100 protein-coding genes and 1 pseudogene (2 of these 101 running past the window's edge) are annotated in these 113,611 nt (G+C 60.5%); 56 read left to right on the forward strand and 45 right to left on the reverse strand.

From position 1 onward, the window contains the following. From FHT29_RS06465 to FHT29_RS06510, 10 genes are all read left to right on the forward strand, one after another. On the forward strand, positions 1-288 hold the final stretch of the coding sequence (locus FHT29_RS06465; RefSeq protein WP_168599395.1) for an ABC transporter ATP-binding protein. It extends 1,626 nt beyond the left edge of the window; the window shows 288 of its 1,914 coding nt (coding positions 1,627-1,914); the start codon falls outside the window, past its left edge; the stop codon is at positions 286-288. Further along, positions 282-2,198: an ABC transporter substrate-binding protein gene (locus FHT29_RS06470; protein ID WP_037192813.1), complete on the forward strand. Its 1,917-nt coding sequence runs from the start codon at positions 282-284 to the stop codon at positions 2,196-2,198. Before FHT29_RS06465 ends, FHT29_RS06470 begins: the two co-directional genes overlap by 7 nt. Continuing rightward, positions 2,191-3,189: an ABC transporter permease gene (locus FHT29_RS06475; protein WP_037192811.1), complete on the forward strand. Its 999-nt coding sequence runs from the start codon at positions 2,191-2,193 to the stop codon at positions 3,187-3,189. The genes FHT29_RS06470 and FHT29_RS06475 overlap by 8 nt, the downstream gene beginning before the upstream one ends. Further along, the gene (locus tag FHT29_RS06480; RefSeq protein ID WP_047554442.1) at positions 3,186-4,361 is read left to right on the forward strand and encodes an ABC transporter permease; all 1,176 of its coding nucleotides are present in this window, start codon (positions 3,186-3,188) and stop codon (positions 4,359-4,361) included. The genes FHT29_RS06475 and FHT29_RS06480 overlap by 4 nt, the downstream gene beginning before the upstream one ends. Before the next feature lie 102 nt (positions 4,362-4,463). Continuing rightward, a complete protein-coding gene (locus tag FHT29_RS06485; RefSeq protein WP_037192805.1) occupies positions 4,464-5,678 on the forward strand; it encodes a glycosyltransferase family protein in 1,215 nt (404 codons plus the stop codon). 11 nt (positions 5,679-5,689) lie between these two features. Beyond that, a complete protein-coding gene (locus tag FHT29_RS06490; RefSeq protein ID WP_174157172.1) occupies positions 5,690-6,955 on the forward strand; it encodes a glycosyltransferase family 4 protein in 1,266 nt (421 codons plus the stop codon). Continuing rightward, positions 6,937-8,097, forward strand: a complete 1,161-nt coding sequence (locus FHT29_RS06495; RefSeq protein WP_245297464.1) for a glycosyltransferase — start codon at positions 6,937-6,939, stop codon at positions 8,095-8,097. Before FHT29_RS06490 ends, FHT29_RS06495 begins: the two co-directional genes overlap by 19 nt. A gap of 236 nt (positions 8,098-8,333) precedes the next feature. Further along, positions 8,334-11,048, forward strand: coding sequence for an ABC transporter ATP-binding protein (locus FHT29_RS06500; protein ID WP_037192801.1), 2,715 nt, complete (start codon positions 8,334-8,336; stop codon positions 11,046-11,048). A 53-nt stretch (positions 11,049-11,101) separates the two neighbouring features. Continuing rightward, positions 11,102-11,578 (forward strand): Crp/Fnr family transcriptional regulator, encoded by a 477-nt coding sequence (locus tag FHT29_RS06505; protein WP_034507134.1) that lies wholly within the window; start codon positions 11,102-11,104, stop codon positions 11,576-11,578. 46 nt (positions 11,579-11,624) lie between these two features. Further along, positions 11,625-12,161: a hypothetical protein gene (locus tag FHT29_RS06510; protein ID WP_168599396.1), complete on the forward strand. Its 537-nt coding sequence runs from the start codon at positions 11,625-11,627 to the stop codon at positions 12,159-12,161. Between the two features lie 40 nt (positions 12,162-12,201). On the opposite strand, the gene FHT29_RS06515 is transcribed toward FHT29_RS06510, so the two are convergent. The 7 genes from FHT29_RS06515 to FHT29_RS06545 all read right to left on the reverse strand — a co-directional run bounded on the left by FHT29_RS06515 (position 12,202) and on the right by FHT29_RS06545 (position 22,588). Continuing rightward, a complete protein-coding gene (locus FHT29_RS06515; RefSeq protein ID WP_168599397.1) occupies positions 12,202-13,344 on the reverse strand; it encodes a fumarylacetoacetate hydrolase family protein in 1,143 nt (380 codons plus the stop codon). A 178-nt stretch (positions 13,345-13,522) separates the two neighbouring features. Continuing rightward, positions 13,523-14,893, reverse strand: a complete 1,371-nt coding sequence (locus tag FHT29_RS06520; protein ID WP_168599398.1) for an alpha-glucosidase/alpha-galactosidase — start codon at positions 14,891-14,893, stop codon at positions 13,523-13,525. 18 nt (positions 14,894-14,911) lie between these two features. After that, positions 14,912-16,582 carry an ABC transporter ATP-binding protein gene (locus FHT29_RS06525; protein ID WP_037192791.1) on the reverse strand — a complete coding sequence of 557 codons (1,671 nt, stop codon included), beginning with the start codon at positions 16,580-16,582 and terminating at the stop codon, positions 14,912-14,914. A 13-nt stretch (positions 16,583-16,595) separates the two neighbouring features. Next, positions 16,596-17,723 (reverse strand): ABC transporter permease, encoded by a 1,128-nt coding sequence (locus FHT29_RS06530; RefSeq protein ID WP_037192787.1) that lies wholly within the window; start codon positions 17,721-17,723, stop codon positions 16,596-16,598. After that, complete coding sequence (locus tag FHT29_RS06535) at positions 17,723-18,733, reverse strand: ABC transporter permease (protein ID WP_037192785.1); 1,011 nt, start codon at positions 18,731-18,733, stop codon at positions 17,723-17,725. The genes FHT29_RS06530 and FHT29_RS06535 overlap by 1 nt, the downstream gene beginning before the upstream one ends. 161 nt (positions 18,734-18,894) lie before the next feature. Next, positions 18,895-20,982, reverse strand: a complete 2,088-nt coding sequence (locus FHT29_RS06540; RefSeq protein WP_047554453.1) for an ABC transporter substrate-binding protein — start codon at positions 20,980-20,982, stop codon at positions 18,895-18,897. A 139-nt stretch (positions 20,983-21,121) separates the two neighbouring features. Then, entirely contained in the window at positions 21,122-22,588 is a 1,467-nt protein-coding gene (locus FHT29_RS06545) for an alpha-glucosidase/alpha-galactosidase (RefSeq protein ID WP_168599399.1), read from the reverse strand. A gap of 245 nt (positions 22,589-22,833) precedes the next feature. Here FHT29_RS06545 and FHT29_RS06550 point away from each other — a divergent pair, with 245 nt between their 5' ends. Together FHT29_RS06550 and FHT29_RS06555 are read left to right on the forward strand one after the other, a co-directional pair. Continuing rightward, positions 22,834-23,703 carry an AraC family transcriptional regulator gene (locus FHT29_RS06550; RefSeq protein WP_202032806.1) on the forward strand — a complete coding sequence of 290 codons (870 nt, stop codon included), beginning with the start codon at positions 22,834-22,836 and terminating at the stop codon, positions 23,701-23,703. 199 nt (positions 23,704-23,902) lie between these two features. After that, complete coding sequence (locus tag FHT29_RS06555; RefSeq protein ID WP_168599400.1) at positions 23,903-26,146, forward strand: glycoside hydrolase family 2 protein; 2,244 nt, start codon at positions 23,903-23,905, stop codon at positions 26,144-26,146. A gap of 86 nt (positions 26,147-26,232) precedes the next feature. On the opposite strand, the gene FHT29_RS06560 is transcribed toward FHT29_RS06555, so the two are convergent. Beyond that, positions 26,233-27,144 carry a GntR family transcriptional regulator gene (locus FHT29_RS06560; protein ID WP_168599401.1) on the reverse strand — a complete coding sequence of 304 codons (912 nt, stop codon included), beginning with the start codon at positions 27,142-27,144 and terminating at the stop codon, positions 26,233-26,235. A 381-nt stretch (positions 27,145-27,525) separates the two neighbouring features. Between FHT29_RS06560 and FHT29_RS06565 the strand changes: the two genes are divergently transcribed. From FHT29_RS06565 to FHT29_RS06580, 4 genes are all read left to right on the forward strand, one after another. Then, entirely contained in the window at positions 27,526-28,545 is a 1,020-nt protein-coding gene (locus FHT29_RS06565) for an aldo/keto reductase (protein WP_168599402.1), read from the forward strand. Positions 28,546-28,726: 181 nt separating this feature from the next. After that, positions 28,727-29,716 (forward strand): ABC transporter substrate-binding protein, encoded by a 990-nt coding sequence (locus FHT29_RS06570; protein WP_037192770.1) that lies wholly within the window; start codon positions 28,727-28,729, stop codon positions 29,714-29,716. A gap of 201 nt (positions 29,717-29,917) precedes the next feature. Continuing rightward, on the forward strand, positions 29,918-31,474 hold the full coding sequence (locus FHT29_RS06575; RefSeq protein ID WP_037192767.1) for a sugar ABC transporter ATP-binding protein: 1,557 nt from the start codon (positions 29,918-29,920) through the stop codon (positions 31,472-31,474). 25 nt (positions 31,475-31,499) lie between these two features. Next, the gene (locus FHT29_RS06580; protein WP_037192765.1) at positions 31,500-32,471 is read left to right on the forward strand and encodes an ABC transporter permease; all 972 of its coding nucleotides are present in this window, start codon (positions 31,500-31,502) and stop codon (positions 32,469-32,471) included. Between the two features lie 15 nt (positions 32,472-32,486). Here FHT29_RS06580 and FHT29_RS06585 read toward each other — a convergent pair whose 3' ends face one another. The 4 genes from FHT29_RS06585 to FHT29_RS06600 all read right to left on the reverse strand — a co-directional run bounded on the left by FHT29_RS06585 (position 32,487) and on the right by FHT29_RS06600 (position 36,828). Further along, positions 32,487-33,488 carry an acyltransferase gene (locus tag FHT29_RS06585; RefSeq protein WP_037192763.1) on the reverse strand — a complete coding sequence of 334 codons (1,002 nt, stop codon included), beginning with the start codon at positions 33,486-33,488 and terminating at the stop codon, positions 32,487-32,489. After that, positions 33,485-34,777, reverse strand: a complete 1,293-nt coding sequence (locus FHT29_RS06590) for an O-antigen ligase (RefSeq protein ID WP_047638368.1) — start codon at positions 34,775-34,777, stop codon at positions 33,485-33,487. Before FHT29_RS06590 ends, FHT29_RS06585 begins: the two co-directional genes overlap by 4 nt. A gap of 9 nt (positions 34,778-34,786) precedes the next feature. Next, a complete protein-coding gene (locus FHT29_RS06595; protein WP_037192759.1) occupies positions 34,787-36,061 on the reverse strand; it encodes a polysaccharide biosynthesis/export family protein in 1,275 nt (424 codons plus the stop codon). 86 nt (positions 36,062-36,147) lie between these two features. After that, the gene (locus FHT29_RS06600) at positions 36,148-36,828 is read right to left on the reverse strand and encodes a sugar transferase (RefSeq protein WP_037192757.1); all 681 of its coding nucleotides are present in this window, start codon (positions 36,826-36,828) and stop codon (positions 36,148-36,150) included. Positions 36,829-37,555: 727 nt separating this feature from the next. Here FHT29_RS06600 and FHT29_RS06605 point away from each other — a divergent pair. Further along, positions 37,556-37,846 (forward strand): exopolysaccharide production repressor protein, encoded by a 291-nt coding sequence (locus FHT29_RS06605; RefSeq protein WP_113108847.1) that lies wholly within the window; start codon positions 37,556-37,558, stop codon positions 37,844-37,846. An 88-nt stretch (positions 37,847-37,934) separates the two neighbouring features. Further along, positions 37,935-38,945 (forward strand): glycosyltransferase family 2 protein, encoded by a 1,011-nt coding sequence (locus FHT29_RS06610; protein WP_037193280.1) that lies wholly within the window; start codon positions 37,935-37,937, stop codon positions 38,943-38,945. Between the two features lie 13 nt (positions 38,946-38,958). On the opposite strand, the gene FHT29_RS06615 is transcribed toward FHT29_RS06610, so the two are convergent. Beyond that, entirely contained in the window at positions 38,959-39,903 is a 945-nt protein-coding gene (locus FHT29_RS06615) for a polysaccharide pyruvyl transferase family protein (protein WP_037192753.1), read from the reverse strand. 87 nt (positions 39,904-39,990) lie between these two features. After that, positions 39,991-40,950, reverse strand: coding sequence for a glycosyltransferase family 2 protein (locus tag FHT29_RS06620; RefSeq protein WP_047554461.1), 960 nt, complete (start codon positions 40,948-40,950; stop codon positions 39,991-39,993). A 767-nt stretch (positions 40,951-41,717) separates the two neighbouring features. On the opposite strand from FHT29_RS06620, the gene FHT29_RS06625 reads away from it, so the two are divergent. The 8 genes from FHT29_RS06625 (at position 41,718) to FHT29_RS06660 (ending at position 51,220) form a co-directional block, all read left to right on the forward strand. After that, on the forward strand, positions 41,718-42,803 hold the full coding sequence (locus tag FHT29_RS06625; RefSeq protein WP_202032808.1) for an acyltransferase: 1,086 nt from the start codon (positions 41,718-41,720) through the stop codon (positions 42,801-42,803). 4 nt (positions 42,804-42,807) lie between these two features. Beyond that, the gene (locus FHT29_RS06630) at positions 42,808-43,611 is read left to right on the forward strand and encodes a glycoside hydrolase family 16 protein (protein ID WP_168599403.1); all 804 of its coding nucleotides are present in this window, start codon (positions 42,808-42,810) and stop codon (positions 43,609-43,611) included. Positions 43,612-43,717: 106 nt separating this feature from the next. Then, positions 43,718-44,929, forward strand: a complete 1,212-nt coding sequence (locus FHT29_RS06635) for a glycosyl transferase family 1 (RefSeq protein ID WP_168599404.1) — start codon at positions 43,718-43,720, stop codon at positions 44,927-44,929. Beyond that, positions 44,926-45,924: a glycosyltransferase family 2 protein gene (locus FHT29_RS06640; RefSeq protein ID WP_168599405.1), complete on the forward strand. Its 999-nt coding sequence runs from the start codon at positions 44,926-44,928 to the stop codon at positions 45,922-45,924. Before FHT29_RS06635 ends, FHT29_RS06640 begins: the two co-directional genes overlap by 4 nt. Next, entirely contained in the window at positions 45,921-46,859 is a 939-nt protein-coding gene (locus FHT29_RS06645) for a glycosyltransferase family 2 protein (protein WP_047638373.1), read from the forward strand. Before FHT29_RS06640 ends, FHT29_RS06645 begins: the two co-directional genes overlap by 4 nt. Continuing rightward, on the forward strand, positions 46,856-47,881 hold the full coding sequence (locus FHT29_RS06650) for a glycosyltransferase family 2 protein (protein WP_037192741.1): 1,026 nt from the start codon (positions 46,856-46,858) through the stop codon (positions 47,879-47,881). The genes FHT29_RS06645 and FHT29_RS06650 overlap by 4 nt, the downstream gene beginning before the upstream one ends. Positions 47,882-47,888: 7 nt before the next feature. Then, positions 47,889-48,794, forward strand: a complete 906-nt coding sequence (locus tag FHT29_RS06655; RefSeq protein WP_037192739.1) for a UTP--glucose-1-phosphate uridylyltransferase — start codon at positions 47,889-47,891, stop codon at positions 48,792-48,794. A gap of 83 nt (positions 48,795-48,877) precedes the next feature. Further along, positions 48,878-51,220 carry a polysaccharide biosynthesis tyrosine autokinase gene (locus tag FHT29_RS06660; RefSeq protein ID WP_168599406.1) on the forward strand — a complete coding sequence of 781 codons (2,343 nt, stop codon included), beginning with the start codon at positions 48,878-48,880 and terminating at the stop codon, positions 51,218-51,220. A gap of 3 nt (positions 51,221-51,223) precedes the next feature. Here the strand turns inward: FHT29_RS06660 and FHT29_RS06665 are convergent, their stop codons facing one another. The 5 genes from FHT29_RS06665 to FHT29_RS06685 all read right to left on the reverse strand — a co-directional run bounded on the left by FHT29_RS06665 (position 51,224) and on the right by FHT29_RS06685 (position 55,544). Next, positions 51,224-52,108, reverse strand: a complete 885-nt coding sequence (locus FHT29_RS06665; protein ID WP_168599407.1) for a DMT family transporter — start codon at positions 52,106-52,108, stop codon at positions 51,224-51,226. 126 nt (positions 52,109-52,234) lie between these two features. Then, a complete protein-coding gene (locus FHT29_RS06670; RefSeq protein ID WP_037192735.1) occupies positions 52,235-52,795 on the reverse strand; it encodes an NADPH-dependent FMN reductase in 561 nt (186 codons plus the stop codon). An 81-nt stretch (positions 52,796-52,876) separates the two neighbouring features. Beyond that, on the reverse strand, positions 52,877-54,103 hold the full coding sequence (locus tag FHT29_RS06675) for an FAD-dependent oxidoreductase (RefSeq protein WP_168599408.1): 1,227 nt from the start codon (positions 54,101-54,103) through the stop codon (positions 52,877-52,879). Between the two features lie 10 nt (positions 54,104-54,113). Then, positions 54,114-54,428 (reverse strand): MocE family 2Fe-2S type ferredoxin, encoded by a 315-nt coding sequence (locus FHT29_RS06680; RefSeq protein ID WP_037192731.1) that lies wholly within the window; start codon positions 54,426-54,428, stop codon positions 54,114-54,116. Positions 54,429-54,455: 27 nt separating this feature from the next. Next, positions 54,456-55,544, reverse strand: coding sequence for a fatty acid desaturase family protein (locus FHT29_RS06685; protein ID WP_168599409.1), 1,089 nt, complete (start codon positions 55,542-55,544; stop codon positions 54,456-54,458). 149 nt (positions 55,545-55,693) lie between these two features. Between FHT29_RS06685 and FHT29_RS06690 the strand changes: the two genes are divergently transcribed. Next, complete coding sequence (locus tag FHT29_RS06690) at positions 55,694-56,722, forward strand: LacI family DNA-binding transcriptional regulator (protein ID WP_037192727.1); 1,029 nt, start codon at positions 55,694-55,696, stop codon at positions 56,720-56,722. Positions 56,723-56,880: 158 nt separating this feature from the next. Continuing rightward, positions 56,881-57,693 (forward strand): TIM barrel protein, encoded by an 813-nt coding sequence (locus FHT29_RS06695; protein WP_168599410.1) that lies wholly within the window; start codon positions 56,881-56,883, stop codon positions 57,691-57,693. Between the two features lie 36 nt (positions 57,694-57,729). Here the strand turns inward: FHT29_RS06695 and nikR are convergent, their stop codons facing one another. The 3 genes from nikR to cbiE all read right to left on the reverse strand — a co-directional run bounded on the left by nikR (position 57,730) and on the right by cbiE (position 60,296). Continuing rightward, the gene (gene nikR / locus FHT29_RS06700; RefSeq protein WP_168596191.1) at positions 57,730-58,167 is read right to left on the reverse strand and encodes a nickel-responsive transcriptional regulator NikR; all 438 of its coding nucleotides are present in this window, start codon (positions 58,165-58,167) and stop codon (positions 57,730-57,732) included. A 109-nt stretch (positions 58,168-58,276) separates the two neighbouring features. Continuing rightward, a complete protein-coding gene (gene cobM / locus FHT29_RS06705; RefSeq protein ID WP_034506303.1) occupies positions 58,277-59,035 on the reverse strand; it encodes a precorrin-4 C(11)-methyltransferase in 759 nt (252 codons plus the stop codon). A gap of 19 nt (positions 59,036-59,054) precedes the next feature. Further along, the gene (gene cbiE / locus FHT29_RS06710) at positions 59,055-60,296 is read right to left on the reverse strand and encodes a precorrin-6y C5,15-methyltransferase (decarboxylating) subunit CbiE (RefSeq protein WP_168599411.1); all 1,242 of its coding nucleotides are present in this window, start codon (positions 60,294-60,296) and stop codon (positions 59,055-59,057) included. Here cbiE and FHT29_RS06715 point away from each other — a divergent pair. Then, positions 60,280-61,050: a cobalt-precorrin-6A reductase gene (locus FHT29_RS06715; RefSeq protein WP_168599412.1), complete on the forward strand. Its 771-nt coding sequence runs from the start codon at positions 60,280-60,282 to the stop codon at positions 61,048-61,050. The two genes, cbiE and FHT29_RS06715, sit on opposite strands and share 17 nt — an antisense overlap. On the opposite strand, the gene FHT29_RS06720 is transcribed toward FHT29_RS06715, so the two are convergent. The 6 genes from FHT29_RS06720 to FHT29_RS06745 form a co-directional block, all read right to left on the reverse strand. Continuing rightward, positions 61,014-61,778, reverse strand: coding sequence for a precorrin-3B C(17)-methyltransferase (locus FHT29_RS06720; protein WP_168599413.1), 765 nt, complete (start codon positions 61,776-61,778; stop codon positions 61,014-61,016). The two genes, FHT29_RS06715 and FHT29_RS06720, sit on opposite strands and share 37 nt — an antisense overlap. Further along, entirely contained in the window at positions 61,775-62,512 is a 738-nt protein-coding gene (locus tag FHT29_RS06725; RefSeq protein ID WP_168596186.1) for a precorrin-2 C(20)-methyltransferase, read from the reverse strand. Before FHT29_RS06725 ends, FHT29_RS06720 begins: the two co-directional genes overlap by 4 nt. Next, positions 62,509-63,141: a precorrin-8X methylmutase gene (locus tag FHT29_RS06730; protein ID WP_168599414.1), complete on the reverse strand. Its 633-nt coding sequence runs from the start codon at positions 63,139-63,141 to the stop codon at positions 62,509-62,511. The genes FHT29_RS06725 and FHT29_RS06730 overlap by 4 nt, the downstream gene beginning before the upstream one ends. A 2-nt stretch (positions 63,142-63,143) precedes the next feature. Next, complete coding sequence (gene cobG / locus FHT29_RS06735; RefSeq protein ID WP_246703002.1) at positions 63,144-64,535, reverse strand: precorrin-3B synthase; 1,392 nt, start codon at positions 64,533-64,535, stop codon at positions 63,144-63,146. A 100-nt stretch (positions 64,536-64,635) separates the two neighbouring features. After that, positions 64,636-65,412, reverse strand: a complete 777-nt coding sequence (gene cobF, locus FHT29_RS06740; protein ID WP_168599416.1) for a precorrin-6A synthase (deacetylating) — start codon at positions 65,410-65,412, stop codon at positions 64,636-64,638. Positions 65,413-65,513: 101 nt separating this feature from the next. Continuing rightward, complete coding sequence (locus FHT29_RS06745) at positions 65,514-66,326, reverse strand: helix-turn-helix transcriptional regulator (RefSeq protein ID WP_037192706.1); 813 nt, start codon at positions 66,324-66,326, stop codon at positions 65,514-65,516. A gap of 119 nt (positions 66,327-66,445) precedes the next feature. Here FHT29_RS06745 and FHT29_RS06750 point away from each other — a divergent pair, with 119 nt between their 5' ends. Together FHT29_RS06750 and FHT29_RS06755 are read left to right on the forward strand one after the other, a co-directional pair. Further along, the gene (locus tag FHT29_RS06750) at positions 66,446-67,642 is read left to right on the forward strand and encodes an MFS transporter (protein WP_168599417.1); all 1,197 of its coding nucleotides are present in this window, start codon (positions 66,446-66,448) and stop codon (positions 67,640-67,642) included. A gap of 507 nt (positions 67,643-68,149) precedes the next feature. Next, complete coding sequence (locus FHT29_RS06755; protein ID WP_168599418.1) at positions 68,150-71,176, forward strand: glycoside hydrolase family 38 C-terminal domain-containing protein; 3,027 nt, start codon at positions 68,150-68,152, stop codon at positions 71,174-71,176. A 37-nt stretch (positions 71,177-71,213) separates the two neighbouring features. Here FHT29_RS06755 and FHT29_RS06760 read toward each other — a convergent pair whose 3' ends face one another. Together FHT29_RS06760 and alr are read right to left on the reverse strand one after the other, a co-directional pair. Further along, a complete protein-coding gene (locus tag FHT29_RS06760) occupies positions 71,214-72,464 on the reverse strand; it encodes a D-amino acid dehydrogenase (protein WP_168599419.1) in 1,251 nt (416 codons plus the stop codon). Positions 72,465-72,495: 31 nt separating this feature from the next. After that, positions 72,496-73,629, reverse strand: a complete 1,134-nt coding sequence (alr, locus tag FHT29_RS06765) for an alanine racemase (protein ID WP_168599420.1) — start codon at positions 73,627-73,629, stop codon at positions 72,496-72,498. Between the two features lie 125 nt (positions 73,630-73,754). Here alr and FHT29_RS06770 point away from each other — a divergent pair, with 125 nt between their 5' ends. Next, positions 73,755-74,219 (forward strand): Lrp/AsnC family transcriptional regulator, encoded by a 465-nt coding sequence (locus tag FHT29_RS06770; protein ID WP_037192698.1) that lies wholly within the window; start codon positions 73,755-73,757, stop codon positions 74,217-74,219. Between the two features lie 34 nt (positions 74,220-74,253). On the opposite strand, the gene FHT29_RS06775 is transcribed toward FHT29_RS06770, so the two are convergent. Then, a complete protein-coding gene (locus FHT29_RS06775) occupies positions 74,254-76,044 on the reverse strand; it encodes a PAS domain-containing sensor histidine kinase (RefSeq protein WP_168596364.1) in 1,791 nt (596 codons plus the stop codon). A 324-nt stretch (positions 76,045-76,368) separates the two neighbouring features. Further along, complete coding sequence (locus FHT29_RS06780; protein ID WP_168599421.1) at positions 76,369-77,253, reverse strand: LysR substrate-binding domain-containing protein; 885 nt, start codon at positions 77,251-77,253, stop codon at positions 76,369-76,371. A 238-nt stretch (positions 77,254-77,491) separates the two neighbouring features. Between FHT29_RS06780 and FHT29_RS06785 the strand changes: the two genes are divergently transcribed. Further along, the gene (locus FHT29_RS06785) at positions 77,492-78,811 is read left to right on the forward strand and encodes an MFS transporter (protein ID WP_168599561.1); all 1,320 of its coding nucleotides are present in this window, start codon (positions 77,492-77,494) and stop codon (positions 78,809-78,811) included. A gap of 84 nt (positions 78,812-78,895) precedes the next feature. Here the strand turns inward: FHT29_RS06785 and FHT29_RS06790 are convergent, their stop codons facing one another. Beyond that, positions 78,896-79,825: an arginine deiminase-related protein gene (locus FHT29_RS06790; protein WP_246703003.1), complete on the reverse strand. Its 930-nt coding sequence runs from the start codon at positions 79,823-79,825 to the stop codon at positions 78,896-78,898. Positions 79,826-79,835: 10 nt separating this feature from the next. Further along, positions 79,836-80,885, reverse strand: a complete 1,050-nt coding sequence (locus tag FHT29_RS06795) for an ornithine cyclodeaminase (protein WP_037192693.1) — start codon at positions 80,883-80,885, stop codon at positions 79,836-79,838. A gap of 142 nt (positions 80,886-81,027) precedes the next feature. On the opposite strand from FHT29_RS06795, the gene FHT29_RS06800 reads away from it, so the two are divergent. Next, positions 81,028-81,465 (forward strand): Lrp/AsnC family transcriptional regulator, encoded by a 438-nt coding sequence (locus tag FHT29_RS06800; RefSeq protein ID WP_047554502.1) that lies wholly within the window; start codon positions 81,028-81,030, stop codon positions 81,463-81,465. Positions 81,466-81,520: 55 nt separating this feature from the next. Here FHT29_RS06800 and FHT29_RS06805 read toward each other — a convergent pair whose 3' ends face one another. After that, positions 81,521-81,778, reverse strand: a complete 258-nt coding sequence (locus FHT29_RS06805; protein ID WP_037192688.1) for a hypothetical protein — start codon at positions 81,776-81,778, stop codon at positions 81,521-81,523. A gap of 269 nt (positions 81,779-82,047) precedes the next feature. Here FHT29_RS06805 and FHT29_RS06810 point away from each other — a divergent pair, with 269 nt between their 5' ends. Further along, positions 82,048-82,395: a hypothetical protein gene (locus FHT29_RS06810; protein ID WP_037192685.1), complete on the forward strand. Its 348-nt coding sequence runs from the start codon at positions 82,048-82,050 to the stop codon at positions 82,393-82,395. A gap of 36 nt (positions 82,396-82,431) precedes the next feature. Here FHT29_RS06810 and hutC read toward each other — a convergent pair whose 3' ends face one another. Then, a complete protein-coding gene (gene hutC, locus FHT29_RS06815; RefSeq protein ID WP_037192682.1) occupies positions 82,432-83,187 on the reverse strand; it encodes a histidine utilization repressor in 756 nt (251 codons plus the stop codon). Between the two features lie 194 nt (positions 83,188-83,381). On the opposite strand from hutC, the gene FHT29_RS06820 reads away from it, so the two are divergent. The 6 genes from FHT29_RS06820 to solA all read left to right on the forward strand — a co-directional run bounded on the left by FHT29_RS06820 (position 83,382) and on the right by solA (position 89,217). Then, positions 83,382-84,221: a transporter substrate-binding domain-containing protein gene (locus FHT29_RS06820; RefSeq protein ID WP_037192679.1), complete on the forward strand. Its 840-nt coding sequence runs from the start codon at positions 83,382-83,384 to the stop codon at positions 84,219-84,221. A gap of 102 nt (positions 84,222-84,323) precedes the next feature. Continuing rightward, complete coding sequence (locus FHT29_RS06825; RefSeq protein ID WP_037192677.1) at positions 84,324-85,049, forward strand: ABC transporter permease subunit; 726 nt, start codon at positions 84,324-84,326, stop codon at positions 85,047-85,049. Positions 85,050-85,059: 10 nt separating this feature from the next. Further along, positions 85,060-85,764, forward strand: a complete 705-nt coding sequence (locus tag FHT29_RS06830; RefSeq protein ID WP_168599422.1) for an ABC transporter permease subunit — start codon at positions 85,060-85,062, stop codon at positions 85,762-85,764. 24 nt (positions 85,765-85,788) lie between these two features. Beyond that, a complete protein-coding gene (locus tag FHT29_RS06835; protein WP_047554509.1) occupies positions 85,789-86,565 on the forward strand; it encodes an ATP-binding cassette domain-containing protein in 777 nt (258 codons plus the stop codon). After that, complete coding sequence (hutH, locus tag FHT29_RS06840) at positions 86,562-88,067, forward strand: histidine ammonia-lyase (RefSeq protein WP_168599423.1); 1,506 nt, start codon at positions 86,562-86,564, stop codon at positions 88,065-88,067. The genes FHT29_RS06835 and hutH overlap by 4 nt, the downstream gene beginning before the upstream one ends. A 1-nt stretch (position 88,068) precedes the next feature. Next, positions 88,069-89,217 (forward strand): N-methyl-L-tryptophan oxidase, encoded by a 1,149-nt coding sequence (solA, locus tag FHT29_RS06845; RefSeq protein WP_168599424.1) that lies wholly within the window; start codon positions 88,069-88,071, stop codon positions 89,215-89,217. A gap of 96 nt (positions 89,218-89,313) precedes the next feature. On the opposite strand, the gene FHT29_RS06850 is transcribed toward solA, so the two are convergent. Next, on the reverse strand, positions 89,314-89,832 hold the full coding sequence (locus FHT29_RS06850) for a cytochrome b/b6 domain-containing protein (protein WP_037192662.1): 519 nt from the start codon (positions 89,830-89,832) through the stop codon (positions 89,314-89,316). 108 nt (positions 89,833-89,940) lie between these two features. Beyond that, positions 89,941-90,084: pseudogene (locus FHT29_RS06855) on the reverse strand (aldehyde dehydrogenase family protein); the annotation flags it as partial. Positions 90,085-90,132: 48 nt separating this feature from the next. Between FHT29_RS06855 and FHT29_RS06860 the strand changes: the two are divergent. Both FHT29_RS06860 and FHT29_RS06865 read left to right on the forward strand, forming a co-directional pair. Further along, complete coding sequence (locus FHT29_RS06860; RefSeq protein ID WP_168599425.1) at positions 90,133-90,342, forward strand: hypothetical protein; 210 nt, start codon at positions 90,133-90,135, stop codon at positions 90,340-90,342. Positions 90,343-90,631: 289 nt separating this feature from the next. Next, on the forward strand, positions 90,632-91,249 hold the full coding sequence (locus FHT29_RS06865; protein ID WP_168599426.1) for a DUF1442 domain-containing protein: 618 nt from the start codon (positions 90,632-90,634) through the stop codon (positions 91,247-91,249). 45 nt (positions 91,250-91,294) lie between these two features. On the opposite strand, the gene FHT29_RS06870 is transcribed toward FHT29_RS06865, so the two are convergent. Beyond that, positions 91,295-92,053: an alpha/beta hydrolase gene (locus FHT29_RS06870; protein WP_037192654.1), complete on the reverse strand. Its 759-nt coding sequence runs from the start codon at positions 92,051-92,053 to the stop codon at positions 91,295-91,297. A gap of 46 nt (positions 92,054-92,099) precedes the next feature. Then, positions 92,100-93,866: a cytochrome c biogenesis protein DipZ gene (locus FHT29_RS06875; RefSeq protein ID WP_168599427.1), complete on the reverse strand. Its 1,767-nt coding sequence runs from the start codon at positions 93,864-93,866 to the stop codon at positions 92,100-92,102. A gap of 395 nt (positions 93,867-94,261) precedes the next feature. Between FHT29_RS06875 and FHT29_RS06880 the strand changes: the two genes are divergently transcribed. The 8 genes from FHT29_RS06880 (at position 94,262) to FHT29_RS06915 (ending at position 101,338) form a co-directional block, all read left to right on the forward strand. Continuing rightward, the gene (locus tag FHT29_RS06880) at positions 94,262-95,311 is read left to right on the forward strand and encodes an alpha/beta hydrolase (protein WP_168599428.1); all 1,050 of its coding nucleotides are present in this window, start codon (positions 94,262-94,264) and stop codon (positions 95,309-95,311) included. Positions 95,312-95,407: 96 nt separating this feature from the next. After that, on the forward strand, positions 95,408-96,148 hold the full coding sequence (locus FHT29_RS06885; RefSeq protein ID WP_047554526.1) for a response regulator: 741 nt from the start codon (positions 95,408-95,410) through the stop codon (positions 96,146-96,148). After that, positions 96,145-97,467 carry a HAMP domain-containing sensor histidine kinase gene (locus FHT29_RS06890; RefSeq protein WP_168599429.1) on the forward strand — a complete coding sequence of 441 codons (1,323 nt, stop codon included), beginning with the start codon at positions 96,145-96,147 and terminating at the stop codon, positions 97,465-97,467. Before FHT29_RS06885 ends, FHT29_RS06890 begins: the two co-directional genes overlap by 4 nt. A gap of 188 nt (positions 97,468-97,655) precedes the next feature. Continuing rightward, positions 97,656-98,072: an organic hydroperoxide resistance protein gene (locus FHT29_RS06895; protein ID WP_168599430.1), complete on the forward strand. Its 417-nt coding sequence runs from the start codon at positions 97,656-97,658 to the stop codon at positions 98,070-98,072. 345 nt (positions 98,073-98,417) lie between these two features. Beyond that, the gene (minC, locus tag FHT29_RS06900; protein WP_047638396.1) at positions 98,418-99,149 is read left to right on the forward strand and encodes a septum site-determining protein MinC; all 732 of its coding nucleotides are present in this window, start codon (positions 98,418-98,420) and stop codon (positions 99,147-99,149) included. A gap of 29 nt (positions 99,150-99,178) precedes the next feature. Beyond that, positions 99,179-99,994: a septum site-determining protein MinD gene (gene minD, locus FHT29_RS06905; RefSeq protein WP_037192637.1), complete on the forward strand. Its 816-nt coding sequence runs from the start codon at positions 99,179-99,181 to the stop codon at positions 99,992-99,994. Beyond that, entirely contained in the window at positions 99,991-100,251 is a 261-nt protein-coding gene (gene minE / locus FHT29_RS06910; protein WP_037192635.1) for a cell division topological specificity factor MinE, read from the forward strand. The genes minD and minE overlap by 4 nt, the downstream gene beginning before the upstream one ends. A gap of 307 nt (positions 100,252-100,558) precedes the next feature. Further along, a complete protein-coding gene (locus FHT29_RS06915; RefSeq protein WP_246703004.1) occupies positions 100,559-101,338 on the forward strand; it encodes a polysaccharide deacetylase family protein in 780 nt (259 codons plus the stop codon). A 21-nt stretch (positions 101,339-101,359) separates the two neighbouring features. Here the strand turns inward: FHT29_RS06915 and FHT29_RS06920 are convergent, their stop codons facing one another. Beyond that, entirely contained in the window at positions 101,360-101,962 is a 603-nt protein-coding gene (locus FHT29_RS06920; protein WP_168599431.1) for a TetR-like C-terminal domain-containing protein, read from the reverse strand. 111 nt (positions 101,963-102,073) lie between these two features. Here FHT29_RS06920 and FHT29_RS06925 point away from each other — a divergent pair, with 111 nt between their 5' ends. From FHT29_RS06925 to FHT29_RS06935, 3 genes are all read left to right on the forward strand, one after another. Continuing rightward, entirely contained in the window at positions 102,074-102,763 is a 690-nt protein-coding gene (locus FHT29_RS06925) for a PspA/IM30 family protein (RefSeq protein WP_168599432.1), read from the forward strand. Between the two features lie 37 nt (positions 102,764-102,800). Beyond that, positions 102,801-103,082, forward strand: a complete 282-nt coding sequence (locus FHT29_RS06930) for a YiaA/YiaB family inner membrane protein (RefSeq protein WP_034506376.1) — start codon at positions 102,801-102,803, stop codon at positions 103,080-103,082. A gap of 90 nt (positions 103,083-103,172) precedes the next feature. Next, positions 103,173-106,568, forward strand: coding sequence for an acyl-[ACP]--phospholipid O-acyltransferase (locus tag FHT29_RS06935; RefSeq protein WP_168599433.1), 3,396 nt, complete (start codon positions 103,173-103,175; stop codon positions 106,566-106,568). 72 nt (positions 106,569-106,640) lie between these two features. Here the strand turns inward: FHT29_RS06935 and FHT29_RS06940 are convergent, their stop codons facing one another. The 3 genes from FHT29_RS06940 to FHT29_RS06950 are packed head-to-tail and all read right to left on the reverse strand — an operon-like array spanning position 106,641 to position 109,898. Continuing rightward, a complete protein-coding gene (locus FHT29_RS06940) occupies positions 106,641-107,654 on the reverse strand; it encodes a HAMP domain-containing sensor histidine kinase (protein ID WP_168599564.1) in 1,014 nt (337 codons plus the stop codon). Beyond that, positions 107,654-108,358 carry a response regulator gene (locus tag FHT29_RS06945; protein ID WP_168599434.1) on the reverse strand — a complete coding sequence of 235 codons (705 nt, stop codon included), beginning with the start codon at positions 108,356-108,358 and terminating at the stop codon, positions 107,654-107,656. Before FHT29_RS06945 ends, FHT29_RS06940 begins: the two co-directional genes overlap by 1 nt. A 46-nt stretch (positions 108,359-108,404) precedes the next feature. Continuing rightward, complete coding sequence (locus tag FHT29_RS06950; RefSeq protein WP_168599435.1) at positions 108,405-109,898, reverse strand: DUF4173 domain-containing protein; 1,494 nt, start codon at positions 109,896-109,898, stop codon at positions 108,405-108,407. Between the two features lie 702 nt (positions 109,899-110,600). Between FHT29_RS06950 and FHT29_RS06955 the strand changes: the two genes are divergently transcribed. After that, entirely contained in the window at positions 110,601-112,403 is a 1,803-nt protein-coding gene (locus FHT29_RS06955) for a diguanylate cyclase (protein WP_168599436.1), read from the forward strand. A gap of 94 nt (positions 112,404-112,497) precedes the next feature. On the opposite strand, the gene FHT29_RS06960 is transcribed toward FHT29_RS06955, so the two are convergent. Further along, complete coding sequence (locus FHT29_RS06960; protein ID WP_168599437.1) at positions 112,498-112,917, reverse strand: thiol-disulfide oxidoreductase DCC family protein; 420 nt, start codon at positions 112,915-112,917, stop codon at positions 112,498-112,500. Between the two features lie 236 nt (positions 112,918-113,153). On the opposite strand from FHT29_RS06960, the gene FHT29_RS06965 reads away from it, so the two are divergent. Further along, positions 113,154-113,611, forward strand: partial view of a TetR/AcrR family transcriptional regulator gene (locus tag FHT29_RS06965; protein ID WP_168599438.1) — the 5' portion only. 109 nt of this gene lie beyond the right edge of the window; only the first 458 of its 567 coding nucleotides appear in the window; it begins with the start codon at positions 113,154-113,156; its stop codon lies beyond the right edge, outside the window.

Raw genomic sequence — 113,611 nt, forward strand, 5'->3', positions numbered from 1 at the left:
GCGGTCATGGCGCGAGGTCGCATCGTCGAAATCGCGCCGCGCGAAATCATCCTCCGCGAACCCGTCCATCCCTACACCCGCTCGCTGCTTGCGGCCGTCCCATTCCCCGATCTCGACCGGCCGCTCAATTTCTCCGCCCTGAACAGCGAGGGTCCGGCCGCCAGACAAAAATGGGGGCCGCAATTCTCGGAGGGGACGGATGGGGAGCTTGCCTATGCGGATCTCGGCGGCGGCCATTTCGTTCGCGCTCGCCGCGGCGTCGACGTTCAGGAGTTGCGCACGTGGTAACTCGTCGAACCTTCCTTGGCCTATTGGCCTCTACCGTACTGCCGCAGCCTCTTATGGCGGCGGATGTCGACAACGAGCCGGATTATCTCGCCGATTGGCTGAGGGCCGGCCAGATGCCGCATCTTGCCAAGCGCCTGCCGAAATTTCCGCGCATTGTCAGCGTCGCCGCCATGGGTGGTACGCCGGGCCGCTATGGCGGTTCCGTGCGCACCATTATCGGCAGCCAGAACGATATCCGCTTCATGACGATCTATGGCTATGCCCGTCTTGTCGGGTATGACCGCACCCTGTCGCTCCAGCCGGATATTCTCGAGTCCTTTTCCGCGGTCAACGATACGGTCTTCACCTTCAAGCTGCGTGACGGGCACAAATGGTCTGACGGCCATCCCCTGACGTCGAACGATTTCCGCTATTGGTGGGAAGATGTCATCCTCAACAAGCAGCTGACGCCCGGCGGCGGCGCTCTGGAATTGCGCCCGCACGGCAACCTGCCGCGTTTCGAGGTGCTCGACGAGCTGACGGTACGCTATTCCTGGGACGATCCCAATCCGGATTTCCTGCCGAGTCTGGCCGCGCCGCAGCCTCTCGTCATTCTCGGCCCCGGCCATTATCTGAAGCAGTTCCACAAGAAATATCAGGACAGCATTCGTCTTTCCTCGCTGATACAGGAAAACCGGGTGAAGAAATGGCAGGATCTCCATATCAAGATGGGCCGGGCCTATCGGCCCGAGAATCCCAATCTGCCGGTGCTGGACCCTTGGCGAAACACGACGCCGCCGCCGGCCGAGCAGTTCGTCTTCGAGCGCAATCCCTATTTCCACCGCGTCGATGAAAACGGCCGGCAGTTGCCCTATATCGACCGTTTCATCCTGAACATCAGCTCGTCGGCAATCATTGCCGCCAAGACCGGTGCTGGTGAAAGCGATCTGCAGGCGACCGGGATCGACTTCAACGACTATACCTTCCTGAAGGATGCGGAGAAGCGTTATCCGATCAAGGTCAATCTATGGAAAATGGCGCGCGGTTCGCGTGTTGCGCTGTTTCCGAACCTGAACAGCGCCGATCCGGTCTGGCGGGATGTTCTGCGCGACGTGAGAGTGCGCCGGGCGCTGTCGCTGGCGATCGATCGCCATGAGATCAACATGGCTGTCTTCTATGGCCTCGGGACAGAAAGCGCCGACACTATTCTGCCGGACAGCCCCCTCTACAAACCGGAATATGCCTCGGCCTGGATCTCCCATGATCCGGATCAGGCCAATGCGTTGCTCGATGCGGCTGGTCTCGACAAGCGTGACGAGGATGGCACGCGCTTTTTGCCGGACGGCCGGCGAATGGAGATCACCGTGGAGACGCCCGGTGAAAGCACGCTGGATTCCGACGTTCTGGAGCTGGTCACCGATCATTGGCGCAAGGTCGGCATCGCGCTTTATACCCGCGTGTCGCAGCGCGATATCTTTCGCAGCCGCGCCATGGGCGGCCGGATTCTGATGTCGCTTTGGTACGGCCTCGACAATGGCGTGCCCACGGCCGACATGAATCCCGGCGAACTCGCACCGACCATGGACGACCAGATGCAATGGCCGCTCTGGGGCATGTACTATCTGTCGCGTCAGACCCAGGGGGCGGCGCCCGACGTGGCGGAAGCAGCAAAATTGGTCAAACTGCTTGGCGAATGGGAAACGGCAGCCTCCTCCTTCGAGCGCGCCGAGATCTGGCACCAGATGCTGGCGATCTATAGCGATCAGGTTTTCTCCATCGGCCTGATCAATGCCACGCTCCAGCCGATCGTGCATTCGGCGCGCATGCAAAATGTGCCCGAAAAAGCGCTCTATGGTTTCGATCCAACCTGTTATCTCGGCGTCTACATGCCGGATACCTTCTGGATGAAGGAGGATCGACCCAATGCTTAAGTATATTATCTGGCGTATCGCGGTGATGATCCCGACATTGCTCGTGATCTCGATGCTGGTTTTTACCATCATCCAGTTGCCGCCGGGCGATTTCTTCGAAAGCCAGATTGCCGAGCTGCGCGCTCAGGGCGAAACTGCAAACCTGCAGGAAATAGAGGATCTCCGCCACGAATACGGGCTCGACCGGCCGATCGCGGTGCAATATGTCCGTTGGGTCGCCGGCATGCTGCATGGCAATTTCGGCTATTCCTTCGAATATCAGCTGCCGGTATCGGATGTGGTCGGCGACCGGTTGTGGCTGACCATCCTCGTGTCGATGACGACGATCCTTCTGACGTGGCTGATCGCCTTCCCGATCGGCATCTATTCCGCCACCCATCAGTACAGCTGGGGCGACTACGGCCTCACCTTCCTCGGGCTGCTCGGCATCGCCATTCCGAATTTCATGCTGGCGCTGATCCTGATGTATTTCGCCAATGTCTGGTTCGGTGTGTCCATCGGCCATCTGATGGATCAGAAATATCTGTCGCAGCCGATGAGCTGGGAAAAGGCGCGCTCGATCCTCTCGCATCTCTGGATTCCGGTCATCATCGTCGGCACGGCCGGGACGGCCGGCATGATCCGCCGTCTTCGCGCCAACCTGCTTGACGAGATGCAGAAGCAATATGTCATCACCGCGCGCGCCAAGGGTCTGCATCCTTTGAGGGCGCTGGTGAAATATCCGCTGCGCATGGCGTTGAACTTCTTCGTCGCCGATATCGGTTCGATCCTGCCGTCGATCATCTCGGGCGCGGAAATCACCGCCATTGTTCTGTCGCTTGAAACGACGGGTCCGATGCTGATCAGGGCATTGCAGAGCCAGGACATGTATCTTGCCGGCTCCTTCCTGATGTTTCTGGCCTTCCTCAACGTTATCGGGGTGCTGATCTCCGATATCGCCCTCGGCTTTCTCGATCCGCGCATCCGCTTGCAAGGCAGGAGCACAAAGTGACCGCACCCCTGCCGCGCCCCGGGGCGCCCCTCGAACATTATGTCTCGAAGGCGGATTTCGATCCGGACCAGTTCGAAGCCATGTCCGCCGGCCAGACGCGCTATTATCTGGCCTCGCAGAAGCGTCTCATGTGGTGGAAGTTCAAGAAGCACAAGCTTGCACTTGCATCAGGTATTTTCCTGCTGCTGTTCTACGGCATGATCGTGATTGCGGAATTCCTCGCGCCCTATGGGCTTCACACGCGAAACGTCGATTATATCCATTCGCCACCGCAGGCGATCCACCTCTTCAATAAAGGCGAGTTCGTCGGTCCATTCGTCTATGGTCGCAAGATGGCGCTCGATATCGATACGCTGCGCCGGAACTACACCGAGAATCCCGCCGACGTGCAGCCGATCCGCTTCTTCTGTCGCGGCGATGCCTACCGCTTCTGGGGGCTGGTGGATTCGAACTTTCATCTGGTTTGCCCGGCCGTCGGTGGACAGATGTATCTGCTTGGGACCGACCGGCTGGGTCGCGACGTGTTGTCGCGCATCATCTATGGCGCGCGCATCTCCTTAACGATCGGGCTGATCGGCATCTCCGTCAGTTTCGTGCTCGGTATCATCATCGGCGGCTTGGCCGGTTATCATGGCGGTCTGTTCGATCTGCTGGTGCAGCGGGTGATCGAAATCCTTCAATCACTGCCGAGCCTGCCGCTCTGGATGGCGCTTGCCGCGATCATGCCGGTGAGCTGGAGCCCGATCCTCATCTACTTCGGCATCACCATCATCCTTGGCATTCTCGACTGGACAGGGCTTGCGCGCGCCGTGCGCTCCAAGCTTCTATCGTTGCGCGAGGAAGACTATGTGCTGGCCGCGCAGTTGATGGGTGCACCCACCCGGCGCATCATCGGTCGCCACCTCGTGCCCGGGTTCATGTCGCATCTGATTGCCACCGCGACCATTTCCGTTCCAAGCATGATTCTCGGCGAAACGGCACTGAGCTTCCTGGGGCTGGGCCTTCGCCCTCCGATCACCAGCTGGGGGATTCTTTTGACTGAGGCTCGGAGCGTCAGCGTGATTGCCTTCTATCCATGGCTTCTTTTCCCCATGGTTCCGGTAATTTTGGTCATTCTGGCGTTCAACTTTTTAGGAGACGGCTTGCGCGATGCCGCCGATCCCTACAAATAGCAGGGTGCAAGGCCAAGACAGGATTGCAATTCAAGGAGCGGCCGCGGTTGTTGTTTGCTGACAAGCCGCGTACATGACTTTAATCCCCTAGAGGTTTTGCCCATGAAGCGGCGCTTAGAAGATGCTCGAATCCTCATGTATAGCCACGACACGTTCGGTCTTGGTCATCTCAGACGATGCCGGACCATCGCGCATGCCCTTGTGGAGGACTATCGCGGGCTGAACGTGCTGATTATCTCCGGCGCGACGATCGCCGGTGCTTTCGACTATCGGTCGCGCGTCGATTTCGTCAAGGTACCGAGCGTCATCAAGCTGCGGGACGGCGAGTATACGTCGATGGCAAGTCACGTCGCTCTGCAGGAGACGCTGAAGATGCGGCAATCGATCATCCGCCATACGGCGGAGACCTTTCAGCCCGATGTCTTCATCGTCGACAAGGAGCCGATGGGGCTCAAGGGCGAGGTCGAGGAGACATTGACCTATCTTAAGGCACGCGGCACGACGCTCGTTTTGGGCATGCGCGACGTCATGGACGCCCCGCACCTGCTGGAGGCGGAGTGGAAGAAGAACAACGTCCTGCAGAAGATAGATCAGTACTACGACCGAGTGTGGGTTTACGGCCCGCCGGACTTTCACGACCCGCTCGTCGGTCTCGACGTGCCGGCGGGCGTGCGCCGGAAGATGGAGTTCGTTGGCTTTCTGCAGCGTAGCGTTTCATCGCTGGGGACGAAGTCGGAACACGTGCCTGATGAGGACTATATCCTGGTGACGACCGGTGGCGGCGGCGATGGCGCCGATCTGGTCGATGATGTCATCAGCGCCTTTGAGCAGGACAGCTCGCTCACGCACAGGACGCTGATCGTCCTTGGGCCCTATATGCCTGCCAAGGAGCGCAATCAGCTGCTGGAACGTGCAGGTAAGATCGCCTGTCTGCAGGTAATCGAGTTCGACAACAAGATGGAAGAGCTGATCGCCGGCGCCAAGGCCGTCGTCGCCATGGGTGGCTACAACACCTATTGCGAGATCCTGTCCTTCGACAAGCCGGCGCTGATCATTCCGCGCACGCGTCCGCGCGAGGAGCAGCTGATCCGCGCTCAGCGGGCAAGCGAGCTCGGTCTCGTCGACATGCTGCTGCCGGAGGAGTCTGCGGATCCCAAGCAGCTTGCCGCCGCCTTGAAGCGCTTGCCGACCCGCGCGCCGCCGTCGGCGAGCAGCAGCATCATGCGCCTGGAAGGGCTGGTGCATATTTCGCGCACCGTCGGCGAATGGTTCGATGATCGCGAGCGCTATACGCCGCTATCGATCGTTGCCGAATAGACCATCGGAACCTGTCGATGCGGAAAAAAATACTGGTGGTCCTCAAGGGCTACCCTCGCCTGTCGGAGACCTTCATCGCGCAGGAGCTGCTCGGCCTGGAAAGGGCGGGCTTCGACCTGACGCTGATTTCGATGCGAAAGCCGACGGACAAGAAGCGTCATCCCGTCCATGACGAGATCAAGGCGCGCGTGGTCTATCTGCCGGAATATCTGCACAACGAACCGCTCAGGGTGCTGCGTGCTTTCTTCGCCGGCATGGGCAAGCCCGGCTTCAAGCCGCTCTTGAAGCAGTTCTGGGCGGATCTCAAACGGGATATCACCCCCAACCGCTTTCGTCGCTTCGGCCAGGCATTGGTGCTGGCGCATGAGTGGCCCGACAACGGCGAGTGGCTGCATGCGCATTTCATCCACACGCCGGCCTCTGTTACCGCCTATGCCAGCATCATGACCGGCATTCCCTGGACCTGTTCGGCCCACGCCAAGGACATCTGGACATCGCCGGACTGGGAGCTTTCGGAAAAGCTCGGCCGGGCTCGCTGGACGGTCACCTGCACGCGCACCGGCTTCGACCATATGCGGGATCTGACCGATATGCGCGATAATGTCCATCTGAGCTATCACGGCCTGGACCTTGATCGCTTCGGTCCCTTTGCCGGCGAACATTCGGCGCGCGATGGTTCTGAGGTCTCAGACCCTGCCTTGGTTCTCAGCGTTGGTCGGGCTGTGGAGAAGAAGGGCTATGACGTGCTGCTGAAGGCGCTGGCGCTGTTGCCCGGTGATCTCAACTGGCGTTTCACCCATATTGGCGGTGGCGACGGGCTGGCGAAACTGAAGGCGCTCGCCGAAACGCTTGGCATAACCGACCGCATCACCTGGAAGGGCGCCTTGGCGCAGGAGGATGTGCTCGCGCATTATCGGCAGGCGGATGTCTTCGCGCTGGCATGCCGCGTGGCGGCCGACGGCGATCGGGACGGCTTGCCGAATGTGCTGGTCGAGGCATCCAGCCAGCGCCTCGTCTGCCTCTCCACCAATATTTCCGGCGTTCCCGAGTTGCTGGAAGACGGCGAGAATGGCCTCGTCGTTCCACCGGAGAATCCACAGGCCCTTGCCGCGACATTGGAGCTTGCGATCCGCGATCCGGCGCTGCGCCACAGGCTCGGGGAAGCGGCGGAAAGGCGGGTGCGCGAGCATTTCGACTATCATGCCAGCATTCGGCAATTGACCGGGCTGTTCGAAGAGCAGTGGCAAAAGGAAGACCAATGGCGGAAATCCGCATGACGGCCGCGCATTCCCCTTCTCCGCGCGTGTTCTTCTACGTCCAGCATCTGCTTGGCATCGGCCATCTGGCGAGGGCCAGCCGTATCGCCAGCGCCATGGCTAGGGATGGCTGCCAGGTGACCGTCGTCACCGGTGGCGTTCCGGTCAACGGCTTTCCCGGTCAAGATGTGACATCCGTGACGCTGCCGCCGGTCGTTGCCAGCAGTGCCGGCTTTTCGGGCCTTGCAGACCAATCCGGCAACGCCGTCGACGAGACGTTTCTATCGAGGCGGCGTGATCTGTTGCTCGATGCCTTCAAGCAGGCTGCCCCGGACGTCGTCATCATCGAGGCCTTCCCCTTCGGTCGCAGGCAGATGCGCTTCGAACTGCTGCCGCTGCTCGATGCCATCGCCAAGGCCGATCCGAAGCCGAGGCTCTATACATCGGTGCGGGATATTCTGCAGCAGCAGAAAAAGCCCGGGCGCGACGAGGAGACGGTGGCGCTGCTTCGCGACCACTTCGACGGCGTTCTCGTCCACGGCGATCCTCATTTCGTTCGGCTGGAGGAGACCTTTCCGCTAACCGAAGCCATAGCCGACAAGATCGCCTATACGGGCCTCGTAGCCCCGATGCTGCCGGCTGAACCGGCAGAGATATTCGACATCGTCGTTTCCGCGGGTGGGGGTGCCGTCGGCCGCGACCTTATTCGCGCCTCGCTCGAGGCGGCAAGCCGGGTGGCAGTCGACCGGCGTTGGCTGCTGGTGACAGGGCCCAACCTGCCGGAGCGGGATTTCGCCGATCTCGCTGGGTACGCGCCCGGCAATGTCGAACTCATCCGTTTCCGCAAGGACTTCACTTCTCTTCTAAGAGGCGCGGAGCTGTCGATCTCGCAGGCCGGCTATAATACGGTCGGCGATCTTCTGGTAGCGGGCTGCCGCTCCATCCTGGTTCCCTTCACCACCGGCGGAGAGACCGAGCAGTCGGTCCGAGCCGAGCGCCTGGAGAAGCTGGGCCTGGCGCTTGCCCTGCCCGAAGCGGGATTGACGACGAAATTGCTCGTCGAGGCAATCGAGACGGCGCTGTCGCGGCCCAAGCCGCGCAGCCCCGATATCGACCTTAACGGCGCTGCAAAAACCTCCGCCATAATTCAAGGTATCGCGTGAGAAATGAAGTGCTGCGCTCGTGACCGCGCCCTGTCGTTTGTCCCCCTCGATTTCAGCAATGTTGTGATATAAATTGAAAAATCAATGAATCGGGAGGGGGCGTGGACGAAAGACCGGGCGGCGTCCCTTTTCACCATGGGGCCACGCATCCGCAACAAACTTATCCCGCATCTCTGCAACATCGGTGCCGGCACTTGCCGGTGCTGAGCGTTGAATTTGGAAGTCTGCAATAAGCGATGGAAAAAAGCCTAGCGCGTTATATTTGGTCGAACACCCGGCTGGAGCAGATCTGGATACTGCTGGTTGTCGCGGCCTCGATGATCCCTTACTTCCTGTCTTTCGATCTGCCAAAGCAGATCGTCAACGGGCCGATTCAGGGCAAGGGCTTCGAACATCCCGGCGATACGCAAACCTTCATGCATATCGCTTTCGACCCGCCTTTGATCGGGCATATCGAAGTGTTCCAGGGCCTGCAGCTTACCCGTATGTGGATGCTGGTAGCGTTGAGCCTGATATTCCTGGCGCTTGTCGTGCTCAACGGTCTCTTCAAGCTTTATATCAATACCTACAAGGGTCGGCTCGGAGAGCGCATGCTGCGCCGCATCCGCTTCGAACTCATCGATCGCGTGCTGCGATTCCCGCCGTTGCACTTCAAGCGGGTAAAGCCTGCCGAAATCGCGACCATGATCAAGGACGAGGTGGAGCCGATGGGCGGCTTCACGGGCGATGCCTTCGTGCAGCCAGCGCTTCTGGGCGGCCAGGCGGTCACCGCTCTCATCTTCATCATCATGCAGAATTTCTGGCTGGGCATGATCGCTGCCGCCATCGTCGCCGTGCAGGCGATCGTCATTCCACGCATGCGCAAGCGGTTATTGGAACTCGGCCGCCAGCGGCAGTTGACGGCGCGTGAACTTTCAGGCCGCGTCGGCGAAATCGTCGAAGGCATCGGCACCATCCACGCCAACGACACCACCAATCTGGAGCGCGCCGACATCGCGCAGCGGCTCGGCCTTATCTTCTCGATCCGCTACGATCTCTATCAATGGAAGTTTATGGTGAAATTCATCAACAACTTCCTGGCCCAGGTCACCCCGTTCCTGTTTTACCTGATCGGCGGCTTCCTGGCGTTGCAGGGTCGGTTGGATATCGGCCAGCTGGTTGCGGTAATCAACGCCTACAAGGATCTGCCCGGGCCCCTGAAGGAGCTGATCGACTGGGACCAGTCGCGCCAGGACGTTCAGGTCAAGTACAATCAGGTGGTCGAGCAGTTCAGCGTCGAAAACCTGATCGATCCGAAGATTCAGGTCGTCTCCCACGCACCCGCGGGCCGCATAACGCATTCCCTGGTCGCGACCAATCTGACCGTTGTCGATGACAGCGGCGCGCGCGTGCTCGATCATGTTTCGGTGGAGATCCAGCCGGGTGAGAGGGTGGCGATCGTCGGCGAGAGTGGTGCCGGCGGCGAATATCTTGCCGAGGCGTTCGGCCGCCTGGTCTGGCCAGATACCGGCCGCGTCAGCATCGATGGCCGGGACCTACTGGAATTGCCGGAATCGTTGATCGGGCGGCGCATCGCCTATGCGTCCTCGGAGACTTTTTTCTTCCATGGCACCCTGCGCAGCAATCTGCTCTACGGTCTGAAGCATGCGCCCCTGATCCCGCCAACTTATGACGAAGAGACGGCCAGCAGGGTCAAGTGGCAGATGATCGAGGCTCGGCGTTCTGCCAACCCGGAGCTGGATCTCAACAGCGATTGGGTCGACTATGCCGCGGCCGGTGCTACCGGGCCGCACGACATCTATTCGGTCATCCGCCCCGTTCTCGATACGGTAGCCATGTCTCAGGACATCTTCGACATGGCGCTGCGTTCGAATGTCGATACGGCGGCGCACGGGGAGCTGACATCGCGGATCGTCGAACTGCGACAAGCATTGCGGCTGGCGCTCCATGAGGAGAAGCTCGAAGAGCTCGTCGTTCCCTTCCAGTTCGACGCCTATAACTTGCAGGCGACAGTCGGCGAAAATATGGTGTTCGGCACGTTGAAGCGGCCGCAGATGACCAATCGCAAGCTTGCCGCTCATCCCTATTTCCAGAAAGTATTCTCCGAGACCGGGCTTGTTTCCGATCTCTACGATATGGGCCTTGAGATTGCTGAGAACGCCGTTGAACTCTTCACCGACCTGCCACCGGATCACCCCTTCTTCCAGCAGCTGACCTTCATGACGGCGGAAGACATTCCGACTTACGAGGCGCTGCTGCAGAAGCTCAACGGCAAGGGCTACGAGGCCGCTACGGCCGACGAGCGCGCGGCGATCATCCGCCTCAGTTTCTCCTATATCGAACCGCGTCACCGCTTCGGTCTTCTGACGCAGATGCTCATGGAAAAGATCGTCGGCGCGCGTTCCAAGTTCTATGAGAACATTCCGGCGGATCTTGCCAGCGTGATCGAGCGCTACGATGCCGAGCGCTTCACCGCTTCCGCGACCTTGATGGATAATGTTCTGTTCGGCCGTATCGCGCATCAGCAGGCCAATGCGCCTGAGCGGATTCATCGCATCATGTACGATGTTTTCGGGCGTCTGGGCATGCATGACAGCGTCTTGTCGATCGGCCTCGATTTCGATGTCGGCTCGGGCGGCAAGCGACTGACGAACGTGCAGCGACAGAAACTCAATCTCGGTCGCGCGCTTTTGAAGCGGGCGGATTACATTATTTGCAATCGGCCGCTGCCGGCGCTCGACCACCGCGTCCAGGACCAGATTGCAAGGAGCATGTTGAGCGAGCTTGATCGGAACGAATATGCGCCGGCGATCGTTTGGGTTCTGTCTAACCCGAGTTTTGCCGAGTTGTTCGATCGTGTGCTGGTCTTCAACCACGGCAGTCTTGTCGAAAGCGGCTCCAGTACCGATCTTTTAGAGAAAAACGGTATGTTCAAAGAACTGTTATCGTAATATTCTATCTCGGCAGTGGCGTCTGGGGCCGAACACTGGGGGTTTTGAAGCTCATGCTTCTGAAGGATGAAGTTGAAATGCTGAAGCGCGTGCCGATTTTTTCGCGCATTGCGCCCGCGAAGTTGAAGCTTTTGGCGTTTACGTCGGATCGCGTCAGTTATAATGCTGGCCAAACCCTGTTTCTTCAGGGTGATCAGGGCGATGCCGCCTACGTTGTTCTTTCCGGAACTGCTGATATTCTCGTCGATAGTCCGGCTGGCGAGATCAAGGTTGCCGAAGTTGACGTCAACTCCATCGTTGGTGAAATCGCCATTCTCTGCGACGTCTCCCGCACGGCAACGGTCAAGGCTACCTCAAGGCTGGAGGCGCTGAAGATCAGCAAAGAGCATTTTCTGAAGCTGCTCAGCGATTTCCCCGAAATGGCCGTCGAAATCATGCGCGTTCTCGCCGATCGCCTCAATCACACCACCTCGGAACTGACTGCCGTTCGCAGTCGCCTGAACCAGCCGCATTCGATGTCCACACATTGAGGTTTGGATTATCTCGGCCTGGCGGTTGAGTGTATTTTGCAAAGAGATGCCGCGCAAAATTCCAAAATATGCTCAGCTTGAACATGAGCGCCGTTTTTTGATCACCCAAGCCCCGGAACTATCCGGAGTGGCATTTCGGCTGATCGAGGATCTTTACATAATAGGAAGTCGATTACGCCTGCGGAAAATAACCTTGGGCGACGGGCGGGATATTCAATTTAAGCTGTGTAAAAAATATCCTTCGGATGACAGACTCTCCGTCCCAATCGTCAACACCTACCTGACCGCGGACGAACACGCCGTATTGTCCGAACTGCCCGGCAGAAACATCCGGAAAAGGCGGTACAGTATCGTTTCTTCGGCCAAGTCGCTCAGTCTCGATGTCTTCGAAGGGCAGCTTTCAGGCCTGATCTTGTGCGAGGTCGAAGCGGCATCTGTTGCCGAGCTTGAATCGCAGGTGTTTCCGGACTGGATAGGACGGGAAGTCACGGACGATCCTTTCTTCACCGGAGGCAATCTCGCCGGCATCGATGCTAGGGTGCTGGTGGCGAAGCTATCGTCCCTTTATGACCGGTCAGTTTGATCAACGGCACGTTCACGCAACCGTCGACTCCTGCATGGGCTTAAATCAATCCCCGCCGCGCCAGGTTCCGCATCAGGTGCGATGCGCCGAAGGTCCAGGGCGGGCATTCCGTCGACAGGAGCACCCGGTTTCGCAGCGCGCCCAGCTTGTCGTTGGAGATGGTGACGACGTCGCCGGCCTTGTGGGTGAAGCCTTGTCCGGGGGTGTCACGGTCCTCCACAGGTGCAAAAAGCGTTCCCATGAACAGCACGAAGCCGTCCGGATACTGATGATGGCGGCCGATGGTTTGGGAGACGAGATCGAGGGGATCGCGGCTGATTTCCTTCATCGACGAACGGCCATGCAGCACATAGCCATCCTCGCCCTCAACCTTGAGGTCGAGATCGGCGTCGCGCACGTCGTCCAGCCCATAGCTCTCGTCGAACAGGCGGATGAAGGGGCCGATCGAGCAGGAGGCATTATTGTCCTTGGCCTTGCCGAGCAGCAGGGCGGACCGACCCTCGACATCGCGAAGGTTGACGTCGTTGCCGAGCGTCGCGCCCTTGACCCGGCCCTGGCTGTCGACGGCGAGCACGATTTCCGGCTCGGGATTGTTCCACTTGGAGATCGGATGCAGGCCGACATCGGCACCTGGTCCGACTGAGGACATCACCTGCGACTTGGAAAAGACCTCGGCATCCGGGCCGATGCCGACTTCCAGATATTGCGACCAGACACCTTCCTCGATCAGCGCCGCCTTGACCTTGGCCGCCTCGGCGGAACCGGCCTTCAGATTGCGCAGGCTGTCGCCGATCAGAGCGGTAACCTTGCCGCGGATGGATTCAGCAAGATCCGGATTGCCGGCCGCGCGTTCTTCGATGACGCGCTCGAGCATCGAGCGAGCGAAGGTGACGCCACAGGCCTTGATCGCCTGCAGGTCGATGGGAGCGAGAAGATGGATGGCCGAGAGGTCGGCCTTGGCAGCCAGCAGGGCGTCGAGACCGGCAACGGCTTCACCCTTCTGCGCGCGGACGAAAGCGACCGGATCGTCGCGCTCGAGAAGATCACGCGTCGTCGGCGCTTCCTTCGAGGTGATGTCGTAAACGGTGCCATCCCGGACAGTAACGAGGGCAGGGCCACCGACATCGGGACGCCAGATACGTCCGACGAATGTTCCGGTGGCGAATGTTTCCGAGCTGGCCATGTCGTTCGTCTCCTCCAAACTGCGACCGTTTTTAACGCAATCGATTGTGCTTTGCCATCGGTTATCGATGCGCCATCCGCTGCGTTTTAGATTTTCACTTTCTCCAGCCCGGTCAAAGACGTAGGGCCCCGCGGCAGCGCCGCGGGGCCTTTTGGCCGCTAGCCGGGAGAGAGTGGCTTTAGGCGGCCTGAACCTTGCGATTGCCGCGTGCCCATTCCGGCAGCCAATCGCCATGGGTTGCCAGCAGTTCATCGACCAGCGACCAAATCTGGTCGAGGTCGAGTTCGGCGGCCGTGTGCGGATCCATCATCGCGGCGTGGTAGATGTGCTCGCGATTTTCAGTCATCAGGGCCTTCACCGTCAGTTCCTGCACGTTGATATTGGTGCGGATGAGCGCGGTCAGCTGCGGCGGCAGGTCGCCGATGAAGGTGGGCTGGATGCCGGAGGCATCGACGAGGCAGGGAACCTCGGCGGCGCAATTGTAGGGCAGCGACGTGATGCAGCCATTGTTGCGGACATTGCCGTAGATGACGGAGGGTTCGCCGGTCCAGACCGAGTTGATGATCGAGGATGCGTATTCCTTCGATTGCTTGACCTCGATCTTGTCGGCCGTGCGATATTCCTCTGCCTGGTTCTTCCAGCGAGCCACCTGCTCGATGCAGCGCTTCGGATATTCGTCGAGCGGGATGCCGAACTTCTCGATCAGATCCTCACGGCCTTCCTTGATGAAGTAGGGCGTGTATTCGGCGAAGTGCTCCGAGCTTTCGGTAACGAAGTAGCCGAGGCGCGTCAGCATCTCGTAGCGCACCTTATTCGGGCAGCGCGGGTTCCAGCCGGGCTTCGGCGCGCGTCCCTCGCGATAGGCACGGACGAGATCCGGATATAGGTTGCGATAGGAACCATCCGGCTGGCGATGCTCGAATGCGAGGTAGAAGGCCATGTGGTTGATGCCGGCCGAGCGATAGCGGATCTCGTCATAGGGAATGTCGAGATCGTGAGCCAGTTCCATCGCCGTGCCCTGCACGGAGTGGCAGAGCCCGACCTGCTTGATGGCTGGATATTTTTCGGCGATGGCCCAGGTATTGATGGCCATCGGGTTCACATATTGCAGCATGATCGCGTTCGGGCAGACGGCGAGTATGTCCTCGCAGATCTTCCAGAGATGCGGCACGGTGCGCAGGCCGCGCATGATGCCGCCGACGCCGAGCGTATCGGCGATCGTCTGGCGCAGGCCGTATTTCTTCGGAACTTCGAAATCGGTGACGGTGCAGGGCTCGTAGCCGCCGATCTGGAAGGCGACGACGACGAAGTGAGCGCCCTCCAGCGCCTTGCGCTGGTCCGTGAAGATCTCGACCGTGGCAGGGGCCCCGAGCGTCGAGGCCAGTTTGCGGGCCACGATGGCGCTTTCTTCCAGTCGCTGCTGATTGATGTCCATCAGTGCTATTCTTGCGCCTGCAAGGGCAGGGCGCTGTAAGACGTCGCCGATGATGTTTTTCATGAAGACGGTCGAGCCGGCGCCGATGAATGTGATCTTGGGAGTGCCTGTCATGTAAAAATCTCCTGGATGCTAGGAAGCTACCTCGAACGCCGCTCTGACAAGGCGTTCGGTGTAGGCGGTCTTGGGATGGGACAGAACCTCTTCGACCGGCCCTTCTTCCATGATCTTGCCATGCTGCATGACGATGACACGATGGCAAAGGGCGCGGACGACCTTGAGGTCGTGCGAGATGAAGAGGTAGCTCAAGCCCCGCTCGTCCTGCAGCTTGCGCAGAAGGTCGATGATCTGGGCCTGAACGGAAAGATCGAGCGCTGAGGTCGGCTCGTCGAGTAGAATGAATTCCGGCTCGAGCGCGATGGCGCGGGCGATGGCGATGCGCTGGCGCTGGCCGCCGGAAAACTCGTGCGGGAAGCGCGAGAGGATATTGGCGGGCATGCCGGAGCTGACGAGTGCGTCCTTCACGCGTTCCAGCCGCTCAGCCTTGCTCTGGCCGATGTTGTTGACCACCAGCCCTTCGCCGATGATCTGGCCGATGGTCATGCGCGGATTGAGTGAAGAGAAAGGATCCTGAAAGACGACCTGCATGCGGGAACGCAGCGGCCGCATCTCGGCCCGCGAGCGGTCGTGGATCGCCTGTCCGTCGAAGTAGATCTCGCCGCTATCGGCATCGATGAGGCGCAGCAGCGCCTGGCCGAAGGTGGTCTTGCCGGAACCGGATTCGCCGACCAGGCCAAGCGTTTCATGGCGGCGCAGTTCGAGGTTGAGGCCGTCGACGGCGACCAACTCGCGCATGTCAGGCTTGAAGAAGGTGCCGTGGCGCAACATGAAGGCGACCTTGACGGATTTGCCCTCGAGTACCGTGCCGCAATCCGGAGGCAGCGGCTTCGCCTGTCCGTGCGGCTCCGACGAGAGAAGATGCTGCGTGTAGGGATGTTGCGGATGTAAAAACAGCTCTTCGGTCCTGTTGTGCTCACGCATCTCGCCATGCTGCATGACATAGACATAATCGGAGAATTGGCGCACGACCGTCAGGTCGTGCGTGATCAGGATCACCGCCATGCCGAGTTGCTTCTGCAGGTCGCGGATCAGGTTCAGAATCTGCGCCTGCACGGTCACGTCGAGCGCGGTCGTCGGCTCGTCGGCGATCAGCACGTCCGGATCGTTGGCAAGCGCCATGGCGATCATGACGCGCTGACGCTGGCCACCCGACAGCTGATGCGGATATTGCATCAGCCGGGCCTCGGGATCGGGGATCCGGACCTGCTTGAGCAGGTCCAGCGCCTTTTTTTGGGCTTCGCGGCGGCCGATCTTGCGATGGACACGGATCGCTTCGACGATCTGGCCGCCGATCGTATAGATCGGGTTGAGCGAGCTCATCGGCTCCTGAAAAATCATCGAGATGCGATCGCCCCGCAGCTGCCGCCGGGCACGCTCCGAAAATTTCAACACATTCTTGCCGTCGTAATGGATGGTGGACTTGTCCGAGACGACGGCGCGCTTGGTCAGCAGCCCCATCACGGTGCGTGCCGTCACGGATTTCCCCGAGCCGGATTCGCCGACGATGGCGATGGTTTCCCCGCGATAGAGCTGGAAGGAGATATCCTTGACGGCATCGACGATGCCATCCTCGACCTTGAATTTGACGGCGACATTGCGGGCGTCGATGACGGGAGCCACAGCCTTGTCGGCGGCGTCGAGGCGGGTGTCGGGAGCGAAGGTATTGACGAGTGCGAGAGCCATAACTGTTCTCCTCTCAATAGGGATCGATCGCGTCGCGCAAGCCATCGCCGAGTGCGTTGAAGGCGAAGACGGTGACGAGAACGAAGGCGACGGGTGAGAGGATCCAGGGGTAGGAGCCGATGACCGAATAGGTCGAGGTGTCCTGCAGCATCAAGCCCCACGAGATCAGCGGCGGCTTGACGGCAAAGCCGAGGAAACCCAGGAAGGATTCGAGCAGCACCACGCTTGGGATCGCGAGCGTCACGGCGACGATGACGTGGCTCATGACGTTGGGGAATATGTGCTGGAGGATGATGCGCCGGTCGGTTGCCCCGACCGCCATGGCTGCACGCACATATTCGATCCTCGCCAGCGCAAGCGTCTTGCCGCGGACCTCGCGCGACATCTGCGCCCAGCCGAGCGCCGACATGACGACGATGACGAAGGCGAGGAAGACATTGGTCGGCGCCGTCACCGGGATGAGGGAGGTCAGCGCCAGGTAGAGCGGCAGTTGCGGGAAGGCCAGAACGACTTCGACGAAGCGCTGGATCCAGGCGTCCAGCGTGCCGCCGAAATAACCGGAGATCATCCCGACCGTCGTGCCGACGATGGTAACGATGGTAACCACCGTCAAGGCGATCATCAGCGAGATGCGCGAGCCGTAGATGGCGCGCGACAGGATGTCCCGGCCGAATTTGTCCGTGCCGAGGAAATGCACGGGCCCGCCGTCGGTCGTGCCGAAGAGGTGCCGGTCGCCGGGGATCAGACCGAAGAGATAATAGGGCGCGCCCTTGACGAAAAGGCCGAGCGGGCGCGGATTGTCATAGTCGGGGCCGACGATCGGCTGGAACGTAACCGGGTCGAGATCGCTCGTCTCGACCAGAGCGTAGACGCGGGGCTGAAAGACGAAATTGCCGTCCTTGTCATGAAAGCTGATGACCTGCGGCGGCGCGAAGCCGCTATCGGTCGCCTTCGGATCGAGCGGTGCGATGAATTCGGCGAAGATCGACATCAACAGCAGCAGGATGACGAGGATGAGGCCGCCCATGCCGGTCCAGGAGCGCTTCAGGCGGCGCCAGACCAGCGCCATGTAGCTCTCATTGCCGCGCTTGTGCTTGATCGTTTCGCCAGGCGGGGGCGGGGAGTTGCTGAAGGCGAGCATTAGTGGATCCCTCCCTGTTGGCGCACGCGCGGATCAAGCAGGGCGAGCAGCATGTCGGCGATGATGTTGCCGATGATGAGGGTTGCCGAAAGCACCAGCATGAAGGTGGCGGTGACATAGACGTCGCCGACCGCCATCGAGCCGACGATCGCCGGACCTACGGTCGGCAAGGTGAAGATGATTGCGGTCTCGATTTCGCCCGTCAGCATGTAGGGCAGCACCACGCCCTGATACATGACCAAAGGGTGCAGCGCATTCGGCACGGCATGGCGCATGACGACGGCGCTGCCGGAAAGGCCTTTGGCGCGCGCGGTCTCGACATATTGCGCGTTCAGCGTGTCGAGCAGGTTGCCGCGCATGATGCGCATATTGTAGGCGAGCCCACCGAAGGTGGCGATCGCCACGACAGGCCAGACATGCTTGACGAGATCGGCGAACTTTCCCCAGGACCAGGGTGCGCCGCCATATTGCGGCGAGAAGAAGCTGCCGATTTCCGAGACGTTGAGCTGGAAGACGAGGATATAGACGATGATCAGCGCCATCAGGAAGCGCGGCACCGTCATGCCGAGGAAGGATATACCTGAGAGCAGGCTGTCGACCCAACTATATTGCCGCGTCGCTGCCCATATGCCGAAACCGATGCCGAGAACGGATGCCAGGATGTGGCACACCAGGGCCAGCGCCAGCGTTCTGGGCAGGCGCTCGCCGACAACGTCCGCGACAGGCTTGTTGTAGAACATGCTGTAGCCGAAATCGCCCCTGGTGACGATGCCGCCGATCCAGTTGACGTATTGGACGACCAGTGGCTTGTCGAGCCCGTGTTCGCGGCGGTAGACCTGCGCCTGCGCGTCGGCCTGTGCGAAAGATGCGCCGCCCTGGTTCATCAATTGCGAGCGGATGTAATCGGCATAGTCACCCGGCGGCGCCTGTATGATGGCGAAAGTCACCACGCTCAGGATGAAGAGCACGGGGATGGCAGAGGCTATGCGGACGAGCAGGAATCGTAACATGGGACGGTTCGCTTCTCTTGATGCTGGCGGCTGCCCCGATCCGTCAGGGACGGCAGACGCCGGCGGTGTTCAGTTCGGCCGGCGGGCGAGCCGCCGGAATGCTTGATGTCCGATTGGCAGCCGGTGGATGGCCGGCTGCCAATCGTGGTTGCCGGTCGCCCCTATTTGATCGGACCGGCGCTGCCCGGCGCACCCGGAAGCTCCTGCGGGAACAGTTCGTATTTGCCCTGCTTGTCCGCAGCTACCCAGAGGCGCTCGCGAATGATGGAGTCCTCGGCCCAGTTGAAGAGGAAGATCGGCGTGCCGGGGGGAACATTCGAGAAGCGCTTGTTGATGATGAGCGCACCCGGATATTCGGTCAGACCGATATTGTAGAGATGCCCGGTGGAGATCTTCTGAAATTGCTTCATCAGAGCCACGCGCTCGTCGTTATCCTTCGAAGTGGTGAACTTGTTGACGATATCGACCATGTCCTTTTCGAAGGGCATCAGGTCCAACTCGCCGCTTTCGGGCGCGCGATGGTTCCAGCTTGTGCGCGGGCCGACCGGGGCAAGCTGCTCGGTATTCTGCACGACCGACGCCAGCTCGGTGCTGTTGCGGCGGACCATCCAGTCGAAGCGACCACCATAATTGGCGTCGTCACGCTTCGGGCCGTCGAGCGCGTTGATGATGACGCGGAGCCCGAGCTTTTCCATCTGAGCGACGACACCCTCGGCAAGACTCTTGTCGGTGGTGTAGTCGTTGTTGACCAGGAGGGTGATTTCGACATCCTTGCCGCCGTTGACGCTGGCCGGGAAGTTGACGATGCCGTCGCCATCGGTGTCCTTGAGCCCGGCCTTTGCCAGTTCGGCCTTCGCCCCGGCAAGATCGAACGGGTAATAGACGGTGGAATTGCGGTCATAGAAGCTGCTGCCCGAGGACAGGCCACCCGGATAGATCGCCGTGAACGGTCCCTTGACCAGCGACTCGCCGATTGCCTTGCGGTCGAGCGCCATGGTGACGGCCTTACGGAAATCCTCGTTGCGGTTCAGCTCGCGGACTGACTGACTGCGCGCATCCGGGTTGCCCCAGCCATTGGCGGAGAAATTCATCTGCAAGTTATAGCCTATAAGGCGAGGGCCGAAGGCCAGACGTGAAGGCGAATCGGGCTGCGCGGCCCGCTTCAGCGAGGCGACGAAATTTTCCGGCTGTTCGAGGTTCGACAGATCGCCGGAGCCGGCAACGGCCTGCACGTCGCGGTCCGCCCAGGTGGAAAGCTTGTAGTGCAGCTCGTTGAGGTAAGGCAGCTGATTGCCCTTCTCGTCGACCTTCCAGTAGTAGGGGTTGCGGCGCATGACGATGATATCGTCGGAGCGATATTCGACCGGCACCCAGGCGCCCATGACCGGTATGTTCATATATTCAGGCGGGAAAGCGTTCTTGAACTGGTCGTAGGTATTTTTCGAATATTTCGGATGCTGCGGCTTCAGGATATGCGACGGACCCGGGCAGAAATTAGGATAGGCCATCGTGTAGAGGTACTGCTTCGGGAAGGCATCCTTGAAGGTCCACTCGATCGTATAGTCGTCAATCTTCTTCAAGGTCGTGCCGACGCCGAAAGCTTCCGGCGAAGCGCCGCCGCCGAGCGGCGAGACGTTCGGATCGATGACTTCATCTTCCCAATAAAACATGATGTCGTCGGCGTTGAAGGGCGCGCCGTCGGACCATTTCGCGCCCTCGATCAGGTGCATGGTCAGCTTATGGCCGTCCGGCGACCATTCCCAGCCCTTGGCGAGGTTCGGCAGCGGCTCGGTATCCTTCGCCTCGACCTGGAACAGCGGCGCGGTGCGTGTCAGGCACTCTGACAGGCCGATATCGATGCCGCCCCAGCCCTGGGTCTGGCCGGCGCCATAGTTCCAGCCTTCCGGCCGGCCGCCGATTACATGGCGAAGCGTGTCGCCGTAGACACCGATGCCGTCGGGCATGTTGCCGGTCTTGAAGACAAGCGGCTCCTTCGGCAGGCGATCCTTGACCGGCGGCAGCTTGCCGGTCTTGACGAAGTTGTCGGTGACCCAGGCGGGTTCGTGATATTCCGGCAGCGCCTTGAACTCCAGGATGGAGCTGCGCTCGACATATTTGATCTTTCCTTCCGCCGGAAAGACCGGTGGAACGGGTGGCACTGTCGGTTCGGCTGCATAGGCGCTGATGGCGATTGCGGATGTGGCAATCGTCAACGCGGCAAGAAGGCCGATCGGTCGAAAATGTCTCATCTTGTTCTCTCTCCCATTATCGCGAGCGCTTCCTTTGAGGCGCCGCATTCCTCCAGCACAGCGAGAAATGGCCGTCTTGCGGCGGTGGGCCTCCCCTGAAATCCCCGCCGCATGGCTTATTTCCCGAATTCCCCCTGCATCAGCCAGCCTGTTTCAGGGCGGCCTTTTCTGCCCGCAGTTCCTCGATCGAACGGACGTTGCGGCTTGCCGCACCCTTCCAGTTGCGCGTCTTGACCTTGCCGCGCGACAACCGATCCCTGGCTCCATCAACCGCGTGCGCATATTGCGGCAGCCAGCGGGCTTCGGCCACAACCATCTCATCGACCATCTGCCAAACCTCCTCCGGAGTGGCGACGGCACCGACCAACGGGTCGTGCAGAACGGCAAGCTTCAGCAGGTCGATATCGCCGCTGATCGCGGCATGCACCGACATGCGCTGGACGTTGATGGAAGAAATGCAGGTCGCCGCGCAGGCTTCCGGCAATGTGATGCCCGCCACCATATTGATGCCGAAGCGATCGACGAAACCGGGGGATTCGATGATGGCATCGTCAGGCAGATTGGTGATGACGCCATTGTTCTTGACGTTGAAATGACCACGATAGACGCGGTTGGTCTCCAGCGCCTCCAGGATATGGCTCGCATGCTCGTTGGAACGCCTGCCCGGATCGATCAACTGCGAGGCGCTTTCGAGGATCTGCGGGAATTCCGTCTCGAACCAGTTGCGGGTCTCGGTCGAATGGCGCAGGTAACCACCGGTCTCGCCGTGGATCCAGTCGGACATGTCGATCCATTTGTTGATCTCGTCCGGCCGCTTGCGATACCATGGCAGGTATTCGGACAGATGCCCGTTGCTTTCGGTGGAATAGACGCCGAACCGCTTCAGCACGTCGATGCGCAATTTCTCCTGCTGCGAAAAGACCGGATGCGCCTCGAAGGCGGCAATCAATTCGTCCTTGCCGATCTTGCGGCCGTTGAGCCGCAGGTCGACGAACCATGTCTGATGGTTGATGCCCGAGCAGATATAGTCGAGTTCGCTCTTGTCCTTTGCGCCGAGCACCTCGGCGATCTGCTCGGCGCCATGCTGGACGCCGTGGCAAAGACCGATCGTGTCGACCTTGCCGTATTCGATCGCCGCCCAGGTATTCATCGCCATGGGGTTGGCGTAGTTCAGGAATTTGGCGCCGGGCTCGGCGACCTCGCGGATGTCCTTGCAGAAATCGAGAATGACCGGAATGTTGCGCTGGCCGTAGAGAATGCCGCCGGCACAGATCGTATCGCCGACGCACTGGTCGATGCCGTATTTCAGCGGAATACGGATGTCTTCGGCATAGGCTTCCAGGCCGCCGACCCGCACGCAGCTGATGATATAGCGCGCGCCATCCAGCGCCTCGCGGCGGTCCGTGGTGGCGGTGACGCGTGTAGGCAGCTTGTTGGCCTCGACGATCCGGTCAAGGATCGCCTTGATCATCATCAGATTGTGCTCACTGAGATCGGTCAGCGCGAACTCGACGTCGCGAAACTCCGGCACGCAGAGAATGTCGGTAAACAGCTTTTTCGTGAAGCCGACGCTGCCGGCACCGATAATGGCGATTTTGAAACTCATGATCCTCACCTTCAGGTCGATCGAACAAGCAGCAGCAGGGAAGACGACAGCATTTTCGTCCCATGGTCACAACGGTTGCGAGACACGGTCGAAATCGTGGGGTTTCCTCCGTCCGCCGATCCTCTTCGGCGGGTAAGTGCTGTTTTCTGGCGGGATTATGCCTATAATCATCGGGCCGACCAGAGAACAATTATGCTTTCAAGGGTAATTTTGTGCTGCAGGAATTGATCGATAATGGACAGGTCATGCGGACGGTTTCTCTGCCGCGCGGACGCCACCGGCTGCATGCCATGCCGACCAGCGCCGGCTATGAAATCAGGGACAACGAGCTTTACGATTGGGACGGGCGCCGACGCGGCCAGACGCCATTTACGGTGCTCCAGCATACTATCAGCGGCAGCGGCCGGCTGCGCTATGAAAACCGCAACTATCGCCTTGGCGCCGGCGATACGCTGCTGGTGCTCGTGCCGCACAATCATCGGTACTGGCTGGAAAAGGGCGAGCGCTGGGAATATTTCTGGATATCGATGAACGGCGAGGAGGCTCTGCGCATCCATCGTCTGATCCTTGCAGCAGCAGGTCCCATTCTGCGATTGCAGCAGGCTACGATTGATCATCTCGCCGATTGCAGCCTGCGGCTTATCGGGAGTGCCAAGACACCGGCCTCGGCCTCGGCCATCGCCTATGAAGCGGCGATGGTGCTTTATGACGACGTCTTCGGCTCGCACGCCTTTGCCGCCGATCGCTCCGCCATGCAGATTGTCATCGACTATATCAGCGCCAATCTCGACAAGCCGCTGCCGGTCAGCGAGCTCGCGAAGGCGAGCGGCCTCAGCCGAGCCCATTTCTCTCGCGTCTTTGCCGAAAGCGAAGGCGTGCCGCCGGCAGAATTCGTGCTGCAGCAGCGCATGCAGCGGGCGGCGAAGCTCCTGACGAAGGCAGCTTTCATTCCCGTCAAGGAAGTGGCGATCATGTCGGGCTTCGACGACGCAAACTATTTCTCCAAGGTGTTTCGCCGCATTTACGGCATCAACCCGACAGAGTTCCGCACGACAGGCATGTATGCCGCGGTGCGCAGCCCCACCGAGGAGACGAAGAGCGGACGAGGCCGCTAGACCGGTGGCAGGCAACGCCACCAGCGCTGCGGCCGGCAATGTCTGGAAATCGAAATCCGCCAACCGGTCGCATTGCGCTGATATTGCGAGCCTGTATACATATCGCCCCGAGGTGACCAGCCAGCGTCGCCGTGCGTCTGCTTTTCCAGCCAACATATGTTCGTCCCGGATGCGACGGGCTCTATCGATAGGATTGAATATGCGTTCTGTTGTCGCCTTCAACGAATCCTGGACGTTCCGTGAAGGGTTCTCGCCCGCAGATGCCGGCCGCCCGCAAGAGGGGCAGATCGTTACGCTGCCGCATAATGCAGTCGAACTGCCGTTCAACTATTTCGACGAGAAATCCTATCAGCGCGCTTTCACCTATCAGAAGATATTGAATTGGAGCGACGATTTTGCCGGGCGGGAGGTGTCGCTGATCTTCGACGCCGCCATGGCCGATGCCGTCGTCTATTTGAACGGCGAGGAGATCGTCGCCCACAAGGACGGCTATACGCCTTTCGAGGCGCGCTTGACCGGCCGCCTGCAGCACGGCGAGAATCTTCTCACCGTCAAGATCGATGGCAGCGAGAACCCGGAAATCCCGCCCTTCGGCGGCCGGATCGATTATTTGACCTATGCCGGCATCTATCGCGACGTCTGGCTCAAGCTCGCGGCTCCGGTATCGATCGCCAACATCAAGGTCGAGACCGGCAGTGTGCTTGCCGATCTCAAGTCCGCGACCGTGCGTTGTGATTTCGCCAATCCGCAAAATCTCGCTTTCAAGGGCACGGCAACCGTCACGTTGCGCGGCCCCGACGGCACAGTGCTGGCCTCTGCGCGCGGCGAAACCTCCGGCGGGAGCGTGACGGTTGCGTTCGATCGCTTGGCCGGGATTGCGCTCTGGGACCTCGACAATCCCGCGCTCTATGCGGCTGAGGTCGAGCTTGCGACCGATCACGGATCGGATCGTCACGCCACCACTTTTGGATTCCGCACCGCCGCCTTCACCGCCGAGGGCTTTCTTCTGAACGGCAGGAAACTGAAATTGCGCGGGCTGAACCGGCATCAGGCTTTCCCCTATGTCGGCTACGCCATGGGCCGGTCGGCGCAGGAGCGTGACGCCGAGATCATGAAGCAAACGCTGAAGTGCAATATCGTGCGCACCTCGCATTACCCGCAGTCGAAGTGGTTCCTCGAGCATTGCGACCGCATCGGCCTTCTGGTTTTCGAGGAGATCCCAGGTTGGCAGCATATCGGCGGTAAGGAATGGCAGCAGGAATCGATCCGCAACGTGCGGCGCATGATCGAGCGTGACTGGAACCATCCCTCGATCATCATCTGGGGCGTGCGCATCAACGAATCCCAGGATTCACATGATTTTTACGCCGAGACGAACCGGCTTGCGCGCGAACTCGATCCGACGCGCCAGACCGGCGGCGTTCGCTACATCACCGAGAGCGAAATGCTCGAGGACGTCTATACGATGAACGATTTCATTCTCGGCAACGAGGAACTGCCGGGCGCCAACCGGCCGCGCACGCCGCTGAGGCCCCAGCAGGAAAACACCGGTCTTTCCAAGGACGTGCCCTATCTGATTACTGAATTCGGCGGCCATATGTATCCGACGAAGATCTACGATCAGGAGCAGCGCCAGGCCGAGCATGTGCGCCGTCATCTGGAGGTCTTGAATGCCGCCTATGGCGACCCCTCGATCTCCGGCGCCATCGGATGGTGCATGTTCGATTACAATACTCATAGCGATTTCGGTTCGGGCGACCGCATTTGCTACCACGGCGTCATGGACATGTTCCGCGAACCGAAATTCGCCGCTTACGCCTATGCCAGCCAGTGCGAACCCTCCGAAGAGGTCGTCATGAAGCCGGTGACGATCTGGGCGCGCGGCGAGCGCAATATCGGCGGCGCCTTGCCGCTTACCGTTCTGACCAATTGCGATGAAGTTGAGCTGCGTTATGGTTCGCTTACCAAGCGGCTTGGCCCCGATCGCGAGACCTTCCCGCATCTGCCGCATCCGCCCGTCGTTTTCGATCACCGCAATTTCACTCCCGACGAGCTGGGTGTGTGGGGCATGGAATGGGAGGACGTGCAGTTCACCGGCTATATCGGCGGCAAGCCGGTGGCGGCGCTGAAGATGGTCGCCAATCCACTTCCGACGACGCTTCAGGTCGAGGCCGATGCCGATATCTTGCGCGCTGGGGAACGCGATGCGGTGCGTGTCATCGTCCGCGCGCTCGACCAGGCGGGTTCGCGTCTGCCCTTCCTCAACGATATCGTCACCATCAAGGTCGATGGCCCGGCACGGGTGATCGGTCCGCAGGTGGTCGCCTTCCAAGGAGGAACCACCGGATTCTGGCTTCAGGCAACGGGTGAAGTCGGCGCGATCACGATCGAGGCCTCTTCTTCACGTTTCGCGAACCGTAAGCTGACGCTGACGGCGCAGTGACCAACGGAAGGGGCGATCGCGATCGCCTCGGTCGGTGAGATCCCGGGGGACGCCCGGCGAAAGAAGGCCGGGCTGACTTCATGCTTTCAGGCGGCCGACCCGGCGAGCTCGGTTGCGGCCTGCGGGATAGACTGCAGCAGCGTCTGTCGCGCCGAGGCGAGATGGCTGCGGCAGGCGGCGTCGATCCGCTGCGGGTCGCGCGATTGCAGCGCCTCGATATAGGCGAGATGCTCGGCGATGGCACGGGCGTTGCGTTCGCGGGCGAACGTCTTGTTCCATTGATAGTGATAGTGGAACACGATGGCGATGACATCGTAGAAATCGGCGATGAAGCGATTGTTCGAAGCGCGATGGATGAGCAGGTGAAGCTTCTCGTCGAGGCGCGAAAAGTCACGGTAACGTGCATCGAAATCCTCGATCAGGTCGTGATGTTCCCGCTCGATCGCCTTGAGCGCTTTCCACGCATGATGATCCGGTGGCAGGCGACCGAATTCGGCGGCCGAATGCATTTCGAACATTTCCCGCACATCGGCCAGTTCCAGCGCGAATTCCCTGGTAAAGCCCTTGAGAATCCAATGGCTGTTCGGCCGCTTTTCGATCAGGCCGAAGCGGCTGAAGCGGATGAGGAACTCGCGCACGACGGAAGTGCCGGTCCCGATCTCGCGCGCCAGTTCGAGCTCGTTGATCTGCATGCCGGGCTGCGCTTCGTCGGACATGATGCGCAGCATGAAGCTGCGCTCGATGATATCGTGCAGCGAATTGGTTTCTTCCTCCGGAAAGAAATCGTCCTGCGTCGGCTGACGGAGCACGGTCTTTTGCCGCTTGTTCCAAAGAATGATGCCAGCGTCACTTAGACGCATCAGGATGGCTCGCGCAGTACTGCGGCTGACGCCGAGTTCGGCGGCGATCTCGGGCTCGCTCGGCAGCGCGGTATCGGCCTTTAGACCGGCCGCATAACGGTTATATGCTTCCTTGAAGAGCGTGTTTTGTCTCGCCATTTCCTCCCTCGCTTACTGTCACCGCTCTTTGTTGGCGGCGCTGTCTAAACCATTATCGAATGGCAGTCGATTGCAGGAGTATTGCCCGAACCGTCTTGCCCGCCTTCGTCCAGGGCGGCAGCGATTTCCTCGTTGACTCCAAAATGTTTATTGTAGATAAAAAACAAAAGCAATTGGCGAATGGAATGTTGAAAACTTCCCGTTACGCCAATGATCAGGGAGAGAAGTGAATGACCGGTCTCGGATCCTTCTGCCAAAGGGCAGCGGTCAGCTATGGTTCCGGCCTTGTCACCATCGATGGATATTGCAGGACATAAGTGTTCGGGCTTCAGTGGCCGGATGCGATGGAAATTGAAATAGCGTCATCACAAGGGAGAGGTGATGAAGAAGAGAACGATCGGCAGGACGGGCCTGGAGGTCACCGAAGTCAGCTTCGGCGCTGCGGCATTGGGCGGCCTTTATCGCGCTTGCCCCCGCGACCAGGCGATGGAAACCTTGCAGGCTGCCTGGGACAGCGGCATCCGCTATTTCGATGTCGCGCCCTGGTATGGCTTCGGCCTCGGTGAGCGTTACGTCGGCGATTTCCTGCGCGACCAGCCGGAAGACAGCTATGTCCTCTCGACCAAGGTCGGACGCCTGATGCGTCCGGTGCCAAGCGACAAGGTGCCGAATTACGGCTATGTCGATCCGCTGCCGTTCGATGCCGACTACGATTATTCCTATGACGGCATCATGCGGTCGGTGGAGTTCAGCTATGCCCGCCTCGGCCTCAACCGCATCGACATGCTCTACGTCCACGACATTGGCGGCTATACGCACGGCAAGGCGCTGAACGAGCGCTATCTCGGCCAGCTCCTGGGATCCGGGTTGAGGGCGCTGGAGGAGCTGAAATCGTCCGGCACGATCAAGGCCTATGGTCTCGGCGTCAATGAGGTGCCGGTTTGCCTCGATGTCATGCATGCAGCCGATATCGACTGTATTCTTCTTGCCGGCCGTTATACCCTGCTGGACCGTTCCGCAGTCGCGGAGCTGCTGCCGCTTTGCGAGAAGAAGGGCACGTCGCTGGTCGTCGGTGGCGTCTTCAATTCCGGCATTCTTGCAACCGGCCCTGTGCCCGGCGCGCATTTCGACTATCTTCCGGCAACGCCGGACGTAGTGGCCAAGGTTGGTGCGATGGAGGAAATCGCACGCACGCATGGCCTGCCGCTTGCCCAGCCGGCGCTGCAGTTCCCATTGCGCCATCCTTGCGTGGCCTCGGTCCTGATCGGCACGGCGAAAGCGACAAGTCTTATCCGCAATATGCAGCTCGTGGAGCCTCGGCTTCCCGACAGCCTCTATGCGGAATTTGAAGGATTGACCCTGGTTGCGCCCCCGTTGGGAGACGAGGCCGTCCGGGTATAGGCAGAGATAGAAGCTATCGGGCCGCCGGGATAGGCGGCTTCGAGGAGGAGGAAAGCCTGTTTTGGCGTCGGTGGCCAGTGCCGCTGCGCGATGTGTGATGCCTCAGGGCGTCACGATACCGAGCCGTAAGCGTTCAACGGCGGGTGTGCAGGAGAACAGAGCGCGTTGAGAGGAGAAGCAGATGAATATTGCCAAGTCACTTCTGACCCGTCGCAGCCTTGCCGGTCTTGCCGGCGCTGCCTTCATCGCAATGGCCATGCCGGCGCAGTCCTTCGCGGCCGATGTGACCATTCCCATCATCGTCAAGGACACGACGTCCTTCTACTGGCAGATCGTTCTTGCCGGCGCACGCCAGGCGGGCAAGGATCTCGGCGTCAAGGTGCCGGAGCTGGGTGCGCAGTCGGAATCCGATATCAACGGTCAGATCAGCATTCTCGAAAACGCGGTTGCCGGCAAGCCGGCCGCCGTGGTCATTTCGCCGACCGAATTCAAGGCGCTCGGCAAGCCAGTGGATCAAGCTGCCAAGTCCGTGCCGGTGGTCGGCATTGACTCTGCCGCCGATTCCAAATCCTTCATCTCGTTCCTGACAACCGACAACACGCAGGGCGGCCGCATCGCCGCCGATGGTCTTGCCGCAGCAATCAAGGGCATGACCGGCAAGGAAGAGGGCGAGATCGCCATCATCACCAGCCTGCCGGGCGTCGGCTCTCTCGACCAGCGTCGTCAGGGCTTCCTGGAACAGGTCAAGAGCAAGTATCCGGGCCTAAAAGTCGTCGCCGATAAGTATGCGGACGGTCAGGCCACCACGGGTCTCAACATGATGACCGACCTGATTACCGCCAATCCGAAGCTGGTCGGCGTCTTCGCCTCCAACCTGATCATGGCGCAGGGCGTCGGCCAGGCAATCGCCGAAAACAAGCTCGGCGACAAGATCAAGGTGATCGGCTTCGACAATGACGACAAAACAGTTGGCTTCCTGAAGTCGGGCGTTCTCGCCGGTCTCGTGGTGCAGGATCCGTATCGCATGGGCTACGACGGCATCAAGACGGCGCTCGCCGCCTCCAAGAAGGAAAAGGTTGCGGCAAATGTCGACACCGGCGCCAACTTGGTCACCAAGGCGAACATGAGCGATCCGAAGATCGACGCCCTGTTGAACCCGAAGGTCAAGTAAGGCTTGGAGGCTGCGCCCGATCCGTCGGGCGCAGCCTTTTCGTCCAGAGCCGGATGATTTTAGGTCTATTCGACCTAAAATCTGAATCCGCTCTAGAAGCAAAAAACTAGAGCGTGATGTCGAAAACCGCTCACACTTTTGGCATCACGCTCTGTCCGCCTTATGGGCGGTCGCGCGGCGATGCGAGAGGGAGGAGACCCCATGACGAGCCTCGAAGAAATCAGCCATCGGCACGATGACACGACCAAGACGGAAGCAAGCCGCATTCCGGCCGGCTCGCCCATTCTCGAGCTCAAGGGGTTGCAGAAGCGCTATGGCTATGTCGAGGCGCTGAAACCGGCGACCGTCACGTTCCTGGCGGGCGAGATCCATGCCATTGTCGGCGAGAACGGAGCCGGCAAGTCGACGCTTATCAAGCTTTTGACCGGCGTCATCACCAGGACGGCCGGCGAGATACTCTGGTGCGGCCATCCTGTCGCCCTTGCCAATCCCAATGAAGCGATTGCCCGCGGCATCAATGCGGTGCATCAGGAGGTCGTCCTTTGTCCGCACCTGACCGTTGCGGCCAATCTCTTTCTCGGCGACGAGGTCAATCGTTTTGGCCTGATGCGCAAGAAGCAGATGGTCGCTATGGCCCAGACGGTACTTGACGACCTCGGCTTCGGACTGCCCGCCGCCGAACTCCTGAGCTCTCTCACCATTGGTCAGCAGCAGTTGGTCGCGACCGCAAGGGCCGCGATGCGTGGCACCCAGTTCCTGATCTTCGACGAGCCGACCGCCTATCTCACGCGAAAGGAATCGGCGCAACTGTTCAAGCTGATCCGGCGTCTGCAGAGCGAAGGCGTGACGATCGTCTATATCAGCCACCGCATGGAAGAGGTCTTCGAGCTTGCCGATCGCGTTTCCGTGCTGCGCGACGGCACGCATGTCGGCACGCGCACGATCAGCGAGACCAATGAGGACGAATTGATCAAGCTGATGATCAATCGCTCGATCGAGCAGATCTACCACAAGGAAAAGATCCCGATCGGCGACACGATCCTGGAGACGCGCGGCCTCTCCGGCCCCGGTTTCGAGGATATTTCCTTGTCTGTCCGGGCTGGCGAGATCGTCGGGCTCTATGGGCTGATCGGCGCCGGCCGCAGCGAATTTGCCCTTGGCCTTTATGGCCGCCAGCCGGTCACGGCAGGAGAAATCCATTGGAAGGGACGCAAGGTCGAAATCCGCAACGAACGCGACGCGATGGAGCTCGGCATTGCACTCGCGCCGGAGAGCCGTCGCGATCAGGGGCTCTGCCTCAACCTGCCGATCGGCCTCAACATCAATCTGCCCGTGTTCAAACGGCTGAGCCACGGTCCGATCATCAACAATAGGAATGAGGCTGTAAACGCCGACAAGCAGATCCGCGATCTCAGCATCAAGACGCCGAGCAGGCGGGTCCTGGTCTCCGCCATGTCGGGCGGCAATCAGCAGAAGGTCGTGATCGGCAAATGGCTGAGCCATGGCGCCAAGCTGTTCATCTTCGATGAGCCGACCGTCGGCGTCGATGTCGGCACCAAGGCGGAAATCTACCGGCTGTTCGCCAAGCTGCTTCGCGACGGGGCGGGCATCATCGTCATCTCGTCCTATCTGCCCGAGGTTTATGAGCTCGCCGATCGTCTGCATGTCTTCCGACACGGCCAGCTGGTTGCCAGCCATGATTTTCACGCCGCAACGCATGAGGAAGTCCTCGGCGAGGCGATTGCGTCTGAACGATAAACAAGTCGAAAGAGGGAGAACAAGAATGGCCGCGAACACCACAGAAGGCCCCGCCGTCGCGCCGCGACGCAAGATGAATATCCTCTTCAGCTTGACGCTGATCCTGCTCCTCTTGGCTCTCTGGGTTGTGCTCGGATTCTGGACCGATAAGTTCTGGACGCCGCTCAACATCACCAACCTGGCGCGCCAGGGATCGATGACGGCCATTCTTGCGCTGGGCCAGACCTTCGTCATCATCACCGCGGGTATCGATCTCTCCGTGGGAGCAATCGTCGGCTTCTGTACCGTCATCGTCGCCTGGCTGCTTCAAGCCGGATTTCCGGTCTGGGCTGCCATCTTGATCACCCTGTTGTTCGGTGTGCTGATCGGCGCGTTCCATGGTTTCGGCATCGTGCGCATGGGTTTGCCGCCCTTCATCATCACGCTGGCGACGCTGACGTCCCTGCGCGGTATCGGCCTGCTCATTACCAACGGCTCGACCATCAACATCGTCAATGACGATTTCACCAATTTCGCTGTCGCCGATTTCCTGGGCATCCCGAGCCTGTTCTGGATGGTCATCTTCGTGGCGATCCCGGCCGTCGTCTTCCTGCATTTGAGTCGGTGGGGCCGCTATCTTTTCGCCGTCGGCTCCAACCGCGAGGCGGCGCGGCTCTCCGGCGTCAACGTCAACGGGATGATCTACCTCGCTTATATTTTGTCGGGAACCTGCGCCGCCTTCGTCGGCGTGCTGCTTGCTTCGCGCATTGCCATCGGCAATGCCACGCAGGCGGACGGATGGGAGCTGCAGGCGATCGCATCGTCCGTTATCGGCGGCACCAGCCTGTTCGGCGCTGTCGGCTCCGTCTATGGCCCGCTGATCGGCGCCTTCATTCTGGCCACGATCAACAACGGCGCCAATCTCCTGAACCTGAACTCTTTCTGGCAGCGCATCATCACCGGCGTGCTGATCATCGTCATCGTCTATTTCGATCAGTTGCGCCGCCGGCGCATGTGAGGTCGGATCATGCCTTCACGCTGGCGAAGGGCGCGCTCTTCGCCAGCTGACGTTTCGCAACAGATTGCGCATCGGCTTTTCGACAAGCTCATAGGCAAAGATGCCGAGCAGGGTACCCGCTATCGCGCCGATGAAGGCGGTGACATCTGATGGGATCGGTGTGGAGGCCACGAGCTTTGCGATCACCGAGATCGCCAGGGTATGCCAGAGATAGATGGAATAGGAGCTGTTCCCGAGATAGGTGAGCGGCGGAATTTCCGGCAGCCTGCCACTGCGCTCCACCGAAACCATGCCCAGCACGAGCGCGATGGCGAGCGGGCCGCAGGTAATCTCGTTGAACTCGAGGCCGAATATCTCGATTGCGGCAAAGCCCGAGATCGATGCGATGATCAGGGCAAGACCGAGACCGGCGCCGGGAACATTTCCCTTGAGCCACAGCTGTCCGAGGACGGCGCCAGCCACGAATTCCAGGATGATCGGCCTTGTATAGGTGGCAAGCATCGGCGATTGCGGGGCAAAGATGGCGCCGACAATGACGAAGGCGGCAAAGATGCCGATCATGCCGCCAAGGCGCAGACGCCGCGGCAGGAACAGGCAGGCTGCAAAGAGGACGTAGAAGAACATCTCGAAGTTCAGCGTCCAGCCCTGCACCAGCACCGGCCAGATCTCGCCGTTGCTCGGAGAGCGCACCGGAATGAACAGGAGCGAGCCGGCGATGTGGCCTGCCGTCAGTTTCATGTTCGGGAACAGGCCGACGATCGCGCCGACGATCATGATCGCCGTGACGATCCAATAGGATGGCGCGATCCGTTGCAGGCGGTCGAGCAGGAAGCGCAGTGGCGTCACCGGCCGGCGCTCGCTCATGGTCCACATGATGAAGCCGCTGATGACGAAGAAGATGTCGACGCCGGCCGCGCCGATGCGGAAATGGCTCCCGCTGCGCTCCGCCGCATGGAACAGCACCACGGCGAGGGCGGCAAAGGCGCGAAGATATTGGATTCCGTAAAGCGTTTTCATCGGCCGGTTCGCGGCTCCCAGTTCGCCGGTGGCGCAAATTCCATCCGGTCGTAGGAAACGAGAGGATCGGCCTTCGGCACGCGCGTCCGCATCGATAGCTTTCCTGCCGAGAAGTAGAACAGGAAAGAGCCGACATGATACGGGTTGAGAATGTCGATCTCGACGAAGGAGCGGATCAGAAGCAGTATTGCTATACCCAGTAGCACGTAGGATTCGTCATTCCTGTTGTCGCTCAAGAAGCGACTGATATGGCCGATGACCGTCGTCAGCAGTATCGAGGCGAGCAAGAGGACGCCGACCAGCCCGGTTTCGACCGTCGTTTCGATATAAGTGTTGTGGAAATGGAAGCCCGTGCGCGAAGCGATGAAGAATTCTTCCCACAGGCGCTCCGGTTCGGAAAAGCCCTGGACCCAATAGGCCTGATAGCCGACCCCGAAGAAGGGGTTCAATTGCGCTGCCGCGATACCCTGTTGCCAGAGATAGGTACGGCCCGTCAGTGTCGAATCCTTGCCGAAGGCGCCGAGCACGAGATCGACAGCGCCGAGATAGACGCCGGCAACCGCAAGGACGACAACGGAAATGGCGACCGCAGCAAAAAGCGTCTTGCGCTGCTTCGGCGACAGGAAAAGAATGACGCGCATGCTGAGACCGAGCATCACGACCAATCCCGTGGTCAGGACCGAAGTCGCTGATTGCGAGGCAAGCAGACAATAGGCCGACAGCAGTCCGGCAATTCCCGCGCCGACCATCCAGATTCGGCGCTCGCCGAGGATGAAGACGGCCGCAAAAGCGAAATAGATACCAAGCGATGCATAGAAGCCGAGCTGGTTCTTGGAATCGAAGGCGCCGACGAAGCTGTAGTTCCCGTCGATGGGATCATAGGCATAATATCCGAATAGAATCGAATAGATAAGCACGATGCCGGTGCCGGCGATCGCGCCGCGGGTCAGCGTGCGGATATCCAGCGTGCGCATGGCGATCAGGGCGCAGATGATGTGCGTCATATATTGTATCGCCGCGCGCGCGGTCACCGGGGGGGCAGCCGACCAGAAGATCGACAGGCAGGTCAGGACGCCGAACGCGAAGAGCCAGAGCTGCTTCCGATAGTTGCCCAGCACGTTGCGATAGTCCATCAGAACGAGCGGAAACCACAGGGTGTAGTAAAGCAGAATGGACGGCTGGCCGAAGCGAGGGGAATAGGCAAAGACGAATAAAGACAGGGCAGTCGCCACCATGCCGTAGGTAGCGTTGCTTCCCGGACGGACGAAGACCGATTTGGCGATCCGCATCAGCTCTCCCTATCGTATTGCAAGACCCGTGCTGACCTTGATGAGGTCACCGGGCAGCACCTGGGTATTCTCCTGGGCCGTAATTTCCTTCGTCTGGCCTTTGTCGTCGCGAATGATCGTATAGGTGATGCTCACGCTTTGCCCGCTGGGATCGAGGTTGCTGGCATCGGCCGACTGGGCGACCGCTTCCTGCATGAGGGACTGGCTGGTGGAAAGTTTCAGCTGCAGCGTTTCCAGCTCCGTGTCGGTGTCCTGCATATCCTTCGCCAGCGAGCTCTGCCAATCGTTATGCAGCGTGTTTTCGTCCTGATTGGCCTTGTTGATGTCCTGCTTGGCCTTCAGCGACGCCGTCTCGGTATCCAGAAGTGTTGCCTCCAGATCGGATGCGCGCTGCTCGGCGGAAATCCGGCGAGACGCAAGTTCCAGCCCCCGTTCGGCAAGGCTTTCGACCTTGTCACGGTCGGCCTTCGCCAGTTCCAGCTGACGGCTCTGCGTATCGTTCTTCTTCGCAAGAGCTTCGACTTCGTTCTGCAAGAGCGTCTTCAGATCTTCCAGGGATTGCAGCTGCGTCTTCATGCGCTGGCTGCGTGTATCCATCAGCGCTTTCTCGCTTGCGAGCAGGGCAGATGCTTGCGGCAATTGCTTGAGTTCTGCGGGGACCTCGATCTCGTCCTTACCGGCCAATTCGGCAAGCAGACGTGCCTTGCGCATCAGCAGGCGTCCGCGCTCGGCCATATAGACGACCGCATCACCCTTGGCGTTGATGAAATCGCGCGCAAAGCGCTGACCTGCATCTGCACGGCGCATGCCGCCGCCGAGGCTCACGGCCTTAAGCACGGTCAGATTGGGCGCAAAGGGAAACTCACCCGGATTTTGGACCTCTCCGGAAAGGTAGATCGGTCGAAACTGCGACATTTCGACGGAGGCCGACGGGCGATCGCGCAGGCCGAACTGCTTCTGCAGGCCGATGCCGATAGCTTCGGCGATCTCGTCCGTCGTCTTGCCCATGGCGGGCATGTCACCGATGAAAGGGATGGAGATCGAGCCGGAAGGGCCGACCGTGTAATCGCCCGAGACGACCGCCCAGTCACGAATGGTGCCCTCGGCGGTCTGCCATTCGGCAACGCGGACATGCAGCTTGTCCATGACGCCCAGGTGATATCCGGGAATATTGTCGGCGTGGGCCGCGGCCGATGCCGCGCAGAGGCAGACGGCGGCGAAAGCTACGCGCCGAAAAGATGTGTTTACGCGAACAAGCCTCTTTAAAGGCCGAAATTCAATCATGCAGGATCTTCCCTGTTATTGGATCGCAGTCCCGCCAAGTGCGGGAATGCCGCAGGAAACCTCCTGCGGGTATCTGCCGGTCGTTTTCAGTAGCTGCCACGAGAAAGGCAGACTGCAGGAATGGTTTTGGCAATGATCATCATGTCGCTGCCGAGCGACCAGTTCTTGACGTAATGCGTGTCGAAGGCGACACGGCTGGCATAGGAGACGTCGTTGCGGCCGCTGACCTGCCAGAGGCCTGTCAGGCCAGGGCGGGATTGCAGATAGTAGATCGCAGCTGTCTCGTAGAGTTCGAGTTCGTCTTCCACGACCGGGCGTGGGCCGACGATACTCATTTCGCCGCGGATGATGTTGATGAGCTGCGGCAGCTCATCGAGGCTGAGCTTGCGCAGCACCGCACCGACAAGGGTTACGCGGGGATCATTCTGCAGCTTGCGGGTGGCACGCCACTCCTCCATCGCTTTCGGATTGGCCTGCAGATATGCCTGCAGCACCTTGTCGCCGTTGACGACCATGGTCCGAAACTTGAGGCAGGGGAAGCTTTTGCCGCTGTGGCCGATACGGCGGTGGCCATAGAAGGCTGGACCGCCATCAGAAAGCTTTACCAGTAGCATCAGCATCAGGAAAAGCGGGCTGATGAGGATCAGAGCAGTTAGAGCGGCAGAGACGTCGAAAATGCGTTTCAGCACTCCACCAGTTGGCGGAAAGACGTCGCTTTCCGCGGCGCTGAAAAAAGCCGGTGTGGCCGATCTCGTCGCAGACTTCATAGAGAAAGCTCCATTTATGTTGGCGATTGGTCGGGAATTCTCGGACGCGTAACTAGAGCTAAGATAGCGGGAGTGTAGGCCGGGATTTTGACTTTTTGCGCCAAACTTTTGTAGCGATATGGTATGGAGGTATGCAATTACCGCTCTAACGATGCGCATGTTTAATTTAGTGATTATTTATGTGCGGCTTATACTGTGCCAAACTCCGTATAACTGCCCTATCGGTAGTTCTCTCGCCCAATCGATCGCTATTTTGCAGAATGTTATAGGTGCGAGGGTTAGTTTGTTCATTGTCAGACGCATGGCTAGCCTCTAAGCGCTCTTGCCTGACCGTCCGCTAACTTGATTCTCCGTAGGGAATATTGCATTGCAGCAATATATTGCGATGCACATGCCGATGCGGGCTATCTCGGGACTTTGTAATAAAAGTTGATTGAATTGTCGGAGAGCCGGCATGATGAAGACGGCCAATTTGTGTCCAAAAGATTGCGGATTGTTGGCCGGTCTTCCCTCGGTTGCATCGAAGAAAAAGAACAAATTCAATTGTAATTATAATCGAGGTGTAGTTTTAACGGGCGCGGGGTTAGGATCGTGTCAATTCGTAACGGATCGTTGACACTTGGTTGAATTTCAATGAATCATAAAATATATTTGGCATTCAGGTCTGATAAGGGAGGAAAGACCTTGATCGCATTTTTTGTAATGTTTGAGCGGGCGAGGTAGCACTATGTATGCGCCGCGCGTTTTCATTAGCATGCTGGGCACGCTGGTCGTCTTTGCTGTCGCGACCTACTTCCTGACGAATTCTCTTTCGACGACACTAATCGAAACGGCGATTTGCGCCGTGCTTCTGCAGATCGGGTATTTCCTGGGCGTGCTCTATCTTGTTTGGAAAGAGCGCAGGGAGCGCGATGCGCTGTTGAACAGTGACAAGGTGGCGATGCCGGTTGCGGAGGATACCAAGGTCGGCGGCCTGCCGGCACCCAGCCTCAATCGGTCCGAGCCGTTCAATCCCTGACACCGGGATATCAGATATCTTTTGGCGACCGAACGGTTGTCGGATCGCAGCCATGTCCTAAGTCTTCGGCAGAACCATGGAGACTGATGTGACTGACAGTGCCGGAAAAAGCGTCTGTGTAATCATCGCGGCAAAGAATGCTGGCGACACTATTGGCTTGGCCGTCGCGTCGGCGCTTCGAGAGCCCGAGGTGGCCGAAGTCGTCGTCATTGACGACGGTTCGACTGACGGTACCGCTGCAGCGGCCAGCAAGGCCGATGACGGCAGCGGCAGACTGATGATTTGCGAATTCGAGAAGAATCGCGGTCCGGCGGCAGCGCGCAATCATGCCATCGAGGTCTCGCGCGCCCCGCTGATCAGCATCCTCGATGCGGATGATTTCTTCTTCCCCGGACGCTTCAAGTCGCTGCTTGCCGCGGATGACTGGGACTTCGTTGCCGACAACATCGCTTTCGTCAATGCCGATGGGGTTTCGGATGCCTATACCAGGCTCGATCATTTCGATGCGAAGCCACGCTTTCTCGATCTCGTTGCCTTCGTCGAGGGCAATATCTCCAAGCGGGGCGTCCGCCGCGGTGAGATCGGCTTTCTGAAGCCGCTCATGCGCCGCTCCTTTCTGGATGCTCACGGCTTGCGGTACAATGAAACGCTGCGCCTGGGCGAGGATTACGATCTCTATGCGCGCGCGCTCGCCAGTGCGGCGCGCTACAAGATCATTCATAGTTGCGGTTATGGCGCAGTCGTGCGCAGCGATTCCCTGAGCGGTCGGCACAGGACCGAGGATTTGCGGCGGCTCTACGAGGCCGATCGGGCGATTCTGGCAAAAGGCGGCCTCTCGCCGGTCGACGCAGACGCGCTCCGCCGCCATGAGCGCCATATTCGCGACCGCTACGAACTGCGGCACTTCCTCGACATCAAATCGCAATCGGGCCTGGGTGCCGCGGCCTCCTACGCGCTTCGCCATCCCTTCGCCGTTCCGGCCATAGCGGGCGGAATCCTCGCCGATAAAACCGAGCGCTTCCGCAAGGGTGGCGGTGCGCCGATCGCCCATTCGGGAGCGAACGGCCTGCGTTATCTTTTGCAGGCCGCTCCGGAATAGGGATCCACCAGATTTACAGGTAGTCGCGCCGCACGCCTTCGATCACGTCCAGCAGGCGCTCCTTGCAGGAGGCGAGCGCGCTATCCTTGCTCAGCTGTGGCTTTGCCTTGCTCGCCTGCCACAGCGCGAGCGCCGAAGGCATGGCAAGCGCCTGCTTGGCCATTACCCGAAGCGGGGTCTGTTCAGGGTCGGCAAGCAGCACGGTTCCCCCGTACCGCTGCTTTTCAAGCTCGGCTGCCGCCTGTTGATCGCGCTCGAAACCGACGCCCCAGAAGCGGGCGCCCTTGGCGATCGCCTCGGCCCGGGTGGAGACCGGAATGTGCTTCGGCGCATAGGTGACCCCGAGGGAGCGCGCCCAGTCGTTCCATTTGAAGCTGTTGATCGAGCGCGACGAGCTGACCGCGATCCACGGCACGCGGAAGGCATCGGCAAGGATTGCGCCATGCATGGACTCCGCGACGATCAGTTCGGATGTCGCAAGCTCGCGGATCACGGCTTTGGCCTCGCCGCGGGGATCGAGATAGGAAAGGCCGACCGTCTTGCAGATATCAGGCCAGAGACCGGCGGCGGCCGACTCCCAATGGGGTATGAAAGTGCGCTTGCCTGATTTCGGCAAGTTCTGAAATTCCGGCATCTCGGTGACGAGCACGGCCGGATCGACAATGCCCATTTCAACCGGTAGGCCGACTTTCTGCGCCGTCAGCGGGCCGCGCACACTGCGGATATCCCATTTTGACTTGTCGCTCGTATCGGGAAGCGAACCGTAGCCAAAGCCGCTGCCGATGACGAGCTTGTGGCCGTCGGTCGGCAATATCTCCGTATTGAGAACGGTACCGACACCGACCAGCAATGTTTCTTCATGAACGTCGCGGAGGCCGGGAAGTAGAAAATCCCAGAGCCAGAGATTGAGATCGTCACCGAAATTGCCATGGGTAGATTCCCAGTGGAACGGCTTCATGCAGGACTCCTTGCTGATCCAAACGATAGCGGGGCATGCCATGGCTCTTTCAATGCGGCATGCGCAGCTCATGCTGCGCTGCAAAATCTAGGGCGCGAGCTTGCCCACGGCAAGCTTCATCGCGCTTTGTAAAATGACAGGGTCGCGCAAGGCCCATTTCGCCAGCAGTCCGAATTGCGGCATTTGCCGCCGCTTGACCTGTCGCGCCTGGCTCCAGAGCGCCTGGCGGCGGGCACGATTCTTGTAGTGCCGAATGGTGGCGACGTCCTGCGGCCGGCGCGAAAATCTCTGCTCAAGCGTATTGAGCGCCGTCCACGTGTTGAACTGCTGACGCAAGAACTGCGGTGAATCATTGTCGATGCTGTGGAAGATGTTCACGCCCTCGCCGCGCAGCGCACCGGCCTGCTCGCACAACAACACGCGCTTGGCCGCCAGAACGCAGTCGCAAAAGAAAAGAACGTCTTCAGCTGCCAGCCGCAACGTGGGTTCAAAGCGGATTTTCTCAAAGAGGGGGCGCCCGATTACCATGCATGACATGTGCAGAAAGCTCCAGTCCTGTAACATGACGCTGGCGATATCGGGGATCTCGATCACCGAGGGCCTTTCGGAGAGCCGCACGCTCCTAGCCGATTTGGCGAGTTCCGCGATACCGAAATGGTAGGAAAATTCGTCGCCTCCGTCGATGGAATCCCAGTAGCAATCGGCATCGTGCCGCGTCAGCGTCTCGAATGCATTGTGCAGGTGATCCGGCGCCCATTCATCGTCGGAATCCAGAAATGCCACGAACCGGCTTTCGACCGGCACATTGTCGAGACCGGTGTTGCGCGCCCCGCCCGGGCCGGCATTTGCCTGGCGTATCACCTTGATGCGCGCCCGCTCTTCACTGCTCAGCGATTGCAGATCGCCTTCTACGGCAAGCGGTGATTCATCGTCGACGATGAGAATATCGAAATCCTGAAACGTCTGCCGAGATATCGACCTCAAAGCGCGTTGCAGAACACCCGTCTGCTTCTGATAGAACGGAATAACAATCGTTATTGACGCCATTTTCCCGCCTTTACGGTTTTCAATCCAAGAGTTTTCGGCTCATCCCCGGGGACGTAACCATCGGCTTTTCGGCTGTCTCCATTCACCATTCATGGGCAGTTTGCCCGGTGATGAATGCTGCCATGCTGCCAACAGGTAGCGTTAATTCGATGAGGAGCAATGTCAAAGACGGCGTTTTATCGAAGATTGTCCTCGGATAGTGTGAAGCGCGTGATAGACGCCTCCTGTCGAACGACGGTGAAAGCCGCACGATCCGAGAATGATTGTGGTCAAGCTCCCAGGCGGTATCGGCGCCGCAAGCTTGGTAAAACTACAGCTATAAGGGGAGTGCGCCTGCACGACTTTCCCATCATGATTGAAACGTTGTCGTATTTTGGTCATGCTTCATCTCGAAATCCTACCGCAATGCAAAAAATCTTCACCTTCCGGCAAAAAAATCGAGTCCGCGCAAAGGGCGTGTCGCGCGTCGCGGCCAAAATATTTAAATTTGCTTTAATACCCTTGGTTCCATAGGTTTTCCGGCATCTAAATCGTTTGTTTCGATCTTTTGCGTGGTTTGGAACCTTGGCGTAGCGACCCAGTCAAACGTCGCTTGACCCTCATTTTTGCTGCAGTGCCATATTCCCTTTCCCAAGAGCGCCCTAGGTTATCGTCTGCGGGCTCTGCTCGACTCTGATTGAAATGGCTGCGAGGGGGGAAGCGGCCCGAAAAAAAGGGTGACAGACATCGTGAACGTGACTGCCAACGTGTCTTCGCGGATAAACCTCATGCGGATTGTGCTCATCTCGGGCATCATATTTGTTCATATTCCATTCGATGCGGATAGTAGCCCGTTCAGCGACGCCTACGGTTTGTTTGACTGGGTTCGGGTTTTTTTGCGCGAGAGTCTGTTTCGTGTCGGCGTTCCCTGCCTCAGCGTTATCTCAGGCTATCTGTTGTTCCGTCATGGAGCGGCGTCATTGGACTACGGCAAGACCATCCGGCGCAAGGCGAAGACGATCCTCCTGCCATTCGCCTTGTGGAACTGCGCTTTCTTTCTGTTCGTCCTAGTCTTGCAGAGCTACGGTATCGGCGACGGCTATCTGCCTGATCTGTCGGGCGCCAACCTGCACACGCTTTCCACGCTTCTGTTCGCGATCGACGGCACGCCGATCAATCTGCCGCTCTATTTCCTGCGTGATCTGTTCGTCTGCATCCTGCTGTCGCCGCTGCTGGCTTTCCTCATCCGCCGCGCGCCGCTGGCAACACTGGCATTCCTGTTGCTGCTCGCGGTATTGCCGGTGCCGATCGGTATCGTACTCCGGAATTCCGTTCTCTTCAGCTTCGCCTTCGGCATCTATCTCAGCCTGTATCGCGTCGACGTCACGGTCACGGACCGCTATGCCGGCCTGATCGGTCCCGCCTTCATTGCGCTTGCAGCCCTCCTGGCAACCGCCGCCTACATGACAGGTCCCGGGTTGCCGCTATGGCTCGAGGTCAGTCGCAATCTGATGGTGCTCGTCGGCATTCCGGGCTTCTGGGCACTGTCGGCGATCTTGATACGCAGCCGGATCGGACGAGGATTGGCAGAAACCGGCGGATTGAGCTTCTGGATCTTCTGCGCCCATTACCCGCTGCTGTTCTGCCTCTGGGTCCTGTGGAACCGCGGCGGCAGCGAACTCTATCCGATTTTCTACCTCATGGCAGCGCTCCTTGCTTTGCTGCTGCTGCCCCTGACCAACGGTATGGCGCGTCACGCCCTGCCGTCCTTCTACAATCTGCTGACCGGCAGCCGGACAAGGCCGCAGGCCGAACTCCGTATGGCCGGAAACCGTGCCGCCGAAGACCGGCGGGTGCGTTGCGAGCAAAGGTGATGCTATGATGACATCGACAAACCACGCACGAAAACTGGGCCTCGTTTCCCTCGCTCTCCTGGGCGCCTGCTTCATTCCGCAGGCTGCGTCCGCACAGGACGATCAGCCGACGGGCGGCTCTTTCGTCGATAATTTCGAGCGCCTCGACACCAGCCGCTGGTATGTCTCCGACGGCTGGAACAACGGGCCGCACCAGAACTGTACCTGGTCGCGAAAGCAGGTTGGTATCAAGGACGGAGCGCTGCAATTGCAGTTCATCCAGTCGAAGACAGGCGAGCGCAATTACGCCTGCGGCGAAATCCAGACGACCAAGCGCTATGGCTACGGCACCTATGAGGCGCGCTACCGCACCGCGACCGGCTCTGGCCTGAACTCGGCCTTCTTCACCTATATCGGCCCGACCGACAAGAAGCCGCATGACGAGATCGATTTCGAAGTGCTCGGCAAGAATGCCGGGCAGGTGCAGGTCAACCAATATATCTCCGCCAAGGGTGGCAATGAGAAATTGGTCCCGGTCGTCGGTGGTGCTGACCAGGGTTTCAACGACTACGCGTTCGTCTGGGAGAAGGACCGCCTGCGTTACTATGTGAACGGCAAGCTCGTTCAGGAGGTGACCGATCCTTCGAAGATACCGACGAACGCGCAGAAAATCTTCTTCAGCCTTTGGGGCACGGACACGCTGAGCGGCTGGATGGGCAAGTTCGCCTATAGCGGCCAGCCGGCAACCATGCAGGTCAAGCGCGTTGCCTTCACCGCGTCAGGAGAAAAATGCCTGTTTCCGGAATCGATCACCTGCAAGCTCGACTGAACCATGCCGTCCGCCAAGCGCATTCTGCGGCCGGTGAAGATGCCATGATGCAACACCAACCATACCAGGCGCCCGGTTTCGACCGGGCGCGAAAGCGGAAATCTTGATGCTGCATATTCTTTATTTCGTCCACGATCTTGCCGATCCTGCCGTGCGCAGGCGGGTCCTGATGCTGCAGGCTGGCGGGGCTCTGGTGACGCTCGCGGGCTTCCGGCGCGACGATAATGCGCTCGCCGCCATCGATGGCATCAAGCCGATCGAGCTCGGTCGCACGCGTGACGCACAGTTTGCGCAACGTATCGCGGCCATCGCCAAATCGGCATTCAAGTTGCGCCACGCGTTGCGTTCGGTTCCAAGGCCGGATGTCATCATCGGCCGCAACCTTGAAATGCTGGCTTTGGCCAATCGCGCCAAGTCCGTTTTCGGAGGCGACATGCCTGTTGTCTACGAATCCCTAGATATTCACCGGCTCCTGCTTCGAGATGATGTGCTGGGTGGTACGCTCCGTGGTGCCGAGCGCCGTCTCGGCGCGCAAGCAGCGCTGCTCATCACAAGTTCGCCGGCCTTCGTCGAGCGCTATTTCAAGCCGCGTTCCGGCTTGCATCTGCCAATCATGCTGCTCGAAAACAAGGTGTTGGCGCTCGAGGTTGCCGCGGCGAGCAATGTTGCGCCGGCCGCGCGGGTGCCTGCCCGCGGCGAGCCCTGGAAGATCGGTTGGTTCGGTGCGCTTCGTTGCCGCAAGTCGCTGACATTGCTGGATCAATTCTCGCGCCGGATGGAAGGGCGTTTCGAGATCGTGCTGCGCGGCCGGCCGGCCTATTCGGAGTTCGACGATTTCGACGGCATCGTGCGCGACGCGCCCTTCATGCATTTCGGCGGCGCCTACAAGAACCCTGAGGATCTTTCCGCGATCTATCACGACGTCCAATTCTCCTGGGCCATCGATTTCTTCGAAGAGGGTCTGAACTCCAGCTGGCTCCTGCCCAACCGCCTTTATGAGGGTGGTCTCTACGGCGCCGTCCCCATCGCCATGGATGGCACCGAGACGGCAAGGTTCCTGGCCGGCCGGAAGATCGGGCTCACGCTCGACAAAGCCGACGCCGCCCATCTTGCCACCCTTCTGGGCGACTTGGATGAACAACGCTATCTCGCCGCTTTCGACGCCGTGGCAGCCCAGGATCGCAAGCAATGGATGATCGATCGCGCCGACTGTCAGGGGCTGGTGCTCCGGCTGGCATCCCTGACGCGTGCCAATGAACAGATCACCGAACTACAGGCCCTCCCGCAACTGAATCGCAATAGAGGTGGATTGCAATGACGACCGTAAGTCCCATGGATATGCGTTGCCTGATCGTTATTCCTTGCCTCAACGAGGAGAAGCATATCGAGCCGCTGATCGGCAAGCTCGGCCGTGCTCTCGATGAGCTCGACGCCAGGATCGTCGTCGCCGATGGCGGCAGCACGGATCGCACGCGTGACATCGTCAGGGAGATCGCCGCCAACGATCCGCGCGTCCTCCTGCTCGACAACCCTAAGCGGCTGCAGAGCGCCGCCATCAATCTCGCCATCGAGACCTTGGGCGACGGCTATGAGTTCTTCATTCGCATCGATGCCCATGGCGATTATCCGGTCGATTATTGCCAGACGCTGGTGCGGGAAGCCGTCGCGACCGGCGCGGATTCCGTCGTCGTCGCCATGCGCACCATGGGCTTCAGCGCGTTTCAGAAGGCAACGGCGGTGGCGCAGAATTCCAAACTCGGCAATGGCGGTTCGAAACATCGCGAAGGAGCCAAGGGGCACTGGGCAGAGCACGGGCACCATGCGCTGATGCGCGTCGCAGCCTTCCGCGCCACCGGCGGCTATGACGAGACCTTCAGCCACAATGAGGATGCCGAGCTCGACTACAGGCTGCACAAGGCCGGTTTCCGCATCTGGCTCACCGACAAGACCGCCATGACCTATTATCCGCGCTCCAGTGTCCCGACGCTTTTCCGGCAGTATCTCGGTTATGGGCGCGGCCGTGCCCGTAATATCCTCAAGCATCGCAGCGTGCCGAGCTTGCGCCAGATGCTGCCGCTTGCCGTGGTGCCGATTTTCATCGGTGCTTTCCTGGCGATCATCAACTGGATCGCGGTCATTCCGATCAGTCTTTGGGCTGTCGCCTGCATCGCCTACGGCTTCTGGATCGCGCTCGGCGAGAAGAACCCCTATGGACCGCTTGCCGCCATCTCGGCCATGGTCATGCATTTCGCCTGGTCGATGGGCTTTTGGATGGAAGTCTTCAGCTTTCGCAATCGCAGGGTCGCGGCATGACGCAAACCCACCGTCGCACCACAAAGATTGACGTTGCCGTCTGCACCTACCGCCGTGCCGAGTTGGATCAGACGCTGCTATCGCTTGCCGTGCTTACCATTCCTGCCGGCGTGCAGGTCCGCGTCATCGTTGCCGACAACGATGTGACGCCAAGCGCCCGCGACCGTGTCGATGCCATGCGTTCAGCCATTTCCTTTGAAATCGCCTATGTGCATTGCCCGGCCTCGAACATTTCCATCGCCCGCAATGCCTGCCTCGACCATGCGACCGGCGATTTCGTCGCCTTCATCGATGACGATGAGACGGCCTCGCAGGACTGGCTGGCGGAATTGCTCGCCATAGCCGACACGACCGGCGCCGATGCCGTTCTCGGTCCCGTCAAGGCTGTCTATGCGAATGTCGCTCCTGCCTGGATGCAGCGCGGCGATTTTCATTCGACCTTGCCGGTCTGGGTCGCGGATGAGATCCGCACCGGTTATACCTGCAACGTCCTGTTGCGCCGCAGCGCGCCTTCGCTTGCCGGTCGCCGGTTCAATATAGCGCTCGGCCGCAGCGGCGGCGAGGACACCGAATTCTTTGCCCATATGCACGACGCGGGCGGCCGGATCGCCTTTGCCGAGGATGCCCTGGTCTACGAACCCGTCCCCAATGGACGCGCAACGGTTTCCTGGCTTGCCAAGCGCCGGTTCCGCATGGGCCAGACGCATGGGCGCATGCTGCTGGAAGCCGCAACCGGCCTGGGCCGCTGGCGCGCGATTGCGCTTGCCGGGACCAAATCCGCCTATTGCTTTGTTGCCGCCGCGCTGCTCGCCGCCTCTCCCGTCAAGCGGCATCGCTATGGCCTGCGCGGCATCATGCACGCCGGCGTGGTCAGCGGCCTCTTCGGGGTTCGTGAAATCGAGCAATACGGAAACCTGGAGAAAGCACCGCAATGACGGATTTCATCCCCGATGTCAGCTTCGTCATCGCTGCCTATAATGCGGAGGACACGCTTGCGCGTGCCATCGACAGCGCCTTGGCCCAAGGTGCTGTCAGCATGGAGGTCATCGTCGTCGATGACTGCTCGACCGACGGCACACGCGAGATTGCCGGCAATCATGCCGATCCGCGCGTTCGCCTCGTTGCCATGGCCCGCAACGGTGGTCCGGCCGCGGCCCGTAATGCCGGTCTCGACGCCGCTCGTGGTCGCTGGGTGGCCGTGCTCGATTCAGACGACGCGTTGCGCCCGGATCGTATGGCGCGCCTGATTGCGCGAGCCGAAAAGGCGGAGGCGCAGATCGTTGTCGACAATCTCGACGTCGTTCGCGAGGATGTCGGCACGATCACTCCCATGTTTCCAGAAGCGGCGCTGGCGCGTCTGCCGGTGCTGACGCTGGCGAAGTTCATCGCCTCGAACATGATTTTCCGGTCCGAACATAATTTCGGCTATATGAAGCCGGTCTTCGAACGCGCCTTTCTCGAGAAGCATCGCCTGCGCTTCGACGAGACGCTTAGGATCGGCGAGGATTACATCTTCCTTGCCTCCGCACTTGCCAGAGGCGGTGTCTGCGCGGTCGAGCCGACGGTCGGCTATCTCTATTACATTCGAGACGGATCGATCTCGCGGGTTCTGAAGAGAGAACATGTCGAGGCCATGCTGGCCGCAGATACCAAGTTCTTCGCCGAGCATTCTTTCGGCTCCGCCGCTCTTGCCGCCCAACGGCAGCGGACGCGCAACCTGAAGGATATTCTAGCCTTCCTGATGCTGGTCGACAGCATCAAGGAGCGCGAACTGCCGAGTGTGCTCAAAATCGCGTGCCGCAATCCACGCGCGGTCCGTCACCTGAGCATGCCGATTGCAGTCCGCTTCCGCCGTCTGGCCGCCTTCCTGCGCGGCGGCCGCCAGTCTGCGCCCACCTCTCAACTCTCCTCGCCCCTGCCCAATATGGGCGCAGGCCCTCACTCTAACAAAGGATGATAGAGCCATGGACCCCAAGCATCGTGTGAGAAAAGCAGTCATTCCGGTTGCCGGCAACGGAACCCGGTTCCTGCCTGCCACCAAGGCAATGCCGAAGGAAATGCTGACGATCGTCGATCGTCCGGTCGTGCAATATGCCGTCGACGAGGCTATCGAAGCCGGCATCGAGCACATCGTCTTCGTCACAAGCCGTAACAAATCGGCGATCGAAGATCATTTCGACGACACGCCGGAGCTGATTTCCTCGCTGCGGCTGGCCGGCAAGAGCCATCAGGTGAGTGAACTCGAGCGCCTCTTGCCGCGGCCGGGCTCGGTCAGCTTCACCCGCCAGCAGGCTCCGCTTGGCCTTGGTCACGCCGTCTGGTGCGCGCGCGACCTGATCGGCAACGAGCCATTCGCGCTGCTTTTGCCCGATATGCTCTGCTACGGCATGCGCGGCTGCATGGCCGGCCTGATGGATCTCTACAACGAGGTCGGCGGCAATATCGTCGCTGTCGAGGAATGCGCGCCGGAGGAGACCTCGAAATACGGTATCATCGGCAAGGGAGTGGCCGTCCGGCACGGCTTCGCCGTGACCAAGATGGTCGAAAAGCCGCATCCTTCGGAAGCGCCTTCAAACTTTTACCTTAATGGTCGGTATATTCTTCAGCCTGAAATCTTCGATATTCTGGCCCGTCAGGAACGCGGCGCCGGCAATGAAATCCAGCTGACCGATGGCATGCTGCGCCTCTCCGAGACGCAATCCTTCCATGCCCAGGTCTATAACGGACGCACATTCGACTGTGGATCCAAGCATGGCTTCATCGAAGCGAACGTCGCATTTGCGCTCGCTCGCGCCGATATCGGCAGCTTGGTCTATGATTCAATCCGCAACCTGGTCGTCTCGCACGAAGCGCAGATGACCGCCGCTTAAGCCTGTTCACGTTCTGGCCCGTGGTCGACACGACTGCGGGCCATAGCCATATTCATTCAGGCCTCTCCGACAAGGTGGTCGCCATGTATCAGAAGAACTTCACTTTCCAAAGCGCTCTTCCCCAGGGTGAAGCGCAGGACAGTTTCATTGATCTCGATCGGCTGATGGCGATCGTGACACGTCGCATCCGCACCATCATCTTCGCCATGGCTGCTTTTGTCATTCTGGCCGTTGCCTATCTGCTGATCGCCACGCCCAGCTACACGTCGATGACACAGATATTGCTCGACGAAAGCATGACGAAATATGCGGAGGATCAGCCGCCGGCTGCCAGCAGCCAGCAGGCGGACATGGAGATTGCCAGCGCGGTCGAAATCCTGAAATCGAACGAGATGGCTTTGCGCGTCGTCGACACGGCCGATCTTGCCAATAATAACACCCTGCTCAATCCGCCGCAGTCGCCGGCTGCCCTGCTCAAATCGGGTGTGGGGCTGATTGTCGGCATATTCACGCCGGGGCGTCCGCCGATGACGCCGGAAGAGATGCGGGAGGCGCAGCGCCAAAAGGTCGCCGCCGTATTGCAGGATGGCCTCAAGGTGGAGCGCGTCACGCGAAGCTCGGTCGTCGCCGTGTCCTTCAATTCGACCGACAAGCTGTTGGCCGCAAAGGTCACGCGTGCCTATGCCGACGCCTATCTGACCGACCAGTTGAACGCCAATTTCGACGCGACCGAACGCGCTTCCGTCTGGCTGCAGGAACGCTTGAACGATCTGCGCCAGCGCGCGCAGGAGGCTTCGCTCGAAGTCGAGAAATATAAGGCGGACAACGGCCTGACTTCGACCGGCGGCGAGCTGATGTCGGAACAGCAGATTTCCGATCTCAACAAGCAGCTGATCATTGCCCAGGCCGATACGGCCAGCGCATCGGCGCGCTACAATCAATATAAGTCGATTATCGACCAGGGGCCGGACAATGCGGTCAAGAACGCCACCATCTCGTCCAGCCAGACCGACAACTCGGTCCTGCAGGACCTGAAGACGCGTTACCTCGCGGTCGAAAAGCGAGAGCAGGATGTCACGCAGAATTACGGTGCCGAACATCCTCAGGCCGTTGCGCTGAGGGCTGAGCGACAGGACATCACCCGGCAGATCTATCAGGAGCTTCAGCAGCTCACGGCCAGCTACAAGAACGAGCTCGATGTCGCGCAGTCGCGTTCGGCGTCGCTCCGCGAAAGCATCGAGGGTGTGGTCGGCAAGAATTCGGAAGCCAATAGATCGCTGGTGCATCTCAACGAGCTAAACCAGAAGGCGACGGCGCTGAAGACGCTCTATGAATCCTATCTCGGCCGTTTCGAGGCGGCGTCGCAGCAGCGATCCTTCCCGATCGCCAAGGCGCGCGTCATCTCGCTCGCCGGCGTCCCGACTGCACCGTCGAGCCCGAAGAAGACGCTGGTGATAGCGCTTTCGGTGATCCTCGGCCTGATGGCCGGCGCCGGTCTCGCCGCCTTCCAGGAATTCCGCGATCGCTTTTTCCGCGTCGAAGCCGATGTGCGCTCCGCTCTCGGCTTGAAATTCCTCGGCTACCTGCCGCTGCTCGGCCAGCAGAGCACCGGTAAGAAGAGACGGCGCAAGGGCATTATCGGGTCTGACCCGACAACCGCTGAAGATGTCGAGCCTGGTGTCGCCTTTGAACGGATCATGCGTGTTTCGGTCGAAGCACCGCGGTCGATCTTCGCCGAGACCCTGCGAAACGCCAAGCTCGCCAGCGACGTCATGCTGCAGGGCCGCCCCGACCGCGTCATCGGCGTCGTATCGGCACTGCCGGGCGAGGGCAAATCGACGACGGCAGCCAATTTCGCCGCCCTCTTGGCCAGCAGCGGCAAACGTACGCTGCTGATCGATGCCGACTTGCGCAATCCCGGCTTGAGCCGGACGCTGAAATCGCCGCCGCAGGCCGGGCTCATCGAGGCCGTGCTCGGTGAGGTGCCCTGGACGAATGTCGTCAAGGTCGATCCGCGCACCAAGCTTGCCATCCTGCCGGTCGTCGTGCGCGATCACCTGTTGCACACCAGCGAGCTTCTATCGTCGCAGGGCATGCAGCATCTCATGGAACATGCGCGCAAGATGTTCGATTATATCGTCGTCGATCTTGCGCCGCTTGGACCTGTCATCGACGCCAAGGCTTTTGCGCCGCAGGTCGATGCCTTCATACTCGTGACGGAATGGGGTGCGACGCCAACCAACCTGGTGCGCGATGTTCTGGAGCAGGAGCCCCAGATCAACTCGCGCATTCTCGGCGTTATCCTGAATAAGACCGACATGTCGGAACTGCCGCGCTATAGCGATTTCGGCGGAACGGAACGCTACCGACAGAAATATGTAAGCTACTACACCGAAGCGCAGCCACCCGCTCAGGTGGATGCGTAACCTTTATGTCCTCTCCGTCTTGAGGCGAGCTCTGGCCAGGGCATGTTCACGCCAGATCGTGAAGATGCCTGCCGCCACCACGATGACCGCGCCTGCGATCATCGTGGCACTCAGCCTTTCGCCGAATATGGCGACGCCGATGATGGCGGAGAAGACGAGCTGTAGATAGGTGAGCGGCTGGATCACCACCGCGTCGAGCAGATCATAGGCGCGAATGAGGAAATAGTGGCTCGACACGCCGGTCAGGCAAAGGATGCCCATGAAGACCCAGTCATGTGGTGCAATGGTCGTCCAGAAGAATGGACCGATACAGCTCATCGCAACCGCGCCGACGACGCCAGTATAGAAAAAGCTGGTCATGGCGCTATCCTCGCGGCTGACATAGCGGGTGAGGACGACATAGAATGAGAATAGCAGTGCGCCGCCAAGCGGCACGAGGAAGCGGGTGTCGAAGAGGCCGCTTTCCGGCTTCAGGATCAGCAGAACGCCGGCGAAGCCGATGCAGATCGCCAGCCAACGCCGCCAGCCGACCTTTTCGCCGAGGATCGGTATGGACAGCATCGCCACCATCAAGGGTCCTGAGGAGAAGATCGCCTGCGAATGGGCAAGGCCGACGATGACGAAGGACGAGATGGCCACGACGATCTGCGCGGCAAGCAACAGGCCGCGGGCAATCTGCAGCGTTGGCCGCTTGGTTCTGACGGCGGAGAGACCGCCCGGCGAGCGCGAGGCCATCGCGACGGCAAAGAGCATGAAGGCCCAATAGCGGATCATCGCCACCAGAAGCGGCGGATAGGCGCTGACCAGATGTTTGGAGATGCCGTCCTGTATGGCGAATATGCTGATCGCCAACAGCGTGAAGACATAACCTGCGGTATTGGATTTCATTTCGGTTCGAAGAAGATGTGCGGACCCCGGAGGCGCCGGTCGCCCGGCGCTGCGGTCACACTAGGCTATCCGCTTTCGCAATCATAGGCATTGCTTTCGTCTTTTGCCCATGCGCCGCAGGCGGGGTCAGCTCTTTTTGTGATCCGCGACAAAGGCAGCGAAACCTTCGATGAATTTGGCGAGGTTTTGCTTCACCTTCTCGTCGACGATCAGGCCTTCGGCATCGAAGACGCTGCCGGCGCGCGACACCATCAGCCGGCCGCCGAACCACGGATCGGCGCCCAATGTGCGCAACACCGTCAGCCAGGCATTTTGGCTGAGGATGGTGCCGAAATTGCCGGGCGAGGCTCCGAGCACGGCGATCGGTTTTGCCCCGAAGACATGGGCGATGTCGCTGGATGGCCGGCTCATCCAGTCGATGGCGTTCTTGAATACGCCGGGAAGCGAGTTGTTGTATTCCGGCGTAAACAGGATCAGCCCATCGGCGGATATGGCGAGCTCCTTCAGCTCCTGCACCTTCTCCGGAATGCCTTCGGCTGCTTCGAGATCGGCATCATAAAGCGGCACGCCATGAATGGTGCGCGCGACGAGCTCGACGCCGGCCGGCGCAAGTTCGACGGCGGCATGGAGCAAAGCCGTATTGAAGGAGCCCTTGCGCAGGCTGCCCGATATGCCGAGTATCTTCATCGCATCCCCCTGTTTATCTCAGGAGGAGACATTTATGGTTCGCGGCTGTTCGTCAAGGGCTGACGGCGAGCTCAGCCCGCTTCATGCGGCAAGCAGGGATTTCAGCTTGACGCTGCTTGCCGCCAAGGCATCGCTGGCCGGGTGAGCGCGGGCGGCGATCAACATCTCGGCAAGGCGGATGTCGCGGGCGACAGCGTTGCCACGGCCGACGCCGCTGGCGGCGAGAAGTCTGCCGCTTGCGTCGAGATGAAAGAGGATGAACGACCCGTCGCCGAGATCGCGCCGCACATGGCTGGCCGCGCCTTCGGCGAGGCCGGCGATCTGCAATGTCAGGTCATACTGGTCGGACCAGAACCACGGCACGGCCGAGATTTCCATTCCTTCGCCGAGCATGTTGGCGGCGGCCAGATTTGCCTGGTCCTGCGCATTGCGCCAGGATTCGAGGCGGACGCGCCGTCCACCATAAAGCGCCAGCGGAAAGGAGCAGCAATCGCCCGCCGCGTAAATATCGGCGGCGGAGGTTTCCAGCCGCTCGTTGACGGCGATGCCATTGTCGATCGCGAGGCCGGCTGTCTCGGCAAGCGCGATATTCGGCGAGGCGCCGATGCCGATCAGCACGAGGTCGGCCGAAATCACCTGGCCATCCGCCAAATGAATGCTGGCCCCTTCCGTTTCCTCCCGCACGGCCTCGATGGCGAGGCCGCAACGAATGTCGACGCCTTCCAGCCGGTGACGCGCGGTGATCACTTCGGCAATCTCCTCCGGCACGCCGCGCTTCAGCACGCGCGGCAAACCTTCGATGACGGTGGCGTTGGCGCCCAGCTTGCGTGCAGTGGCTGCCAGCTCCAGGCCGATAAAGCCGCCGCCGATGATGGCGATGTGTCGGCCGGGATGAAGAGCGGTGCGCAGGGTTAGGGCATCGGCATGGGTGCGCAGCATGCGGATGCGCTGGGCTGTGCCGTCAATGCCTGGAAAGACGCGCGGCGAGGCACCGGTTGCGAGCAGCAGCTTGTCATAACCGAGCGTCTGTCCGTCAGCGAGCCCGACTGTTTTGGAAACGGGCTCGATAGCGGCCACCGTCGTGTCGAGCCGCAGATCGATCGTTCGTTCCTGGTATCGCTCCAGCGCAGCCACGAACTTCGGTTCGATGGTCTCGACAAGGGCCTGCTTCGACAGCGGCGGGCGCTCGTAGGGGGCAAGCGGTTCGGTGCCGATCAGGGTGATGTCGCCGTCGAACCCCTTTTCTCGGAGCGAGAAGGCGGTGCGTGCGCCGCATTCTCCGGCGCCGACGATGACGAAATGCGGCATGGCCTCTTCCTTACAGTCCAATGAAAACGGTGCCGTCTTCGACCTTGACCGGATAGGTCTGCAGATTGACGCAGACGGGTGCGCCCTTGGCCTCGCCGGTTCTGTAGTCGAAACGGCCATTGTGCTTGGGACATTCGATGATGTTGTCCATGACCAGACCGTCGGCAAGATGAACCTTTTCATGCGTGCACAGGCCGTCGGTGGCGAAATAATCGTCTTCGTGACTGCGATAGACGGCGAAAGTTCGTCCGTCATGGTCGAAGCGGATGACATCCTCCTCGTCGATCGCGTCGGCGGCGCAGACCTCGATCCAGTTGCTGCTCATGTTTTCCTCCCTTTGCATGTTCGGTGATTATTGCGCGGCCTCGGCGAGCGTGCCGCCATGGAACTCCTCGCGATAGGGCCGCGCCGTCGGCGGCAATTCGCGCTCCAGGAAGTAGTCCTCGTTGCTCAACTGCCGCAGGAAGGCCGGTATCATCTCGCGATAGCCCGACCAGATGGATGGGTTGGCGGCCGGCAGATCATGCCTGATCATCGCATGCAGCTTCGGCAGGGCGTGGTAGGGCACCATCGGGAACATGTGATGTTCGACATGATAGTTCATGTTCCAATAGATGAAGCGGCTTACCGGGTTCATCATGACGGTGCGGCTATTCAACCGATGATCAATGACATTGTCGGCGAGGCCGCCATGCTGCAACAGGCCGGTGAGCACGTGATGCCAGGCACCGTAAAGCCGGGGCAAGCCGACGAGCATCAGCGGCAGGATCGAGCCCATGGCGATCGCCGCTGCGATGGTGGCGACGTAGATTGCCAGCCATATGCGGGCGATCCGGACGGCCTTCGGCTGCTCCATCTCCGGAATGAAGGTCTTTTCTTCGGCGCTGACGATGCCGGAGGCATTGCGCAGCATGTCGATCACAGCATGCCACGCGTCCAGGATGCCGAAGAAATTGAGGATGAGGCGGAGGAGATCCGGCGGCCGCATGACGGCAATCTCCGGGTCGCGGCCGACGATGACCGTATCGGTATGATGGCGGGCATGGCTCCAACGCCAGGTTATCGGATTGCGCATGATCATGAAGCAGGCGATCTGATAGACCGCATCATTCATCCAGCGGGTCTTGAACGCCGTGCCATGGCCGCATTCGTGCCAGCGGCTGTCGGAGGCGGAGCCGTAGAGCACACCGTAACCCAGGAAGAAGGGAATGCAGGCCCACGATCCCCAGAAATAGACGCCCAGGCCGGCAAAAAGCACCATGCTGCCGAGCCAAATGATCGTGTCGCGAATGGCCGGCGCGTCGGAACGCTGCATCAGCGCCTTCATGTCCTTGCGCGTGACATCCGTGTGATACCATTCGGCAGCGGCAAGCCCGGTTTCCACCGCCATTTTGCCGCTGGCGCCAAGCAGGCTGTAATCCCGTTTGTTTGTCTCGGTCATCGCTATCTCCCGCGGCACGCAACAGCGCACCGCCCTCATGCCGAAAACGATAGATCGACTTTTCGCTTGCCTCAATGCCGGAATGATGGAATCTATCAAAATATATCAAATTTTGATGTCATAAATGATGGCATATCTCAGGAGCAACCATGCGTCGCCCGACCATTTCAGATCTCGCCAAGGCATCAGGCGTCAGTGTCGCCACGATCGATCGCGTGCTGAACGGACGTCATCGCGTTCGAGAGGAAACGGCAAGACGGGTCTTTGAAGCAGCGCAGGAGATCGGCTATCACGCCATCGGCCTGCTGCGTCAGCGCGTCTTTGAGGATCTGCCGCAGTATCGTTTGGGCTTCGTCTTGCAGAAGCCGGTTCAATCCTTCTATCAGACCTTCGCCAAGGAAATCGTCGTCGCGGCACAGGCGGTCACCACGGCGCGCATAAACGCCCAGGTCGATTTCGTCGCCGCCTCGACGCCGACGGCGATCGTCGAAAAATTGAAGGCGATGGCCGCGCGCAGCCAGGCGATTGCGCTGGTTGCGCCCGATTATCCGGCCGTGACGGCTGCGATCGAAGAGCTGAAGGAAAGGGGTATTCCGGTCTTTTCCCTGCTTTCCGATTTCTCGACCGGCGTCCGTCAAGGCTATATCGGCGTCGACAATCGCAAGGTCGGGCGTACCGCCGCCTGGGTCATCGCCCGCTCGGCCCGTCGTCCAGGCAAGGTCGCCTGCTTCGTCGGCAGCCATCGCTTTCATGGTCATGAACTGCGCGAGATCGGCTTTCGAAGCTATTTCCGCGAAAATGCGCCCGAGTTCGAGGTGCTTGATACGCTGATCAATCTGGATACGCCTGAAATTACCCATGAGGCGACGCTCGATCTTCTCCAGAAGCACCCTGATCTCATTGGCTTTTATGTCTGCGGCGGCGGTATGGAGGGCGCCATTTCAGCGATCCGCGAGGAGCGATTATCTGGCAAGCTGATCGTCGTCGTCAACGAACTGACGCCGGATTCCAAGGCAGCACTCGCCGACGATGTCGTCGCCATGGCGATCGGCACGCCACTGCCCGCGCTCTGCAAGGAGTTGATGAGCCTGATGATCAAATCCGTTGAAAGCGACGAGACGGCTGTGCCTGGACAAAGCTTTCTGCCCTTCGAAATCTTCGTCTCGGAAAACATCTAGCGCGAATGATGGAATTCCATCATTGCGCTGATAATTCTATCAGGAATGATGGCGAAGGCCGATAGATCGCTGGCATGAATCTCGCTAGTCATTCGCTGGCAGGCGCGGCGGATTGGGACGTCTTTTACAGCCGGTCGCCTTGAGGAGGAGTGCCCACCATGAGTTCCGTTCGTTTTGCGCTCAATCATATGTGCGCGCCGTCGCTCGGCCTGGAATCGTTCTTTGCCGCGGCAAAGCAGCTCGGCATCGAAAGCGTCGAGATCCGCAATGACTTGGCTGGAAACGCGATCCTGGATGGCACGCCGGCAGCGACCGTGAGAGAGCTTGCGGCGCGCCACGGGCTTGCCATCATCTCAATCAACGCGTTGCAGCGGTTCAACGAATGGACTGAGGAGCGGGCGCGGGAAGCGGCTGAACTGATCGGCTATGCGCGCGATTGCGGCGCCAGGGCATTGGTGCTGGTTCCCGTCAATGACGGCAGCGGTCGCGAGCCGGAGGCGCGCCGCGCCAATCTCCGCAAGGCATTGTCGGCCTTGAAGCCGATGCTGGAAGCCGCCGGCATTGTCGGCCTCGTCGAACCGCTCGGCTTCGAGATTTGCTCCTTGCGCCTGAAGAGCGAAGCGGCTGACGCGATAGAGGAGCTGGGCGCAAAGGCGACCTTCTGCCTGGTTCACGACACCTTCCACCATCATCTGGCCGGAGAGCCCGCGATTTTCCCTGAACTGACGGGATTGGTCCATATTTCCGGCGTCAGCGATCCCACTGTATCGGTTGCAGACATGCGCGATCCGCATCGGGTTCTCGTCGATGCCAGCGACCGTCTCGACAATGTCGGGCAATTGCGGGCGCTGCTGTCAGCCGGCTATGCCGGTCCTATCTCCTTCGAAGCCTTTGCTCCGGAGGTCCATGCCCTGAAGGATCCGGTGGCGGCGATCAAGGAAAGCATGGCCTATATCACGGGTCAGCTCTGACGGCCGCAGTTGTCCGCGGGCAACTGGCCTGGTCGCTCAATCGTGCGAATGCCCCTCGGGGTGATGCGTGCCATGTTCTGAAGGGATGAGATGCAGGTTTCCGAAGCGGACGCCGCGTTGGGTGACCACGCTGTCGGCAAAGGTCTTTATCTCGTCGACCTTGCCTTTCAGCACGGAGACCTCCAGGCAATCATGTCCGTCGATATGGACATGAAGCGTCGAAATCGAAAGATCATGGTGGTTGTGCTGCGTCGTCGTCAGGCGGCGTGACAGGTCGCGAGTTTCGTGTTCATAGACATAGGTAAGTGCTGCATAACATTTGGCCTCGCCATCGATGGCCGGCTGCGCGCGCGTGACGGCGTCGCGAACGAGGTCGCGCAGTGTTTCCGAACGGCTGGCATAGCCGCGCTGCGTGCTGATCTTGTCGATTGTCTCGAGAAGATCGTCATCGATCGTGATGGTAATACGCTGCATCTCTTGATCCTCGTTCGCCTGGGATCGACTAGAGGAAATTTCGGCGGAGATTGCAACGGTGTCCCGGCGCTCTCGAGCGCTTCGGTCTTAACGGAGCGAGGGAAGCGCTCTATTGCCGACCACGGAAGCGGCGCTGGTAGGTCGGGTCGTAGAGCGAGCTCTCGCGAAAATCGCTGGCGCCAAGCGATGGGCCGACAAAAATGAGCGCGGTCCGTTCGATCGGCTCTGCCGCCACCTGCGCCTCGATCGTGGCGAGCGTGCCGCGAACGATCCGCTCGTCCGGCCAGGAGGCCTTGACGACGATCGCAACCGGGCAATCGGCACCGTAAAGCGGCGTCAGATCCTCGACGACTTTTGCGAGCGCATGGATCGCCAGATGGATGGCGAGCGTCGCGCCGGTGGCGCCGAATTTCTCCAGCGTCTCATTGTTCGGCATCGGCGAGGCACGACCGGAAACACGGGTGAGAACGAGGCTCTGCGCAACGGCCGGGATGGTCAACTCGCGTCCGAGCGCGGAGGCAGCGGCTGCGAAAGCCGGAACACCGGGGGTCAGCGTATAGTCGATGCCGTGCTGCTCAAGCCGGCGGATCTGTTCGGCGACAGCGCTCCAGACGGAAAGGTCGCCGGAATGCAGCCGGGCGACATCCTCGCCGGCGGCGGCAGCTTTCAGATATTCGGCCTCGATCTCGTCGAGCGACAGCGGCGCCGTGTCGACGATACGTGCGCCGGGCGGGCAATATTGCAGCAATTCCGGCGAAACGATCGAGCCGGCATAGAGGCAGACCGGGCATTTGCCGATCAGATCGCGGCCGCGCACCGTGATCAGGTCCGCAGCACCTGGGCCTGCGCCGATGAAATGCACCGTCATTGCTCTACCTCGTCTCTATTCATGGCTTGATCCAGCACCATTGCGTCACCGGCATGGCCGGCCGCCAGCCGGTCATGCCGCCGACGGGCGCTGCACGGGCGATATCGATGCGGGTCAGGGAGCCGCGGCGCCGTGCATGCTCGGCAAGCAGGACGGCTTCCATTTCGGTCGTGACTGCATTGGCGACCAGCCGTCCACCGCGTCTCAACTGGCTGATGGCAGCATCGAGCACGCCCGCATCGCTGCCGCCACCGCCGATGAAAATGGCATCCGGTGTCGGCAATCCCGCAAGGGCACCCGGCGCCTCTCCCTCGATAATGGTCAGACCCGGTACGCCGAAAGCCTCGGCATTGCGGCGGATGCGAGCGACACGCTCGCCCGAGGCCTCGATCGCGATGGCGCGCAGCGAGGGATCGGCAAGCATCCATTCGATGCCGATCGAGCCGGAGCCCGCGCCGATGTCCCACAGCAGTTCGCCGCGCCGTGGCGTCAGTGCCGATAGGGTCATCGCGCGGATTTCCCGCTTGGTGATCTGGCCGTCATGTTCGAAAAGCTCATCGGCGAGACCGGCGCTTACCGGAAGGATGCGGGCGTTGGCGTCGGCCTTGACCTCGATGCCGCAGATATTGAGATCGTTGATATCGACAGGAGCAAAGTCGGCGGCTTTTTGCTGCGAGACCTTCTCATGCGGGCCGCCGAGCGCCTCGAGAACCGTTAGCGTTGACTGACCAAACCCCATCGCAAGCAACAGGGCAGCCAGATCGACCGGGCCTTTGCCATCCGATGTCAGCGCCAGGATCCTGCGACCCGGGTGCAGATGCGGACGGATGAGGTCGATCGGGCGTCCGTGCAGCGAAAGAACGGTGACATCCTGCAAGGGCCAGCCGAGGCGCGAAGCGGCAAGGCTGAAAGACGAGGGTGCCGGAATGACGCTCATTTCAGAGGCGGGAATATGCCGCGAGAGCGTCGCGCCGACGCCATAGAAGAAGGGATCACCCGAGGCGAGAACGACGGTCGGCATGCCGCGGCGTGCGAGCACCGCTTCCACCGACTTCTCGAAGGGGCTCAGCCAGATATGCGCCTCGCCTGTGATCAGCGGTTGCATTAATTCGATATGGCGCGCGCCGCCGAAGACGACCGGTGCGGAAGCAATCAGACGCTTGGCTTCGTCGCCAAGGCCGGCTGGACCGCCCTCGCCGATGCCGATAAGAGTGAGCCAGCGTTGAATCGAAGGTGTCTCAGCCATGGGCAAGGCCCGCATACTGATCCTGGGCGGCACGACCGAGGCCCGCTCGCTCGCGGTGGCACTCGCCTCCCGCGCCGATCTTGATGTTGTCCTGTCGCTCGCAGGCCGAACCGCCGATCCGGCTCCACAGCCGGTTCCAGTGCGCAGCGGCGGCTTCGGCGGCGCAGAGGGTCTTGCCCGCTATCTGCGTGACGAAGCCATCGATCTGATGATCGACGCGACTCATCCTTTCGCGGCACGCATCTCCGCCAATGCCGCACAAGCGGCGGCTCAGAGCGGTGTTCCAGCCTTTGCCCTGCGCCGGCCGGCATGGACGCCTGTCGAAGGAGATGACTGGGTTTCCGTGCAGAGTGTCCCGCAAGCCATCGCGGCACTTGGCGCGACCTCGTTGCGGGTGTTCCTGGCGACCGGACGGCAGGAGGCTCACTATGCCGATACTGCTCCTCAACACCACTATTGGGTCCGTAGCGTCGATCCCGTCGAGCCGCCGCTGACGGCGCCCAATGTCTGCTACATCCATAGCAGGGGGCCGTTTCGCCTGGAGGGCGAGTTGGAGATGCTGCGCAGGCATGGCATCGAGGTGATCATCGCCAAGAACAGTGGCGGCGCGGCGACCTATGCGAAGATTGAGGCGGCGCGGCAGCTCGGCATCAAGGTGATCATGATCCAACGCGCCGAGGCTACCGGCCTGTCGGACGTCGAAACACTCGAAGCTGCGCTCAATCGGGTCGATCATTTCGCATCTTCCCTGATGAAACGCGGCGTATAGACCAGATCCGCGCGTCCTTTGCGGGCTATGACGCGCGTCTCGGCCGATCCGATGATGACGCAGGTCGCCATATCGGCCTGCGATGCCTCGGCATCGGCAAGCCGCGCCACCGCCATGCGCTCGTCAGGCCGGCCGGCGGCACGTCCGAAAATAACCGGCGTATCAGCAGGCAGTATGGCGCGCAGGATTTCGAAGGCTGCGCCGAGCTGCCAGGGCCGTGCCTTGCTGATCGGATTATAGAGCGCGATGACGAACCCGGCTTCTGCGACCGCACGAAGTCGGCTTTCGATAATGGGCCAGGGCTTCAGGTTGTCCGACAGCGAAATCGCGCAGAAATCATGGCCGAGCGGGGCGCCGATGCGTGCGGCAACGGCGAGCATGGCGGTAATTCCCGGCACGACGACGAGATCGATGGCACACCACTCCTCCGGCCCATGATCGATCGCTTCGCAGACTGCCGCCGCCATGGCAAAGACGCCGGGGTCGCCGCCCGAGACGACGCAGACATTGGCTCCGGTCGCCGCCCGCTGCAGCGCCGCCTTGGCGCGGTCCAGCTCCTCGCGGTTGTCCGAGGCATGGCGGATCTGGTCGGCGCGCAGCGTCAGGCGATCGAGATAGGGGCCGTAGCCGAAGAATTCGGTGGCGTCCGCGACTGCGGCCAGCGCCTCCGGCGTCGTCTGCGCGGGATTGCCGGGGCCGGTGCCGATGACATAGAGGCGCCCACTCATGGCCTGCTTTCCCAACCCGGAACCAGCACCAGCGAGAAATAGGGAGCTTCGGCGTCGTCGCGGCTTGCGAGCGGCGTCATCGCCCCGTTCGTCATCGTGCCGCGTTCGACATAGATGGCTTCCTCCAGGCGTCCGGCGGCTTCAAGGGCGCGGCGGATCTTCGGCAGGTTGCGGCCGACCTTCATGATCACGGCTGCCTGGGTGTCACCGAGGCGTCGGACCAGTTCGGTCTCCTTCATCGTTCCCGGCAAAACGGAGAGAACGTCGTCTCCCTGCACCATCGGCAGGCCGGCGAGCGACCAGCAGCCGGACATGGCGGTCACGCCGGGGATGACCTCGGTCGGGAAGCGATCGGCAAGGCGGACATGCAGATGCATGTAGGAGCCGTAAAAGAGCGGATCGCCTTCGCTGAGGACCGCAACGGTCTTTCCTTCCCGCAGATGCGCGGCCACCATCTCGGCCGAAGCGTCGTAGAAGGCGGTGATCTGCCTGCCATATTCCGGTGCGTCCTTATCGATCTCTGTCGTGACCGGATAGTAGAGCGGCAGCAGCGTTACGTCCGCTTTCAGCAGTTCGCCGACGATGGCCTTTCCGTTGCCGCCTCTGCCCTGCTTGGCGAAATAGGCGACGACGTCGGCGCGCTCCAAGGCCCTGACGGCCTTGACGGTCAACAATTCCGGATCGCCGGGGCCAGTGCCGACGCCGATCAACTGGCCGCTCGAAGGCGCGCTCATAGGCCTGGCCTCGCCAGGGCGTTGAGAGCGGCTGCCGTCATGGCGCTGCCACCGAGCCGGCCCCGCACGATGGCGAAGGGAACGCCGTAGGAATGTTCCGAAAGGGCATCTTTCGATTCGGCTGCCCCGACGAAGCCGACGGGCATGCCGATGATGGCGGCGGGCTTCGGAGCGCCGTCGCGCAGCATCTCCAGCAGATGGAAAAGGGCAGTCGGCGCATTGCCGATGGCAACGACGGCGCCGGCGAGGCGCTCTGTCCAAAGATGCATGGCGGCAGCCGAGCGTGTGTTGCCGATCGACTTTGCGATGTCTGCCGTGCGCGGATCCTGCAGCGTGCAGATCACCTCATTGGCAGCCGGCAGGCGGGCGCGAGTAACGCCACGGGCGACCATTTCGGCATCGCAGAAAATCGGTGCGCCGTCAGACAGCGCCTTGCGTGCTGCACTAACGAAATCAGGCGAAAACAGAAAATGCCGCGCTGCTTCCACTTGTCCGCAGGCATGGATCATGCGGATGGCGACATCGGCCTCCGCCTCGGAAAAGCGCGAGAGATCGGCTTCGCTGCGGATGATCGCGAAGGAGCGTTCGTAAATCGCATCCCCTTCGCGGATATAGTCATAGTCAGGCATTTCTATTCCTGTCGTAAAGCCGTCGCGATTGCGTCCCGGCCGAGCCGTTTAAGACACTGCTGCGCCGATTCGCCAGCAGCTTTGTTGTTCCGCACCAGCCTGCCGAGCTCGGCCAGTCCTGATTTTAGCTTTTCCTTACCGATGTAAGCCACGGGCTCGCTCGACGCTGACCCATTTACGACAATCCCATAGCCTGTTGCAGCTCCAACGATCGCAAGCGTGGTCTGGCCCGGATGGGCGCAGCCCTTTCCGCAGCCTGACAAATGCACCTTGAGCGAACCGTCAAGCAGTTCGGGGGCGATATCAACGAGATCCGTTGCCGCTTGCAGGGTGGCGTAATGGGCGGATGCGCAAGCGCCTGCCCCAGAGCAGGGAATGGCGTAATTTGCCGGGTCGTCGGCGCGGGTTCTAAAACCGCAGCTGGCCGCCACCGTGCGCACATGTTCCATCGCACTCGGCGTAAGCCCCAGCAACAGCAGCGTATGATCCCATGCGGTGCGGATTTCGCTGACGCCTGCCATCTCTGCGACGGCAAGAAAGCGGCGAAGATCTGCTGCATGGATCTGGCCGAAGGATGGGCGCAGCCCGAGCGCATTGCGCGTCTCATCGAGCTGGATCACGCCGACGGGGGAGACAGATGGACCGCGCGCGTCGCCCATCTTGGCCTCATCGAATTGAAATTGCTCACGCAGGACCTCGGCATCAAGGTCACGGCCACGAGCGCGAGGGCCGACGTCTCCAAGGGTTTGCAACAGCGCGATCACGGCTGCGATCGCCTGTTCGTCCGAGAGTGCCGCCGCAACCGGCTTTGCCGTTGCGGCGGTGCCCGCTATCGAAAGGGTCCAAAGGTGCGTGTCATCGGCGGACATTCCTGCGCGCAGTCGAATATCGGCCGAAAGCCCGTCCAGTGTCAGTCGTCCGCCACCATCGATGATGATGGCGAGTTTGGCTGCCAGCAGCGGCGCCGGTGCAAGCGCACTGATCATCCTTCGCAGGCGAGTGGCGATATCGCGGGCGTCAGCGATCTCGAGGGAATCAAGCCCATTGAGCGGCGGGACCTCTATGGTAACGCCGCTCTCCGGAATGATGCCGGCGCGGTCGATATCGGCAGCGAGCCCGTCCGCGCTCTGCGGGCGCATGCCGCGCAGTTGAAAATTGCCGCGCGCCGTGATCTCGATCAATCCGTTGCCATGCATCTCGGCGGCTTCGGCCAGCGCGCGAACTTGCGCAACGGTCAATCCAGGCGTTGTCGGGCGCAGCCGCACGAGCAGGCCGTCGCCCGTCTGCATCGGCGTGCTCAGCGATGGGCAGGCACCACGGACCATGGAGGGCAGGGGCGATGCATCGACAAGCCGATCGATGTTCTCTTGCGAGAAGCACGCTTGCGCTTCCATCCTTTGTCCGTCTGTCACAACCATGAAACTGCCTTTACATAAGGGGACATTTCCTCGCACAATCCCCTTCTGCGAGCAAACGATTTGGCACGGACGGTGCTTATGCGCGGTCGTCGAAATCCTGCCCCTTGCGCAAGAGATAGATGTCCATGATCCACCCGTGCTCGGCACGGGCTTGCGCGCGCGTCGCGAGAATGCGCTCCGATACGTCGGCGAGCCTGCCGGCGATGATAACCTCGTCCTTCGTGCCGAGATAGGCTCCCCAATAGATATAGGCGTCGGGATCGACGATTTTGCTGAAGGCCTGTTCGCCGTCGAGCATGACGACGGCTGTTTCGGCGATGCCGGGAAAGCTCTCGGCCAGCCGCCGGCCCGTGGTGATCTGCACCGGCTTGCCGACGAGGTTGAGGGGAATACGGTGGCTCGCAGTCAGCGCCTGGATGCTGGTGATGCCGGGAATGATGCTGTAGTCGAGCGGGACCTTGCCGCGCGCCGTGACGCGTTCGATGATGCGCAGCGTGCTGTCGTAGAGGCCAGGATCGCCCCAGACCAGGAAGGCCGCGCTTTCGTCTTCCGCCAGGTGCTCGAGAAACAGCCGCTCATAGGTCGCCGAAATCTCCTCGTGCCAGTTATCGACGCTTTGCACATAGCTGCGATCGGCAATCCCGCGCGATGGCACGTCATAGTCGACAAAGCGGGTCGTCTTGTTGGTGACGTAACGCTGGCAGATATCCCTGCGCACATCGGCGAGCTCGGTCTTGGCGGCACCCTTGCTGGGAATGAGGATCACATTGGTCGCATTCAGCGCGTTGATCGCCTGCACGGTCAGATGCTCGGGATTTCCCGTGCCAATGCCGACGATATGGATATGCCGCATATGCTTGTCCTCGCTCTCAGCGCTGTTTGCCGGAAGCGCCCGATGATTTCAAGGGGGAGGTCACCCAAGTCGATCGCCCTGTCTGTCGTAGGCGCGAAGGTTCAGCGGTTGACCATATAGGTGCGCGGCGAAGTGCCGAGCATGCGCCGGAACATGGTGGTAAAGGCGGCCACGCTCTCATATCCGGCTTCAAGCGCGACATTGGTGACGGGCTGGCCCTCGGCGAGTTGTGGCAGGCACGCGAAGACGCTCGCCTGCTGACGCCAGGTCGTAAAGCTGATGCCGGTCTCCTTGCGGAACTGTCTTGTGAATGTCCGGCGGCTCATCGCCAGCTTTTCGGCCCAGTCGTCCAATCTGGCGTTCGGTGTCGGGTTTGCGAGATAGTCACGGCAGAGCGCGGTCAGCCGCCGTTCGGACGGGAAGGGGAGGCCTAGCGGCCGCTCCGGCAGTGTCGCGATTTCCTCGACGAGCAGCGACAGAACCAGCTCGGCCTTGCGGTGGCCGACCGGCGCTTCCCTGAGCCGGATGGCTTCGAGCAACAGGCTGCGGGCGAGATCCGTCACCTCCACCACGCGCGGCACCTCATCCGTCGGGATTTCGCCACGTGGCGTCACGTAAACGGACTTCATGCTGACATCGCTCTGGATCTCGATCGAATGTTCCAGACCGGCGGGGATGAACAGAGCATGGCCGGGCGGCACCATCCATCGTCCTCGGGCCGTGACGATCAGCGCAACGCCTGCAAAGACGCAGAGCAATTGCGTGCGGCGATGATGATGCCACGGCACGGTATAGCCCTGCGGTGGTTCCGAACTATGGACGACGACGTCGGCGTTCGCGTCTTCTATCCACCGCAGATGTTGCACGTGGCTGTTGTCGAGCGTTGCCAGCAATTGTTTTGAGAGTTTTTCCATTTTGGCCCAATCGAGAAACTATTGGACCAAAACACGAAAGAAGGTCACCCGCAAGCCGTGTAAAAGGCGGATCAAACAATATGGTCGGCAAGGAGTCGCCGGCGCAGGAAGGAATCCCAATGGTTGCGGCATTTTCGGGTGCGCAAGCCCGATTTGAAAAGACGACAATCTCGATTGTGGTGGCGGTCAGCACCTGCCACCTGTTGAACGACATCATGCAATCGCTGCTGACATCGCTTTATCCGATGTTCCGAGAGAACTACGCGCTCGATTTCGTTCAGATCGGGCTGTTGACGATGATGTTCCAGATCACCGCGTCGCTGCTGCAGCCGGTGGTCGGCATCGTCACGGATAAATGGCCGATGCCCTATTCGCTGCCCGTCGGAATGGTCAGCACATTTTCGGGCCTTTTGCTGCTCGGCTATGCCGGAAGCTTCGGCACGCTGCTGGTTGCCGCCAGCCTCATCGGCTTCGGTTCGGCCGTCTTCCATCCGGAAGCCTCGCGGGTAGCGCGTCTGGCCTCCGGCGGCCGTCATGGTCTGGCCCAGTCGCTGTTCCAGCTCGGCGGTAATGCCGGTTCGGCGATCGGCCCGCTGATTGCCGCCTTCTTCGTCCTACAGCATGGCCAGAAGAGCGTCGCCTGGCTTTCGGTGCTGGCCGTCATCGGCTTCATCGTGCTCAGCTGGGTCGGCACCTGGTATGTCAATCACCGCCGCCAGCACGCCGCACGTCCCGCACCCAGCCGCACCTTGCCGATCGCGCGCAACAAGGCGATGTGGGCGCTTGCGATCCTGATCCTGCTGACGGCGACGAAGAACGTCTACATGGCGAGCATATCGAGCTATTTCACCTTCTATGTCATCGACAAGTTCCATCTCGATGTTCGTGATGCGCAGCTGATGCTGTTCCTGTTTCTGGGCTCGGTTGCTGCCGGAACGATCATGGGTGGCCCGGTCGGCGATCGTTTCGGCGCGCGCTTCGTGATCTGGTTCTCGATCCTTGGCGTCATTCCCTTCGCGCTGATGATGCCATACGCAAACCTGTTCTGGACCTGTGTGTTGACCGTCATCATCGGCCTGGTGCTGGCCTCGGCCTTCCCTGCGATCGTCGTCTTCGCTCAGGAGCTGATCCCCGGCCGCGTCGGGCTGATCGGCGGCATCTTCTTCGGCTTCGCCTTTGGAGCGGGCGGACTTGGCGCGGCGGCCCTCGGTGATTTTGCCGACACGCATGGCATCCCCTTCGTCTACACGCTTTGCTCCTATCTGCCGCTGCTTGGCCTGTTCACGATCTTCCTGCCGCGAATACCGAGGCATTGACGCTGGACGGCAGGGCATCCTGCCTTGCCGCTGTCCATGGAAAATGCGCCATTCTCGTTATGGCGCCATGATTGGCCGGCCGGATGATCGGGGAAGCCCGGTCGCCGGCCGAAATCGTGACAGCTTGGTCGTGTCTCGTTTACGTTTTTACTTCCTGGCTGCGACAATTTCGTCGCATGCGGTGGATTTTTGTCTTTTGGCGCTGGCCATCCGAGGCACCTTCATCTTAAGTTACACTAGTTTCATGCCGGAGGAGGGTGTTGAATGCGCGCTGAAATCGAAGTCGGCCTGGGAGGATATATGGCTGGCGATATCATCGTTTCCAATCGCGAGGGGCTGAAGAACCCATGCCGGCCTCGCGTCTCGTTGCCTTGACGGCCTGATCGAGCGTTTGGGGGCTAACCCCTGCCGCCATCACCCTATTTTTCGTTGAACTGCGCCACATATTCGAAACCACGGCCGCACATCATCCGGTCCGCGTCGACATCAAACCATGTAGGACATGCCATGCATCTTACGACCGCCCAGCGTTTGGACCGCCTCAAGGTACGTACGGCAGAGCTCAGCCATTGGCGCGAACGCGCTACGCTCGCCATCGAGAACTGGAGCTTCGACGGCGAAAAGATTGCGATCGGCCAGGCCTGGCCGCATCGCAAGGGGGTGGTGCATTTCGCGGCACAGGCGAGCGCGCCCGCCGGCTGGCCGTTGGACGAAACGCGCCTGCAGCTCGATCTCGGCGGGGAGAGCCTGATCACGCTGGACTTCGGGGAGGGGCAGGAAGAACGCTTCGGCCTTGATCCCTACCACCAGGAGTTTCCACTGAAGGGCCGCAATCTCGCGATTTCAACCGATAGCGTTGCCCGTTTCCCCTTTGGCGAGCCGAACCGGCAACCGAAACTGAACCGTGCGCAGCTCGCCTGGCTGGATATGCCGGTGCACCGGTTGCATCTTCTGCTGCGGCAGATCGCTGAAGCTGTCGGCGCGCTCGGCGAGCACGAGGCTGTGCCGCACATTTTGGATGCAGCCGAAGCGGCGCTCCGCAGCCTCGATTGGCCATCTGCGACCGAGCCCTATATCTCGCGCACGGCCAATGCCGAGTGGCAACGGAAGATCTGGGAATTGCCGGAGCTCGTCCAGAATCCGGCAGCCCTTTCCGACCGTGAGCGGGAAAGTGTCGCGGAAGCCCATGAGCAATTGCTCGCTCGCCTTCGCACCCTGCAGCAGCGCTACCCGCAAAACGGTGAGTTGCTGCTGACCGGCCATGCCCATATCGATCTTGCCTGGCTCTGGCCCTATGACGAGACGCGCCGCAAGATGCGTCGCACCTTCCACACGGCCCTGTCACTGATGGAGCGTTCGCCCGATTTCCGCTTCAACCAGTCTACCGCGCAATACTATGCCCAGATCGAAGCTGACGATCCCGACTTGTTTGCCCGGATCAAGGAGAGGGTTGCCGACGGTTCCTGGGAGGTGATCGGCGGCATGTGGGTCGAGCCCGACACGAACATGCCTACGGGCGAGAGCCTGGTGCGCCAGATCCTCTACGGCCAGCGTTATTTCGAGAAGACCTTCGGTACCCGCCACACAATATGCTGGCTGCCGGATTGCTTCGGCTTTTCCGGCGCTCTCCCGCAATTGCTGCGCCAGGGCGGCATCGAAAGCTTCTTCACCATCAAGGTCAATTGGAGTGAAACCAACAGGTTCCCCTATGATCTCTTCTGGTGGGAAGGCCTGGATGGCAGCCGTGTCCTGAGCCACGTCTTCAACAATCCGATGGAGGGCTATAACGGCTTCGTGCAGGCGGATTGTTTCCTGCCGACCTGGAAGAATTTTCGCGCCAAGACGCTGCATGACACGTCGCTGCTGGCGGTCGGCTATGGCGATGGTGGCGGTGGCGTGACGCCGGAGATGGTCGAGCGTGAGGAGCAATTGCGCGCATTTCCGGCGATCCCGAAGGCGCGTTGGGGCAAGGTCGGGGATTTCTTTACCAGCGCCCATTTGACCGCCAGCGAAAAGCGCCTTCCCACCTGGTCCGGCGAAATGTATCTCGAGCTGCATCGCGCCACGCTGACGAGCCAGAGCGGGGTGAAACGGTTGCATCGCCGGGCCGAACGAGCCTTGATCACGGCCGAGACCTTGGCGTCTATTGCCCATATGGCCGGGGCGGCGGAACCGGTGAGCCTGGAAGCCGACTGGCGCCTGACGCTGAAGAACGAATTCCACGACATCCTGCCGGGATCGAGCATTCGCGAAGTCTATCAGGATGCGGAGCGGGAGCTTTCCGAGGTCATCGACCATGCCAAGACGGTTCAGCGGCAAGCCATGGACGCGATCGCGTCCGTCTTGCCGAGGGGCGATCTCGCTGATGCCCTCGTCGTCGTCAATCCCTCTCTGGATCGTCGGTCGTTCAACGCCGTGCTTGCCGATGGCATCATCCTTTCGACGGCCGACAGCATCGAGCCTCTGTCAGCCCGCGTGTTCGACCGTGCCGCATTGAAGCCGGCAACAGGGTTGCGAGCACCGGCGGATCGTCTGGAGAACGAGCATCTTGCCGCTGTCATCGGAGCCGATGGCGCTGTCCAAAGCCTCATTCACAAGGCGAGCGGGCGCGAGGCGCTGGCGGAACCGGCCAACCAGCTCTGGGTCTACCCCGTCGACAAGCCGCGCAACTGGGATGCCTGGGACATCGATGCCGACTATGCCGAGGTCGGCATTCGCCTCGACAAACCGGAAAGCATCGAGCTTGTCGAAGAAGGGCCGCATCGGGCCTCCATCAAGGTCGTGCATCGCTATCGCGATTCCAGCATCGTGCAGCATTATGTTTTGACGGCCAATTCGCGAAGGCTCGATATTGAAACCAGCGTCGACTGGCATGACCGCCGCGCGCTGCTGCGGTCGCTGAGCCCTGTTGCGATACGCTCGCGCACGGCGACCTTCGAATGCGCCTATGGCATCGTCAGCAGGCCGACGCATACCAATACCAGCTGGGATGCGGCGATGTTCGAGGCGGCCGCGCATCGCTTTATCGACATGAGCGAGCCCGACTTCGGTGTCGCCCTGCTCAACGATGCGAAATACGGCCATAGCGCCCGCGACAATGTGCTCGGCATCAGCCTGGTGCGCGGACCGATCTATCCGGATCCCCTGGCCGATGAAGGCGAGCAGCGTTTCACCTATGCGCTCATGCCGCATACCGGCGAGTGGCATAGCGGCGGTGTACGCGAGGAAGCCGAAGATCTGAACCAGCCGTTGATTGTGGCGGTTGCCTCGAACCTGGCCGAAGCCTCATTTGCCGCACTCGATCTAACGGGAACCCCGGTCGCGCTTTCGGCCGTCAAGCCGGCTGAAGATGGTGACGGACTTGTCCTGCGCGTCTACGAGCCGGCCGGCTGTCGGGGTGGCTTGACCGTCACCGCGGCAAAGGGTTGGCAGATCGGCGAAGCCATCACGCTGATGGAAGAGCCGCAGACACGCGATGCCGGCCCCGATATCCTGCCATTCGAGGTCAGGAGCTGGAGGGTGAGGCGCGGATGATCAGGCTATAGCCACCAACTGCAGCACAGGGCTTGGATCAGGCGTACCGGCTGATGGCAAGGTCCGTCGCGTCGATATCAGGCTTGCGGCCGCTGACGAGGTCGCTGATGACCCGCGCGGAGCCGGAGCTCATGGTCCATCCGAGCGTGCCGTGCCCGGTGTTGAGGAACAGCCCCTTGATCTTCGTCGGTCCGATCACCGGCGTCCCGTCCGGGGTCATCGGCCGCAGGCCCGACCAGAAGGAGGCCTTGGCGACATCGCCGCCGGGGAAGAGATCGGTGACGGAATGTTCGAGCGTCCGTCGCCGGGGAAGGCCGAGATCATTGGTGTAACCGGAGATCTCAGCCATGCCGCCGACGCGGATGCGGTCGCCGAGGCGGGTGATGGCGATTTTGTAGGTCTCGTCCATCACGGTCGATTCCGGCGCGCGCGACGCGTCGGTGATCGGGATGGTCAGGGAGTAGCCCTTGACCGGATAGACCGGAAGCTTGATGCCGAGGGGCTTGAGCAGCAGCGGCGAATAGCTGCCGAGTGCGACGACAACAGCATCGGCGTCCAGGCGTCCACCTTCGGTAACGACGCCGCGTGCCTGGCCGCCCTGGATGTCGAGGCCTTTGATCGTCGTGCCGTATTGGAAACGCACGCCAAGTTCCACCGCCTTTGCGGCGAGCGCATTGGTGAACTTGAAGCAGTCGCCAGTCTCGTCCTTCGGCGTCAGCAGACCGCCGCCGAGCTTGTCGCGGACATGCCGTAGCGCCGGTTCGACGCGGATGCAGCCGTCGCGGTCGAGAACTTCATAGGGGACGCCGTCGGCGGCCAGGGCCTTGACGTCCTTGGCGGATGCATCGAGCTGTTGCTGCGTCCGGAAGAGCTGCAGCGTGCCCTGCATGCGCTCGTCATAGGCGATACCAGTCTCTTCACGAACCGCAGCCAACGAGATGCGGCTATAATCGGCAAGGCGCAGCATGCGGCTCTTGTTGATCGCATAGCGTTCCGAGGTGCAGTTCGACAGCATCTTCACGAGCCATGACAGCATGGCGGCATCGACCTTCGGGCGCAGGATGAGCGGCGCATGGTGCATGAACAGCCATTTCAGCGCCTTCATGGGAATGCCGGGAGCCGCCCAGGGCGAGCAATAGCCGAAGGAGACCTCGCCGGCATTGGCGAAGCTTGTCTCCAGCGCCGGCCCCTGCTGCCGGTCGACGACCGTGACCTCGTGGCCCGCCTTGGCGAGCTGATAGGCGGATGTCACGCCGACGATGCCGGCACCCAGAACGACGACTTTCATGTTGTCCCCAGTGAATTGAGCGGTAAGGAGGTCAGACGTATTGGCGATGGAAGCGATGGCCGAGACTGGTGAGGATCTCGTAGGAAATCAAGCCGGCATCCCGCGCAAGATCCTCCAAAGTCTGATGATCCCCCAGTACTTCCACCAGGCTTCCGAAGGAGAGCGCGTCTTCCGGCAGGGCGCTGATATCGATTGTCGTGCTGTCCATCGAAACGCGGCCGACGATCGGCAACCGTACACCGCCATAGTAGACCGCGCCTCGATCGCTGAGGCTGCGCGGAAGGCCGTCTGCATAGCCGGCGGCAATCGTCGCAAGCCGGGCCTGTGACTTCGTCACATGCACGCCGCCATAGCCGACGCGAGCGCCTGCGGGAACCGTACGGGTCTGTACCACGGCCACATCGAGCCGGACGACGGATTCCACCGGATTGGCCACGCCGCCGGTCGGAGCGCCACCGTAAAGGGCGATGCCCGGCCGCGCGAGTACGCCATGAAAGTTGCTGCCAAGGAAGATGCCGCCGGAGTTCGCAAAGGAGATATCGTAGCCGGGGAAGTCCTTGGCAACGCGACGCATCCGCGCAAGCTGGTCGGCATTCTGCTCGCTGTCGCCATCGTCCGCGGAGGCGAGATGGCTCATGATGAACAGAATGTCGATGTCGCCGCATGTCTTAAGGCAGGCAGCAACGGCGCTTCTGTCTTCCATGGGTATGCCGAGCCGCGACATGCCGGTGTCGAACTGGAGGACCGCCGGAAGCTTGCGGCGCAAGGAGCGTGCAACCTCGACCCATTGTCGCAGCTGATCGAGCGAATTGATGACGGGGATGATGCCGCCTTCCGCGCAAGCGATCTCGTTGTCCGGCAACAGGCCGTTCAGCACGAAGATCGATGCATCGCGCGGCAATTGCGGCCGCAGCCGCAAAGCTTCGATGAAATGGGCAACGAAGAAATGGCGGCAGCCGTGCCCATAAAGTGCCTTGGAGACCTGGTTTGCGCCAAGCCCGTAGGCATCGGCCTTGACGACAGCCGCCGCTCGTGCGGGCGCGACGATGGAGGAAAGCTTGTCGTAGTTTCTGCACAGGGCCTTGAGGTCGATCGCGAGGTAACCGCAAGCTCCGCTATCGATCGCCAGTTTTGGCCCCCGGGAATCCATTATGCCGCCGTCCATGTTCACCCTCGTTTTCCTGAGGTGAGATTATTGATATGATCGTGAAATTGCTCATCGAACAGTGATTGATTATTGTGTAGTTGGGCAGATATTGAAACGATCCGCGAATTTTTGAAAGAATCCACATGGCGGCGCTTGATGCGATCGATCGCAATATTCTTCGCTTGCTTCGCCTCGATGCGCGCCTCAGCAATGCAAGGCTGGCAAGCGAGGTAGGGCTCTCGCCGTCCGCCTGTCTGCGGCGCATCAGATTGATGGAGCAGGCGGGCGTGATCCGGGGCTACACGGCGCTCGTGGATACCTCCCAGGCCGAAACGGCGATCGCCGTCATTATCAACATCACGCTCGAACGGCAGACGGAGGATCATCTCGACCGTTTCGAGGCGGCGGTGCGTAAGCACCCGGAGATCCGCGAATGCTTTCTGATGACGGGTGGATCCGATTACCTCCTGCGCGTGGAGGTCGCCAACCCCGGCGACTTCGAGCGTATCCACAAGGATATTCTCTCGACCTTGCCGGGGGTGCTGAGAATTCATTCGAGCTTCTCGATCCGCAATGTGCTTGCGACGCGATCGAAAGGGCAGCGTTGAGGGGCTCAACACCAACCCGATATGAGAGACTGCCTCAGTCTCGCGCCTGCTCCCAGCTGACGCCGGCGGCGGCGCGAACCTCGCAGATAAGTCCGCTTGGTTCATAGCTGACTTGAACCTCGCCGTTCAACTCGGCCGCCAGAAGACTTTCGATCAATCGGGAGCCGAAGCCTTTGCGCGTGGGCGGTGTGACGGTCGGTCCTCCCGCTTCCTGCCAGCGCAATCTGAGGCGATCGGACCCGTTACCCTCCAGCGACCATACGATGGCCACGCGGCCATCTGGTACGGAGAGTGCTCCATATTTGGCGGCATTCGTCGCCAGCTCATGCAGCGCAAGCGATATGGAAACGACGGCCCGAGGCGCAAGCTGCATCGTTGGGCCGTGGATTTCGAACTTTTCCTTCGGATATGGAGAAAGAGCCTGGCGCACGACCGCCGTCAGTTCAGCTTGCTCCCAATTGCCATGGATCAGCAGGTCATGGGCTCTCGCCATGGAGGTCAACCGCGCGTCGAACGTCTCCACGGACGTTCTGTCGACATCGCTGCGTCCCAATGTCTGGCGCGCTATGGCCATGACCGTCGCCAGCACATTCTTGACGCGATGATTGAGCTCGCCGACAAGAACCGTCTGCAGGCGTTCGGCCTCCTTCTTCGCGCTGATGTCATGGGCGATCTTCGATGCCCCGACAATCCGGCCATAGGTGTCGTAGATCGGGGAGACGCTCAGCAGCACATCGACGAGCCGGCCATTCTTGCATCGCCGCTTGGTCTCGTACGGTTCGACTTTCTGCCCGGCGCGGATTTGCGCGAGAATCGCCGGCTCCTCTTCGCGTCGATCGTCGGGGACGACCATCATCACCGATCCGCCGATCGCTTCTTCGGCCGAATGGCCGTAGAGCCTTTCTGCACCGAGGTTCCAGCTTGTGATCACCATGTTGAGATCGGTGCTGAGGATCGCGTCGTCGGAGGAAGCGATGATGGCGGCTAGGCGTCGCTCGACCTCCTGCGCCCGTTTACGCTCGCTGATATCGATGACGACGCTCACAGCTCGCCGGATCCTGCCGGCAGAACTATCGCGCACACCTGAAGCTGAGTTTGTCACCCAGACGAGGCTGCCGTCCTTGCGGACATATCGTTGCTCGATCTCAAAGCTTTCGCCGGTCGCCAACATCGTTTCAAACAGCCGTGCTGTGTCGTGTTGATCGTCCGAATAGGTGATGTCCTGCATCCGCATGCCGAGAAGTTCGCTTTCCGAGTAACCGACTATCTCGCAAAAGCGTCTGTTGACGAGGGAGAAGCAGCCATCGAGGTCATATTGGGCAATCCCGGCCGCCGATTGGGAAATGATTGCGCTAACCCGCTCCTCGCTCTCCCGCAATATCTCCTCGGAGCGCACGCGTTTCGTCGTTTCGTTGACGATGCAAAGGACGCCTTGCACCTTGCCGTCGCTGTCGCGGACAGGCGAGTAGGAGATGTCGAAATAGGCCGTCTCCGGATAGCCGTGACGCTCGATATAGAAGGGCCGATCCTTGGCGACGATTGTCTTGCCGTCTTCGAGGACAGCGCGCAGAAGCGGCTCGAGGTCGCTCCACATTTCAGCCCAGCTTTCGCGTGCCGGGCGGCCCAGCGCCTGCGGATGCTTGTCGCCTATGGTCGGCGCGTAGGCATCATTGTAAAGCGCGACAAAATCCTCGCCCCAGAACATGACGATCTCGGCTTGGGCGGGGAGCATGATATCGACTGCGGATACCAGGCAATGCGGCCAGGCCGACCTTGGGCCCAGACTGGTCTTCTCCCAGTCGAAGCCAAAAATACGCGCTGCCATCTCGCCGGTATTGCCTGCAAGTTCGGGCACGATATTCAGGGTACTATCCTCCCTCTTGAACGATGACAATTCTACTACGGAGCGTCCCATCTCACCCATGTTCTCCGGGCGGGATTCATAGCATATTCTTTGTGACGAAGTGCAGCGTTAAAATTTACTAATTTCTATGCGTTTTAAGCAACATAGACTGATTTTTCTGAATATTTTTTGGCGTCCGCTCCGGGATCGTACGTGCCTGCATGCGCCGCCGAAGTTTTTTGACCGAGTTACTGCTATCGGGTGCACCTTTCGATAGCGGCATGGACGTTTTCTGGCTGGATTTCCTCAGTTGTCGGGCCTTGCTCGCATTTCAGCCGTGAGCCATTTTTCAAGTGCTAGCGCGTCCGGCCGGCCTGCGATGTGCGGCGCGATCCAGAGCACCATGCGCCGAGGTCCGGGCAGGAAGCCGAACGGCGCCACCAGTCGCCCCGAGGCCAGCTGATCGAGCACCAGCATCTGTGGCACGACCGCAATGCCGAGCCCGCAGGCTGCAGCCTGTATCAGCAGGTAAAAGTGGTCGAAAGCCGAATGGTTGAGGAGATCCAGTTCCGTCTTCTCTGCGGCTGCCTGCCAATCGCGCCATGCCTCCGGCCGGGTCCGTGTCGACAGGATCGTGGCGCCCTCGATATCCTTGGGGCAATGGATGCCGGCCCGGCTCAAATATTCCGGCGAGCAGACCGGGCCGATCGCTTCGCCACCGAGCTCCCGGATGATTGCGTCCTTCGGCGGCTCGATGACGCTGGAGCGGATCGCAAGGCCGATCTTGTCCCGGACGAAGTCGATCTGGTCGTAGTTCATGTTGAACTGCAGAGCGATCTGCGGATGACGCTCATGGAATTGGCCGATGCGCGGAATGATCCATCCCATCATGATCGACGATGAACAGGATAGCGTCAGCGGGCTCGGCCGCACGCGCTCGACACTTGCCTGCATCAGGCCGAAGGCGCTTGCAAGTCCCTCGGCCAGCCGCAATCCTTCCGGCGTCGGCTCAGTCGAATGTGCCCTGCGGGTGACGAGAATGACACCAAGCGTCTCCTCAAGGCCGGGAATGTGGCGGCTGATCGCACCATGGGTCACGCAGAGCTCGTCGGCGGCGAGCGTCATCGAGCGGTGCCGGGCGGTCGCTTCAAACGCCTTGAGCGCATTCAACGATGGCAGAGGGCCGCTCATTTCAGGATCCCAATTATCTAGTGATGTGATTTTTCTTCACATGACGGAGAGATTAAATCGTTTGCTCGCTACTTGTCCATCCCGTTAGAGATCGAGGCTATTGGAAGGCGCATGCGGTCGGAGGCAATTCCTGGAGGGGAAGTCGGAGTTTCCATTCTGCCGACGACGCAGACGGATCGTCGCGCCGGAAAAAGTCTAGAACGGGGGAGGAGCTTCATTGCAGCCCGACAATCAGGAAATGTCACAGGTCGAGCGTTCGGCCATCGCCAAGGTGTCGAAGCGGTTGGTGCCCTTCATCGCCTTGATGTTCTTCATCAACTTCCTCGATCGCACAGCGATCTCCTTTGCCGGCCCGAATGGCATGACGACCGATCTCGCCTTGACGGCGGCGCAGTTCGGTTTTGCGGCCGGTATCTTCTTCTTCGGCTATATCGTGCTCGAAATCCCGAGCAATCTGGCGCTGCACAAATATGGCGCGCGCCGGTGGCTGGCCCGCATCATGGTCAGCTGGGGCATCGTCGCGCTGCTGTTCACCTGGGCATCGAGCGCGACGGAGCTTTACGTTCTGCGTTTCCTGCTCGGCGTTGCCGAAGCCGGCTTCTTCCCCGGAGCCATCCTGTTTCTGAGCATGTGGGTGCCGGCGAGGCATCGTAGCAAGATCCTAGCGTTGTTTTATCTTGCCCAGCCGTTGACGACGGTGATCGGTGCTCCCTTTGCCGCGATGCTGATCCAGATGCATGGCCTTTTCGGCCTCGAGGGCTGGCGCGTCATGTTCTTCGGTGTCGCGGTGCCTGCCATCGTCATCGGTATCGTCACCTGGTTCTATCTTGCCGACAGGCCGAATGATGCCAAGTGGCTGACCCAGGCAGAGAAGGATTGGCTGAACCGTGAACTTGCCGGTGAAGAAAAGGCCAAGGTCGCGGCGCATGGCAAGATAACGGGTCTGGCGCTGACCGACGGCCGGGTATGGCTGCTGTCGGTCATCTATTTCGGCCTGATCTACGGGCTCTATGCGCTGGCCTTCTTCCTGCCGACGATCATCGGTGGTTTCGAGACGAAGTTCGGCACGAAGTTCGATGTCTTCGACAAGGGCCTGATCACGGCGATCCCCTATCTGCCCGCGGCTGTCGTCCTGTTCTTTTGGAGCCGCGACGCATCGAAGCGCGGCGTTAGGCCGTGGCACATCGGCATCCCGGCCCTGTTGGGAGCGTTCAGCATCCCCGCCGCGCTCTACATGGGGTCACCGGAGGCGACGATCGCGATGATTACGCTGACGGCCTGCGCGATCTTCGCGGCTCTGCCGAACTTCTGGGCCATTCCGTCGCGTTTTCTGGCGGGACCGGCAGCGGCAGCCGGCATCGCTCTCATCAACACGATCGGCAACATCGCCGGGTTTGCGGCACCCTATGTGACCGGCCTCATCAAGGATGCGACCGGCGTCTACGAGTTGCCCATGTTCATTGTGGGTGGTCTGATGCTGTTGTCCGCGCTGCTGGCCTTTTCGTTGAATGGCCGAGTGCGTGAGCCGGAACTTGTGGTTGCGGGTAGCAGGGGCTGAAATCGTCCGAAGCGGTAGCCAACGAATTCGATGGCGGTCATGAATTTGGCCGCTGTCGCTGTCCATCGGCTGATCTTTAAAATATCAGTTTCGCGGGGTGAGATGGATGCCCGCAAGGGTGCATCGCACCGAGCCTCCGGCGCGCTCGATTGTGGGGATATCGAGGGCGATAATCCTGGTATCTGCTTCGATCGTAGCGCGCTGGTCATCGCCGAGCACGGCCAGCGCCGTCGTCGAAAGTGCCAGAATTCGGCTCTCCTTGCCCTGCAGCTCGATGGCATTGCCTGCGAAACTGTCGATCTGCGCGTTGCTCAAGTGCACAATGTCGCGACCGGAGCGCTGCAGGCGTGCGACGACTTCGTTACGCCGTCTTGCGTCCGTGATCATGCCGGTTCCGATCACGGCGAAACCTGTCGCTACGCACATCAGCACATTGGTATGATAGATCGACACGCCGTCTCCGTCACGGGCGTCGAACACCATCGGCTCGAAATTGAAATGCGTGCAGAAGCGTTCGAGCGCGATCGGGTCGGTCCGGTCCGAACGCGCGGCATAGGCGACGCGATCGATATGGTCGAGCACCATAGCGCCGGTCCCTTCGAGGAAGATACCGTCCGGCTCAAGCCCGGAATAATCGATGACGTCCTGGACGCGATAGTTTTGCTTCAGCATCTCGATGACGTCGCTGCGCCGTTCGCGACGCCGGCTTGGCACCTTCATAGGGTAGATCGCGATATGGCCACCGGCATGGGTGGAGAACCAGTTGTTGGGAAAGACCGAGTCAGGCGTCTCTGTGCCGCTATCCTCGAACAGATGGACCGTCACCCCATGGCTTTCGAGCGTCTCCGCCGCAAGCGTGATCTCGTCGAAAGCCCTTGATGCGAGTTCGTCGCTCCAATCAGTCGAAAGTTGGAAGCGATTGTCGGCAGCAGTTTCGGTGTTGACGGTGAAATGATGCGGGCGAACCATGACGACGGCAGACGGCGCCTGCGCGGAATGGGCTGCATGCGTCATCGGCCTTCCCTCAACCGGCGCGCTGCAACATGCCGAACAGGTCGCGCGGATCGTCCGGATCGGCGATGATATCAAGCTTCTGGAAGTAGTCCGTGCCCACCAGCTTTTCGCGGACGTAGCGCAGGGCGGAGAAATCTTCGATGGCGAAGCCGACGCTGTCGAAGAGCGTGATCTGTGCCTCGCTTCGGCGCCCTTGTGCTCGGCCGCTCACCACTTGCCACAGTTCCGTGACCGGATAATCGGGATCCATCTGCTGGATCTCTCCCTCGATGCGGGTCTGCGGCGGATATTCGACGAAGGTGTCGGCACGCAGCAGAATGTCGCGATGAAGCTCCGTCTTGCCGGGGCAGTCGCCGCCAATCGCGTTGATGTGGACGCCGGCACCGACCATGTTGTCTGTCAGGATCGTGGCGAACTGCTTGTCGGCCGTACAGGTCGTGATGATGTCAGCTCCTTCGATGGCCGCCTGCGCCGATGCGCAGGGAACCAATCGCAAGCCCATGTTGGCGAGATTGCGCATGGTCTTTTCCGTTGCCTTCGGATCGATGTCATAGAGACGGACCTCTTCGATCCCGAGAACCGCCTTCATCGCCAGCGCCTGGAATTCCGCTTGCGCGCCGTTGCCGATCAGCGCCAGGCAGCGAGCCTTTGCCGGCGCGAGATGGCGTGCGGCCATGGCCGAGGTGGCGGCGGTGCGCAGCGCGGTCAGCAGCGTCATTTCAGTGAGCAGCACGGGGTAGCCGGTCGACACCTCAGCCAGCAGGCCGAAGGCGGTCACGGTCTGCAGGCCCTGCGCCATGTTCTTCGGGTGCCCGTTGACATATTTGAAGCTGTAGACAGCGCCATCCGAGGTCGGCATCAGCTCGATGACCCCGTCAAGGGAGTGGGAGGCGACGCGTGGCGTCTTGTCGAAAAGATCCCAGCGACGAAAATCCGCCTCGACGGCCTCGGTCAGCCCGATCAGCATGGTTTCGATGCCGACATGGTGTACGAGCCGCATCATGTTTTCGACGCTGACGAAGGGGATGAAGGCTTTTTCCGACGGAAGCAGTGCGGGCATTCTGGTGTCCTCGATCAGATTATTCCCTATAGGGTAACAAGCGGGCCGATTGACTGAAATCGCAAAACTGTGCCAGTTCTGGTATGTTATTATACAAATTGTATAGCACTTATTGTGAAAATGACAGAGTCCGGATTTTGCAATGGCCCTTGCCAAATATATTCCCGATGATCTCGATCGGCGCATCATCGCTCATCTGCGCGCGGACGGTCGTGCTTCGCTCTCCAAGTTGTCGGATGTTCTGGGTGTCGCTCGCGGCACGGTGCAGAACCGATTGGATCGGCTGATCGAAACCGGCACGCTGCTGGGCTTCACCATTCGGGTGCGGGAGGATTATGACGAGCAGACGGTACATGCCGTCATGATGATCGAAGTGGTGGGAAAATCGACGACGCAGGTCATACGCAAGCTGCGCGGTCTGCCAGAAATCTATTCGCTTCACACAACGAACGGCAATTGGGATCTCGTCGCCAATATTAGGGCAACCAGCCTGTCGGATTTCGATCGGGTGTTGCGCGAGGTGCGCATGATCGATGGCGTTGCGAACAGCGAAACCAGTCTGCTGCTCAGCAGCCTTTGAGGGTTTGCTTTACCCGCGCGGCCGATCGCGATGGCCTGGCATGCGTTCGCCCGGCTTACGGGCGCCGGGCGCGGAGTATGCGCTTCCAGATCGTGCCGCCCAGATATCGGTTGAACACGATGAAATAGGCAAAGATGAGGGCGAAAAGCAGGAGGGCCGGCGGACCGTTGAGCTTAAAACCGTCCTCCGTCCTACCGCCGAAGATCGAGGCAATGATGTAGCCGAAAACAAAAAAGGCAGTCAGAAAGTCAAAGATGGCGGCAATTACGATGCGCCACGTGGCTGGCTGCTTCACGGCTTCTGTGTCAGGCATTATCGGATTTCCTCGTGTCTTTGAAAGATAGCGGCGAGAGCGCGTCGACAATCACCGAGCCGCGCATGAATCTTCGTTTGCAGAAGCGCTTTGTCAATGAGGGAGGAGGCTGAACATCGTGGATACGGAGCCGGTTTCAGGATCCATTATTGGGTTCTTTTCGGCCAGGGCAACCCGGTTGATGGCAACATTCAGATAGGCTGAGCAACGACCCATCGCGCGCTGTACGGGGCAGCTTGAAAACGCGTTGCTTGTTGTTATGATTTCGTATGGAACTTACTCTGTTAGCCTACGCTCTTGGCTGGATCGTCCTTGGTCTGGTCGCGTTTACGACGGTCGTCCCGGTCGGGGCGAAGCATCCGTTCATGGCAATGGCAAATATCGACAGCGTGATCCCGTTTGGCCTGCTCGGACTTCTGTTCGTCATGGCTTACCCTGAGGATCGCCGCGTCGTTGCTCTCTTATGCATAGTGACCGCAGCGGCAAGCGAGTCGCTGGCATTGGTCCTGCCCGGACGGCATTTGCGGATCGAGCGCGCGCTCCTGAAAGTGCTTGCGACAGTTTCAGGCCTGCTGGTGGGCGCGTTGCTCGTGCAGTTCACGCACCTGGTTTCCTAGCGCTGCCGCAAAGAACCTCCGCTGTTCCATATACAACTAACGATCCGAAGTCTTGCCGTTGTAACTTTCCAATCGGTATCGGTTTCCGGGATAAACGAGACGCGCCACGGAGACGACGCCGCGCGCCGACCATGTCCGGCGTCTGATCGTCAGGCAGGGCTCGGTCTTCAGGATCGTCAGCAGTTTGCATTCCCAGGCCTGCGGCATGACCGCTTCGACCACATGTTCCGAGCCGCTGAGCGGGGCGACGTCCGAAAGATAGGCATTCGGCGTCATTCCCGTAAAGTTCTGTTGCAGATAGTCGGGCGCGGCCTCCGGATGGACATGGCGGTCCTCGATCTGCACGGGCACGCCATTCTCGCTGTGAACGATCAGCGAATGGAAAACGGGCGATCCGATAGCCAGCCCCAATGCGTCGGCAACCTCAGGCGACGCCGCCTCCTGCGCCAGTACGATCACCGTTGCCTCATGGGAATGACCACGCTCGGCGATCTCCTCGGCAATGTTGCGCACCTCGAACAAGGCGGATGCACCCTTGCGTTCGGCAACGAAAGAGCCGACGCCCTGAATGCGGACCAGTTCGCCCTCATTGGCGAGTTCGCGCAGCGCGCGATTGGCCGTCATCTTGCTGACGCCAAGTTCGGTGACCAGCTCGTTTTCGGAGGGAACGCGATATTTGGGAGGCCACTCGCCGCTATGGATGCGATCGAGTATCATCTGCTTGACCCCAGCATAGAGAGGCGCGGCGTCGTTTTCCGCCAGTTCGCGTTTCATCTCGCCGGAATGTTTCATTGCCTATTCCCTTTGCACGGACTGAATCTGCCTCAAAAACAACTTTCCCACTTGCATATCATAAATTATCTCATATGGTACCCTATACAACCTCGCAATCAATCCTAAAAATTAAATAGGAGAGGCGAGCAAGCCGGCGCAGATCGGTAGGAAGTGCCGCAAGGCCCGTTTCAACCTCAGAGGAGCTCTACACTATGAAATTCAGTGCAATTCTCTTGTCTGGCGCCATGGCCGCCGCCGCTTTCGGTGCGCCGGCTGTCGCCAAGGACTGGAAGACGGCGACGATCACTCTGGAAGGTGCCTATGCACCCTGGAACATGACGAACGCCGACGGATCGCTCGGCGGCTTCGAGCCGGAACTCGCCAAGGTCCTGTGCGAGCGGGCCAAGATCGACTGCAAACTCGTCGCCTCCGATTGGGACGGCATGATCCCGGCGCTGAACGCCGGCAAGTTCGACGTGATCATGGACGCGCTCTCGATCACCGATGAGCGCAAGCAGGTCATCGGCTTCACCGTTCCTTACGCTGCAACGCCGGCCGCTTTCGCGACCGCCAAGGACAGCCCGCTTGCCAATGCTGCAGGCACCGGCACCACCATCAAGATGACACCCGGCCAGACCGGCGTCAAAGAAATCGATGCGTTGAAGGCAGCCTTCAAGGGCAAGACCATCGGCATCCAGGCAGCAACGGTTTATGCCAAGTTCGTCTATGACAACTTCGGCTCGATCGCCACGATCCGTGAATACAAGACCGGCGCCGACCGCGATCTCGATCTGCAGAACGGCCGTATCGATCTCGGTTTCGACGATGCTGTCTATTTCAGTAATGCCTTCGCCAGCGCAAACGACACGCTGGCTTTCACCGGCCCGGAAGTCGCCGGCTCCATCTGGGGCGAGGGTGAAGGTCTCGGCATCCGCCAGGCCGATACCGATCTGCGCGACAAGTTCAATGAAGCGATCAAGTCCGCACTTGCCGATGGCACCATCAAGAACCTGTCGATGAAGTGGTTCAAGGTCGACGTCAGCCCGGAATAAACACAACGACCTTCGGGTCGTTGCCATCGGTCTCCGGCTTTGCGGCTGGAGACCGTATGATATCCTGACGCCTGAAACTGCCACGGACGGGGAATGGACGCTATGGCAAGCTTGCAATTGCTGGGCTTCGGCTCGAACGGGTGGGGCGCTCTGCTCCTCGTTGCTACTTTGGTGACGCTTGCCGTCACGGCGACGGCGCTGGCGATCGGGGCGGTGTTGGGCGCGATCGTCGCGTCCGCAAAGCTCTCCGGCAATCTGCTCTTGAAAACGCTCGGCAATGTCTACACGACAGTCTTTCGCGGCGTGCCGGAACTGCTGATCATCTATCTCATCTATTTCGGCGGCTCTTCAGCGGTCACCTCGGTCGGCAAATGGCTCGGCTATGAGGGCTTTCTCGGCCTGCCCTCCTTTGCAGCGGGGGCGCTTGCCGTCGGCATCATTTCCGGAGCCTATCAGGCCGAGGTTTTCCGCGGCGCCTATCTTGCCATTTCCAAGGGTGAGCTGGAGGCGGCATCGGCGATCGGCATGCACAGCGGCCTGCGCCTGCGCCGTGTCATCATCCCGCAGGTCGTGCGTTTCGCCATCCCCGGCCTCGGCAATGTCTGGCAGCTCAGCCTCAAGGATTCCGCCTTGATCTCCGTTACCGGCCTTGCCGAGCTGATGCGTACCAGCCAGGTCGCTGCCGGATCCACCCGCCAGTATTTCCTGTTTTTCATCGTCGGCGGCGCGCTCTACCTGATCCTGACCAGCCTGTCGGATCGCGTCTTCAACAGGGCGGAACGACGCGCCAATCGCAGCATGCCGGCCGCGACCATCGGCCAGGCTTGAGGAGCGGCACATGGATTTCACCTTCCTCTCGAGCACCATGATCACCCTGTTGCAGGCAGTACCGATGACGTTGCTGCTGTTCTCTCTGTCGATCGTGTCAGGCGGTGTTCTGGCGCTCGTCATCGTCGCCATGCGTGTAAGCGGCAATCCGATCCTGATGGGTTTTGCCAAGGGCTACATCTTCGTCTTCCGCGGCTCGCCGTTGCTGATCCAGATGTTCCTTGTTTTCTATGGCCTGGCGCAGTTTTCCTTCATCCGCCATTCGTTTCTCTGGCCGTTTCTGCGCGAGCCCGTGGTCTGTGCGATCCTTTCGCTCGCGCTGTGTACCGCCGGCTATACGGCCGAGATCTTTCGCGGCGGCATCCGGGCCGTTTCGCCGAAGGAGATCGAGGCGGCGCGCTCGATCGGCATGTCTCGCCTCCTGCTCGTGCGCCGCATCATCGCGCCCATCGCCTTCCGACACGCGCTGCCGGCCTATTCGACCGAAATCGTCCTGATGATGAAGTCGACCGCGCTCGCCAGCCTGGTCACGGTCTGGGAGGTGACAGGCGTTGCGCAACGGCTGATCTCGCACACCTATCGCACGATGGAAGTCTTTCTCTGCGCGGCGATCATTTACCTAGTGCTGAATTTCATCATTCTGCAGGGTATGGCCCTGTTGGAATATTCGCTGTCCCGCCATCGCCGAGCTATCCCGCCGGCGTTGAAGGCCTAAAAACTTCATTGGAGCAGGCAAATCATGCCAGGTGTCATCCGACTTTCAGTCCGCAACATCCGCAAGAGCTTCGGCACCCATGAAGTTTTGCGTGGCATATCTCTCGATGCCCAGGACGGCGACGTCATTTCGCTGCTCGGCGCCTCCGGCTCGGGCAAGTCGACTTTCCTTCGCTGCATCAACCTGCTTGAGATCGCCACCGATGGCGAGATCTGGGTGGACGGCGAGCAGATCCGCATGATCCACAAGAACGGATACAGCCGCCCGGCAAGCCACAAGCAGGTGGATCACATCCGCTCCGAGCTTGGCATGGTTTTCCAGAGCTTCAATCTCTGGTCCCACATGACGATCCTGCAGAACGTGATCGAGGGACCAGTTCACGTCTTGAAGCGCCCGCGCGCCGAGTGCATCGCCGAAGCCGAAGCGCTTCTCGAGAAAGTCGGCATCGCCGACAAGCGCCATGCCTATCCCGCGCATCTGTCCGGTGGTCAGCAGCAGCGTGCCGCGATCGCTCGCGCCCTTGCAATGAAGCCCAAGGTCATGCTGTTCGACGAGCCGACGTCGGCGCTCGATCCCGAACTCGTCGGGGAAGTGCTGCGCGTCATGCGCGCGCTTGCCGAGGAGGGCATGACCATGCTGGTCGTCACTCACGAGATGAGCTTTGCCCGCAACGTCTCCAACCGCGTCGTCTTCATGAAGGAAGGGCTCGTCGAAAGCAGCGGCGCTCCGGACGAGATGTTCGGCGGCGGCGCGTCGCCGGCCTTCCGTCAGTTCATCGGCCATTTCGGAACCGGACAATGACTGTCACCATCGACAAGTCTTTGCGTTGGCGTGATGTCGCGCGCGTCGGCGGCGGCGAACCGCTGTCCCTATCGGAGGCCGCCTGGGAGCGTGTCGCCCAGGCAAGCCGCATCGTCGAGCGCATCGTAGAGACGGGCGTGCGTGCTTATGGCGTCAATACCGGCGTCGGCGCCTTGTCCGACACGGTCGTCGACCGCGCCTCGCAGAGCCGGCTTTCGCGCAATATCATCATGAGCCATGCCTGCGGCGTCGGACCTCTGCTGCCGGCCCGCGAGGTGCGCTCCATCATCGCGGCGCAGATCGCCAATTTCGCGCATGGCCATTCCGGCGTGCGGCCCGAGATCGTCAGCCATCTTGCAGCATTTCTCGAGCGGGACTGCATTCCCGAAGTCCCCTCCAAAGGCTCCGCCGGCTATCTGACCCACAACGCCCATACCGCCCTCGTGCTGATCGGCGAAGGACGGGCAGTCGTGAAGGGGAAGTCGATGACCGGAGCGCAGGCGCTTGCCGCGATCGGTCTGAGCCCATTGGTGCTTGGCGCCAAGGAGGGGCTGAGCCTCGTCAATGGCTCGGCCTGCGCCACGGGATTGTCGGCGCTTGCCGTTTGCCGAGCCGAGCGCCTGCTTGATTGGGCCGATGCGATCGCCGCATTGACGCTGGAGGCGGCCGGCTGCCAGATCGCGGCTTTCGACGAGGCGGTGCTGGCACTTCGCCCATCGGCGGGCATTGCCAAGGTCGGCCGCAGGCTGCGCAGCCGCTTGCACGGCAGCGGTCTCGTCGCTGCAGCCTTCGGGAGCCGAACGCAGGATGCCTTGAGCTTGAGAGCTGTTCCGCATGCGCATGGCGCGGCCTGGGATGTCTTCGAACAGACCGCCCGCATCGTCGATCAGGAGCTGGCTTCGGTAACTGACAATCCGGCTGTTTCGGGCACGCCGGAGCAACCCGTCGTCTCCTCCGAGGCGCATGCCGTCGCACCGGCCCTCGGTCAGGCAGCCGACAGTCTGGCGATCGCGATTGCGCAGATTGCCGCCATGAGCGAGCGGCGGATGGATCGCCTAGTCAATCCGCTGGTCAGCGGCCTGCCGCCCTTCCTCGCAAGCGATGCCGGCAGCCATTCCGGCTTCATGATCGCCCAGTATACGGCTGCGGCCCTGAGCAACGACAACCGGCGGCTGGCCGCCCCCGCATCGCTCGACGGCGGCCTCACCTCCGGCCAGCAGGAGGATTTTCTTGCGCATCCGACGGCTGCTGCCAGCAAGCTGCTCACCATCCTCGACAATGCCGAATATATCCTGGCGATCGAACTCATGGCGGCGGCGCAGGCGCATGATTTCCTCGTTTCCGAGGGTACAAGAGCGCCGGGAACGGATCGCCTCTACACTGTGGTCCGTTCGCGCGTTCCTCTCTATGGCGACGATCGGCCGCTAAATGCTGACATGGAGAGCTTGCGGGATCTGATCGCTCAGACCACACCGCCCGCTGACAGTGAAACTGGAGCATAGAATGTCCGTGGAATTCGACGTCGCCGTCATCGGTCTTGGCGCGATGGGGAGCGCGGCATTGTCGTCTGCCGCTGCGCGTGGCGCAAAGGCGATCGGCATAGAAGCGCATTTTCCGGCGCATGCGCTCAGCTCCTCCCATGGCGACAGCCGGTTGATCCGCCTCGGCTACTTCGAGGGCCCGTCCTATGTCCCCTTGCTAAAACGCGCCTATGAAAACTGGCGCTCGCTCGAGGCACGGCTGCGCGCCGAAATATTGACTGTTACCGGCGTCCTGCAGATCGGAGCGCCCGAGAGCAAGATCGTCAGCGGCACGCGCGCTTCCTGCGAGATGCATGGACTGCCTCTTGAACTGCTCGACAAGGGTGCCATGAAACGCCGTTTCCCGGCCTTCGAGCTTGAGGATGGTGAAGTCGGCCTGCTCGACCCGCAGGGCGGCTATGTCAGACCCGAGGCCGCGATCATGGGCTATCTGAAGCTTGCGGCCGAAGACGGAGCGGCGCTGCATTTCGGCGAGCGGGTCGTTGCCATTGAGCCTGACGATGCAGGCGTGACGATTGTTTCCACGACAGGACGATATCGCGCTCGCAAGGTGATCGTCGCGACCGGCGCATGGATTGCCGAACTTGTGCCGCAACTGAGGCCCCATGCCCAGCCGATCCGCCAAGTGGTCGCCTGGTATCAGCCCAGGGACGGCTTCGTCGCCGAGCCGCAGCGCATGCCCTGCTTTCTGCGGGACGAGGGCGCCAACGGTTCCTTCTTCGGTTTTCCGGCGATCGGCATCGATGGCGTCAAGGTTGGCCGCCATGCGCATTTCAGGGAGCCTATCGATCCCGAGGCGCCCAATCCGGCTGTCAACGACACCGATACGGCGCTGCTTGACGGCTTCGTCGCCAAGCGTCTGCCGGATGCAGCATCATTTCGGGTGCGGGCGACGACATGCCGCTACACCATGCTGCCGAGCGAAGACTTTCTGATCGACACGCTGCCGGGGCAGCCGAACGTGGTGGTTTCCTCGGCCTGCTCCGGTCATGGCTTCAAGTTTGCAAGCGTTGTCGGCGAGATTCTTGCCGATCTGGCGCTTCAGGGCGCAAGCGCATTGCCGACGGACTTGTTCTCTTTCGAGAAGCATTTTGGCGGCCGTATGATATAAGCGGCCATCCCGAGGATTCCAGAGCGGTTACGCGTTTCACGGGATCGCCTGACCGCTCTATGCTATTGTTTTTACGCAATTCCGGACGGAAAACCGCTACGCACTTTTCCTGGAATTGCTCTCGCCGATCGTCATCCGCCGCAGGACGTCCGATCTGAAATAGAAGTGCTGAACGAGCGCGCCGAATATGTGCAGGACGACGACGATCCAAAGCAACATTTTCATGAGTCCGCCGTGGACGGAGCCTGCCGTATCCACGCCGAGATAGTAAGCCGCAATTCCCGACACCGGCATCGCGAAGATCAGGACATAGAGCAACACATGCGTCACGTGCGCGATGTGATGCAGGAATGCCGGCTGACCATTCGGCTTTTCGGGAGCATCGGAGGAGAAGCGCACAGCCAGCCGAACGATCGCGAGCAACAGGACCGCGATGCCGGCATAGGCGTGGATATTGGCGCTGGCGATGTCGCCAGGCGAGGGCGTCTGGCCACGATGGACCAGGTGACGCCATGCATTCATGCCGTCGGGAAACAGCAGATTGAAAAAAACGAGTAGGGCAACAAGCCAATGGAGCAGGCGCTGCGGAACTGAATAAGCGGATCGGGCAGGCATCAGATTCCCTTAGATTGGAATTACCCTACGACTAGAGCGTGATTATAACAGGAACCTGAACGCGATCGACCTGACCCGCGGTTGCCATCCGCGACGCCCGCATCGGTATCAACTCAAGACGGCACGAGGTTCGAGAAACGATTCCAGGCCGTATGAGCCGGATTCGCGGCCCATGCCGGATTGCATGAAGCCGCCAAAGGGTGCGAGCGGTTCATGCGGTGCACCGTTGATGACGACGCGGCCCGCCTCGATCGCGCTCATTTCCGATGAGCTTGATGACCATGGTGGCGGCCGCCGCGGTTGGCGGGGCTTGCCTATATCAGCGAAGCAGTCACCGCCGCTCATGTCACGACAGGCAAATTGATCACCGTTCTGGAGGATTGGAGCCCGCCCTATCCGGGGCACAGCCACTATTTCGCCCAGCGGCGCCAGATGCCGGCAAGGCTTCGTGTCCTGATCGATCTCATTCGTGAGCGGAATCTCTCTCGTGGGTCGCGGTTGGAAGATTAAATTTCAGACATATATCTCGATATATCTTGAGTGCGGATATATAGAAATATATCCCTATCGCCTGAAACATCATCACGACGATCCCTCTGAGGATGAGCGCGAGTTCCTCAAGCGTCGCAGACACAAGCATCACCATAGTAGACGGGCGGCAAGCAGCTGTTTTGACTGCGGCGAGCGACTGCTGCTCACGCGATCGTTGCCGCTTTGGATGAGGCGGCCTGCACCATGGCGCGCTGTTAGAACGCGTCGGCGACCGCTGGCGAAGAATCAACTCACGCAGGAGTTTGTCATGGACAAGAAGATCAAAGCCGTTCTCGAGAGCTACCACGTCCTTATTCGCGAAGAGCAAAGCAAGCCGAGAGAGATGCCGCCGGGCGGGCGGGATGGCGGTCAAGATCGCCGGCTGAGGGCCGTTGGACCGGAGACCGGCCGCTTTCTCAACATAGTCGCGAAAAGCCTGAAAGCTACTACCATTCTGGAGCTAGGCACCTCCTTCGGCTATTCCGGCATTTGGCTTGCCGACGCTGCGCGCGCAAGCGGCGGAAGGCTTATCTCGATGGAATTCCACGCCTACAAGACCGAGTTCGCCAAGGAAATGGCTGACAAGGCAGGCCTGTCGGAACATATCGATTTCCAGATCGGCGACGCGGTCGAGATGATCAAGGCATTGCCTTCGGGCGTCGACTTCGTCCTCGTCGACTTGTGGAAGGATCTCTACGTCCCCTGCCTGGAAGCTTTCTATCCCAAGCTCAATCCCGGCGCGATCATCGTTGCCGACAACATGCTGATGCCGGGCAACGAAGACGTAAAACGCTATGGCGAGGCCGTTCGCGCCAAGCCGGGAATAACCTCCGTGCTCCTGCCTGTCGGTTCAGGGATCGAAGTCAGCCGATACGATCCAGTATAAAGAGCGGGCGGCGGCCCCGTTCATGAGGCCGCCGCCGGGTTGCCTTTACTTGCTTGCGTCCTTGGCCGCCTTTTCGATGACGGCGGCGACTTTCTCAGGCTGGGAGGCAAAGACGGCGTGGCTCGCCTTGATTTCGGTCACCTCGCTGCCCGCCCGCTTTGCCATGTCCCGTTCAAGCTCGGGATTGATGGAGCGGTCGTCGCTTGCCACGATCGACCAGCTCTTCTTGGATCGCCAGGCCGGATCATCAACCTTTGCCGTAAAGGCTGCCTTGGCGGCAAACACCTGCGATTTCGCCATGAAGTCGGCTTCATCCTTGGGAAGGTCCGCGGCGAAATCGGCAGCGAAAGTTGCCGGGTCGAGATAGAGATATTGGCCGTCCTTCGTCTCGCGGATATTCATGCTGCCGGCCGGCTTGGAGCTCGCGAGACCGATCAGGCTCTCGCCCTTTTCGGGCTGAAATGCTGCGACATAGACGAGCCCCGCGACATCGGGCCGGTTCCCCGCCTCGGTGATGACCATGCCGCCATAGCTGTGACCGACAAGCAGGCTGGGCCCGTTTTGCAGATCGAGCACGCGGTTCGTTGCCGCAACGTCGTCGGCAAGTGAAGTTATGGGCTCCTGAACGATCGAGACGTTGAAGCCGTGCTTTTCGAGGATCTCGGTGGTCTTGCGCCAGCCGGATCCATCGGCGAGCGCGCCGTGGACGATGACGATGTTCTTGATCTCGGCAGCCTGGGCTGCAAACGCCATGGTGCTTGCGGCGAGGCCAAGTGCGACGACGGAAAGAAAGCGGTTGTTCATGGGTAGGACTCCTGTCGGTAAAGGTTGATGCGGGGTTGGGGAGGGTTCATCCGAAGGTGAAGGCGTAGGCCTGGACCCCCGGATCGAGGAAGCGGATTTCGAAGTTGCGTGCCATGACGTCGCCGGACTGGCGAACGAGCTGGTAGAGTTTGGTTCCTGTAACGGTCCCGTTTCCGGCAGCGTCGATATCCGCGCCGTGGTCAGCACCCGGCGCCTTTCCATCGACGGTCACCTGGAAGCGGATCGGTTTGCCGTCCGCCGCCGGCCCGAGGACGAGATGCAGATCGCGGGCGCTGAAGCGGTAGCTTATGCCGCCGCCTGCCTTGTCGAGCGATGCCTGCTCGGGGCCGACTGTCCATGTGCCTGCCAATCCCCATTGGTTGAGGCCCGGATTGGCAATCGAATAGTCGGCGGCGGTATCGGCCTTCAGGTTCTCGGGGGAGACGAAACCCGTCGCCTGCCTGTAGCCGACATAGGTTTCGCCGGAGCGGATGTCGCCGAGATCGGGGCTGGCCTCTGCACCCTTTGCATCCGGTACGACAGGGGCGCTCTGCGCCATGTCGCTGCCTGCCTCGCGCAGAAGATCCTGGATCGCCTGCTCGGTCTGAGGATAGTTGCCCTCGCCAAAATGCTGGTAGCGGATCTGTCCCTTGGCATCGATCAGGTAATGGGCAGGCCAGTAGTTGTTCTCGAAGGCACGCCAGATGCGATAGTCGTTGTCGATGGCGACCGGGTAGCCGATCTTGAAGTCGGCGATCGCCTTCTTGACGTTATCGACATTCTTCTCGAAGGCGAATTCGGGAGCATGGACGCCGATGACGACGAGACCCTGATCCTTATATTTTTCCGCCCAGGCACGAACATAGGGGATGGTACGGATGCAGTTGATGCAGGAATAGGTCCAGAAGTCGACGAGCACGACCTTGCCGCGAAGGTCGGCAATGGTCAGCGGCGACGAGTTCAGCCAAGTCACGGCGCCGTCGAGCGAGGGGGCCGGTCCTTCAATCGGAAGATTGCTGTGAAACGGTCGCGCCGCATCGCCGACTGCGATATTGCTGGCGATCTCGGTCGGCGCGCTATCTGTGGACTTCGCATGCAGCCGCTCCAGCAAGGCCTGCTCGAACGAGCCGGTGCTTGCATAGGACAGCCGGGCGAGAAGGCCGGTGTCGAGGCCGAGAGCGATGGCGGCGACCCCTGCCAGGACGGCCGCGCCGGCCAATTGGCGGATGCGCTCGCTGATCCCGAGCGATTGCTTCATACGGGCAAAGATCTTGCCGCCGGCGAAGAGGGCGACGGCGAGCGAAGTTGCCGCACCGGCACCATAGGCAAGCAGAAGGAATGTCGTCTGCAGGTTGGCGCCCTTCAGGGCAGCTCCTGTGAGCATAAGCCCGAGGATCGGCCCGGCACAGGGCGCCCATAGCAGCCCCGTCGCAATACCCAGCACGAAGGAGCTCCGGACGCTCGATGTGGCGCCGCCTTTGCCTGCGGCGTTCATAAGATTGTTGCCGAAGTCGACAATCGGCCGGGAAAGCAGGCTCGACACGCGCGGCGACAGCAGGCTGAGGCCGAAGAGTGCAAGCAGCAAGATCGCGACAAGGCGACCATATTCATTGGCGCGAATGGCCCAGCCGCCGCCGATGGCGGCAAGCGTCGCGACCAGGGCAAAGGTGATCGCCATGCCCGCAAGCATCGGCAGCGTGCTCTTGGCAAAGGGCTGCCCGGCACGGGCGAAGACGAAGGGGAGAATAGGCAGGATGCACGGACTGAGGATCGTCAGCGCGCCACCGAGATAGGCAATGATGAGAAGCGTCATCGTCTTTGTTCCTTTAGAACGGATTGACCGGCTGCGGACGGCGACGTGCCGTGCCCAGCAGTGACGCTATCTGCCGCTGGCGACGTATCTCGAGTGTGTCTGATTGGAGGGGAGAATGTACCGAAACGTCGATGTCTTCGGCTTCGATACACTGCGATACAAACGAAACGATGCCAGTGCAGCAAGCTCCTTCTGCCTGCTGGGGAGAAGGGGTCGCGCCGCAACGACTTCATTTCATAAGCGATTACCCCGCGGCCAGGGGCTGCCGATTGTATCAGACTGTATCTGCGCCGCTGGAAGCTACATGGGCATTCAAAATCGGGCGGCTAACGACACACCGGCGATACATGCGGCCGGCTTTCTTGCCCTCAACATCCATTCCACAGGAGAGACTGATGTACGAGGAAATCAACCATAATCGCCGCCGCTTTTTTGGCGTCGCCGCAGTCGCCGTTGCTGCCGCCGAATTCGGCCTCCCGACCATCGCCGCCGCGCAGCAGCCGAAGGCTTCTGTTGCCGTACCCGCCGTCAAGGCCGGCACTCACACGTCCTTCGGTGCGCTGAAGCAGATCGATGCGGGCGTACTCGATATCGGCTATGCCGAGGCCGGCCCGGCAAATGGTCCGGTCGTATTGCTGCTCCATGGCTGGCCTTACGATATCTATAGCTTCGTCGATGTCGCGCCGGTGCTGGCCGACGCCGGCTATCGTGTCATCATCCCCTATCTGCGCGGCTATGGCACCACCAGGCTCCTTTCGAGCCAGACCCCGCGCAACGGTCAACAGGCAGCTCTTGCCGCCGACATGATCGCGCTTCTCGATGCTTTGAAGATCGAAAAAGTCGTCGTTGCAGGTTATGACTGGGGCGCTCGCACCGCCGACATCATGGCGGCACTCTGGCCCGAGCGTTGCAAGGCGCTGGTGTCGGTCAGCGGCTATTTGATCGGCAGCCAGGAGATCAACCGCAAGCCCCTGCCGCCGAAGGCCGAGCTTGCCTGGTGGTATCAGTTCTATTTTGCCACCGAGCGCGGCCGCCTTGGCTATCAGGAAAACCGGCATGAGTTTGCCAAGCTGATCTGGCGCACCGCTTCGCCGCAATGGGCCTTCGACGATGCGACCTACGACCGGTCGGCTGCGGCTTTCGACAATCCCGACCATGTCGAGGTCGTCATCCATAATTACCGCTGGCGCCTTGGCCTCGTCGAAGGCGAGGCGAAGTACGATGCCTATGAAAAGACACTGGCCGCCGGACCTGTGATCTCGATCCCGACCATCACCATGGAAGGTGATGCGAACGGCGCACCTCACCCGGAACCGTCAGCCTATCGGGCCAAGTTCTCGGGCAAGTACGAGCACCGCACGATCACCGGCGGCATTGGGCACAATCTTCCCCAGGAAGCGCCGCAGGCGTTTGCGCAGGCTGTGATAGATGTTGATCGTTTCTAGTTCGGCGATAGTGTGCGGGTGGGCGCTGGCATATGCCGGCGCCTCGAAGAATGTTCGTAGGCTGACACTTACGATAGTAATTGAGTGAGAAGACAAATGGAGCATATCGACCACATCCTGATCGTCGATGACGACCGTGAAATCCGCGAGCTGGTGTCGAGCTATCTGACGAAGAACGGCTTGAGGACGACGACAGCGGCCGATGGCCGCCAGATGCGCAGTTTTCTCGAGGCCAATTCGGTCGATCTGATCGTGCTCGATGTCATGATGCCGGGTGACGATGGCTTGGTGCTTTGCCGTGAGCTTCGCTCGGGAAAGCATAAGGCGACGCCTGTTCTGATGCTGACGGCGCGCAGCGACGAGATGGACCGGATCCTCGGGCTCGAAATGGGCGCCGACGATTACCTGCCCAAGCCGTTCGCGGCCCGCGAGCTTCTCGCCCGCATCAAGGCCGTGCTCAGGCGAACGCGGATGCTGCCGCCCAATCTTCAGATCAGCGAGGCCGGGCAATTGCTCGTCTTCGGCGACTGGCGGCTCGATACGGTCGGCCGCCACCTTCTCGATCGGGACGGAACGGAGATCGCCTTGAGCGGCGCCGAATACCGCCTGCTTCGCGTCTTCATCGATCACCCGCAGCGGGTGCTCAATCGCGACCAGCTGCTGAACCTCACCCAGGGCCGGGATGCCGATCTGTTCGATCGGTCGATAGATCTGCTCGTCAGCCGGCTTCGCCAGCGTTTGGGCGACGATGCGCGCGAACCGACCTACATCAAGACGGTCCGCAGCGAGGGATATGTCTTCTCCGTTCCGGTCGAGATCGCGGAGCTGCGCCCATGAGCACGGCGGCCCTGTTGCGCCGGAGCCTATCGTGGCCCAGCACCCTGCGCTCGCGCATTTCAATGATTCTGCTGGTCGGACTTGCGATCGCTTACGGGCTTTCCTTTAGCGTGCTCTACCTCGAGCGCTACATGTCGGCAAAGGCCGTCATGCTCGGTACGCTGGAGAGCGATGTCGCGACGTCGATCGCGGTGCTTGACCGTTTGCCGGCCGACGAGAGGGCCGGCTTCGTCGATTGGCTCAGCCGCGGCAATTACCATTTCGAGCTGGGGTCGGGGCTGCCGGGCGTGCCGGATACCTCGGGTCATGGCGCAGAAATTGCCGCCAAGATCGAGGATGCCGTCGGCCACCGTTTTCCGATTCACATCGAATCGATACCTGGCCCGATCGCACGCCTGCAGGCGCATCTGAATTTGAGCGACGGCAGCCCGTTGACGATCGACGTCACGCCGAAGGGCATCATGCCGATCGCTTCCTGGCTGCCTTACGTCTTCGTGGTGCAGATGCTGGTCATCGTGCTGTGTACGTGGTTTGCCGTTCGTCTGGCGATCCGCCCGCTCGCCGAGTTCGCCGCGGCCGCCGACGCGCTCGATCCCAATAAGAAGGGAGAGGCGTTGAGCGATCGGGGACCGAGCGAGGTCGCCCATGCCGCCAAGGCCTTCAATGCCATGCGGGATCGCATCGCGCATTATCTCGAGGAACGCGTGCAGATTCTTGCGGCGATCTCCCACGATCTGCAGACGCCGATCACCCGCATGCGCCTGCGCGCTGACATCGCCGACGAATCGCCCGAGAAAACGAAGCTGCTGCAGGATCTCGGCGAAATCGAGCGGCTGGTGCAGGATGGCATCGCCTATGCGCGCAGCGCCCACGGCAACGGCGAGAAGAGCTCCCGTATCGATCTTGCCTCCTTCATCGAAAGCATCTGTTACGACTATCAGGATACCGGCAAATCGGTCGAGATTCTGGGCCTGATTCAGGGGACGGTGGCGACAAAACCGCATGCCCTTCGCCGCATCCTCACCAACTTCATCGACAATGCCTTGAAGTTCGCCGGGGAGGCGGAAATTTCCGTGGAACGCAGGGATACAGGCGAGGTCGTCATAACGGTCCTCGATCGTGGCCCGGGCATTCCGCAGGACCAGATCGAGGCGGCCATGCAGCCCTTCTTCCGCCTGGAGCAATCGCGCAACCGCAATACGGGCGGCACGGGGCTGGGCCTCGCAATCGCTCAGCAACTGGCCCAGACGCTTGGCGGCTCCGTCAGGCTTTACAATCGCGGCGGCGGCGGCCTAGCCGCGGAAGTCGTGATCGCCTGATGTCCTGCCAAAAGATATTCAGCGTCTTTGTAAGCAATTGTGTCCGGCCGATATGGGTGTACGTTCCGTGACATTTCCGGCGATTTCGGAAACATGCAGGATACGTCGATCCGTCAAAAACCACTCCGTCAACGGACGTCGCCCCAGACGACACAACAAAGCGGGCGACGCAACAAAAGGAGTGTTCCATGACGAAGATCGACAAGGTTCTCTACACCGCCAGAACCCATACCATCGGTGGCCGCGATGGCTCCGCGCGCAGCGATGACAGCCAACTGGATGTCAAGCTTTCGCCTCCCGGCAGCGCCCACGCCGGCACCAACCCCGAGCAGCTTTTCGCGGCCGGATGGTCGGCATGCTTCATCGGCGCGATGGGCCTTGCCGCTGGCAAGCGGAAGATCAAGCTCCCGGCCGATCTTGCGGTCGATGCGGAAGTGGATCTGGGGACTACGGAAGGTGCCTATTTCCTGCAGGCATGCTTGACTGTCAGCATGCCCGGCATCGAACCCGACCTGGCAAGGACGCTCGTCGAAGAAGCACACCAGACCTGCCCGTATTCGAAGGCGACCCGCGGCAACATCAATGTCGAACTGAAGCTCGCCTGAGCATCGTTTAAGCGTTGATATTGCGCGCCGCTCGCTTGAATGCGCGGCGCGCAATGTCGTTGTCGACACCGCAAAATTTAACCTGCGGGGCCGCCTCCGCGTTCGCGGGATGATGCGGATCGGTTCCGGCCTCGCATCTGGAGAGCCTCATGAGACCAATTATTCTTCTTCTCGCCGCTGCAGCCATATTTGCCGCGCCGTGCGTCTACGATCCTGGTTCGAAAGAGCTTTCGCCGCTTGCGGGCATTGCCGCCGTATGGGGCGGATCAAGCCTAAATCACAGCGGACGTTAACCAACTGTTAACCATGTCAACGGTACACAAGGTCAACGATTTATTCACATAGATGACCAAAGTGCTAACAGACGCTCGCTCGATCCGTATCAAGGGCCGCTCTTTTCTTGCGGTCATGCTTTCGCCCGATCTGCCGCTGGACCAGTGGTTGATAAGGCTCGATGACCTTGCAGCCCGTTCGGCCGGCTTCTTTCTGGGGCGGCCGGTCGTGCTCGATATAACCGATCTGCCGATCGATCGTGCGCAGCTCAAGGAGCTGATCGGCGAGCTTGCCGCCCGCAATGTCAGCATCATGGGCATCGAGGGTGGACGTCCGTCCATCGTCGGAGCCGGCATGCCGCCGGTGCTGAAGGGCGGTCGTCCGGCAGCCGATTTCGAGGTGACCGAGACCGAGCCGGTCGTCGAACGGCGAAACAGCGAAAGCAAGCCGGCGCCCGCCGAGGTTCGCCCGGTGACCCAATCGCTGATCATCCGCGAGCCGGTCCGTTCGGGCCAGTCGGTGATCTTTCCGGAGGGGGATGTCACCGTCATCGGATCGGTGGCATCAGGCGCGGAAATCATCGCCGGAGGGTCCGTGCATATCTACGGCACCTTGCGCGGCCGGGCCATGGCCGGATCTATCGGCAATGCATCGGCGCGAATCTTTTGCCGCAAGCTCGAGGCCGAGCTGCTGGCGATCGATGGCATCTACAAAATGGCGGAAGACGTCGCACCCGGCCTTCGCGGACAACCCGTCCAGCTCTGGCTGGATGGCGAGACGATCATGGCAGAAAAACTAATCTGAGCCGAAGCGGGCCAAAACAGGAGAGCGAGATGGGCAAGGTAATCGTCGTCACATCAGGCAAGGGCGGAGTTGGGAAGACGACTTCGACTGCCGCATTGGGGGCGGCTCTGGCGCAGAGAAACGAAAAGGTTGTCGTCGTCGATTTCGACGTCGGCCTCCGCAATCTCGACCTGGTGATGGGAGCCGAACGGCGCGTGGTCTACGATCTGGTCAACGTCATCCATGGCGATGCCAGGCTGCCGCAGGCCCTGATCCGCGACAAGCGGCTGGAAACGCTCTTCCTGCTGCCGGCTTCGCAAACGCGCGACAAGGACAACCTGACGCCCGAGGGTGTCGAGCGCGTCATCAATGAGCTCAAGAACCACTTCGACTGGGTCATCTGCGACAGCCCGGCCGGGATCGAGCGCGGCGCAACGCTTGCGATGCGGCACGCCGACGTCGCTGTTGTCGTCACCAATCCCGAGGTATCCTCGGTACGCGATTCCGATCGTATCATCGGCCTGCTGGACTCCAAGACGCTGAAGGCCGAGCGCGGCGAGCGCATGGAGAAGCACCTGCTGCTGACCCGCTACGATGCCGCTCGCGCAGAGCGCGGCGACATGCTGAAGGTCGATGACGTGCTGGAGATCCTCTCCATTCCCCTGCTCGGGATCATTCCGGAAAGCATGGATGTTCTTCGTGCTTCCAATATCGGTTCGCCGGTGACGCTCGCGGATGCCCGCAGTGCGCCGGCTCTCGCCTATTTCGAAGCCGCGCGCCGCCTTGCCGGCGAGCAGCTGCCGATCACCATCCCCGGCGAAAAGCGGGGCATCTTCGGCAAGATCTTCGCAAGGAGGGCCGCATGAACATTTTCGGACTGTTCCGCAAGCAGCAATCTGCACCCATGGCGCGCGAGCGCCTGCAGATTCTCCTTGCCCATGAACGTGCCTCGGTGGACTCGGATCTCGTATCCATTCTGCGCGAGGAAATCCTGGCCGTCATCGCCAAGCATGTTCAGGTCGATCGCGATAAGGTGCAGGTCAAGATGGATCGCGACGAGCATGTCTCCATGCTGGAGATCGATGTCGAGATTCCCAGGGACGCAGCCCTTCAGGCTGCCTGATTGAAGCGCGATATCGCGGTTATGCGAGGACGAAGGCGAAGGATTCTCCCTTTTGGCGGATCCTGAGCATTTCCTTGAAGTTCGCTCTTGCAAAATGCGCGATTCGCTATTATCTGCACGCCATCACCTGTATCGATGGCCTGCCGCGCTGACATTTCTGTGTCGACGCGGTGTTCGCTGTCCGGGTTAAAAGCAAGGGCGCTCCCCAGAAATGGGTCGAGCGCCCTTTGCTTTTCGGGGTGCCATGCTGCTTTCCTTGTCGGAAACGATATGCCAGTTTGCTGCAATGAAGCGGGAGGTTGCAGGCTTGGGCGGATTGAATTCCCTGTGGAATGCGGTGTTCGGATGGCTGCTTGCGGGCCTCTTCCTCACAGCCTGCGCCATCGGCGCCTCGGCCGCCGACCGGACGATCTACCTGACGTTTGACGATGGCCCCTTGCCGGGGACGAAAAACGTCCTTTCCGTGTTGAGTAAGGAAAATGTCCCGGCAGCCATGTTCATGGTCGGCCTGCATGTGGAAACCATCCCTGCGGGCCGCGATTTGCTGGCCGAGGCAAAGGCAATGCCGCTGGTGACGGTCGGCAATCACAGCTACACTCACGCCAACAATCGCTACAGGCGGTATTACTCCAACACCCAGGCCGTCGTCGCGGATATGCTTCACGCCAACCAGGTGCTCGGCCTCACGCCGATGGTGAATGCGCGATTGCCGGGCAGGGACGTCTTTCGGCTTCCGACTGTTTCCAGGGAGGATCTTTCCATCAACGTCGCCCAATGGGAGCGCGAATGGCTGGATTACGAGCTCGTCGCCGAAGCCGGCTTCTATCTCTATGGCTGGGATTTCGAATGGGTGCACAGCAATGACGGCAAGCCGGTGCAATCGGTGGACCATCTGATCAACGAAATCGATAACCTCTTTCAGTACGGCCGCTTTACCCAGCCGGGCAAGATGATCCTGCTCATGCATGATGAGATGTTTCAGGATCAATTCAATGGACAGGAAAACCTGCAGGCGCTTATCCGCACGCTTCGTCAGCGCGGCTATGCCTTCGGCGATATCAGGACATACGCGCCGTCAAATCCGTGAGTGCCCCAAACACGCATAGCGCTACCGCGCCGCGGCCCCTGCCGCGACCGTCAGGATGAAGTCGTCGAGTTCCTTTTCCAGGCTTTCGACGGGCAGGCCGACGAAGCGTCCCTCAAGGCTGATGCTGACGACGCCATGCACAGCTCCGAACAGCGTTCGGGCGCGAATGGCGCGGGCCGTCTCGGACATGGCGGGCTGCAGCTCGGCAAGCGGTTCGGCGATGATGCCCATCAGGAACTTATGCTCTTCCAGATGCCATTCGGGGGTAGGGCGTTCGTCCGGCGGGCGATGGTCGAAGAGCGCCTTCCATAGATTGCGGTTGGTGACTGCGAATCGCAGATAGCCGCGTGCAAGGTTGCGCAGCCGATCCGCCGGCGTTCGGTCCTTGACCTCAGCCAGAGCAAGAGAAGCCTCCAGCGCTTTCAATGTCGCCGAATTGACGTGGATGACGAGATCGTCGAGATCGGCAAAGACGGTATAGAGCCCTCCGAGAGCGCAGCCGACATCCTGCGTGACATCGCGTGCTCGCAAGTTGGAGAGGCCATCGGCCGCGATGCGATGGCGCGCCGCCTCGATCAGTCGCAGCTTCAGATCCTCGCGCTTTTCCTGGGTTTTTCTCGCCATTAACCATTCCGATCCGATTTTTTGAACGTTGTTCAAAATTATCCTTGAACAACGTTCATGAGTCTGGCATATCTCTCTTCATGAACATCGTTCATAAACGGGAGACGACAAATGTTCAATGTAATTCTGACGCTCATCCGCGGTCGGGCCTATGATGCGGAGCAGGCGTTCATCGATCGCAACGCCATGCCTCTGCTCGCCCAGCAGATCCGCGATGCAGCCGGCGCCATTCAGTCGGCGCGGCGGGCGGTGGCAATCGCCGTCGCACAGAATGAGCAGGAAAAGAGCCAGCACGCGGCGATCGTCGGTCGCATCGCGGATCTGGAAACCCGGGCCGTCGCGGCCCTGCAGAAGGGCAATGACGAACTCGCCCGGCAAGCGGCCGAGGCGATTGCCGAGCTTGAAGCCGAGCGCGGTTCCTCCGAGAAGGCACAGGCGCAATTCGCCACGACGATCGCCAAGCTCAAGGCGACAGTCCGGTCCTCGGAAGCGCGCCTGCAGGGGTTACAGCGCGGCGAGCGCCTGGCGCGTGCGACCGAGCAGACACAGAAGCTCAATGCAGTCTGCAATGATGGCTCAGGTTTGGCGAACTTGGACGAAGCCGAGGAGACGCTGGCCCGTCTTCGCGCCTATCAGGATCGATGCGAAATTGCCACGTCAGCCCTGAAGGAAATGGACGCCGCAAACCGGCCCGCAATCATCATCGAAAAGCTCGCCAATGCCGGCTTCGGTGCACCGCTCGGTCCCTCGGCCGACGACGTGCTTGCCCGCCTGCGCGAGCGCATGAATTCAGCAGCCTGAAACCGAACACACCAAACATATTAGAGAGGGTACGATCATGAACGACAGCTTCCAGAAACATTCCCAGGCTTGGGTCAGCTTTTCCTATGTCTCCTTTGCCGCCGCCGCATTTATGCTCTTCGTCGGCCTTTACATGATGCCGATCGACCTATGGGGCAAAGGCTATCTCGCCATGGGCATCCTGATGCTGGTGCAGACGACGGTCAACGTTACCAAGACGGTTCGCGATAATTCCGAGGCTGACAAATTGATCCGCAAGGTGGAGGATGCCCGCACCGAGAAGCTTCTCGTTAAGTTCAATCGTGACGGTCAAGACTAACCTTTATTAACGACGCCATAGAGTTGTATTCGCGCTCAACCTTTGCGTAACCACTCTGTGGCGTCTTGTTCACTGAACAAGGGGAACGTCATGCAAACCCATTTGATGAGATCGAGGAAATTCGCGCCGCTGTTCTGGACGCAGTTCCTCACCGCCTTCAACGATAATTTTCTCAAGCAGACTTTGATTTTCGTCATTCTCGCGCAAATGGCAGCCCAGGGTGCCGCGCTGGTGACGCTGGCGGGCGGCATCTTTATCGTGCCGTTCCTGCTGCTTTCGGCGATTGCCGGCGAGCTCGCCGACAAATACGACAAGGCCAAGATAGCCGAGCTTCTGAAGCGCTGCGAACTCGTCGTCGCAGCCATCTCGGTGGTGGGCATCGCCTTCTCTTCCATCTGGATCCTGATGCTCGCCCTTTTCGGCTTCGGCGTCATCTCCTCGCTCTTCGGGCCGATCAAATACGGCATCCTGCCGGATCACCTCGCAAGCAGGGACCTTCCCAAGGCGAATGCCTGGATCGAGGGCGGAACCTTCATCGCCATTCTCACCGGCACGATGGTCTCGGCCGTCGCCTTCCGGCAGGGGGACAACGTCTGGATCTTCGGCCCGATGATGATGGGGCTTTCCGTCCTCTGCTGGTTTGCCGCACGCATGATCCCCTCAACCGGCTCCAAGGCGCCCGATCTTGTCGTCGATAGGAACGTCATCCGCTCCAGCTACCGGCTCGTCAATGAGCTTCGTGCAGACAGGCGTATCTGGCGTGCGTCGCTGATGAATTGCTGGTTCTGGTTCGTCGGAGCCTTCATCATGTCGATGCTGCCGATCATGGTGACTGACATTCTCGGCGGTTCGGAAATCGTCGTTCCCGCCTATCTGGCGATCTTTGCCATATCCGTCGCCATCGGCTCGGCCATCGCCGGCTGGATGGCCGCCGGCCGCATCGTGCTCCTGCCGGCGCCCGTGGGCATGTTGATCGTCGCGCTCTTCGGTCTCGATCTCGCCTGGAACCTTTGGGGTCTCCAGTCCAGCTCGCATACCGAGTCCATTCTCGCCTTCTTCGAAGGGCCGAAGACAATCCGTGTCGCGGTCGATCTGGCCGGCATGGCAATCGGCGGCGCCTTCCTCGCCGTTCCCACTTTTGCCGCCATGCAGAGCTGGGCGAATGAGGACCGCCGCGCCCGCGTCATCGGCGCGGCAAACGTGCTGTCCGCACTCTTCATAGCGGTCGGCCTGGCGCTGGTGGCTGTGCTGCAGGCCGTCGGCTTGTCGATCCCGGTGATCGTCCTCAGCATCTCGACGCTCAACGTCGTGATCGCCTGGGTGATGCTGAAGACGCTGCCGACCAATGCCTTCCGCGATCTCATCTCCATCATCTTCCGCGCGTTCATGCGGCTGGAAGTCGAGGGCCTGGAAAACATCCGCAAGGCCGGCCCGGCGCCGATCATCGCCCTCAACCATGTGAGCCTGCTCGACGGCGCGCTGGCGCTCGCCATCACCGAGGAAGAGCCGGTCTTCGCCATCGACTATGCCTTTGCCAAGAAGTGGTGGGTGCGTCCTCTGCTGACGAAGTGCAAGTTCCTGCCGCTCGATCCGACCAAGCCGATGGCGACGCGTTCCCTGATCAAGGTCATCCAGGACGGCAGCCCGGTCGGGATCTTCCCGGAGGGACGCCTGACGGTTACCGGCACGCTTATGAAGGTCTATGACGGCGCTGCCATGGTTGCCGACAAGACGGGCGCGATGATCGTGCCCGTTCGTATCGACGGTCTGGAAAAGAGCTATGCCTCTTACCTCACCTCAAGCCATGTCCGCCGCCGCCTCTTCCCCAAGGTCAAGGTAACGATCCTTGAGCCGGTGAAGCTCGACGTTCCCCTGGAACTGAAAGGCCGCAAGCGGCGCATCGCGGCCGGTGCTGCACTCTACCAGATCATGTCGGCGCTGATGTTCCGCACGGCGGATACCGATAATACCGTGCTTGGTCGCGTCATCGAAAGCGCCCATGAATACGGTGGCAAAAAACTGGCCGTAGAGGATCCGCTCTCAGGCAAGCTGTCCTATGCCAAGCTGCTCACCGGTGCCGCGGTGCTGGGTGCGAAATTCAAGAAGATGTTCCCGGCCGACAAGACCCTCGGCGTCATGCTGCCGAACGCCAATGGTACGGCTGCGACCGTCCTCGGCGTCATGTCGGCAGGCAAAGTGCCGGCCATGTTGAACTTCACCGCAGGCGCCGCCAATATCCTGTCCGCTTGCAAGACCGCCGAAGTCAGGCATGTCCTGTGCTCGCGCGCCTTCGTCACGCAAGCCAAGCTTGGCCCCGTTGTCGAGGAGCTTGAAAAGCAGGTCGAGTTCGTTTGGCTCGACGAGCTGCGCACGCAAATTACCTTCCTCGACAAGATCTTCGGCCTCATCCGCAAATATCGGCCGCTGGTCAAGCGCAGTGCCGATGATCCGGCCGTGATCCTCTTCACCTCGGGTTCGGAAGGTGCGCCGAAGGGTGTGGTGCTTACCCACCGCAACATCCTGTCGAACGCAGCCCAGGCGGCCTCGCGCATCGATTTCCATCCGGGCGACAAGGTGTTCAACATCCTGCCGATGTTCCACTCCTTCGGTCTGACGGCCGGCACCATCCTGCCGCTGGTCTCGGGCGTGCCGATTTTCCTCTATCCGTCGCCGCTGCACTATCGCATCGTGCCGGAGCTGATTTACGTCTCGAACGCCACCATCGTTTTCGGCACGGATACGTTCCTGAACGGCTATGCGCGCAGCGCTCATCCCTACGATCTCAGATCGATCCGCTACATCTTCTCCGGCGCCGAACCGGTGAAGGCCTCGACCCGCGAGGTCTATATGGAAAAGTTCGGCCTGCGCATCCTGGAAGGCTATGGCGTCACCGAGGCGGCCCCGGTCATCTCGCTGAACACGCCGATGTACAACCGCTCTGGAACGGTCGGCAAGATCATGCCGGGCATGGAATGGAAGCTCGAGCCGGTTGCCGGTATCGATGAGGGCGGGCGTCTGCTCATCCGCGGCGCCAATGTGATGGCCGGTTATATGCGCGCCGACAATCCCGGCGTCATCGAACCGCTGCCGGAGGGTTGGCATGATACCGGCGATATCGTCATCATCGACGAAGACGGTTTCGTGAAGATCCGCGGCCGGGCCAAGCGCTTCGCCAAGATCGGCGGCGAGATGATCTCGCTTGCCGCGGTCGAGACGCTTGCCGCCCAGCTCTGGCCCGGCGTGCTCAGCGTGGTCTCGTCCGTGCCTGACGCCAAGAAGGGTGAACGCGTCGTTCTCCTGACCGATCAGCCGAATGCCACGCGAAGCGAGTTCCTGGCCTTTGCCAAGGCGAAGGGCGCCACCGAGATGATGGTCCCGGCCGAGGTGACCGTCGGCAAGGTCCCCGTCCTCGGTTCCGGCAAGATCGATTTCGTGACGGCGCGGGCGATGGCGCTGGAAAGCATTTCGGAATCGCAAGCGGCCTAACGCTTCATGACCCCACGAATGGGGGCGGCGGATCCAACCGTCGCCCCCTTTTTAATCTGCGTCGTTCAAGCATTACGAGACATGCGGCAGGATAATCTGAAAGGTCGTGCCGTCATCGCCGCTCTCCAGCAACTCGATGCTGCCGCCATGCGAGGCTAGCATCGCCCGGACGATGCCAAGGCCCATGCCTGTGCCGCCTTCTTCCCGGCGTGTCGAAAAGAACGGTTCGAAGATGTGCTCGCGATTGCCTTTGGCAATACCGGAGCCATTGTCGCGAATTTCGATCGTCAGCTTACGCCCGTCGGGCGCCGACTTGATCCTGAGTATAGTCGCGCCGTTTTGAGAGGCATTTTCGGCCAGGTTGGCAAAAATGATGCCGGCGACCTCGCTGGGCAGAGCAATCGCGCTTTTGGTACTTCCATCATCGATGACAGCCAATTGGCGGAAGTTTCTGGCCAGCTGGGCGACGATGTCCTCGATGTTGGTCAGGCCTGGCTCGGACGGCAGTTCGGCCTTCGCCAGATCGCGCAGGCGTGACAACAGCGTGTCCAAGCGTTCAGTGTCAGCGATGATATTGGCGAGGAAGTGATTGCGGTGCGCCTGGCTCATCGGATTGTCGTCGTCATCGTCGCGCAGCAGTTCCGCAGCACCCTTGATCGAGGTGAGGGGGGATTTCAGCTCGTGCGAGACGTGCGCTGCGAAGGAGCGGACGTGGTCTGAATGATCGACCAGCTTGCCGGCAAGGTCGAGAAAACTTTGCGAAAGTGTCGCCACCTCCCGCGTACCGTAATTGTCGAGCGGTCGGATAGCGGCTCTGCCGCCGCGGGCGATTTCCTCCGTTCGTGCGATCAGGGCGTTAATGGGCACCGTCAGGGTTCGCGTCAACACATAGGCGACCACGAGTGTCAGGACCAGAACGACGGCCAGAGTAGCGATTTCGGCCGGTGCCATGGCGCCGGACGCGGCCCGCACCGCGCGAAACCAGATGACGGTCAGCACAGGGAGCGTCATTACGGTTAGAAGCACGGCATAGACGATGAGGTAGAGCGGCGGCCGCCACTTCGGCTTCACCAGCGGGCTGCGCATCATGCGCCTCCCTCCACGCCTGATGTCAATTTGAAGCCAATGCCGTGTACCGTGGCGATGATGCCCTTGCCACCGGCGGCTGAAAGCTTGGCGCGGATATTGCGGATATGGCTGTCTATGGTGCGGTCGGCAACCTGGATATCGGCCCCGTAAGCTGCCTCCATGAGCTGATCGCGGTTGAAGACGATCTCCGGACGTGACAACAGCGTGTCGAGGATAGCGAATTCAAGACCCGTCAGAGCCAGCGGCGTATCGGCGAAGGTCGCAGTCCGGCCGCCGCGATTGAGGCGCAACAAGCCGGCGGATACGGAATTTTCCTTGGCGTCCGGTCCCGTGCCATGCCCGGAGCGTTTCAGAATGGTCTTGACCCGGGCGACCAGTTCACGCGGGCTGAAGGGTTTGGTGACGTAATCGTCACCGCCGATCTCGAGGCCGAGGATGCGGTCTATTTCTTCGTCGCGCGCCGAGAGGAACAGGATCGGGAGATTGGATGTCCTGCGGATCCGGCGGCAGACTTCCAGACCATCCATCTCGGGCATGCCGACATCGAGCACGATCAGATCGAGATCGCCACGATGAAAAGCCATCATGGCCTCTGTGCCGTTGCGGGCTGTTGTCGTCGCCATGCCGGCGCGATCGAGCGCGAAGCAAATCACGTCGCGAATATTGGGTTCATCGTCGACGACGAGGATGCGCTTGACCATGCGATGCCTGCTTTGGTTCTCTTGCTCGTTTTTCTTCGTTTCGGCCTCATCTTGCAAGGGTTGTGTGGTCGAGAAGATAGCGATCGAGGCGGGCGGCGCGGAAAGTCCAGCTTCTCCAGTCGCGCGATCGCTGCCATTCGTCCACTACAAGTGCGCTCCGGACCTTGCTCGCAGGAGCGGCTCGTTCCGCTTCGGCGGGTAGCGATGCCAGATAAGTATCGAGCGCAGGTATTGCGGATGGCCCAAGCGTCGACAGATAATCGATATCGAGCGGCATACCTTCGCCTGCCACCTCGCTGCTGTGGGCGACATTGAAGCGGGCGATGAAGGCAGGAATGTCGACAAGGGCAATGGCGTAGAGCGTCACAACCAGCGTCGCCAGGCTGAGCGCAACCAACCATTCGTTGGAGCGCTGCAGCAGGATACGCAGGAGGATGAGAAAGAGACCCATGGCGACGAGACCCATCCAGATGCCGGCCGCGACCCGCAGCTCCGTCAGCGAGTAGGATTCGACGTAGAGATCGAGTCTGAGGATGGAGGAGAAGCAGAGCAAGATGTTTTGCGCGATCCACAGATGCACGAGGCTGCGAACAAGGGCGCTCCTGTTACCTGGCCCGTCGCGGCGCATGGCGGCGAGCACGAAGGCCGCGGCCAGAAGTGCCGTCACCATCAACGGATAGGCGCCGCGATGCGCATATTCGGCGTGGCTCATACCGTCAGGCAGATTTACTCCGCCCCAGAGATAGGTGAGATCCAGCAGAGACTGTATTGCAAACAGTGCGTTGAACACAAAGAGCGAGCGCAGCAAGGCCGCATGTCCGAAAAACGCGCTCTCGGGTTTGACGGCATCGGAGGCCTGATCTGGGCGACGCCGAGCGAGGCGTTTGAGGCGCGGGCGAAGCAAGACAGATACGAAGGCGGCGACGATGAGCCAGAAGCCGATGCGCCAGGCATCCAGAAATTGCAGAAAATACGCAAGATCGAAGCTGCGTAGTACCTTGTCGATCAGCGGATTGGCCATTGCGAAGAGGGCAACGAACCCGGCTGTAAAGCTGAGCGGCATGATCCAGCCGCGAAGATGATGCCAGATCGTCTCCGGCGTCGGCCTTCGGGAGTGCCGGAGACGACCGTAGGTCGCTCGGCGGAACGGCCGCAGCGGCAGGTCCAGAAGAAAGCGGAACAGCACGACCGGCAAACGGACCAGTCTTCGTGGAAAAAGTCCCGTGGCGGCAAGCGAGACGCATGTGATGCCGAGCAAGCTGAGAGCGATGCCCATCCAGGATGTGGTCTCGAGAAGCGGCGCCGACAGGACAAAAGCGAGAGCCAGAAGCCCTGTAGCCTTTGGAAGAGACTGTGGCTTTCTCGAACAAAGCAGCACGCCCGCGGCGATGGCATTGACGAAGAGGAAAAGGTTGAGGCCCGGCTCTCTGCCGAAGAGGAGGAGGTCGGCGAGTGCTACGAGAACGATCAGTATCAAGAGCTTGCGGCTGACGTTGCGTGTGGGGTTGGCCGGCTGCGCCGGTATATCCGAGGCACTCATGCGTATCTGCCCCCCACGGTTCGCCCCGCAGCGATAAAGGGTATGACCCTTGGTGTCCGAGCCGGGAGGTCGGTTTGAGGCTGAGGATCTTCCACCAGCCACCAGCCTTCCTTGAGAAGGCTATGGGGCAGGCGGACGGGTGGAGCGACGGTTTCTTCGGGTGCGTTGTTCATGGCGCGAGGATGGCGCGCGTATTTGCAGAATCTGTGCAGAGCCCAAGGAGCTATTCAGGAATTGCACGGTTGGGTTGGTCATGGCAGCCTAAGTCTATCAGCAGACAATCTTGTTGCGGCTGATCGGTTTCCTGATCACGCGGCGAGTGCCTCGAAATGAAGCAGTCGCTTGTGGAGCTTAAATTTGTGTTTTCCAGCTTTTGCTCAGTAGATGGATTGCAAATCCGAAACTCGATTTGGTGACCGCGCTGTCGTGTTCACCCCTGACGACAGCCGGGAGTCTTGGAACCGACTAATAGCCGGAGCCAGGATTCCCGTCAGCCCTACGCAATCACCTATGTACGCTGTTTTTCATGATGGTGGTTGAACGCTTGGGGACTGGCGACCGCATCGCTCCCTGATCAATGCGCTCCAGCGGGCTCTTTCAGCAGTTCATTCAAGCTTTATCTTAATAAGCAAATGCCATAGCTAAAGCTCCGAAAAAGAATAGTTTAAGGCCGCGAGAGCTAACTGCAAAGGAAGCCGGCATATGAGAATCACGACAATTACGAATTGGGCCTACGGCATTACCGTGGTCCTGACCGTGCTGTCCGCCGCGGCTTTCATTCTGTCGGCTCGAAGCGCCACCCAGGAAAGGCAAGCCATCGAGCAGCATCTGCTGCTGAACAGCCTCGGAGAAGAACTTGCCTTGGGCGCGGAGGAGACGACGGACGAGGCGCGTCTCTATGTCATGCGCGGCGAGGCCAGGCATCTTGATGCCTTCACTGTCGACGAGGGCGAGGAGCGCCGTCGCGATGCCACCGTCGGCACATTGCGTGGGCTCGGTATTCCCGATCGTGAGCTTCAGGTCGTGGAGCAGGTTGCGGCCAACGCTGAAGCACTTGATAAGATAGAGGAAGCTGCGGTGGCCTTCTACCGTGGGGGCAACCAGACCGGCGCACGCGACACTCTGTTCGGACCGGAACACGAGCGTGTGCAGACGGCGCTCCTCGACGCTGTCACGCAGTTCCGCGCGCTGGCAACCGCCCGCACCGAAGCGGCGATGCGCAATGCTCAAGCACGCAGTGACCTCTGGGCCGATATCGCCAAGGTGATTCTGGCGTTGACCGCCGCGGTGTTCCTCGCCGTGCTCTATTTCGTGCTGCGGCGCCGCGTCGCCATTCCGCTGATGAGGATGACGGGAATCGTCAACCGGCTTGCCAAGCAGGATTTTACCTTCGAAGTGCCGCCCGATCGCCGGCGCGACGAGATCGGGGAGATGAACGACGCCATCCAGATCTTCCGCGAGAACGGCCTGGAGCGCAATCGGCTCGATGACGAGCGCAAGCAGGACCAGCGGACCAAGGATCTCATCCTGCAGATGATGCACCGTCTTCAGGCCTGCTACGCCCAGAACGAACTGGCGGAAGTCGTCGCCCTTTTCGTACCGCAAATCTTTCCGGGGATCGCCGGATGCCTCTACACGATGAACGAAAGCCGGACCGCGCTCGCCGAGGTCAGCCGATGGCTGGATCCCGCCCATACCCAACCCTCCTTCCCGGCGGCTGCTTGCTGGGGGCTGCGCCGCGGACGGCCGCATGTGAGCCATGTCGCGGACAACGATATTCCCTGTCAGCATCTGGATGATTCCGGTGTGCCGGGGCTCTGCGTTCCCTTGACGGCGCTCGGCGAGGCGATCGGGCTCCTCTATTTCGAAGACCGCTCGAAGGATGCAACCGCCGCCGACGCGCCGCGGCTCTATCTTGAACTGATCGCCGAGAATATCGGCCTCGCCATCGCCAACCTGCGGCTGCGCGACAAGCTGATGAGCCTTGCCGTGCGCGACGCCCTGACCGGCCTGTTCAATCGGCGGTCTCTCGACGAGGCGCTGAACAATCTTCACAGGGATAAGTCCGCCCGCACGGTCGTCTGCATCATGATCGACATCGATCACTTCAAGCGCTTCAACGACGAATTCGGTCATGATGCCGGGGATGAGGTATTGCGCCATGTCGCGCAGATCGTCTCCGATACGGTCGGCGCCGCCGGCACGGCTTACCGGTTCGGCGGGGAGGAACTGACGGTGATCGCCACCGATATTGCGGACGAGGAAGGCTTCGGGCTCGCCGAGAAACTGCGCACCAGTGTGTTCACCACACCCTTCTCCTATCGCGGACGCATCGTCGGGCCTCTTTCCATCTCGGTCGGCATAGCCTCGTCTCCTGTTTCAGGGCCGACGACGACGTTGATCAATCGTGCTGATGGTGCCTTGCTCCAGGCAAAGCTGAGCGGGCGCAACAGAACGGTGGCGGCGTTTGCGATGGGGGCGGAAGAGGAATTGAAGAGAGGATAGGATAGGATAGGGCGCTCCTCGAAACCGTCACCGGCCAGCTGTCGCGACAGGCGCGAGCCGAACCCGCCATACCGACCAAAAACGAGAACCTTGTTTAAAGGATACGGTCTGCTTGCTCCGGCGTCGGCAGCCAGCAGGTCTCCCGCTTGCCGAAAAAGCGGTAGCGATTGCGGGCGAGCCAGCGATAGGCTGGATCGCGCAGCATCCGGGGCACGACGCTCAGCAGGGCGAGCGCTTTCCAGGGCCAGCCGAGGCCCGCATAGATGGAAAGCACCGCGTCGCTGTCCCGCAACACCTTCTCGGCGTCCACGATGATCAAACTATCCGGATTGGCGGGATCGATGCCGCACAGCCGATAGAGCCGGGCTCCCGTCTCGTTCTGCATGGAGGCGAGGCGAAAGCGGCCGATGCGGTCGTGGCGCAGCACGAACTGGGCGTTGGCCGAGCAAAGGACACACATGGCATCGAAGACGATGATGGGGCCTTGATGTTCGATGGTATTGCTCTCGCTCATGCGTGCATCGGTGTCTTCCAAAGCCTGCTTTAGCGGCAGCTTTGTCCTTTCGTCGACGATACGTCAATTGCAAGTCTTCCACGCTCGCCGCCAGAGCCTACAAAAGGTTGTGATGTCGCTTGCAACGGTCGGGTGTTTCCAAACGCGAGAGGCGTATCGTCATGCGTTCAGAAGACAGGCTTTACGGAAACGATATTATTCTTGACTGATCATTCAATAATTACTATGTACCGCTCATGGCAAGACCAAAGGAATTCGATGAACTGGCGGCTCTGGATGCGGCGATTTCGGTCTTCCGCGACAAAGGCTATGCAGCGACCTCAGCCACCATGCTTGTGGAAGCCCTTCATATCGGGCGGCAAAGCCTCTACGACACTTTCGGCGACAAGTGGCGCCTCTATCTCGAAGCGGTGCGCCGCTATGCGGCACAGGAGACTGAGGCGCACCTTACTGCGCTTAAAACGGGACCACAGTCTATGGACGGCATCGATGCCCTGCTGGCGCGTGTCGTGGCGACGGCCTCAGAGGCCTGTCTCGGTGTCGGTTCGATCTGCGAATTTGGGACAAGCCAGCCTGAGTTGACGACGATTCACGAAGCCGCCGGCCGCAGGTTGCATGCAGCGGTCATCGAGCGTGTACGTGAGGCGCAGAGCGAAGGCAGCATTGCCGGGGACATCGACCCCGAGCAGGCCGC

The organism is Rhizobium sp. SG741, assembly GCF_012275435.1.
Lineage (GTDB): Bacteria > Pseudomonadota > Alphaproteobacteria > Rhizobiales > Rhizobiaceae > Rhizobium > Rhizobium lusitanum.

What these genes read in the sequence shown, in the direction of transcription:
- FHT29_RS06475 (WP_037192811.1), top strand. Translation starts at nt 2,191, where the DNA reads ATGCTTAAGTATATTATCTGGCGTATCGCGGTGATGATCCCGACATTG.
- FHT29_RS06485 (WP_037192805.1), top strand. Translation starts at nt 4,464, where the DNA reads ATGAAGCGGCGCTTAGAAGATGCTCGAATCCTCATGTATAGCCACGAC.
- FHT29_RS06495 (WP_245297464.1), top strand. Translation starts at nt 6,937, where the DNA reads ATGGCGGAAATCCGCATGACGGCCGCGCATTCCCCTTCTCCGCGCGTG.
- FHT29_RS06500 (WP_037192801.1), top strand. Translation starts at nt 8,334, where the DNA reads ATGGAAAAAAGCCTAGCGCGTTATATTTGGTCGAACACCCGGCTGGAG.
- FHT29_RS06505 (WP_034507134.1), top strand. Translation starts at nt 11,102, where the DNA reads ATGCTTCTGAAGGATGAAGTTGAAATGCTGAAGCGCGTGCCGATTTTT.
- FHT29_RS06510 (WP_168599396.1), top strand. Translation starts at nt 11,625, where the DNA reads ATGCCGCGCAAAATTCCAAAATATGCTCAGCTTGAACATGAGCGCCGT.
- FHT29_RS06515 (WP_168599397.1), bottom strand. Translation starts at nt 13,344, where the DNA reads ATGGCCAGCTCGGAAACATTCGCCACCGGAACATTCGTCGGACGTATC.
- FHT29_RS06520 (WP_168599398.1), bottom strand. Translation starts at nt 14,893, where the DNA reads ATGACAGGCACTCCCAAGATCACATTCATCGGCGCCGGCTCGACCGTC.
- FHT29_RS06525 (WP_037192791.1), bottom strand. Translation starts at nt 16,582, where the DNA reads ATGGCTCTCGCACTCGTCAATACCTTCGCTCCCGACACCCGCCTCGAC.
- FHT29_RS06530 (WP_037192787.1), bottom strand. Translation starts at nt 17,723, where the DNA reads ATGCTCGCCTTCAGCAACTCCCCGCCCCCGCCTGGCGAAACGATCAAG.
- FHT29_RS06535 (WP_037192785.1), bottom strand. Translation starts at nt 18,733, where the DNA reads ATGTTACGATTCCTGCTCGTCCGCATAGCCTCTGCCATCCCCGTGCTC.
- FHT29_RS06540 (WP_047554453.1), bottom strand. Translation starts at nt 20,982, where the DNA reads ATGAGACATTTTCGACCGATCGGCCTTCTTGCCGCGTTGACGATTGCC.
- FHT29_RS06545 (WP_168599399.1), bottom strand. Translation starts at nt 22,588, where the DNA reads ATGAGTTTCAAAATCGCCATTATCGGTGCCGGCAGCGTCGGCTTCACG.
- FHT29_RS06550 (WP_202032806.1), top strand. Translation starts at nt 22,834, where the DNA reads ATGCGGACGGTTTCTCTGCCGCGCGGACGCCACCGGCTGCATGCCATG.
- FHT29_RS06555 (WP_168599400.1), top strand. Translation starts at nt 23,903, where the DNA reads ATGCGTTCTGTTGTCGCCTTCAACGAATCCTGGACGTTCCGTGAAGGG.
- FHT29_RS06560 (WP_168599401.1), bottom strand. Translation starts at nt 27,144, where the DNA reads ATGGCGAGACAAAACACGCTCTTCAAGGAAGCATATAACCGTTATGCG.
- FHT29_RS06565 (WP_168599402.1), top strand. Translation starts at nt 27,526, where the DNA reads ATGAAGAAGAGAACGATCGGCAGGACGGGCCTGGAGGTCACCGAAGTC.
- FHT29_RS06570 (WP_037192770.1), top strand. Translation starts at nt 28,727, where the DNA reads ATGAATATTGCCAAGTCACTTCTGACCCGTCGCAGCCTTGCCGGTCTT.
- FHT29_RS06575 (WP_037192767.1), top strand. Translation starts at nt 29,918, where the DNA reads ATGACGAGCCTCGAAGAAATCAGCCATCGGCACGATGACACGACCAAG.
- FHT29_RS06580 (WP_037192765.1), top strand. Translation starts at nt 31,500, where the DNA reads ATGGCCGCGAACACCACAGAAGGCCCCGCCGTCGCGCCGCGACGCAAG.
- FHT29_RS06585 (WP_037192763.1), bottom strand. Translation starts at nt 33,488, where the DNA reads ATGAAAACGCTTTACGGAATCCAATATCTTCGCGCCTTTGCCGCCCTC.
- FHT29_RS06590 (WP_047638368.1), bottom strand. Translation starts at nt 34,777, where the DNA reads ATGCGGATCGCCAAATCGGTCTTCGTCCGTCCGGGAAGCAACGCTACC.
- FHT29_RS06595 (WP_037192759.1), bottom strand. Translation starts at nt 36,061, where the DNA reads ATGATTGAATTTCGGCCTTTAAAGAGGCTTGTTCGCGTAAACACATCT.
- FHT29_RS06600 (WP_037192757.1), bottom strand. Translation starts at nt 36,828, where the DNA reads ATGAAGTCTGCGACGAGATCGGCCACACCGGCTTTTTTCAGCGCCGCG.
- FHT29_RS06605 (WP_113108847.1), top strand. Translation starts at nt 37,556, where the DNA reads ATGTATGCGCCGCGCGTTTTCATTAGCATGCTGGGCACGCTGGTCGTC.
- FHT29_RS06615 (WP_037192753.1), bottom strand. Translation starts at nt 39,903, where the DNA reads ATGAAGCCGTTCCACTGGGAATCTACCCATGGCAATTTCGGTGACGAT.
- FHT29_RS06620 (WP_047554461.1), bottom strand. Translation starts at nt 40,950, where the DNA reads ATGGCGTCAATAACGATTGTTATTCCGTTCTATCAGAAGCAGACGGGT.
- FHT29_RS06625 (WP_202032808.1), top strand. Translation starts at nt 41,718, where the DNA reads ATGCGGATTGTGCTCATCTCGGGCATCATATTTGTTCATATTCCATTC.
- FHT29_RS06630 (WP_168599403.1), top strand. Translation starts at nt 42,808, where the DNA reads ATGATGACATCGACAAACCACGCACGAAAACTGGGCCTCGTTTCCCTC.
- FHT29_RS06635 (WP_168599404.1), top strand. Translation starts at nt 43,718, where the DNA reads ATGCTGCATATTCTTTATTTCGTCCACGATCTTGCCGATCCTGCCGTG.
- FHT29_RS06640 (WP_168599405.1), top strand. Translation starts at nt 44,926, where the DNA reads ATGACGACCGTAAGTCCCATGGATATGCGTTGCCTGATCGTTATTCCT.
- FHT29_RS06645 (WP_047638373.1), top strand. Translation starts at nt 45,921, where the DNA reads ATGACGCAAACCCACCGTCGCACCACAAAGATTGACGTTGCCGTCTGC.
- FHT29_RS06650 (WP_037192741.1), top strand. Translation starts at nt 46,856, where the DNA reads ATGACGGATTTCATCCCCGATGTCAGCTTCGTCATCGCTGCCTATAAT.
- FHT29_RS06655 (WP_037192739.1), top strand. Translation starts at nt 47,889, where the DNA reads ATGGACCCCAAGCATCGTGTGAGAAAAGCAGTCATTCCGGTTGCCGGC.
- FHT29_RS06660 (WP_168599406.1), top strand. Translation starts at nt 48,878, where the DNA reads ATGTATCAGAAGAACTTCACTTTCCAAAGCGCTCTTCCCCAGGGTGAA.
- FHT29_RS06665 (WP_168599407.1), bottom strand. Translation starts at nt 52,108, where the DNA reads ATGAAATCCAATACCGCAGGTTATGTCTTCACGCTGTTGGCGATCAGC.
- FHT29_RS06670 (WP_037192735.1), bottom strand. Translation starts at nt 52,795, where the DNA reads ATGAAGATACTCGGCATATCGGGCAGCCTGCGCAAGGGCTCCTTCAAT.
- FHT29_RS06675 (WP_168599408.1), bottom strand. Translation starts at nt 54,103, where the DNA reads ATGCCGCATTTCGTCATCGTCGGCGCCGGAGAATGCGGCGCACGCACC.
- FHT29_RS06680 (WP_037192731.1), bottom strand. Translation starts at nt 54,428, where the DNA reads ATGAGCAGCAACTGGATCGAGGTCTGCGCCGCCGACGCGATCGACGAG.
- FHT29_RS06685 (WP_168599409.1), bottom strand. Translation starts at nt 55,544, where the DNA reads ATGACCGAGACAAACAAACGGGATTACAGCCTGCTTGGCGCCAGCGGC.
- FHT29_RS06690 (WP_037192727.1), top strand. Translation starts at nt 55,694, where the DNA reads ATGCGTCGCCCGACCATTTCAGATCTCGCCAAGGCATCAGGCGTCAGT.
- FHT29_RS06695 (WP_168599410.1), top strand. Translation starts at nt 56,881, where the DNA reads ATGAGTTCCGTTCGTTTTGCGCTCAATCATATGTGCGCGCCGTCGCTC.
- nikR (WP_168596191.1), bottom strand. Translation starts at nt 58,167, where the DNA reads ATGCAGCGTATTACCATCACGATCGATGACGATCTTCTCGAGACAATC.
- cobM (WP_034506303.1), bottom strand. Translation starts at nt 59,035, where the DNA reads ATGACGGTGCATTTCATCGGCGCAGGCCCAGGTGCTGCGGACCTGATC.
- FHT29_RS06715 (WP_168599412.1), top strand. Translation starts at nt 60,280, where the DNA reads ATGGGCAAGGCCCGCATACTGATCCTGGGCGGCACGACCGAGGCCCGC.
- cbiE (WP_168599411.1), bottom strand. Translation starts at nt 60,296, where the DNA reads ATGCGGGCCTTGCCCATGGCTGAGACACCTTCGATTCAACGCTGGCTC.
- FHT29_RS06720 (WP_168599413.1), bottom strand. Translation starts at nt 61,778, where the DNA reads ATGAGTGGGCGCCTCTATGTCATCGGCACCGGCCCCGGCAATCCCGCG.
- FHT29_RS06725 (WP_168596186.1), bottom strand. Translation starts at nt 62,512, where the DNA reads ATGAGCGCGCCTTCGAGCGGCCAGTTGATCGGCGTCGGCACTGGCCCC.
- FHT29_RS06730 (WP_168599414.1), bottom strand. Translation starts at nt 63,141, where the DNA reads ATGCCTGACTATGACTATATCCGCGAAGGGGATGCGATTTACGAACGC.
- cobG (WP_246703002.1), bottom strand. Translation starts at nt 64,535, where the DNA reads ATGGAAGCGCAAGCGTGCTTCTCGCAAGAGAACATCGATCGGCTTGTC.
- cobF (WP_168599416.1), bottom strand. Translation starts at nt 65,412, where the DNA reads ATGCGGCATATCCATATCGTCGGCATTGGCACGGGAAATCCCGAGCAT.
- FHT29_RS06745 (WP_037192706.1), bottom strand. Translation starts at nt 66,326, where the DNA reads ATGGAAAAACTCTCAAAACAATTGCTGGCAACGCTCGACAACAGCCAC.
- FHT29_RS06750 (WP_168599417.1), top strand. Translation starts at nt 66,446, where the DNA reads ATGGTTGCGGCATTTTCGGGTGCGCAAGCCCGATTTGAAAAGACGACA.
- FHT29_RS06755 (WP_168599418.1), top strand. Translation starts at nt 68,150, where the DNA reads ATGCATCTTACGACCGCCCAGCGTTTGGACCGCCTCAAGGTACGTACG.
- FHT29_RS06760 (WP_168599419.1), bottom strand. Translation starts at nt 72,464, where the DNA reads ATGAAAGTCGTCGTTCTGGGTGCCGGCATCGTCGGCGTGACATCCGCC.
- alr (WP_168599420.1), bottom strand. Translation starts at nt 73,629, where the DNA reads ATGGACGGCGGCATAATGGATTCCCGGGGGCCAAAACTGGCGATCGAT.
- FHT29_RS06770 (WP_037192698.1), top strand. Translation starts at nt 73,755, where the DNA reads ATGGCGGCGCTTGATGCGATCGATCGCAATATTCTTCGCTTGCTTCGC.
- FHT29_RS06775 (WP_168596364.1), bottom strand. Translation starts at nt 76,044, where the DNA reads ATGGCAGCGCGTATTTTTGGCTTCGACTGGGAGAAGACCAGTCTGGGC.
- FHT29_RS06780 (WP_168599421.1), bottom strand. Translation starts at nt 77,253, where the DNA reads ATGAGCGGCCCTCTGCCATCGTTGAATGCGCTCAAGGCGTTTGAAGCG.
- FHT29_RS06785 (WP_168599561.1), top strand. Translation starts at nt 77,492, where the DNA reads ATGTCACAGGTCGAGCGTTCGGCCATCGCCAAGGTGTCGAAGCGGTTG.
- FHT29_RS06790 (WP_246703003.1), bottom strand. Translation starts at nt 79,825, where the DNA reads ATGACGCATGCAGCCCATTCCGCGCAGGCGCCGTCTGCCGTCGTCATG.
- FHT29_RS06795 (WP_037192693.1), bottom strand. Translation starts at nt 80,885, where the DNA reads ATGCCCGCACTGCTTCCGTCGGAAAAAGCCTTCATCCCCTTCGTCAGC.
- FHT29_RS06800 (WP_047554502.1), top strand. Translation starts at nt 81,028, where the DNA reads ATGGCCCTTGCCAAATATATTCCCGATGATCTCGATCGGCGCATCATC.
- FHT29_RS06805 (WP_037192688.1), bottom strand. Translation starts at nt 81,778, where the DNA reads ATGCCTGACACAGAAGCCGTGAAGCAGCCAGCCACGTGGCGCATCGTA.
- FHT29_RS06810 (WP_037192685.1), top strand. Translation starts at nt 82,048, where the DNA reads ATGGAACTTACTCTGTTAGCCTACGCTCTTGGCTGGATCGTCCTTGGT.
- hutC (WP_037192682.1), bottom strand. Translation starts at nt 83,187, where the DNA reads ATGAAACATTCCGGCGAGATGAAACGCGAACTGGCGGAAAACGACGCC.
- FHT29_RS06820 (WP_037192679.1), top strand. Translation starts at nt 83,382, where the DNA reads ATGAAATTCAGTGCAATTCTCTTGTCTGGCGCCATGGCCGCCGCCGCT.
- FHT29_RS06825 (WP_037192677.1), top strand. Translation starts at nt 84,324, where the DNA reads ATGGCAAGCTTGCAATTGCTGGGCTTCGGCTCGAACGGGTGGGGCGCT.
- FHT29_RS06830 (WP_168599422.1), top strand. Translation starts at nt 85,060, where the DNA reads ATGGATTTCACCTTCCTCTCGAGCACCATGATCACCCTGTTGCAGGCA.
- FHT29_RS06835 (WP_047554509.1), top strand. Translation starts at nt 85,789, where the DNA reads ATGCCAGGTGTCATCCGACTTTCAGTCCGCAACATCCGCAAGAGCTTC.
- hutH (WP_168599423.1), top strand. Translation starts at nt 86,562, where the DNA reads ATGACTGTCACCATCGACAAGTCTTTGCGTTGGCGTGATGTCGCGCGC.
- solA (WP_168599424.1), top strand. Translation starts at nt 88,069, where the DNA reads ATGTCCGTGGAATTCGACGTCGCCGTCATCGGTCTTGGCGCGATGGGG.
- FHT29_RS06850 (WP_037192662.1), bottom strand. Translation starts at nt 89,832, where the DNA reads ATGCCTGCCCGATCCGCTTATTCAGTTCCGCAGCGCCTGCTCCATTGG.
- FHT29_RS06865 (WP_168599426.1), top strand. Translation starts at nt 90,632, where the DNA reads ATGGACAAGAAGATCAAAGCCGTTCTCGAGAGCTACCACGTCCTTATT.
- FHT29_RS06870 (WP_037192654.1), bottom strand. Translation starts at nt 92,053, where the DNA reads ATGAACAACCGCTTTCTTTCCGTCGTCGCACTTGGCCTCGCCGCAAGC.
- FHT29_RS06875 (WP_168599427.1), bottom strand. Translation starts at nt 93,866, where the DNA reads ATGACGCTTCTCATCATTGCCTATCTCGGTGGCGCGCTGACGATCCTC.
- FHT29_RS06880 (WP_168599428.1), top strand. Translation starts at nt 94,262, where the DNA reads ATGTACGAGGAAATCAACCATAATCGCCGCCGCTTTTTTGGCGTCGCC.
- FHT29_RS06885 (WP_047554526.1), top strand. Translation starts at nt 95,408, where the DNA reads ATGGAGCATATCGACCACATCCTGATCGTCGATGACGACCGTGAAATC.
- FHT29_RS06890 (WP_168599429.1), top strand. Translation starts at nt 96,145, where the DNA reads ATGAGCACGGCGGCCCTGTTGCGCCGGAGCCTATCGTGGCCCAGCACC.
- FHT29_RS06895 (WP_168599430.1), top strand. Translation starts at nt 97,656, where the DNA reads ATGACGAAGATCGACAAGGTTCTCTACACCGCCAGAACCCATACCATC.
- minC (WP_047638396.1), top strand. Translation starts at nt 98,418, where the DNA reads ATGACCAAAGTGCTAACAGACGCTCGCTCGATCCGTATCAAGGGCCGC.
- minD (WP_037192637.1), top strand. Translation starts at nt 99,179, where the DNA reads ATGGGCAAGGTAATCGTCGTCACATCAGGCAAGGGCGGAGTTGGGAAG.
- minE (WP_037192635.1), top strand. Translation starts at nt 99,991, where the DNA reads ATGAACATTTTCGGACTGTTCCGCAAGCAGCAATCTGCACCCATGGCG.
- FHT29_RS06920 (WP_168599431.1), bottom strand. Translation starts at nt 101,962, where the DNA reads ATGGCGAGAAAAACCCAGGAAAAGCGCGAGGATCTGAAGCTGCGACTG.
- FHT29_RS06925 (WP_168599432.1), top strand. Translation starts at nt 102,074, where the DNA reads ATGTTCAATGTAATTCTGACGCTCATCCGCGGTCGGGCCTATGATGCG.
- FHT29_RS06930 (WP_034506376.1), top strand. Translation starts at nt 102,801, where the DNA reads ATGAACGACAGCTTCCAGAAACATTCCCAGGCTTGGGTCAGCTTTTCC.
- FHT29_RS06935 (WP_168599433.1), top strand. Translation starts at nt 103,173, where the DNA reads ATGCAAACCCATTTGATGAGATCGAGGAAATTCGCGCCGCTGTTCTGG.
- FHT29_RS06940 (WP_168599564.1), bottom strand. Translation starts at nt 107,654, where the DNA reads ATGCGCAGCCCGCTGGTGAAGCCGAAGTGGCGGCCGCCGCTCTACCTC.
- FHT29_RS06945 (WP_168599434.1), bottom strand. Translation starts at nt 108,358, where the DNA reads ATGGTCAAGCGCATCCTCGTCGTCGACGATGAACCCAATATTCGCGAC.
- FHT29_RS06950 (WP_168599435.1), bottom strand. Translation starts at nt 109,898, where the DNA reads ATGAGTGCCTCGGATATACCGGCGCAGCCGGCCAACCCCACACGCAAC.
- FHT29_RS06955 (WP_168599436.1), top strand. Translation starts at nt 110,601, where the DNA reads ATGAGAATCACGACAATTACGAATTGGGCCTACGGCATTACCGTGGTC.
- FHT29_RS06960 (WP_168599437.1), bottom strand. Translation starts at nt 112,917, where the DNA reads ATGAGCGAGAGCAATACCATCGAACATCAAGGCCCCATCATCGTCTTC.